The sequence below is a fragment of the Rummeliibacillus suwonensis genome (assembly GCF_007896435.1).
Classification (GTDB): domain Bacteria; phylum Bacillota; class Bacilli; order Bacillales_A; family Planococcaceae; genus Rummeliibacillus; species Rummeliibacillus suwonensis.
In genome coordinates, this window is the sequence record NZ_VCBL01000001.1 from 1 (window position 1) to 115,343 (window position 115,343).

Annotated in this window: 100 protein-coding genes, 16 tRNA genes, 2 rRNA genes and 1 pseudogene (1 of these 119 running past the window's edge); 96 read left to right on the forward strand and 23 right to left on the reverse strand. The window is 36.9% G+C overall.

What is annotated here, in order from left to right:
• From FEU33_RS00005 to FEU33_RS00105, 21 genes are all read left to right on the forward strand, one after another.
• Positions 1-765, forward strand: a 23S ribosomal RNA gene (locus FEU33_RS00005); the annotation flags it as partial.
• A 150-nt stretch (positions 766-915) separates the two neighbouring features.
• Positions 916-1,032 (forward strand): 5S ribosomal RNA (gene rrf, locus FEU33_RS00010).
• A gap of 10 nt (positions 1,033-1,042) precedes the next feature.
• Positions 1,043-1,119 (forward strand) — tRNA-Asn (locus FEU33_RS00015).
• A 7-nt stretch (positions 1,120-1,126) separates the two neighbouring features.
• A tRNA-Ser gene (locus tag FEU33_RS00020) sits at positions 1,127-1,218 on the forward strand.
• A 20-nt stretch (positions 1,219-1,238) separates the two neighbouring features.
• Positions 1,239-1,313, forward strand: a tRNA-Glu gene (locus tag FEU33_RS00025).
• A gap of 15 nt (positions 1,314-1,328) precedes the next feature.
• Positions 1,329-1,404: transfer RNA gene (locus tag FEU33_RS00030), tRNA-Val, on the forward strand.
• A gap of 26 nt (positions 1,405-1,430) precedes the next feature.
• Positions 1,431-1,507: transfer RNA gene (locus tag FEU33_RS00035), tRNA-Met, on the forward strand.
• A gap of 2 nt (positions 1,508-1,509) precedes the next feature.
• A tRNA-Asp gene (locus tag FEU33_RS00040) sits at positions 1,510-1,586 on the forward strand.
• A 28-nt stretch (positions 1,587-1,614) separates the two neighbouring features.
• A tRNA-Phe gene (locus tag FEU33_RS00045) sits at positions 1,615-1,690 on the forward strand.
• Between the two features lie 6 nt (positions 1,691-1,696).
• Positions 1,697-1,769: transfer RNA gene (locus tag FEU33_RS00050), tRNA-Thr, on the forward strand.
• 9 nt (positions 1,770-1,778) lie between these two features.
• A tRNA-Tyr gene (locus tag FEU33_RS00055) sits at positions 1,779-1,862 on the forward strand.
• Positions 1,863-1,874: 12 nt separating this feature from the next.
• Positions 1,875-1,948 (forward strand) — tRNA-Trp (locus FEU33_RS00060).
• 29 nt (positions 1,949-1,977) lie between these two features.
• Positions 1,978-2,053: transfer RNA gene (locus tag FEU33_RS00065), tRNA-His, on the forward strand.
• A 35-nt stretch (positions 2,054-2,088) separates the two neighbouring features.
• A tRNA-His gene (locus tag FEU33_RS00070) sits at positions 2,089-2,164 on the forward strand.
• A gap of 3 nt (positions 2,165-2,167) precedes the next feature.
• Positions 2,168-2,239, forward strand: a tRNA-Gln gene (locus tag FEU33_RS00075).
• A 6-nt stretch (positions 2,240-2,245) separates the two neighbouring features.
• Positions 2,246-2,320: transfer RNA gene (locus FEU33_RS00080), tRNA-Gly, on the forward strand.
• Positions 2,321-2,336: 16 nt separating this feature from the next.
• A tRNA-Cys gene (locus FEU33_RS00085) sits at positions 2,337-2,411 on the forward strand.
• A 22-nt stretch (positions 2,412-2,433) separates the two neighbouring features.
• Positions 2,434-2,515 (forward strand) — tRNA-Leu (locus FEU33_RS00090).
• 116 nt (positions 2,516-2,631) lie between these two features.
• The gene (locus FEU33_RS00095) at positions 2,632-3,594 is read left to right on the forward strand and encodes a tyrosine-type recombinase/integrase (protein WP_146547436.1); all 963 of its coding nucleotides are present in this window, start codon (positions 2,632-2,634) and stop codon (positions 3,592-3,594) included.
• Between the two features lie 150 nt (positions 3,595-3,744).
• Entirely contained in the window at positions 3,745-4,701 is a 957-nt protein-coding gene (locus FEU33_RS00100; RefSeq protein WP_186731261.1) for a transcriptional repressor, read from the forward strand.
• A 53-nt stretch (positions 4,702-4,754) separates the two neighbouring features.
• On the forward strand, positions 4,755-5,114 hold the full coding sequence (locus FEU33_RS00105; protein ID WP_146547438.1) for a hypothetical protein: 360 nt from the start codon (positions 4,755-4,757) through the stop codon (positions 5,112-5,114).
• Positions 5,115-5,157: 43 nt separating this feature from the next.
• On the opposite strand, the gene FEU33_RS00110 is transcribed toward FEU33_RS00105, so the two are convergent.
• A complete protein-coding gene (locus FEU33_RS00110; protein WP_146547439.1) occupies positions 5,158-5,391 on the reverse strand; it encodes a helix-turn-helix domain-containing protein in 234 nt (77 codons plus the stop codon).
• Between the two features lie 170 nt (positions 5,392-5,561).
• Here FEU33_RS00110 and FEU33_RS00115 point away from each other — a divergent pair, with 170 nt between their 5' ends.
• The 19 genes and pseudogenes from FEU33_RS00115 to FEU33_RS00190 form a co-directional block, all read left to right on the forward strand.
• The gene (locus tag FEU33_RS00115) at positions 5,562-5,783 is read left to right on the forward strand and encodes a hypothetical protein (protein ID WP_146547440.1); all 222 of its coding nucleotides are present in this window, start codon (positions 5,562-5,564) and stop codon (positions 5,781-5,783) included.
• Positions 5,784-6,141: 358 nt separating this feature from the next.
• Positions 6,142-6,282 (forward strand): hypothetical protein, encoded by a 141-nt coding sequence (locus FEU33_RS18580; protein WP_186731262.1) that lies wholly within the window; start codon positions 6,142-6,144, stop codon positions 6,280-6,282.
• 392 nt (positions 6,283-6,674) lie between these two features.
• Positions 6,675-6,830: a hypothetical protein gene (locus FEU33_RS18585; RefSeq protein ID WP_186731263.1), complete on the forward strand. Its 156-nt coding sequence runs from the start codon at positions 6,675-6,677 to the stop codon at positions 6,828-6,830.
• Positions 6,831-6,848: 18 nt separating this feature from the next.
• A complete protein-coding gene (locus tag FEU33_RS00120; protein ID WP_186731264.1) occupies positions 6,849-8,333 on the forward strand; it encodes a ParB/RepB/Spo0J family partition protein in 1,485 nt (494 codons plus the stop codon).
• Between the two features lie 43 nt (positions 8,334-8,376).
• Entirely contained in the window at positions 8,377-8,859 is a 483-nt protein-coding gene (locus FEU33_RS00125; RefSeq protein WP_186731265.1) for a helix-turn-helix domain-containing protein, read from the forward strand.
• A 214-nt stretch (positions 8,860-9,073) separates the two neighbouring features.
• Positions 9,074-9,862 (forward strand): hypothetical protein, encoded by a 789-nt coding sequence (locus FEU33_RS00130; protein WP_146547443.1) that lies wholly within the window; start codon positions 9,074-9,076, stop codon positions 9,860-9,862.
• A gap of 167 nt (positions 9,863-10,029) precedes the next feature.
• Positions 10,030-10,584, forward strand: coding sequence for an HNH endonuclease (locus tag FEU33_RS00135; RefSeq protein ID WP_186731266.1), 555 nt, complete (start codon positions 10,030-10,032; stop codon positions 10,582-10,584).
• A gap of 352 nt (positions 10,585-10,936) precedes the next feature.
• Positions 10,937-11,560: a hypothetical protein gene (locus FEU33_RS00140; RefSeq protein WP_146547445.1), complete on the forward strand. Its 624-nt coding sequence runs from the start codon at positions 10,937-10,939 to the stop codon at positions 11,558-11,560.
• Positions 11,535-11,960 carry a hypothetical protein gene (locus FEU33_RS00145; RefSeq protein ID WP_146547446.1) on the forward strand — a complete coding sequence of 142 codons (426 nt, stop codon included), beginning with the start codon at positions 11,535-11,537 and terminating at the stop codon, positions 11,958-11,960. The genes FEU33_RS00140 and FEU33_RS00145 overlap by 26 nt, the downstream gene beginning before the upstream one ends.
• The gene (locus FEU33_RS18590; RefSeq protein WP_186731267.1) at positions 11,957-12,106 is read left to right on the forward strand and encodes a hypothetical protein; all 150 of its coding nucleotides are present in this window, start codon (positions 11,957-11,959) and stop codon (positions 12,104-12,106) included. Before FEU33_RS00145 ends, FEU33_RS18590 begins: the two co-directional genes overlap by 4 nt.
• Entirely contained in the window at positions 12,103-12,318 is a 216-nt protein-coding gene (locus tag FEU33_RS00150) for a hypothetical protein (protein WP_146547447.1), read from the forward strand. The genes FEU33_RS18590 and FEU33_RS00150 overlap by 4 nt, the downstream gene beginning before the upstream one ends.
• A gap of 19 nt (positions 12,319-12,337) precedes the next feature.
• Positions 12,338-13,135 (forward strand): hypothetical protein, encoded by a 798-nt coding sequence (locus tag FEU33_RS00155; RefSeq protein WP_146547448.1) that lies wholly within the window; start codon positions 12,338-12,340, stop codon positions 13,133-13,135.
• Positions 13,136-13,171: 36 nt separating this feature from the next.
• Positions 13,172-13,537: a hypothetical protein gene (locus FEU33_RS00160; protein WP_146547449.1), complete on the forward strand. Its 366-nt coding sequence runs from the start codon at positions 13,172-13,174 to the stop codon at positions 13,535-13,537.
• A gap of 52 nt (positions 13,538-13,589) precedes the next feature.
• Entirely contained in the window at positions 13,590-13,967 is a 378-nt protein-coding gene (locus tag FEU33_RS00165; RefSeq protein ID WP_146547450.1) for a DUF2577 family protein, read from the forward strand.
• A complete protein-coding gene (locus FEU33_RS00170; RefSeq protein WP_146547451.1) occupies positions 13,968-14,255 on the forward strand; it encodes a hypothetical protein in 288 nt (95 codons plus the stop codon).
• A gap of 238 nt (positions 14,256-14,493) precedes the next feature.
• On the forward strand, positions 14,494-16,020 hold the full coding sequence (locus tag FEU33_RS00175; protein ID WP_186731268.1) for a phage tail tape measure protein: 1,527 nt from the start codon (positions 14,494-14,496) through the stop codon (positions 16,018-16,020).
• Between the two features lie 146 nt (positions 16,021-16,166).
• Entirely contained in the window at positions 16,167-16,397 is a 231-nt protein-coding gene (locus tag FEU33_RS19030; protein WP_244950942.1) for a DUF3953 domain-containing protein, read from the forward strand.
• Positions 16,398-16,943: 546 nt separating this feature from the next.
• Positions 16,944-17,504, forward strand: a complete 561-nt coding sequence (locus FEU33_RS00185) for a recombinase family protein (RefSeq protein ID WP_425328567.1) — start codon at positions 16,944-16,946, stop codon at positions 17,502-17,504.
• A 376-nt stretch (positions 17,505-17,880) separates the two neighbouring features.
• Positions 17,881-18,318, forward strand: a pseudogene (locus tag FEU33_RS00190) (hypothetical protein); the annotation flags it as partial.
• An 879-nt stretch (positions 18,319-19,197) separates the two neighbouring features.
• Here FEU33_RS00190 and gabR read toward each other — a convergent pair.
• Complete coding sequence (gabR, locus tag FEU33_RS00195; protein WP_146547454.1) at positions 19,198-20,601, reverse strand: MocR-like transcriptional regulator GabR; 1,404 nt, start codon at positions 20,599-20,601, stop codon at positions 19,198-19,200.
• Positions 20,602-21,369: 768 nt separating this feature from the next.
• On the opposite strand from gabR, the gene FEU33_RS00200 reads away from it, so the two are divergent.
• The 10 genes from FEU33_RS00200 to FEU33_RS00240 all read left to right on the forward strand — a co-directional run bounded on the left by FEU33_RS00200 (position 21,370) and on the right by FEU33_RS00240 (position 34,716).
• A complete protein-coding gene (locus FEU33_RS00200; protein ID WP_146547455.1) occupies positions 21,370-22,785 on the forward strand; it encodes an amino acid permease in 1,416 nt (471 codons plus the stop codon).
• Between the two features lie 244 nt (positions 22,786-23,029).
• Positions 23,030-24,340 carry a 4-aminobutyrate--2-oxoglutarate transaminase gene (gene gabT / locus FEU33_RS00205; RefSeq protein WP_376752500.1) on the forward strand — a complete coding sequence of 437 codons (1,311 nt, stop codon included), beginning with the start codon at positions 23,030-23,032 and terminating at the stop codon, positions 24,338-24,340.
• A gap of 14 nt (positions 24,341-24,354) precedes the next feature.
• Positions 24,355-25,740 carry an NAD-dependent succinate-semialdehyde dehydrogenase gene (locus FEU33_RS00210; protein ID WP_146547457.1) on the forward strand — a complete coding sequence of 462 codons (1,386 nt, stop codon included), beginning with the start codon at positions 24,355-24,357 and terminating at the stop codon, positions 25,738-25,740.
• A gap of 437 nt (positions 25,741-26,177) precedes the next feature.
• Positions 26,178-27,155 carry a DUF4003 family protein gene (locus tag FEU33_RS00215; RefSeq protein WP_146547458.1) on the forward strand — a complete coding sequence of 326 codons (978 nt, stop codon included), beginning with the start codon at positions 26,178-26,180 and terminating at the stop codon, positions 27,153-27,155.
• A gap of 227 nt (positions 27,156-27,382) precedes the next feature.
• A complete protein-coding gene (locus FEU33_RS00220) occupies positions 27,383-27,739 on the forward strand; it encodes a hypothetical protein (protein ID WP_146547459.1) in 357 nt (118 codons plus the stop codon).
• 1,040 nt (positions 27,740-28,779) lie between these two features.
• On the forward strand, positions 28,780-30,741 hold the full coding sequence (locus tag FEU33_RS00225; RefSeq protein ID WP_146547460.1) for a hypothetical protein: 1,962 nt from the start codon (positions 28,780-28,782) through the stop codon (positions 30,739-30,741).
• Positions 30,742-30,769: 28 nt separating this feature from the next.
• Complete coding sequence (locus tag FEU33_RS00230; RefSeq protein ID WP_146547461.1) at positions 30,770-32,266, forward strand: hypothetical protein; 1,497 nt, start codon at positions 30,770-30,772, stop codon at positions 32,264-32,266.
• 165 nt (positions 32,267-32,431) lie between these two features.
• Positions 32,432-32,581: a hypothetical protein gene (locus FEU33_RS18595; protein ID WP_186731269.1), complete on the forward strand. Its 150-nt coding sequence runs from the start codon at positions 32,432-32,434 to the stop codon at positions 32,579-32,581.
• A 229-nt stretch (positions 32,582-32,810) separates the two neighbouring features.
• Positions 32,811-33,398, forward strand: coding sequence for a class D sortase (locus FEU33_RS00235; protein WP_146547462.1), 588 nt, complete (start codon positions 32,811-32,813; stop codon positions 33,396-33,398).
• 85 nt (positions 33,399-33,483) lie between these two features.
• Complete coding sequence (locus FEU33_RS00240) at positions 33,484-34,716, forward strand: DUF2075 domain-containing protein (protein ID WP_146547463.1); 1,233 nt, start codon at positions 33,484-33,486, stop codon at positions 34,714-34,716.
• Positions 34,717-35,196: 480 nt separating this feature from the next.
• Here the strand turns inward: FEU33_RS00240 and FEU33_RS00245 are convergent, their stop codons facing one another.
• Positions 35,197-35,820 carry a response regulator transcription factor gene (locus tag FEU33_RS00245; protein WP_186731270.1) on the reverse strand — a complete coding sequence of 208 codons (624 nt, stop codon included), beginning with the start codon at positions 35,818-35,820 and terminating at the stop codon, positions 35,197-35,199.
• Entirely contained in the window at positions 35,798-38,125 is a 2,328-nt protein-coding gene (locus FEU33_RS00250) for a sensor histidine kinase (protein WP_146547465.1), read from the reverse strand. The genes FEU33_RS00245 and FEU33_RS00250 overlap by 23 nt, the downstream gene beginning before the upstream one ends.
• Positions 38,126-39,415: 1,290 nt before the next feature.
• On the opposite strand from FEU33_RS00250, the gene FEU33_RS00255 reads away from it, so the two are divergent.
• From FEU33_RS00255 to FEU33_RS00280, 6 genes are all read left to right on the forward strand, one after another.
• A complete protein-coding gene (locus FEU33_RS00255) occupies positions 39,416-41,209 on the forward strand; it encodes a hypothetical protein (protein WP_146547466.1) in 1,794 nt (597 codons plus the stop codon).
• Between the two features lie 93 nt (positions 41,210-41,302).
• Entirely contained in the window at positions 41,303-41,836 is a 534-nt protein-coding gene (locus FEU33_RS00260) for a hypothetical protein (RefSeq protein ID WP_146547467.1), read from the forward strand.
• A complete protein-coding gene (locus FEU33_RS00265; protein ID WP_244950943.1) occupies positions 41,820-42,212 on the forward strand; it encodes a hypothetical protein in 393 nt (130 codons plus the stop codon). Before FEU33_RS00260 ends, FEU33_RS00265 begins: the two co-directional genes overlap by 17 nt.
• Positions 42,213-42,284: 72 nt before the next feature.
• The gene (locus FEU33_RS00270) at positions 42,285-44,282 is read left to right on the forward strand and encodes a hypothetical protein (protein ID WP_146547468.1); all 1,998 of its coding nucleotides are present in this window, start codon (positions 42,285-42,287) and stop codon (positions 44,280-44,282) included.
• The gene (locus tag FEU33_RS00275) at positions 44,282-45,148 is read left to right on the forward strand and encodes an ATP-binding cassette domain-containing protein (RefSeq protein WP_146547469.1); all 867 of its coding nucleotides are present in this window, start codon (positions 44,282-44,284) and stop codon (positions 45,146-45,148) included. Before FEU33_RS00270 ends, FEU33_RS00275 begins: the two co-directional genes overlap by 1 nt.
• Positions 45,145-45,756 (forward strand): hypothetical protein, encoded by a 612-nt coding sequence (locus tag FEU33_RS00280; protein WP_146547470.1) that lies wholly within the window; start codon positions 45,145-45,147, stop codon positions 45,754-45,756. The genes FEU33_RS00275 and FEU33_RS00280 overlap by 4 nt, the downstream gene beginning before the upstream one ends.
• A 205-nt stretch (positions 45,757-45,961) precedes the next feature.
• On the opposite strand, the gene FEU33_RS00285 is transcribed toward FEU33_RS00280, so the two are convergent.
• Positions 45,962-46,921 carry a D-2-hydroxyacid dehydrogenase family protein gene (locus FEU33_RS00285; protein WP_146547471.1) on the reverse strand — a complete coding sequence of 320 codons (960 nt, stop codon included), beginning with the start codon at positions 46,919-46,921 and terminating at the stop codon, positions 45,962-45,964.
• 818 nt (positions 46,922-47,739) lie between these two features.
• On the opposite strand from FEU33_RS00285, the gene FEU33_RS00290 reads away from it, so the two are divergent.
• From FEU33_RS00290 to FEU33_RS00360, 15 genes are all read left to right on the forward strand, one after another.
• Positions 47,740-49,122: an LLM class flavin-dependent oxidoreductase gene (locus FEU33_RS00290; protein ID WP_146547472.1), complete on the forward strand. Its 1,383-nt coding sequence runs from the start codon at positions 47,740-47,742 to the stop codon at positions 49,120-49,122.
• A gap of 45 nt (positions 49,123-49,167) precedes the next feature.
• Positions 49,168-50,364 (forward strand): acyl-CoA dehydrogenase family protein, encoded by a 1,197-nt coding sequence (locus FEU33_RS00295; protein WP_146547473.1) that lies wholly within the window; start codon positions 49,168-49,170, stop codon positions 50,362-50,364.
• 12 nt (positions 50,365-50,376) lie between these two features.
• Entirely contained in the window at positions 50,377-51,570 is a 1,194-nt protein-coding gene (locus FEU33_RS00300) for an acyl-CoA dehydrogenase family protein (protein WP_146547474.1), read from the forward strand.
• A gap of 190 nt (positions 51,571-51,760) precedes the next feature.
• Positions 51,761-52,012: a hypothetical protein gene (locus tag FEU33_RS00305; RefSeq protein ID WP_244950944.1), complete on the forward strand. Its 252-nt coding sequence runs from the start codon at positions 51,761-51,763 to the stop codon at positions 52,010-52,012.
• Positions 52,013-52,265: 253 nt separating this feature from the next.
• Entirely contained in the window at positions 52,266-53,057 is a 792-nt protein-coding gene (locus FEU33_RS00310) for a class I SAM-dependent methyltransferase (RefSeq protein WP_146547475.1), read from the forward strand.
• A gap of 100 nt (positions 53,058-53,157) precedes the next feature.
• Complete coding sequence (locus FEU33_RS00315; RefSeq protein WP_146547476.1) at positions 53,158-54,078, forward strand: S66 peptidase family protein; 921 nt, start codon at positions 53,158-53,160, stop codon at positions 54,076-54,078.
• 614 nt (positions 54,079-54,692) lie between these two features.
• Positions 54,693-55,517, forward strand: a complete 825-nt coding sequence (locus FEU33_RS00320; RefSeq protein WP_146547477.1) for a M55 family metallopeptidase — start codon at positions 54,693-54,695, stop codon at positions 55,515-55,517.
• 35 nt (positions 55,518-55,552) lie between these two features.
• Entirely contained in the window at positions 55,553-56,491 is a 939-nt protein-coding gene (locus tag FEU33_RS00325) for an ABC transporter permease (protein WP_146547478.1), read from the forward strand.
• On the forward strand, positions 56,488-57,423 hold the full coding sequence (locus FEU33_RS00330; RefSeq protein ID WP_146547479.1) for an ABC transporter permease: 936 nt from the start codon (positions 56,488-56,490) through the stop codon (positions 57,421-57,423). The genes FEU33_RS00325 and FEU33_RS00330 overlap by 4 nt, the downstream gene beginning before the upstream one ends.
• Positions 57,424-57,427: 4 nt before the next feature.
• Entirely contained in the window at positions 57,428-58,477 is a 1,050-nt protein-coding gene (locus FEU33_RS00335) for an ABC transporter ATP-binding protein (RefSeq protein ID WP_146547480.1), read from the forward strand.
• A 275-nt stretch (positions 58,478-58,752) separates the two neighbouring features.
• Entirely contained in the window at positions 58,753-60,378 is a 1,626-nt protein-coding gene (locus tag FEU33_RS00340) for a peptide ABC transporter substrate-binding protein (protein WP_146547481.1), read from the forward strand.
• Positions 60,379-60,879: 501 nt separating this feature from the next.
• Positions 60,880-61,803 carry a S66 peptidase family protein gene (locus tag FEU33_RS00345; RefSeq protein WP_146547482.1) on the forward strand — a complete coding sequence of 308 codons (924 nt, stop codon included), beginning with the start codon at positions 60,880-60,882 and terminating at the stop codon, positions 61,801-61,803.
• 19 nt (positions 61,804-61,822) lie between these two features.
• Entirely contained in the window at positions 61,823-62,911 is a 1,089-nt protein-coding gene (locus FEU33_RS00350; RefSeq protein WP_146547483.1) for a dipeptide epimerase, read from the forward strand.
• A 1-nt stretch (position 62,912) separates the two neighbouring features.
• Positions 62,913-63,833 carry a C40 family peptidase gene (locus tag FEU33_RS00355; RefSeq protein ID WP_146547484.1) on the forward strand — a complete coding sequence of 307 codons (921 nt, stop codon included), beginning with the start codon at positions 62,913-62,915 and terminating at the stop codon, positions 63,831-63,833.
• An 18-nt stretch (positions 63,834-63,851) separates the two neighbouring features.
• Positions 63,852-64,859: an ABC transporter ATP-binding protein gene (locus tag FEU33_RS00360; protein ID WP_146547485.1), complete on the forward strand. Its 1,008-nt coding sequence runs from the start codon at positions 63,852-63,854 to the stop codon at positions 64,857-64,859.
• A 557-nt stretch (positions 64,860-65,416) separates the two neighbouring features.
• Here FEU33_RS00360 and FEU33_RS00365 read toward each other — a convergent pair.
• Complete coding sequence (locus FEU33_RS00365; protein ID WP_146547486.1) at positions 65,417-66,109, reverse strand: B3/B4 domain-containing protein; 693 nt, start codon at positions 66,107-66,109, stop codon at positions 65,417-65,419.
• Between the two features lie 60 nt (positions 66,110-66,169).
• On the opposite strand from FEU33_RS00365, the gene queG reads away from it, so the two are divergent.
• From queG to FEU33_RS00380, 3 genes are all read left to right on the forward strand, one after another.
• Complete coding sequence (gene queG / locus FEU33_RS00370) at positions 66,170-67,306, forward strand: tRNA epoxyqueuosine(34) reductase QueG (protein WP_146547487.1); 1,137 nt, start codon at positions 66,170-66,172, stop codon at positions 67,304-67,306.
• 229 nt (positions 67,307-67,535) lie between these two features.
• Positions 67,536-68,009, forward strand: coding sequence for a tRNA (uridine(34)/cytosine(34)/5-carboxymethylaminomethyluridine(34)-2'-O)-methyltransferase TrmL (gene trmL, locus FEU33_RS00375; protein ID WP_146547488.1), 474 nt, complete (start codon positions 67,536-67,538; stop codon positions 68,007-68,009).
• Positions 68,010-68,752: 743 nt separating this feature from the next.
• Positions 68,753-68,908 carry a hypothetical protein gene (locus FEU33_RS00380; RefSeq protein WP_146547489.1) on the forward strand — a complete coding sequence of 52 codons (156 nt, stop codon included), beginning with the start codon at positions 68,753-68,755 and terminating at the stop codon, positions 68,906-68,908.
• Between the two features lie 488 nt (positions 68,909-69,396).
• Here the strand turns inward: FEU33_RS00380 and FEU33_RS18600 are convergent, their stop codons facing one another.
• Entirely contained in the window at positions 69,397-69,555 is a 159-nt protein-coding gene (locus FEU33_RS18600; protein WP_186731271.1) for a hypothetical protein, read from the reverse strand.
• A 309-nt stretch (positions 69,556-69,864) separates the two neighbouring features.
• Here FEU33_RS18600 and FEU33_RS00385 point away from each other — a divergent pair, with 309 nt between their 5' ends.
• Positions 69,865-70,692, forward strand: a complete 828-nt coding sequence (locus tag FEU33_RS00385) for an aldo/keto reductase (RefSeq protein WP_146547490.1) — start codon at positions 69,865-69,867, stop codon at positions 70,690-70,692.
• A 177-nt stretch (positions 70,693-70,869) separates the two neighbouring features.
• Positions 70,870-72,207 carry a DUF2252 domain-containing protein gene (locus tag FEU33_RS00390; protein WP_342355259.1) on the forward strand — a complete coding sequence of 446 codons (1,338 nt, stop codon included), beginning with the start codon at positions 70,870-70,872 and terminating at the stop codon, positions 72,205-72,207.
• 345 nt (positions 72,208-72,552) lie between these two features.
• Here the strand turns inward: FEU33_RS00390 and FEU33_RS00395 are convergent, their stop codons facing one another.
• Together FEU33_RS00395 and FEU33_RS00400 are read right to left on the reverse strand one after the other, a co-directional pair.
• Positions 72,553-73,074 carry a thioredoxin family protein gene (locus FEU33_RS00395; protein WP_244950945.1) on the reverse strand — a complete coding sequence of 174 codons (522 nt, stop codon included), beginning with the start codon at positions 73,072-73,074 and terminating at the stop codon, positions 72,553-72,555.
• Positions 73,075-73,500, reverse strand: coding sequence for a disulfide oxidoreductase (locus FEU33_RS00400; RefSeq protein ID WP_146547492.1), 426 nt, complete (start codon positions 73,498-73,500; stop codon positions 73,075-73,077).
• Between the two features lie 417 nt (positions 73,501-73,917).
• Here FEU33_RS00400 and FEU33_RS00405 point away from each other — a divergent pair, with 417 nt between their 5' ends.
• The gene (locus tag FEU33_RS00405) at positions 73,918-75,033 is read left to right on the forward strand and encodes a GAF domain-containing sensor histidine kinase (RefSeq protein WP_146547493.1); all 1,116 of its coding nucleotides are present in this window, start codon (positions 73,918-73,920) and stop codon (positions 75,031-75,033) included.
• A gap of 13 nt (positions 75,034-75,046) precedes the next feature.
• On the forward strand, positions 75,047-75,694 hold the full coding sequence (locus FEU33_RS00410; RefSeq protein ID WP_146547494.1) for a response regulator transcription factor: 648 nt from the start codon (positions 75,047-75,049) through the stop codon (positions 75,692-75,694).
• 845 nt (positions 75,695-76,539) lie between these two features.
• On the opposite strand, the gene FEU33_RS00420 is transcribed toward FEU33_RS00410, so the two are convergent.
• Entirely contained in the window at positions 76,540-76,884 is a 345-nt protein-coding gene (locus FEU33_RS00420; protein WP_146547495.1) for a LysR family transcriptional regulator, read from the reverse strand.
• A 129-nt stretch (positions 76,885-77,013) separates the two neighbouring features.
• On the opposite strand from FEU33_RS00420, the gene FEU33_RS00425 reads away from it, so the two are divergent.
• Positions 77,014-78,030 (forward strand): DUF2332 domain-containing protein, encoded by a 1,017-nt coding sequence (locus tag FEU33_RS00425; protein ID WP_146547496.1) that lies wholly within the window; start codon positions 77,014-77,016, stop codon positions 78,028-78,030.
• Positions 78,031-78,386: 356 nt separating this feature from the next.
• Here FEU33_RS00425 and FEU33_RS00430 read toward each other — a convergent pair whose 3' ends face one another.
• Both FEU33_RS00430 and FEU33_RS00435 read right to left on the reverse strand, forming a co-directional pair.
• Positions 78,387-79,286, reverse strand: a complete 900-nt coding sequence (locus tag FEU33_RS00430; protein WP_146547497.1) for a cation diffusion facilitator family transporter — start codon at positions 79,284-79,286, stop codon at positions 78,387-78,389.
• A 98-nt stretch (positions 79,287-79,384) separates the two neighbouring features.
• Positions 79,385-80,740 (reverse strand): hemolysin family protein, encoded by a 1,356-nt coding sequence (locus FEU33_RS00435; protein WP_244950946.1) that lies wholly within the window; start codon positions 80,738-80,740, stop codon positions 79,385-79,387.
• Between the two features lie 594 nt (positions 80,741-81,334).
• On the opposite strand from FEU33_RS00435, the gene FEU33_RS00440 reads away from it, so the two are divergent.
• The 5 genes from FEU33_RS00440 to FEU33_RS00460 all read left to right on the forward strand — a co-directional run bounded on the left by FEU33_RS00440 (position 81,335) and on the right by FEU33_RS00460 (position 91,119).
• The gene (locus tag FEU33_RS00440) at positions 81,335-83,074 is read left to right on the forward strand and encodes an ABC transporter ATP-binding protein (protein ID WP_146547498.1); all 1,740 of its coding nucleotides are present in this window, start codon (positions 81,335-81,337) and stop codon (positions 83,072-83,074) included.
• Complete coding sequence (locus FEU33_RS00445; protein ID WP_146547499.1) at positions 83,074-84,816, forward strand: ABC transporter ATP-binding protein; 1,743 nt, start codon at positions 83,074-83,076, stop codon at positions 84,814-84,816. Before FEU33_RS00440 ends, FEU33_RS00445 begins: the two co-directional genes overlap by 1 nt.
• 685 nt (positions 84,817-85,501) lie before the next feature.
• Positions 85,502-89,311: a DEAD/DEAH box helicase gene (locus tag FEU33_RS00450; RefSeq protein WP_186731272.1), complete on the forward strand. Its 3,810-nt coding sequence runs from the start codon at positions 85,502-85,504 to the stop codon at positions 89,309-89,311.
• Between the two features lie 20 nt (positions 89,312-89,331).
• Entirely contained in the window at positions 89,332-90,102 is a 771-nt protein-coding gene (locus tag FEU33_RS00455) for a hypothetical protein (protein WP_146547501.1), read from the forward strand.
• Between the two features lie 558 nt (positions 90,103-90,660).
• Positions 90,661-91,119: a VOC family protein gene (locus tag FEU33_RS00460; protein ID WP_146547502.1), complete on the forward strand. Its 459-nt coding sequence runs from the start codon at positions 90,661-90,663 to the stop codon at positions 91,117-91,119.
• A gap of 309 nt (positions 91,120-91,428) precedes the next feature.
• Here the strand turns inward: FEU33_RS00460 and FEU33_RS00465 are convergent, their stop codons facing one another.
• Complete coding sequence (locus FEU33_RS00465; RefSeq protein WP_146547503.1) at positions 91,429-91,632, reverse strand: YheE family protein; 204 nt, start codon at positions 91,630-91,632, stop codon at positions 91,429-91,431.
• Between the two features lie 471 nt (positions 91,633-92,103).
• Between FEU33_RS00465 and FEU33_RS00470 the strand changes: the two genes are divergently transcribed.
• From FEU33_RS00470 to FEU33_RS00490, 5 genes are all read left to right on the forward strand, one after another.
• On the forward strand, positions 92,104-92,454 hold the full coding sequence (locus FEU33_RS00470) for a YlbF family regulator (protein ID WP_146547504.1): 351 nt from the start codon (positions 92,104-92,106) through the stop codon (positions 92,452-92,454).
• 352 nt (positions 92,455-92,806) lie between these two features.
• Positions 92,807-93,040: a hypothetical protein gene (locus tag FEU33_RS00475; RefSeq protein ID WP_146547505.1), complete on the forward strand. Its 234-nt coding sequence runs from the start codon at positions 92,807-92,809 to the stop codon at positions 93,038-93,040.
• 147 nt (positions 93,041-93,187) lie between these two features.
• Positions 93,188-94,705, forward strand: coding sequence for a coproporphyrinogen III oxidase (locus tag FEU33_RS00480; RefSeq protein WP_146547506.1), 1,518 nt, complete (start codon positions 93,188-93,190; stop codon positions 94,703-94,705).
• A gap of 368 nt (positions 94,706-95,073) precedes the next feature.
• Entirely contained in the window at positions 95,074-95,901 is an 828-nt protein-coding gene (locus FEU33_RS00485; RefSeq protein WP_146547507.1) for a DUF2785 domain-containing protein, read from the forward strand.
• 393 nt (positions 95,902-96,294) lie between these two features.
• Positions 96,295-97,083, forward strand: a complete 789-nt coding sequence (locus FEU33_RS00490; RefSeq protein WP_146547508.1) for an HAD family hydrolase — start codon at positions 96,295-96,297, stop codon at positions 97,081-97,083.
• 465 nt (positions 97,084-97,548) lie between these two features.
• On the opposite strand, the gene serA is transcribed toward FEU33_RS00490, so the two are convergent.
• The 3 genes from serA to FEU33_RS00505 form a co-directional block, all read right to left on the reverse strand.
• Positions 97,549-99,135, reverse strand: a complete 1,587-nt coding sequence (serA, locus tag FEU33_RS00495; protein WP_146547509.1) for a phosphoglycerate dehydrogenase — start codon at positions 99,133-99,135, stop codon at positions 97,549-97,551.
• Positions 99,136-99,150: 15 nt separating this feature from the next.
• Complete coding sequence (locus FEU33_RS00500) at positions 99,151-100,323, reverse strand: pyridoxal-phosphate-dependent aminotransferase family protein (RefSeq protein WP_146547510.1); 1,173 nt, start codon at positions 100,321-100,323, stop codon at positions 99,151-99,153.
• Between the two features lie 922 nt (positions 100,324-101,245).
• Positions 101,246-101,431 carry a YhzD family protein gene (locus tag FEU33_RS00505; RefSeq protein ID WP_146547511.1) on the reverse strand — a complete coding sequence of 62 codons (186 nt, stop codon included), beginning with the start codon at positions 101,429-101,431 and terminating at the stop codon, positions 101,246-101,248.
• Between the two features lie 155 nt (positions 101,432-101,586).
• On the opposite strand from FEU33_RS00505, the gene FEU33_RS00510 reads away from it, so the two are divergent.
• The 3 genes from FEU33_RS00510 to yhaM are packed head-to-tail and all read left to right on the forward strand — an operon-like array spanning position 101,587 to position 106,653.
• A complete protein-coding gene (locus FEU33_RS00510) occupies positions 101,587-102,810 on the forward strand; it encodes a metallophosphoesterase family protein (RefSeq protein WP_146547512.1) in 1,224 nt (407 codons plus the stop codon).
• Positions 102,811-102,823: 13 nt separating this feature from the next.
• Positions 102,824-105,718 carry an AAA family ATPase gene (locus tag FEU33_RS00515; RefSeq protein WP_146547513.1) on the forward strand — a complete coding sequence of 965 codons (2,895 nt, stop codon included), beginning with the start codon at positions 102,824-102,826 and terminating at the stop codon, positions 105,716-105,718.
• Positions 105,715-106,653, forward strand: a complete 939-nt coding sequence (yhaM, locus tag FEU33_RS00520; RefSeq protein ID WP_146547514.1) for a 3'-5' exoribonuclease YhaM — start codon at positions 105,715-105,717, stop codon at positions 106,651-106,653. Before FEU33_RS00515 ends, yhaM begins: the two co-directional genes overlap by 4 nt.
• A 410-nt stretch (positions 106,654-107,063) precedes the next feature.
• On the opposite strand, the gene FEU33_RS00525 is transcribed toward yhaM, so the two are convergent.
• Positions 107,064-107,945, reverse strand: a complete 882-nt coding sequence (locus FEU33_RS00525) for a peptidylprolyl isomerase (RefSeq protein WP_146547515.1) — start codon at positions 107,943-107,945, stop codon at positions 107,064-107,066.
• Between the two features lie 143 nt (positions 107,946-108,088).
• On the opposite strand from FEU33_RS00525, the gene FEU33_RS00530 reads away from it, so the two are divergent.
• Positions 108,089-108,199, forward strand: a complete 111-nt coding sequence (locus tag FEU33_RS00530) for a YjcZ family sporulation protein (protein ID WP_146547516.1) — start codon at positions 108,089-108,091, stop codon at positions 108,197-108,199.
• Positions 108,200-108,562: 363 nt separating this feature from the next.
• Here the strand turns inward: FEU33_RS00530 and FEU33_RS19035 are convergent, their stop codons facing one another.
• The 5 genes from FEU33_RS19035 to FEU33_RS00555 all read right to left on the reverse strand — a co-directional run bounded on the left by FEU33_RS19035 (position 108,563) and on the right by FEU33_RS00555 (position 111,307).
• On the reverse strand, positions 108,563-108,748 hold the full coding sequence (locus tag FEU33_RS19035) for a hypothetical protein (protein ID WP_146547517.1): 186 nt from the start codon (positions 108,746-108,748) through the stop codon (positions 108,563-108,565).
• Positions 108,749-108,816: 68 nt separating this feature from the next.
• Positions 108,817-109,362, reverse strand: coding sequence for a DUF3267 domain-containing protein (locus FEU33_RS00540; protein WP_146547518.1), 546 nt, complete (start codon positions 109,360-109,362; stop codon positions 108,817-108,819).
• A 219-nt stretch (positions 109,363-109,581) separates the two neighbouring features.
• A complete protein-coding gene (locus tag FEU33_RS00545; protein ID WP_186725961.1) occupies positions 109,582-110,097 on the reverse strand; it encodes an HTH-type transcriptional regulator Hpr in 516 nt (171 codons plus the stop codon).
• 122 nt (positions 110,098-110,219) lie between these two features.
• A complete protein-coding gene (locus FEU33_RS00550) occupies positions 110,220-110,597 on the reverse strand; it encodes a YtxH domain-containing protein (protein WP_186731273.1) in 378 nt (125 codons plus the stop codon).
• 182 nt (positions 110,598-110,779) lie between these two features.
• Positions 110,780-111,307 carry a tryptophan transporter gene (locus FEU33_RS00555; protein ID WP_146547520.1) on the reverse strand — a complete coding sequence of 176 codons (528 nt, stop codon included), beginning with the start codon at positions 111,305-111,307 and terminating at the stop codon, positions 110,780-110,782.
• 1,005 nt (positions 111,308-112,312) lie between these two features.
• Here FEU33_RS00555 and FEU33_RS00560 point away from each other — a divergent pair.
• Complete coding sequence (locus FEU33_RS00560; protein ID WP_146547521.1) at positions 112,313-113,095, forward strand: class I SAM-dependent methyltransferase; 783 nt, start codon at positions 112,313-112,315, stop codon at positions 113,093-113,095.
• A gap of 196 nt (positions 113,096-113,291) precedes the next feature.
• Here FEU33_RS00560 and FEU33_RS00565 read toward each other — a convergent pair whose 3' ends face one another.
• Positions 113,292-113,717, reverse strand: a complete 426-nt coding sequence (locus FEU33_RS00565) for an HIT family protein (protein WP_146547522.1) — start codon at positions 113,715-113,717, stop codon at positions 113,292-113,294.
• Positions 113,718-113,820: 103 nt separating this feature from the next.
• Here FEU33_RS00565 and FEU33_RS00570 point away from each other — a divergent pair, with 103 nt between their 5' ends.
• Positions 113,821-114,561, forward strand: coding sequence for an ABC transporter ATP-binding protein (locus FEU33_RS00570; protein ID WP_146547523.1), 741 nt, complete (start codon positions 113,821-113,823; stop codon positions 114,559-114,561).
• On the forward strand, positions 114,554-115,343 hold the 5' portion of the coding sequence (locus FEU33_RS00575) for an ABC transporter permease (protein ID WP_146547524.1). It continues 392 nt past the right edge of the window; 790 of the gene's 1,182 nt are visible here — the first part of the coding sequence; the start codon lies at positions 114,554-114,556; its stop codon lies off the right edge, out of view. The genes FEU33_RS00570 and FEU33_RS00575 overlap by 8 nt, the downstream gene beginning before the upstream one ends.

The window sequence follows — 115,343 nt, forward strand, 5'->3', positions numbered from 1 at the left end:
ACCGGAGCGCCAGCTTCGGAGGAGGCGTCCTTGGGATACTACCCCAGCTGTATTGAAATTCTAACCCGTACCCCTATATCGGGGTAGGAGACAGTGTCAGGCGGACAGTTTGACTGGGGCGGTCGCCTCCTAAAGAGTAACGGAGGCGCCCAAAGGTTCCCTCAGAATGGTTGGAAATCATTCGCAGAGTGTAAAGGCACAAGGGAGCTTGACTGCGAGACCGACAAGTCGAGCAGGGTCGAAAGACGGGCTTAGTGATCCGGTGGTTCCGCATGGAAGGGCCATCGCTCAACGGATAAAAGCTACCCCGGGGATAACAGGCTTATCTCCCCCAAGAGTCCACATCGACGGGGAGGTTTGGCACCTCGATGTCGGCTCATCGCATCCTGGGGCTGTAGTCGGTCCCAAGGGTTGGGCTGTTCGCCCATTAAAGCGGTACGCGAGCTGGGTTCAGAACGTCGTGAGACAGTTCGGTCCCTATCCGTCGTGGGCGTAGGAAATTTGAGAGGAGCTGTCCTTAGTACGAGAGGACCGGGATGGACACACCGCTGGTGTACCAGTTGTCTTGCCAAAGGCATAGCTGGGTAGCTATGTGTGGAAGGGATAAGTGCTGAAAGCATCTAAGCATGAAGCCCCCCTCAAGATGAGATTTCCCATTACGCAAGTAAGTAAGATCCCTTGAAGACGACAAGGTAGATAGGTTCGAGGTGGAAGTGTGGCGACACATGGAGCTGACGAATACTAATCGATCGAGGACTTAACCAAAAGAGAAAGAAATTCAATGAAGTTTATCCAGTTTTGAAAGAACAAGAATTTTATTAGATTTAGGATTATCGAAAGATATTTTTCTAAAATAGAAAGCACTTGATATTTTCTCCTAAGATGGTATAATGATTCTTGTCTTTGATAAAATAGTCTAGTAATGATGGCCAAGAGGTCACACCTGTTCCCATGCCGAACACAGAAGTTAAGCTCTTGAGCGCCAATGGTAGTTGGGGGCTGTCCCCCTGCAAGAGTAGGACATCGCTAGGCTATAAATTATTCCGAAGTAGCTCAGTTGGTAGTAGCATCTGACTGTTAATCAGAGGGTCGCAGGTTCGAGTCCTGCCTTCGGAGCCATTTTAATGGAGAGTTGTCCGAGTGGCCGAAGGAGCACGATTGGAAATCGTGTAGGCGGGTAACCCTGTCTCAAGGGTTCAAATCCCTTACTCTCCGCCATAAAATCCTATATTTAGAATGGCCCCTTGGTCAAGCGGTTAAGACACCGCCCTTTCACGGCGGTAACACGGGTTCAAATCCCGTAGGGGTCACCAAATAATCTATCATATGGAGGATTAGCTCAGCTGGGAGAGCATCTGCCTTACAAGCAGAGGGTCGGCGGTTCGATCCCGTCATCCTCCACCATTTATTAAATATAATAATATCATTATCGCGGGGTGGAGCAGTTCGGTAGCTCGTCGGGCTCATAACCCGAAGGTCGCAGGTTCAAATCCTGTCCCCGCAACCAATGGTTCGGTAGTTCAGCTGGTTAGAATGCCTGCCTGTCACGCAGGAGGTCGCGGGTTCGAGTCCCGTCCGAACCGCCATTCTTTATAAATATATGAAATTTATTGTGGGTCGGTAGCTCAGTTGGTAGAGCATTAGATTGAAGCTCTAAGTGTCGGCAGTTCGATTCTGTCCCGACCCACCATAATATGCCGGTGTAGCTCAGTTGGTAGAGCAACTGACTTGTAATCAGTAGGTCGAGGGTTCGACTCCTTTCGCCGGCATCATAAATCGGAGGGGTAGCGAAGAGGCTAAACGCGGCGGACTGTAAATCCGCTCCTTCGGGTTCGGCAGTTCGAATCTGCCCCCCTCCACCATCTTTAATATTTAGGGGCATAGTTTAACGGTAGAATAGAGGTCTCCAAAACCTTTGATGTGGGTTCGATTCCTACTGCCCCTGCCATTTTGGATATATCGGATTTAAATATATTGGCGGATGTGGTGAAGTGGTTAACACACCGGATTGTGGTTCCGGCATTCGAGGGTTCGATCCCCTTCATCCGCCCCATCATAATTTAATATAATAGGTAACATTTTATGTTGGCGGATGTGGTGAAGTGGTTAACACACCGGATTGTGGTTCCGGCATTCGTGGGTTCGATCCCCATCATCCGCCCCATATTGGGGTATAGCCAAGCGGTAAGGCAACGGATTTTGATTCCGTCATGCCCTGGTTCGAATCCAGGTACCCCAGTAATATGCGGAAGTAGTTCAGTGGTAGAACATCACCTTGCCAAGGTGGGGGTCGCGGGTTCGAACCCCGTCTTCCGCTCCAATTAAAATAATTATAGGGCGGCATAGCCAAGTGGTAAGGCACAGGTCTGCAAAACCTTTATCCACCGGTTCAAATCCGGTTGCCGCCTCCATTTTATCTTTAACTAGTATTTTGCCGGTGTGGCGGAATTGGCAGACGCGCACGACTCAAAATCGTGTTCCTTCTGGAGTGTCGGTTCGACCCCGACCACCGGTATCCTATAAACGTTATATATCAACGCTTAAGGCGCTTATTACTTCGGTAATGAGCGTCTTTTTTGCGTTCAATCAAGCGGTAATAGTCGTGTTACTCCCGGGAGTGGAGGTAATCCGATGGCAAGACGTAGCAACTCGCTTTCATTAGAAGAACTTCAAATAACCGCTAAGCCAGTAATTGATCGAGAAATATCGTTCGATGACGCTATGACAGTATTTACAGACGATGCCAAGCGGAAGGGTTTGCGGGAATTTACGATTGTTTATTACCAACGTGAGCTTAACTCGTTCAGAAAATTTCTATTTGCGAATGATAAGCCGTTAAAAGTCAGCGGGGTAGTGCGCGGTGATGTAAATGAGTTTGTTGAGCTATTGCAGCGCAAAGGTCGCAAGCCAGCTACTATTAACGCTAAGCTCCGTGCGATACGGGCGTTCTTTAATTTCTTAGCAGACGGCAAGTATATCGACAGCAGTCCGATGGAGAAATATCCGCTAGTACGCGATAGGAAAGCGAATATAGAAACATTTACGCTTAATCAGTTGCGTGACTTACTTAATGCGCCTGATCGTCGGACTTTCATTGGCCAGCGAGACTATACGTTTATCTTACTATTGCTCGAAACGGGCATACGACTTAATGAAGCGTCGGGGATACTCGTTGAAGATGTAAAGCTAAGCGAAGGGCTATTATTCATACGAAAAACTAAAAATCACTTTCACCGCTATGTACCGATACAAGCAAAAATGCGTGAGCAATTAAAACGATATATACAGCTCCGTGGAACTTGCGAGTGTGACCACTTATTTGTAACGCTAGATGGTACGCCTGCTAGCAGAGGCACATTGCTACATCTTATACCGGATTATGGTAAACAGGCAGGTATAACGGGAGTACGTTGCTCCGCACACACGATGCGGCACACATTCGCCAAAATGTCTATTATGAATGGCGCTGGCGTGTTTGAGTTACAACGGATTCTCGGCCACTCAACGATGGAAATGGTAAAAACGTATGTAAACCTTTACTCGACGGATGTCTTTGAGAAACATAAAAAATTCTCACCGCTTAAGGACTTATAAAAGAATGCAAAAAAAAAAAAAGAAGCTCCCCTCGACGGCAATCGAGAAGCGCTCCCACACACTAATATGTTATGCGTTTATTATAGCTTATAGGCTGTAGTAATGCAACCAGGAGAGCCGTGGAGTTTCTTTATAAAGGAGCTCATTACTATGACGGTATTAACGGTATATAACGATCAAGTACAGTTTTACATTAAATATAGCGCTCAGCCTGCCACTAAGAAGGCTAAGGCGTCACTATATGCAAAGTTTAGAGAAAGCGTTAGCGAATTTGAACGCTTATTTCCACGTGGCAAACGCAAAGTGTTAGAGAATATTATATATGCGACATGCGGTTGCGGTATATGGAAAATTGGCGCAGAGGTACTCGCTAAGAAAGCGGAGGTATCTAAAACAACAGTATACAACGCAGTCCGATCATTGAAGGATACGGGCCTATTCGTTGTTGCTAGACTTGCAAACGGACAAGCAGGCCACTACGTCTTTGTAAACAAACAGCATGACAATTTTGCGGAAATCATGCGGGAAGTATTTACATTAAAAGACAGCGAAATTGAAGCTCTTTCTGTAAGTCATTCTGTAGGTCTTGACGAGCCGGAAAGCCTTGCGCCAGTAAGCGTTGAAGCCGATAATCAGACTTCTAACGATAATAACGCTCTTAATCTTTTAAAACAAGCAAATAACAATAATAATTTAATATATAAGGCGATAGCAGACGAAATCGAATCCGAAGCAATGAACGATAATAACACGGCTGAATATGTGGCACAATATGCGACAAATTCGTTACAGAACGATTTCTTTGCATTACTAGATATGCTACCATTGCCAACGCAAATAGCAGATAAAAGGGCTATCCTGGCGCTAAGGTTAGGCTCAGAAGCCACTCGTAAGACATTTACGAAGGCAAAGGCATTGGTAATGCACATGGCGCTTAGAATCCGCGAAGGATATGTATTCGCTAACGTCGTTGCAGCCTTTACGGAAGGCTTACGGAGAGCCATGCAATATAACGAAATACCAAGCGTTGAACAACCGCTGATATTGTATAATTGGTTAGCAAAAGAAAAAGTTCCAATCCACTATGATTGGGTATCTAATAGGTGATAAAATAATTAGCGCATGTCTTAAATACAATGAATTAGTGAAGGAGGAATAAGATGGATTTAACGCAAAATGAAATAAATGTATTGGAAGAACTAAAGAGTGGAAAAGGCTTTTTTCTAACTTCGGAAACTTTAAAATTAGTTGTTACTCCTAGCGAAGAATATGAGGTTAGAAATACGATTTATAGTTTGATGGAAAAAGGAGTACCGATTCGAGATGTTGGTCTAGAAAAGGGAGGTTGGAAATTAGATTCTCCGCGTTTTCTGATTTATGATCAAATTGATACAATAAGGAAAGCACATGAAAGAATAGAAAAAATAATGAGATATTCAATTGATGAGTACGAAAAGTCTATCAAAGAGAGTTTAAAACTTCTTGAAGATAACAAACGAGCAATAAATAGAAAAATGTGATTCACTGGTTTCATCACAAAAGAAAAGAGCCAAAAAAAGCTCTTTATCTGTGGCGTATTTCAAGCAACTCGTTAAGGTCGGTAATTTTTAATTCCTTAGCGATCATAGCGAGTGCTTCACTTGGAATATTGCGTGTTTTATTATTTACCATTTCACTGATGTTACGTGGAGTAGTACCAATACGTTCCGCTATTTCCTTCTGCTCTATGTCCATTGATTTTAAAATATCGCCTAATTTTATGTGAATATAATAGTCAGCTTGTAAGTTTCTAGGCATTTTAAGCACCTCCGATTTATTTATATTTATTTTATGTTATAAAAAATAATTCCGCAAATCAGAATTAAAATCGTTGACAATTCCGAAAATCGGAATTATAATTGAGGCATAGGTTAAGAAAAAGGGATTACTTTTATATAACTATTCCGAAAATCGGAATTATAGGAGGAATGAACATGCAAACAATCAAAATACAAACTGTAGCAATCAACGTAACAAATATTATTCAAGGGGTTGACCTAATAGTCTATGAAAATAACGAGGCTGCGTTATTAATCGGTGACTCACTCGTTGAGTTTAAATGGTCCGAGGAAGCCGAGAAAATTTTTAATGAGATAGACGTATGTGAGCCAATCGAACTTTTAGCGGTATTAGCAACTACCATAAATTAAGATAAATCTTGCGGATGTATGGGCGCATCCTACGAGTAAATAACTATAGTCAATGTTATAAAAGAACGTGCGCTTTTAGACGGATTCTGACTGCGCAAACGGATGGCGGCCTAGCGCCAGTCGTGCTGAGGATTACGGCAATAATCTAACGCGAAGTAGGTAGTCGATACGATGGTAAGTGTCTAATTGATCGTTATTGGAGACGGCGATTCAAACGCAATTCAGCGGCGCCAAACGCTGAGCCTACAAAAATGGTTAGTAAGCATGAAAGACGCTGAAAGCCTTTTAATAGACGGGATTAAAAGTGAAGAGCGGAGGCTTAGCGGCTGACTCTCTTCATTATTTAGGGGGCGAAATTATGGAAAATAAATGGATTGGCTGTGAAAAGGTTATTAATGGTGTAGAGGTTCACTGGTTTAACGGTGATCCATACGTATGTTTGGATAAGTACAAAAAGCTTCTGAAAGAATTAGAAGATTTAAAGAGAAAAGAAGAATAACGCTTGAGCGACCGTATTGCTGCGGTTGCTTTTTTATTTTAAAAAAGTTTATAAAAATATGCCCATTTGTTGACGCAAATTGTATAAGAAATAATGAGAGGACAAAAAAGTTTATAAAATCATGCACGCTTTTTGAGTTTTGGTATATATGTTTGTGAGAGCTAAATGGATTTTTCATAAATTAATTTTTATTTTTTCTTGTGTAAGTACGCTACAAATTACGTATTTAGGAGTAGGGAATCTAATTTATAAATTTTTTGAAATGCTTCTGAGGCTCAGAGCTTCATGCGTTTGTGGCGGTTTCTGAGCGCTTTGAACATGAACGGCTTGGTCCAAAGTTTATTGTTTTAGTGTCTATACAGTATTAGAGGAACGAAAAGGAGGAAATACAAATGAACCAACAACCACATTTAATAGGAAATATCGAAGCTCTTCCCGAAAATGAACGCTATATTTTTGCGCTGGTACTCGCGCAGTTAGGCGGTCACAAATGCAGCCGGGAGCTAACGGAAGCCTTAAGCAATTGGCGTAAAAGATTACGAAAATAAACGAAAAGGATGATGAAGATGACGAAAATTAAAATCAGCGAAATTATTACAAACCCAAATCAGCCGCGAGAGTATTTCGACGAACAAGCATTAATGGAACTAGCACAGTCTATTAAGGTTGAGGGAGTTATGTCACCAATAATGGTTCGACCACTTGATGATAAATACGAAATTGTACAAGGTGAACGCCGTTTTAGAGCAGCACAATTGGCGGGGCTGACGGAGATTCCTTCTATTGTGCGTGAATTAGATGAGCAAGAGGCTTTTCATTTATCAGTTATTGAGAATATACAACGCGAGCAAATGACGCCAATCGAGGAAGCACGGGCATTTCTATGGTACTCGATGCGAGGTTATACCCAGGAGGAGATTGCGGAGAAAGTCAAAAAGACACGTGATTATGTAGCTTCGAAAATGCGCCTATTAGAGCTATCGGAAGGAGTACAACATATGATAGCATGCGGCAAAATTAAGGAGGGCCATGCAAAACAGCTATTACGCTTGCGGGCCGTTACAAAACGTTTATGTACAGAGACCTATGTCCCTATTCAATTCAGACAGGATATGTTCGAGACTTTCCAAGATAAATTCATACGCCATTTTTCTCCTGAAGATAAAATTTCAGTGAAGGACGTCGAGGTTTGGGTTGATGATTGGTACTACCTACTAGTTTTTTCTACTGTACGATACGTTGAAGGTTACGACAGCGCTGTTGTATGTGAAGCTAGCCACGAAAGCAAACTTCTGGCTCCGCTTGCGTTAGGCGATATTTGTCTAATTTATGGACTACATATCAACAACTTAGATGAGAAAGATTACGAGTTCGCTGTCAAATATGAAGAAAGTCTTTTGAAACACTCATATGACCGTACTTTCCGTAAATGGAGTATTGAGAAGTATTACGATGCTATTCGTTTCGGTGAGAATCCGATAACAAATCAACCGTTAGAGTGGCAAAAGCCTTCGGCGCAACGTGTATTTACAGTTGTATTAAGTGCGGAAAAAGGGGAACGAGACGATAACGACTTTTTGAAATTGATGGAATTACACGAAATCGAATGGAGCAAAGTTGCTGATCGTTTTGAGCAAGAATCAGACTTTCGAGAATCATTCGCGGCACTGCTTTATAATTTGCGCGTAAACCATTCTAGACTCAAATTTGAGGCTGGAGCTGTGAAAGATTTCTATGAATGCGATGAGTTCATCGTTAGTAACGGTATGACAAGTGTACAAGAATTCCTTTACCGTCCTATACCGGATTCACGCGTAGGATTAGAAAAGTTACGCCTAAGTGTTGAGCAAATTAAACGTGTAAATTCGGAGCGTGGCGGAGAAGAACTTTCAGACTATGAAATCGCGAAAATGTTATACATCTTATTTCGTGAAGATACAGGAAAAATAGTACCAATGGATGTCGTAACGGAGCATCTTACAGCCGCTTTAGCACTCGATATATCATCGGATGAAATTGATCGCAGATTAGCAGAGGTAGAATCAGCGTAATGTGTCACGTGACACATCGAAATAAACGAAAAGGATGATGACGATGACGATTGAGACAAAACAAACTAATAAGGCTCTACCATTCAGAAATTCAATGGGCTATACGGCAATGCCTAACGAAGTTCTAAAGATATACACTGGCCATCCGAAGTTTGATGGCAAATGTGAGCGAGTTTATTTGCACTTACTAGATAAATATAACGACAGCTTTAAATATGCCTTTCCTACACAGGATTTAATAGCGGATGAAACGTTTTTAAGTCGTCAAAGCGTCATTCGTGCTTTAGCGATTTTAGAGGAACTCGAATTGATTCAGGCGATTTATAACACTGACTACGGCAATAACATTTATGTCTTTAAAAAGCCGATTAATAATCGCGAGGAGTTTGAGCAACGATTTCCGGAGGCAGTAGAATACCGATTAAAATTCGAGGAATCTCGTGCTAAAGACAAAATTAAGCGCCATGAAAGGCAAGCGGATTACCGTGCAAGAGTACAAGAGATATTTGAGTGTGCCAATAGTTAGTATGGCGTGGTTACTAGTTGTTACCGTATTAAGATTTACTACCAAGACTTACGTACTAAGATTTACAAAAGATAGCGTCCATTAGCTAAAGCTAATAAACGCAGATAGCGATGAGCGTTATTGTATTATCTATTGCTGCTAAAGAAAGGAACAAAGTGAAAAGAAATACATTAGTGGTATCAAATATTAACCACATAAAATTGGAGGCTATAAGATGATGATGACGAAAGCTGAAATTGCCGCACGCAAAGACTTACTAGCACTATTCTACACGCACTATCGCAAAGACTTGACGCAAGACGAGAGACAAGCGCTCGTAACCGACTTCATGGGTAAGCATTTAGATAAAATTAGCCCGTCTAAGCCGTTTATGAAGCATCCACTTAACCATATAAGCGCCTATGCTAAGACAAGCTCAGCGCTTGAAATATTAGCGGATTTCCTACTTGCGCCCAAACAAGCGTCTGAAAAATTAGAGGAGTATCCAATATTATCCGCTGATCGAGCGCTCAAGAAGGACATGCAGAAAGCGAAGGTTGAAAGAACGCTTATATTTCAACATGAAATCCCGGATAACGAAGAAGGGGAAGCGTCAAAAGTTTCGCCTGGTTGCGTGATAGAGGATGAAGCTATCTCAAGCCCTAGCGCTGAATCCGAAGCAATGTCCGGAATAGATGAAAAAGTAATTTTTGAAGGGGTTCCCCGCAAAGTCTATGAATATCGCAAGCAGATACGCCATGTAAAACGCTATGCTAACTTTTATGCGGCTAGTTTCGAAGAAATGGGCTATAACTACGAATTTGCTTTGCGCAAAATCAAGGCGCTAGACGTCAAACGCGTATATGAATGTGACATTTGTGGAAATGCGGCGTACGCAAGAGACTTGCGAAAATTAGAGTCTAAGGTGTGCGATCAACAACGTGGAACTGGCGGAAGTAAATTTTCATGCTGCGAGTTGGAAAACATGAAGCGCACGAAAAGAATTCAACGAGAAACCGCATAATGGCGCGATTTATAAGACAAAAACGCCTTATATAGTAAGGGCGAAAAAAAATCGCCAACTTTTTTATTTCAGGTATAAACGTAAAAATGTTCATAATTACCCTATTTTAAAATTCTATCATGTAGATTTATGAAAATCAAGCGAATCGAATTGGAGCGATGATGACGATGAAACAAACAAAACAATGTATAACTTGCGAAGAAATAAAACCACTTGAGGACTTCCCAATCCGTCCTAAAAGGTCAGATGGTCGTGAAGGAGAGTGCAAGGCTTGCCGTAGTGTACGTCGCAAGACAGGCGATGGCTATCTTAAGGAACGGCTTAGAAAGCACTACTACAGAAGTAAAGGCGAGGGGCATTTGACAATAGAACAGCTTCGAGAGATAGAAAAAGGCACACATTGCACCTATTGTGGCTGCGAGTTAAGTGACAATACTCGCGTAGTGGATCACGTCTTTCCGCTTGGACAATGGTGGTCTATGAATAGCGCTATAAACATGGTTCTTTGTTGCAAATCTTGTAATTCATCGAAAAGTGACTCTCACGTTTATGATTTTTACCAACGAAGCGATAAATTTACGCCAGAGTTATGGGGAAAGTTTGTTAGTGACTTTGCTGAAAGAGCGATAGGTCACAAGCCAACAGCAGAAGAAGTCAAGCAATGGAGTGAAGGATTTGAACTTGAGGCTAAGGAGTTGAAGGAACGTGTACAAAGAGCATGAGTCCTGGGTGGCTGGAAACTTCATCTTTCTATACGTCGGCAGCGGGTATCAACTCCATAAAATTAAGCGTCGTAAAGGTTTCGAACTCATGTGCAAATACTACGACACACGCAGACATAAGCTCGCTGGCGTTCAATTCCGGATACCTAAGTCACAACATCGCGGTGTTGAAAGTGTCAAGCGCAAATTAGACGCTGGTTATTATGGGTAGCAAATTCAATCAAATATGGCGTTTTAAGCCGTTTTAGACGTTTCATGATAACTAAGTCACCTTTTTAGTTAGAAACGCTCTGACGGCTTATTTTAATGCTATTTATAACCCTATATGTAGCTAAAGAAAGGAGTGTACGTTGTGAGTTTTTATTGTGTTTATAAAGTTGAAGATATTTCATGCGGTTGCACAGTAGGAAAGTCTCTCGAGCGCGCCACTCAAGACGGACAGGTGGTCCCGTTCTTTCCTGATGGACAAGCGGTCGGAACAATGTTTGGAGATCGCTATACAGTCGAAAATATCGAAGGCGAGACGATTTTGCAAGGCTCGGGCGGACTGACTGAGCTAGAAATGCGTCTAAGCGAATTCACTCATACAGATTTAACAGTCAACGGAAAGCCTTTAGAACGCTATAAAACGGACATATCACCGCTTATATACCACGTTTTAACCGGTGTAGACGAAAAAACAAACATCTTTTATACCGTCGTTCAGGCTGAAAAGAACAACCGCAGTCAAGGTTATTGGGAGCTTTATGGACTGTATGACGAAATCGTAGAGCAACTTAATGAAATTTTGGAAGATGCCCGCGAAGATTACTTCTTAATCTACGAAAATAGCTTTAAATTCGTAGAAATCCCCGAAAATGACGCAGTAAATGCAGGAAACGGCTTCGATAATTCCGCCCTGAGAAGGAAATTAACGAAATTCAAAGCAGAAAAACGGAAGGAGCTAGTATATGAGCAAGAAAAAACGTACCACTAACGCTGATAAAGTCGGTTATGACGAAAAATGGCTGGAATCTGTGGCCGATATTTTGACGATCCCGACGTACAGTATGCGAGTTTATGTAAATAAAATTAACAGCGATGATACGGAAACGACTATTGTCTACGAAGATGCGCTCGAAATACATGAAATTACCTCCGTATATACCACTAAAAGCCCTATTTACGCGATTAATCAAGCTATTCGTGAGTGGTGTGACGAAATTGCAACGAAAAAAGAGCAACGTTTTGAGGTAACACACTCAAATATGCCCGGAATTATGCGGGAGATCGCGGAAGGCGTTGGCGGAGGCCAAGCGGTTGGCACATTCAAACGCCTGCAATCTAATGGAATTACGTTAACAACGAATTTTACGAAAAGGAGCCAACGAAAATGAACATCTATTACTACGAACAATCTCACACGCTAATTTTAGATGAAGGGACTCAATTCAGGACGGTCGTGCTGCCGTCAACAGTAGCGGCAGAAGCCGTAAAAGCAATTATCAACGCAATTAAACAACAGGGGGCGGATGATGGTTGAGCAATCAAAAAGTTTATTTAGAGGTAAGTGCAGATTTTGACGTTATGGAATATGCAGTAGCGAAAGTCGTTGCTGTCGATTGGCAAACAGGGCAGATTTTAGACACGTTAAAAGCGGAGTCCTACAAAGGAAATCCGTATCATTTAGCCGCTGAAACGCGCTGGCAGCTTGAAAATACGCTTAAAGATCAGGGTTTCGAAATTATTAACTAAAACAAAGGGGATATGTGTAATGCCAAACGTAATCGAAGAATTAGACGGATATATCAACAAAGGGCAAGAATTAACAAAAGCTAAGCCTTCTAAACTTGCGCTAGAGCTAAAGCAAGTAGTCGCAGAAGAAAAGCAACGTATCAAAATGGATAAAACAATTCAGAACAAGTTCGAAGAAGAAAAGAAAATGAGACGGGATTTTGCTAAGCAAGCGCTGAAATTTGCGCAAGAAATGAAAGACGAGTACGTCAAAATAGGTACGATAGCAACAACTGTAGCTCGTAAAGAACTCTTAAAAAAGCCGGAGCAACCAAAAGATGACTTACTTGTCGCTGAGTTTAACCAAGAGCTCAAAAAGTTAAAAACTAAGGCCGCGATTAATATGAATGGCGACGAGTTATCGCAACAAATTAGCGCGTTACTTGGTAAATATAGCGATAAGTACTTCGCTAATGAGTTATATGACGCTTATGACGCTCTTAGCGCATCGGTTTTATCGTCAAATGGCGATGTAGAGACGCGCAAAAAGCTAGCACGAACTTTTGAACAACTAGAAAGCTCAGCGTTAACGGAAGAACAGCACAAAGCAAAAGGCGTACTTGAATACTTTGGAGACTATGAAAATACGGCGTTATTCAAAGACTTTTTACCGGCATATCAAGGCATCTCACGAACAGTTGGGGAACAATACGCCAAGTATCTAAACGATGGTAATTCAGGCATTGAAGCGATTGAAAACGAAGAAAAAGCGGAATTTGAAAAAGCACAGGCGGAGCTACTTGCGAGATCAAGTCGTGTAAGTCGCTTTACGTTCTAAGAATAAAAAATAAAAACGAAAAGGGGACGATTATTAATGAACGCAATGACAACAAATGACGGAGTTTTACTAATAACAAATGACGATGAAATTTTAGAAACAGCAAAAGGCGAAGATATCCTATCACAACTAACTGGAAAGCCTGAGGAAATAGAGGAACAACGCCGGTTAATCAAGGCACAAAGGAACGATAAGACTCTAGGATTAAGGGATGATGTGCATAGCCTTGCTAAACTAGCATATTTAGCGCAATACAGCCAAGATAAAGTTTACTTTGCGAAGCTATACGTAATACTAAAAGCAAAATTAACGATAGAAAATGAGGAAAAATTAGAGCAGCAGGCTAAAGAAGTTGAACAGAGCAACGATGGCATGATTACAACCAATAATTTAGTTGATTAAAACGGAGCTCCTTCGGGGGCTCTTTTATTTATGACGAAAGGGGGACGATAGCATGGCAGATTTACGAAAATACATGCCTGGTGATTTTTACGGTGATACTCCCGCAAATAAAATGGTGCAGCTAATGGCAAAAATCGGGCATAACGATGAGCTACAACTAGATGTGGGCTTTATAACAAACCTAAATCCAATGGAAATAAAGCTCCAAGACGGCTTACTACTAGATGAAGAAGATTTTTCTTTGCCTGAGCGCCTGACGAAGCATTACGAGTGGCACAACGGTACAAGAGTGGCAGTCGATCCGCGTTTAAGAGTAGGTGACGCACTAATCGGAATTATGGACGAAGTATGGCCGCGTTATATGGTAGTAGACCGCATATCTAAAAGCGAGGCAGAGGAATGGATAGAACCAGAAGGGAGCATCGAATAAATGGCGATATTAGACGATTTACAGAAAATCAATGAACTACAACAAACGTTCTTGCCAGTTTTAACCGGAGAGCTTAAAGACGAGCTCGCAATCAGACGTATGGTTGAAAAGATACCTCCAGTCAAGGCGATTAAGAAGGATAGCGAAGTCTATATCGCAGCTCAGCTAGTATTACGTGCTGGAAAGGCGCTAAATAAAGCGCAGGACAAGCAATCTGTTTGGCAGACGTTAAAAGCGCGGGGCTTTATGGAAGCAGCTCAAAAAGAAATCCGGAAATTTTATAAATGAACGTAGTAGAAAGTCGTTCGCTTGTGGTCAGAGAAAGAGAAAAACGCCACAATGACGGCTTTTTATTATACAAAAAGGGGATGGAGAAATGGCAATAGACTTAAAAGCGATATTGCGCTTGGATGATCGGCTCAGCAAACAATTAAGCAACGTTGACCGTGCAATTGAGCGTACTAATCGCTCTAGTTCGTCATTAGGTAGAGCGCTAAACAGTGCTAGCAAACAGGGATCTAGCGGGATGGGTAGCGTTACAAAAGTAATCGGGGGTGTTACAGCTGCGATAGGTGGTGCCGTAAGTGCTGCGAAATTATTCCAAAGTACCATTGGAGAAGCTATGAAATACGAACAGCAAGATGTATTGATTACGGCTATGTTCGATGACAAAAAAGCCTCAACTTCTTATACGAAAATGATTAATAAAATGGCGCAAGTATCTCCGGTTATGGATAGTAGCGCAATGATGAATTCAAGCTCCGGTCTAGTAAGTATTACCAAGAACGTTGGTGAACTTGAAAAAGCATGGAAGTTAATCGAGAAAATGAGCGTTGCTAACCCAACGGAAGGAATTGACGGTGCAGTTTTTGCTCTTAAGGAAATGGCATCCGGGGACTATGTATCAATGTCAGAACGTTTTAACGTCGACAAGACAACGCTTAAGAATCTGAAATCACTCAGCTTTAAGGATCAACTAGCGGGCTTAACGAAATACATGGACAAGGCTGGCTATACTAACGCAACAATTGAAGCAATGGGCAATACAACGCTCGGAAAATGGCAGCAAATCAAGGAAAGAATGGGATCGGTATTCCGTGGAATGGGTGAAAATGGCGGTCAAGGCATAGGAAAGGCGCTCGATGGCGTGCTCACCAAAATCAATAGTCCGGCATTTGATAAATTTGCTCAGACCATGAACATAAAAATCGGACAAGCTATCACGTATGCAACCGATAAGGCAATCAAAATGGCGAACTTTATCCAAACGCATTGGTCCGGAATATCAACAACCGTTAAAATCGTTGGTTCAGCGTTTATTGCTCTTAAAGCAATCGGCTTTTTAGTCAGTACGTTTAAGACGATTTCAACTGCCGTCGGAATGGCTGTAAAAGTATTTAAAGTAGCGCGTACAGTGTTCTCGGTGCTACGGCTAACCATGCTTGCTTTTCCGAGTACGTGGATTTTAGCCGCGATTGCTGCTGTTATTGCTGCCGGAATTTTGCTCTACAAAAATTGGGACAAGGTAAAGGCGGTTTGGCAAACGGTTTGGACTTCAATTAAACGTAATGCAGCGGACTCTGTAAATAGCGTAATCGGCAAAATCAATGCGCTTATTGACACGATTAATAAGATACCGGGCGTAAATATTCCGATTATACCTAAAGTAAATTGGGGTGCAACGGAAGTAGCGCCAGCTAAAAAGCTATCGAAAAGCAATCCGCAACTCGGCTCAATAGTCAATTATGCGCCGAAGAATTATGGTGGTCTTAACTTGCCTGGGCATAAAGGTGGTCTAGCGCGTGTTCCATATGACGGATATGTGGCGAGATTACACGAATCTGAGCAGATTCTAACTGCTAAAGAAGCGCAAGACTATAGAGAATCGAAATATAACAAGCCTACGGCAAATAGCACTACTATTCAGCAAGGCGGAAATACGTACCACTTTAACTTTACTATGCAAGGATCAGGCTATACGAAGAAAGACGCACAACAAATATTTGAATATATAGTCAATGAAACATATCGCGCTGGCATGCACGGAGCATAACGATATATTTCGAGTGTAGACGTGTAACAGCGTTTGCACTCGTTCTTTTTTGCGTTAACAGTTACCTAAAAGATTATAGTTTTTAAATGGATACATTATATGTCTAAATTGTATAGTATAATTGTGGGAAAACAGGAGGGATTTATATGTTGAAGATGCTAAGAATTGTTTTTGCGATAATTTCATTTATTTTAGCTACTTATGCTATTACTAGTCATAATTTCGCAGTATTACCTTTTATGCTCTTCTCTTTAGGGGTAATGTTCTTATTTATGGGGATTTCTGAATTACAAGAAAAGCGAAAGGCAAATGCTTATACTAGTTTTACTGTATCTGCATTGGAAATCTTTATTTCAATTTATACTTTTTTCTTCTAATTTAAATCGAGTGTAGAACGCTTATGCACTCGCAACTATACATATTTTGCAGATATCTTATAGAAGAAAGTCCAGCGCCAGGGGTTGCGGTATGTTGTGATTACTCAGCGCTTTGTAGCATTGGCGATAATTGGCGCATCTTATAGAAGAAACTCAAAAATACCACTTTACATAGCGCTACATTTTGCAACACCACGCCCTAAATGGACGCGCCTTTAAAACGTTTTGAGAACGCACCACATTACATAGCGAAAGTACGACGATATTAAATAGAAGAAACTCGAAAATCTGACGTAAGATTACGTAAGTAAAGGCGCAATACTTGACGCTAAATATCAACTGGCCGTGGCTGGCGTGGAAGGGCTACCGAAACTCAGGGGGTGTTTGTTGTCTATAAAACCACCGTATAATAGACAGTTTATGAACCGCTCAATCTATCGAATTTCTACCGTACTAAAACGCTTGATTTTGTCTATAAACCCGTCTATAATTAAAAGTACATAAAACGTATGGGAAGTAGACTGTTGCGGAATGGAGCGGTGAATTATGAGAGTAATCGGATATGCCCGTGTATCAACGGAAGAACAGAACTTAGATATGCAAATTCAGGCGCTAGAAAAGTATGCAGCAGATCATGGCGCAGAGCTAGTATTATATACGGAAAAAGAGAGTAGCCGAAAGGAACGGCATGAATTAAAGAACGCTATGAAGGCCGCAACAAAAGGCGATATATTTGCAGTATATAAACTAGACAGGTTAGCTCGTAGCACCAAAGAGCTTTATACGCTAACAGACGAGTTAAATAATCGGGAGGTTAGCCTAGTATCAATTAATGACGCCTTTGATACGACAACGCCAACAGGGAAAGCGATGTTTGGTATGTTAGCAGTTTTCGCAGAGTTTGAGCGTGACATCATTCAGCAACGAACGAAAGCAGGACTCGAAGCAGCACGAGCAAAAGGAAGAAAAGGCGGTCGACCTTCGATAGATGCAAAGACTAAGCGTCAAGTTAAGACGTTGTATAATGCAGGAGAAAGCGCAACAGACATCGCAAAAGAGTTTGGAATTGGTCGAGCAACAGTTTATAAGATCGTGAATGAAGCGTGAGGCAAACAGTGGCCTTCGCTTTTTTTTATTTACCCCAACCGCCTACCGTCCATATCGTCTCGTCTGGCCCATTTTTAATCCGCGCAATTTTTCAACATCGGGGTGTTTTAGTTAGTTATTAAAACTTGCACTATCGCCTAATATACGGTAATATAATTTAAAATAGACGGTAGTGTAACGGACTTTTTCCGCAATCAATCACCGAATTAATAGTGCGTAAGCAAATCGAATATAACGCGGTACTGGAACGACTCAAAATCGTGTTCCTTCTGGAGTGTCGGTTCGACCCCGACCACCGGTATCCTAAAACAAGAGGGCTTCCTTAACTGGAAACCCTTTTTGTGTGCTTATTTTTACATGATTTCTATATAGATGGCATTATAGTGCGATTTTACAGGAAAAGAAGCTCTCAATATCAGTGCCAGTTATAAAAATTGATGAACCTTACTTTGAACACATTTGCAATATACAGCAACCTCAGACAATCCTATTTACAAATCCCACAACTGTTAATAGTACTATGAAGCGTTTCAATCAATATGCTTATAATCATCAAAAATCTTTGGATGTAGATGTAATTGTTATTAACAATACATTTGAATTAATAATGCAAGGTAGAAAGCACGAATATAATCAGAAAATTTCCAAATTCCTGCACAAAATTATTAAAGAAGATAAAATTATCTCAGTTGCTCAATTATCTATGGTCGATGCATCCAAGAAAGTCGAATATATGACATCTAAGCCTATAATTAATCCTTTAGATACATTAATTTCTTCCATTGTTTATCAATTAAAAATAGAGAAGAAATAAAACAGCGGTAATCTGATTTTCTTATTATTTGATTGTTAAAATAGTTGTACAAGTACCCATTTTTTGCTCAACTGAGTGTAGAGCCCCTATCCCAAGATAACTATTTAACATGTATACGGCAGGAGAAAATGAAAGGATTTGGAGAAACAATATTTAGAGAACCATCACTGAAGAGTGCCACTTATATAGAGATTTTTAGGTTTTTAACATTTTTATGTAAGGTAAGAACCATTTTTTAAAAGAATTAGAAGAGACGACCATTTTACAAGGCTATATGGAATTCGGATTTTCACTATATAATAGAAGAAACTATAAGAAAAATGATTTTATACATAATAAAAGCTGTGCTATTTAATCCTGTTAAAACCATTCTTGTATATGGGAGATCATTTATTCAGGCTGATGTAAGAATGGTTTTTAATGTTAGATGATTTTATCCCATATTAACAGGAACAAATCATCCAACAACATTAAGATTCAAGTAACAAGCAGAAGGTAAGTTGGATTCATTACGTGAATAAGCAAGATTGGTTCAACTGATATCCAGTGGTGGATGAAGGAAACCATGTATTGTAAGGAATTCCCTTTATAAAGACATAGTGATGTAAAGCTGATTTTTCAGTGTTTGTATTTGAAATAGTTAAGCTCTTGTTTCTTTTGAATATCTTCCAATTTTGCGTTTGTATTTTGAAATAGAGTGCTCAATATCACATTTTATCTTGCACTAACATAGGCAATGAATGAGTCTTCCTCAACCCTCACATCGAACTCCCCAGTAAAAAGCGGAGCCCCACAATCTTGAACAGTCCAACTCATATATAACAAGATAAGGAGGAATCTCACTATATGAAGCTCTACTTTCTACTTTTTTTCATTTGATTATCCTTTGGTCGTTGTAAAGAGTCGTTGAACGGCTTCTTTAATTTCCTCTTCCTTCAAGCTTGCAAAGCCAATAATAAATCCGCGCTCATCATTGGGCTCTTTGATCTCATTTAAATAAAATCGTTTTAAATTGAAAAGCTGGATATTCATTTTTCTGGCTCGGATGGCTATTTCCTCATAACTCCGTCGTGTTTTGATCCTAACAAGAAAATGTAAGCCGGCTGGAACATCGAATATGTCGATATGATTTTGGAAAGTTTGCTTAAGTTCTTTAAGTAGTCTTTTTCGTATCATCTCAAAATGATGGGCCATTCTATTTAAATGCTTTTGATAGTAGCCATCTTTAATAAAATAATGCAGCGTATATAAATTTAATGTATTACATGGGGGGAGTAGGTAAGCAAATCTTTTTCGATAAATCTCCAAAAGTTTAGGAGGGAGTACCATGTAGCTAATACGGATACCAGGAAATAAGGTTTTCGAAAAGGTTCCGGTATAAATTGTACGATGATTATGATCAAGACTCTGAAGAGAAGGGATATTGTTGGTGCCATATTTGAATTCACTATCGTAATCGTCCTCGATTATGTAGCGTCCTTCTTTTTCGCTTGCCCAGTTTAATAATTCAAAGCGGCGAGATACAGGCATGATGATACCGGTAGGAAATTGATGTGACGGTGTTGTGTAAAGTAGACCAACGTTTTTGTTTTGAATAGCTTCGATACAAAAGCCACTATCGTCGAGTGGGACCGTATGGATTGTCCAGCCTTGTTGCTGAATCAATTCATAATAGCGAGCGTATCCGGGATTTTCTAATGCAATGGATTTATTGTCACAACATAATTCTAATAATTGCGAAATGAGTGCTTGGCTAGAAGAATGAATAATAATTTGTTCTGGTTCACAACGTACCCCTCGGTTAAATCCAATGTATTGTGCTAAAGTTTGGCGAACCTCAAAGGGGCCCTGTCTATGTGACATGAAAGAAAGTTCATGCTGAAAAGTTCTTAACGCTTTTTGTTCACACTTTATCCACTCTTTGGATGGAAATAAGTCCATATTGGTACTCATATGTGATAGGGAAATGGCATTTAAGAAAGGTGCATGTGTTTCTTTCAAATGTTTAGGTAATGGTTTGATTTCTTCCTCATCTGCCACGTAAGGTGTGATATTCTCCACAAAATAACCTTTTCGTTCTACACTGTAAATATAACCTTCAGCTAATAATTGATCCAATGCAACAACAACAGAGTTTGTACTAACGCCTAATTGATCTGCTAATTGGCGCTTTGAGGGGAGCTTTTCTAGTGGCTTGTAGCTACCAGATAAAATTTGTTTTTTGATTTGTTGATAAATTTTTTTGTATTTATATTCTCGCTCTACATATTGTTTTTTTAACATTTACGATCTTCCTTTCTTTTCATCTGGTCCCTAAAAAAATCGAAAATTGGTTCTTTTTTTTTCATCATAAGCTGTTCATAATTTTCTGTAAATACAGGACAAGGGGGAATGAAAAGTGAAAGTTAAAACTAAAACAGAAAAATCAATGCATAAACAACGAGAATATGTCGTTTATGCAGTAGATAATGGGGGATCAAATTTTCTAAGAGAAACAAAGGGGTAACGGTCATTGGGGTTGAAGGTATTGGTGAATCGGTGGTTAGATAAAATAATCATCTTGAGAAGAGTGTGGCTAAATGAGAAACTCGTTTTGCGATAGAATATCTCGTTTTTCAACTCAGCATATTTTTATTATAAAAAGGAGCTACCCAGAAAGTAAAAAACTTTTGAACTAGTCAATATACTTACGAAATGAGACTTTGTTACTTTGATATTTTTGGACATTTACTGTTCAATATTTTTAATAAGTAGTTGAATTTCACCTGTTTTTATTTAGTAAGATATATAAAACTAAAGTTTTCTAAATTTTCAATAAATAAAGGTGGTGGACTATGAAGCACTCAGCAGTAAGTCGTCCACTTCAAAACAAAAGGGATAAAAGCGGGAGATCAACTCCCTGTAAAGTCTTATTGGTTCACTTTATAAATTGTGGGAGATGAGGAAGAAAACCTCACTGGATGAATTTTCGCAGTATTGCTATTTGTTGTAATGACAAGATGGGAGAATGAACAAAAACAGGAATGGAAGATTATACGGAGGTGGTTGTGAATGGAGCAAATAGAATTAGATAAATCGTTAAAAACAAGACATATTACGATGATCTCCATTGGTGGGATCATTGGTACAGGGTTATTCATTGGTACAGGTAAAAATATCATGTCAACTGGGCCAGCAACGATTATTTCATATTTTTTGGCGTGTATGATTATTGTATTTATCATGCGTATGCTTGGTGAAATGGCTTCAACCAAACCTGAAAATGGTTCGTTTGCTGCCTATTCAGGTCGCTTTATTGGGCCATGGGCAGGATTTACAGTGGGATGGTTATATTGGATAAGCTGGGTGTTCATTGTAGGTTTAGAGGCAGCAGTCATTGGTGGGATTTTTAATTCTTGGTTCCCGATGGTGCCAGTATGGGTAGGTAGTGTGGGGATCACAGTCATCTTAACGGGTTTAAACTTGTATTCTGTTAAGACATTTGGTGAGTTCGAGTATTGGCTAGCATTTATTAAAGTAAGTGCGATTATCCTATTCTTGATTGTCGGTGTGACGATGATTTTAGGTATTAATCCTAACTTCGAGTACAAAGGCCTAGGATTCATCTCAGATGCGGGTGGCTTTGCTCCGAAAGGGATACTACCCATTTTCACTGGGATTGTCTTTGTTATTTTCTCTATCTCTGGCGCTGAAGTAGCTGCAATCGCTGCAGGTGAATCTGAAAATCCGAAACGGAATATCGTTCGGGCCATTAACAATGTGGTTTATCGTTTAGGTTTATTCTTCGTTGGTTCCGTATTAATCATGATCATGATTATACCTTGGAATGATACGAAAGCATTAGCAGCGCCCTATGCGAACATTTTGAAAATGGCTGGTTTCCCGTTGGCAGGTGAAGTGATGCAATTTGTTATTTTTGTATCTCTGATCTCAGTTATGAACTCGGCTCTCTTTACAAGTTCCCGTATGCTTTTAGGGATGGCAGAAAAAGGTGATGCACCAGCTATATTTAAACATGTTTCCAAACGAAATGCGCCGACTTGGGCGATTTTGGGTAGCACAATTGTTGCTTATATATGCGCGATCTTATATTTCTTATCTCCAGATGTCATTTTTTATTTCTTAGGAAATGCAGTAGGCGCATTAATGATCATTGTTTATATCTTTATCGCAATTGCTCATATTCGTTTCCGAAGAGAATACGAGCGTACACAAACAGAGCCATTAGCCATTAAAATGTGGTTGTTCCCTTACTTAACTTATTTGACAATTGCCGTACTTTTAGGGGTGTATGTTTGCCAAATATTTATTCCATCGTTACGGGCACAATTTTATCTAAGTACAGCATTTTTTATAATTACTATCGCTGTATTCTTCTTTAAAGACAAAAAAATCAAGGCGTATCAACTGGGTAATCCCTATCAACATGCAGATGTGGATAATGGGACAAAAAGTCAAAATATGTGATCAAATAGGGTCCCGCATTCATTAGCGGAAGTAGGTCTACGACAAGCTGCAAGGAGCGGATCACATGTCTGTCAAAAAGTTGGTTGGACAACTAACATAGAGTGAATATCAAGGAAACCGAGGCTTTGTGTGATATTTTGCTATATCAAATGAATTTATCTGGTACCTAAAAAAATTAAAATTTGGTTCTTTTATTTTCACCAGATGGTGCCATAATTTTCTGTAAATACAAAACAAGGAGGAAATGAAAATGAAAGTAACGACTAAAACCGAGGAATTATTAGAAAAACGACAAAAATATGTTGTTCGCGCAGTAAGCAATGGGTCATTAAATTTTGCAAAAGAAGCAAAAGGAGCTACAATTATTGATATCGAAGGAAATGAATGGATTGACTTTGCGGCGGGGATTGGAATGATCAATGTAGGTCATAGTCATCCAAAAGTAGTAGAGGCTGTAAAAGCACAGGTGGATCGCATCATTCATCCTAGCTTCAATGTCGTCATGTATGAAAACTATGTAGAACTGGCAGAAAAGCTTTGTGAAGTTACACCAGGGACACATGATAAACAAGTCATTCTTCTTAACTCTGGTGCTGAAGCTGTAGAAAATGCTGTGAAAATTGCCCGTCGCTATACGAAAAAATCAGGCGTCGTAGCCTTCACACGTGGCTATCATGGTCGTACCAATTTAACAATGGCTATGACCAGTAAGGTGAAACCATACAAAGAAGGTTTTGGACCATTCGCTCCAGAAGTTTACAAAGCGCCATACCCTTATTTATATCAAAAACCAGCCGGTGAAACAGAAGAAGAATATGTAGATCGTATCATCGCAGAATTTAAGGACTTTTTCATCTCAACAGTGTCTCCTGAAATGGTTGCTTGTGTCGTAATGGAACCAGTACAAGGCGAAGGGGGTTTCATCATACCTCCGAAAAAATTTGTACAAGAGGTCGTGAAATTCTGTAATGAAAACAATATTGTTTTTATAGCGGATGAAATTCAAACAGGCTTTGGACGTACAGGTACATTATTTGCCATTGAACATTTTGATGTGGTGCCAGATTTAATCACTGTATCCAAATCATTAGCAGCGGGTATGCCACTATCCGGTGTCATTGGACGTAAAGAAATCATGGATGCTTCAGGGCCAGGGGAATTAGGCGGTACTTACAGTGGTAGTCCAACAGCCAATGCAGCAGCGTTAGCGGTCATCGATATTATGAAAGAGGAAAAATTACCAGAGCGCGCTGAAATAGTTGGGCAAAAAATTGAAAATAAATTAAAAGAACTGCAAACAAAATATCCTGAAATCGGGAATATCCGTCGTTTAGGTGCGATGGTAGCGATGGAAATCGTCAAAGATCCAACGACACGTGAGGCAGATAAATACCGAGTAACAGATATTACTAGTTACGCAAATCAACATGGATTATTATTATTAACAGCTGGTATTAAAGGGAATGTGATTCGCTTTTTACCACCGCTCGTTATCACAGATGAAGAATTAGCAAAAGGCTTTGCTATTTTAGAAGACGCTTTTGCGAATAGCTAAGGAGGAAATCGGCAATGTCTACATTCGTAGTAACCAACCCGGCAACAGGTGAAAATTTACAAGAAGTAACTGTTTCAAGCAATGAGGAAGTTCTTGCTGCACTTAAAGCAGGTCATAGTGCTTTTAAAACATGGTCCAAAGTAAATGCACATAAACGTTCAACACTGTTATCCAAATGGGCCGATTTAGTGCGTGCACACCGCGATGAAATCGGTGAATTGATCACACGTGAAAATGGTAAGCCGCTTGCGGAAGGAATCGGGGAAGTTGATTATGCTGCAAGTTATATCGATTGGTACGCTGAAGAAGCAAAACGTGTTTATGGTCGTACGATTCCGGGACATCAAGAATCCAAACGTTTACTAGTGATTAAGCAACCGATAGGGCAGGTAGCAGCAATTACCCCTTGGAATTTCCCAGCAGCGATGATGACAAGAAAAGCTGCTCCGGCACTTGCAGCGGGCTGTACATTTATTGTGAAGCCAGCAGAGGAAACACCCCTTACAACAATTCGTTTGATCGAATTGGCACATGAAGGAGGTATCCCAAAGGATGTTGTACAATGTGTCAATGGTGATGGTCCTCGCATCGGCAAATTATTTACAGATAGCCCTTATGTACGCAAAATTACATTTACAGGATCAACGCCAGTTGGCAAGGAACTTTTGCGAAATTGCGCGGATACGATGAAACATGCGACGATGGAACTTGGTGGTCATGCACCTTTCATCGTTGCAGAGGATGCAGACCTTGACCTAGCTGTACAACAAGCTATTAACGCCAAATTCCGTAATGCCGGTCAAACCTGTGTTTGCCCGAATCGTCTACTTGTGCAAGATCGAGTGGTCGACGCGTTCACAGAAAAATTTGTAGTAGCAGTGAAACAATTAAAATTAGGAAACGGGTTAGATGAGGGTGTAACAGTAGGTCCCATTATTAATAAAAAGGGATTCGATAAAATCGTTCAACAGTTGAAAGATGCTGTATCCAAAGGTGCAGATATTGCGTGTGGAAATGAATATGATTATGACGATGAAAAGGGATATTATTTCGTTCAACCAACAGTTATTACAGGTGTAAATGATACAATGAGAATCATGCAGGAAGAAACATTTGGACCTGTAGCACCCATTATACGGTTCCATACATTAGAGGAAGCAGTGGAGATTGCCAATAGCACACCATACGGTTTAGCAGCATATTTCTTTACAGAAAGCTACAAAACGGGCGTTTACTTAAGCGAAAATCTTGAATTCGGTATTGTAGGATGGAACGACGGTGCGCCATCTGGAGCGCATATCCCATTTGGCGGTATGAAGGAAAGCGGCATCGGACGTGAAGGCGGCTTGGAAGGGATCGAACCATACCTAGAAACAAAATATATTTCTACAAAAATATGATGAATAGACAGAGTTAAATTTTATCCCGCATTAGGTAAAAGAGATCGAATGGAAAATATTATTTCGCTCCTTCATTTGCTATCTGATATTAAAATGGGCTTTCAATTGATAGCTCACAGATGATATGGATATAACAAATGAATGCACATAAAGAAACTGGTCTTTAAATTAGCAGCTATTAGTGAAGTACAAAAACGCTTTTTTATCGGTCTTCCAGAAATTAAGGTAACAAGTTAAACATAAAAGAAGGTACTCATTATTGGGTAACCTTCTTTTTTAATCCTCATTAGTTGCGAATAATACAGTTTTGGCTCCATTAACTTTCTTCAGAATTTGAAACCTTATGCCTATCTAACTCGTAGAAAAAACAAAAGAGTATTGAGAAGCCGGTACAATGCATAGCATTTTTAAATAAAAAGCAGAAAAGAGTGGATCTGATGGATAATAAAGCGTATATAGAGTTGTTACAGGAAAATTATGATAAAGTTGTTAATGGTTTAAGTTGGACGGTAGATAAACGGATTATTTTAATGCTTGCGAGCCACTATAGTGCAGCGGGAAAAACGTTTTCCTTTACATCCTTTGATGAAATCGTTAAAGAAATCAAGAGTCAAACAAGCTGGTTCTCAACTTTACGTACAAGTAGCAGTCTTCTTTATGGTGTGGCTATGCTGCTAGATGGCAAAAAAGAGCCACAGCAGGCAGTAACCGAATTGATCGAAAATGAAGAAATTCTTAAACAAGCGAAATTCAAACGTTCTGTATATAGCTATATTTCCGCCCTTTTCTTAACAGATGATCCCGCACAAAAACAAACACATGCTGAAAGTGCGAGAAAATTGTATAATGCTATTCGCAAACATCATCCTTTCCTTACATCCTATGAAGATATGCCATATTCTGTTTTATTAAGTAAAGAGGATGAAAAGTTAGAACATCGTGCACAAACGATGAATCGTTATTACACCGAATTACGAAAACATCATTTTGTGTTGGGGAATCAGTTGCAATGGCTTTCTCAAATTTTAACTTTTCCAAGTGCTGATTATGTGGAAAAAATGGTGCCTTATGTTGTTCAAATCCGAGATGAATTCGTACAAAGAAACGTTAAAGTGAAACAAGAGCATTACCCTCTATTCGGTTTTTTAGCTGTGGCAGGCGCAAAGACAGAGCATATCGACCAAATTGTAGCTCTTTACGAAGTGTTAACAGAAGTGAAACGATTCCGTTGGTATAAGAGTATGGTGCTTCATATGGCTTTGCAAAAAGTTCTTCACGAACTTGCCCATTTAGACGATTCATTGGATATGAGTATGATCACCAATTTAGAAATGTTGATTCAAGCGGAGCAAGCGTTGGTGACGACTACGACCTTAGCAGCAGTGGCAGCTGCATCGAACACATCCGGTGAATAATAGAATAGAAGGGTAGGCCTTTAAGATTCAAGCTTTTCTCCCGTGAAATCTGAATAAGCTTCACTGAGTGGGCACAGCGCATATTTTTCGAGGAATCGCCGTTCACACTCTGTAACAATCAAAATGGCTCATTATTCAATTTTCAGATTTACAGATTCAACTGATAAAATAATCTCAAACCAATAATAAGGAAGTGTCTTAGTGTTAAAAAAATCTTCTTATTAGGAATGAATACTTTAGTAACTTTTACATTACTTGCCGCTTGTAGTAATGATGGAGGAGAAACAATAACTAGCAGTAAACCAACTGCTCAAGAAGTATTAAAAGAAGAACCAAATGCTGACATTATTCAAATCAATGGCACGATTTATAAAACAAATATTAAAAGAGTAGATGATCTTAAGGTTACGAAAGATAAAGAAATTGCGATCATTCAAAAAACTTCAAAGAAGGACATCAAAGATGGAACGGCCTCAAAATTACCGGTAAAAACAAAAATTTTTTCAACTAAAGAACAAAATGATGTAGTGATCGCAGAGATAAATGGAAAAATAAAAAAGTATATCGCCTTAGCAGAAGGATAAAAACAACCATTTTTCATTTTTTGAAATCTCAACTTTCGGATATTAAAAAATTTAATGAATCTTTAACTCGGTAAAAGCTTAAAATAATTGGATAATTTGACTTATAAATATTTTTATAAAAATATAATTATTTTTAACTGCTTTTAATACTTTATTTGACATTATTTGATTCATTGTAAGTGCTAATTCTCATAATTATCCTTCTCTCCTCATTTGAATTTCTAATAAATATCATTTTTTTACTTAGAAGAAAAGCACCTCCAAATCTTTTTTCTTACTTTCATTTCCGTTTTATTTAAAAGCTTTTTGAAAAATAAAGTTAGCCCAAATCAAAATAATCTTATCAAAATATCAACTAAAATAATTATTTTTAAATAATAACGGCCGGGAATAAAACAATATTGTTGAGCCTGCATTAACAGATAGAAGATCCTCATATTAAGATTTAAGTAAACTCTCATATGTGATTGCTTCCAACCTATACATATAAATTATTCATATAGAAAAAGCAGCAGTAATAGATTAACTGCCTGTAGAAACCCGATTTATTAACTAAAAAAACAGGAAGCTGAAGGTGAACTCTACATCCTTATTATAGGTATGACGACTAGGTAATTAGGTTTGATATTGAACGTAATCATGAAAAATCTTATATTTCTCCCTCATTTTATAGACACTCGCTGTGGATTGCTTAAGTCTTCGAAAATGAATCTTTGGGAGAGGTCACTCAAGAAAGTCTATTCAATGTACCGCGAAAAAATAAACAATCTGTAGCAGAAATCACAGTATGTTTTTGGATGAAATTGTATAATAACTATGCCTCATCTTTATATCAAAAATAAATTTTAATGTTATTTTTTTATTTAAAATATTATTTTGAAATAATTAAATAGAAAGAAATCACGAATGAAATATATGTGAAATTTTTGTGTGGATGATGTTACAATATTGTGAATTCCTTATAAAGTCTTGAAAAGGCTGTAATGATTTGTAAAAATGGAATGGTAATAATTTGATTGAATTGAAAGGAGGCGGAAAATGTGAAAAGTTATCAGAAATTTTTTGCTTATCTACTATCTGCATCAGTTATATTTGCAATGCCAACGATGGCCCAAGCGGCTGAATCGGGAGATACAACTGGAGGATCGGCCTCTGATTCTTCACTCCAAGAAACAAATGCTTTAGAAGAAACGGCAATTGATCAAAATCTTAACGATTTCAATAATCTTGAAGCTTCTAATAATCTTGATGAGCAGACTGCTGTAGAAGAAAATCAACAAGACTCAGAAACTAGTCAAGAGGCGACTTTAGTAACAACTGAATCTAGTGAAACAGCAAAAGAAAATGAGATCCAATCCAACAAAGATGAAGCGCTTTCAACAGCAATAGCTGAGTCTAATGAAACAATAAAGGAAAATGAAGTTCAATCCAATAATGATGAAATAACTTCAGCTAGTGATGTAAACGCTGAATCAAACCCGAAGATAGATGAACAAGAAATTGCTAACAAGCAATCTTCTAAAGAAGAGGGTGTATTAGCAGCCGCTAATCAACCAGAACAAGAATCTGTTGTTGTACAAAACGACCGAAAACAATTACCACTTAGTATTCGTTTATTGGGAGATAGCAATTCCACTCAATCTTCAAAAGGTTTAGCATCAAATTTATTAAGCATAGGATTGAATTTACCTGTTATAGGGAATATCAGTTTGAACCTTCTTTCAACATCAACAATCGTTTCTAAGACGGGTCATACTTATGTCGTACCTACTGGATTATTAGGTATTGGTATTACAAATTCATTATTATTAGGTAATTTAAATCTTGGCGTTTTAGCAGGTAATATACAAGATAATAACAACTTTCAAGGCGGAATTGTAACATTAGATACCGATAACTTATTGGGTAAAACACATTTGGGTATTATTGAAAACAATAAATCGACTACTAACGATGAACAAAGCTTTCAAACAGGTTTATTACTTGGGGATTTGAAAGATACACTACTTGGGGACGCTCATATCGGTGTTGCAGAATTAAATACCCATACAACTGCTGAAAGCAATTCTGTTCAATCTGGATTACTATTGGGAGATCTCCATAATTCTTTACTAGGAGATCAACATGTTGGTGTGGGAGAATACCGTCAAACGGAAACGGCTGACAGTAAAGAAATCACAGCAGGATTAATTCTTGTAGATTCAGAAAATACGCCAGTAGGAGATTATCATGTTGGTGTAGGCGAATACCATCAAACAGAAACAGCTGATGGTAAAGAAATCACAACAGGCCTAATTATCGTAGATTCAAAAGATGCATCAGATGGAGATGATCAAGCTGGTGAAGAAGAACATGATCAATCCCAAACGGATGATAATTCTGATAAAAACGATGAAGGCGTAACGAAAGATAATGGAAAAACAAGTGATTTACCTACTACTTCAACAGAACCAATTAACACTGTACCCCCAACTATAAATCCAAATGGCAATGATAAGTCAGAAAATGTTACAGAACCATTCCTTGATGGTCCAGATGCATCAGGTCAAAATGCATCAAGTCAAGATTTAGTTGCAAGTACAAAAGATTTAAGTTCAAGTGTAAGTGAAAAAGTAGAAAATCAAAAAGAAAGTACGCTTGTTCAAACGATCAAAGAGTTGATCAAAGCTGGAAACAGCACAATATTAAATGAAGAGTTAGCTGGATTGTATGATAAAGATGTACAAAATATATTCACAAAAGATAATCAAGCGAACAATTCTTTAGCTGTTACATCTTATTCAAGCACAACAGTTTCGAGCGGTGGTCCGTCATCAGGACCTGGAGCCGCAAGTTCTTCCGTTTCTAACTCAGATTCTATACCAAGTTATCTTTCTTCTGAAAGATTTAATCTAGAGGTGGAAAATTATTTAGGTAGTTCCATTGTAAAAAAACTAGCAGATCAGTGGAAAGGCGATCCTTTAATAGAACCGCCAAAATCTTCTTTCTTCTTAAACGCATAAAAAAATATTAAGAAGAAGGAGATTTATAATGAAAAAGAATATTGTTGTAAATTCACTTAAAGGTTTGGTTTATGCAAGTACTTTTGCGATTGGACTTTCAGTTTGGGGAGGAAATGCATTCGCTGAAGAATTAACAAAAGATACGACTAATGTAGAAGCACAACAAGTAGTATCAGATTCTGCCAAGACTATAGAAGTTTCAAAAGATGCTGCATTAACAGCTGCTGAAACTAAAAGTAGTCTTACAAATAATTCTGAAGCAAATCTTTCAAACCAACAATTAGCAAATAACAATAGTGAAACAAAGGCTAAAGAAGAAGTAGTAAAAGAGACTGTTTCAGATAAAACTGCTTCAAAGGAAACTGAAACAATACCAGCTGTTTCAAATACCGAAAAAGAAGCAACTGTTTCAACAGAAGCTGAAACAACACCAGCCGTTTCAGATGCTCCAAAAGAAACAACTGTTCCAAAACAAACTGAAACAGCACCAGTTGTTCCAAATGTCGAAAAAGAAACGACTGTTTCAGGCACAACTACTACTCCTAATCAAGAAACAAAAAGTAATAATAAAGAAACAAAATTTTCACTTATTGATATTCAACTAGGAGGAAGTCTGTTAAAACCAATCCTTGGTGATGTAGACATTAATGTTTTAGGTGGTAAAAAAACTGAAAATGCTACAGGTTCAGATTTTTCAGGCGGATTAGCACAAGTAGACATTAATGATTCTGGTCTTTTAGGCGATGTCCATGCAGGCGTTATAGAAGGAAAACATAAAAAAACTGCAGACAGTGAGTATACTTATGGAGCTCTTGTCGATGCAGATGTTTCCAATCAAATTCTTGGTGATGTTCATGCAGGAGTTGTAGAAGGGGAAGTATCGAAAACAAATGAAGCTACTACTATTCATGGTGGTTTGGTAATTGTTGACACAAACGATACACCTATTTTAGGCGATGTCCATGCAGGTGTTGGTGAATTTGAAAAGGTTATAACAAATGAAGTAACAAACCCGGGAACAGATGATCCAACAAACCCAGGAACAGATGATCCAACGAACCCGGGAACAGATGATCCAACGAACCCAGGAACAGATGATCCAACGAACCCGGGAACAGATGATCCAACGAACCCAGGAACAGATGACCCAACAAATCCGGGAACAGATGATCCAACGAACCCAGGAACAGATGATCCAACAAATCCGGGAACAGATGATCCAACGAATCCAGGAACAGATGACCCAACAAATCCGGGTACTGACGAACCAACAAACCCAGATGGAACGAATTCGGACAAACCAGATACAACAAATCATTCAGATAATGTAACAGATTCTAATAATAACAACGCAACAACAAACAATCATCAAAAAGATGTAACAACTGTAGCTAAAAATATCACAAATAGTGCATTAAACGCATTGCCAACAACTGGTTCATTCTTCAGCTCAACAATGCTTTTATTCATGGCTATCATGATGTTATTCTCAGGTGTTGCTATTAGAAAATATAGATTTGAATAAGTCATAGACGCAAGACTAACTAATCTAAAAACAAACAATTCTATTCAAGTTTTAGTTTTAAAAAAGGGGGACTGATCACCCTCCTTTTTTTTATCCCGCGTTAACGACAGTAAGACCCCCAACACAAAGATTGGAGAGAAAGAGAGCTGGGGATTAGTTGCTCGTATGCGCCCGATAGGTTCGGGCCAACATGATGTTGGTCACTCAGGTGTTGCCATAGGACTCGGCGTTTTTAACCTAAGTTCTTCTATTTCAGTGAAGGATAGTCCCACGCGAAGCTTCACTTTACCTCATGTGAGCAGCCGTGCTGACTGATATTTTTCACAAACGTTCAAATGGCAAAATGTTTTTTCTGTATATTTGACCTGTTGTTGATTTTTCCAAGAATGGATGAAGTAAATAGAGCGTATGAATCCTTCAAGAAGAAAATCATCAAGAAAAAAACAAATAGTGAGTTTACTTATAAGGAAACGTCCACTAAGCTATTTCACGGACAGTATCATGAAACTTATGAAAAGAGAAAAGGTATCGAGGAGGAAATAGGATGAAAAAATTAAGCAGCATACTCATTTTTTTAGGATTGGCTCTAATTATTTTTGTTGCGTATACAAAGATTCAAACGTATATGGAACAAAACAAATTAGTAGAAGAATTCAATGCGTTAACATTTCCTAAAGAAACGGAACAACAAGCAAAAGCGGCAAAATCGAAGCCGAAAGATGGAGAAACAATTGGCATTTTAAAAATTTCCAAGCTTCACTTAAAAACCCCTGTTGTAGAAGGCGCCACACAAGATGATATTAGATATGCTGTTGGACATTTACCATCAAGCGGTTCGGTAGATGATTTGGGAAAAGACAATCAAAACTTTGCTATTGCGGGGCATCGTTCTTACACATATGGTCAATTTTTTAATCGACTAGATGAATTGAAAAAGGGGAACAAAATTATTTTAAATACGAAAGAGAGAAAATTTACATATAAAGTTTTTAAAAAGAAAATTATTAAACCAACTGATGTGGAAGTGGTTAAACCCATCAAAGGCAAATCTATCATCACGCTTATTACATGTCATCCTAAGAATTCAAATAAACAAAGATTAGTTATATTTGCAGAGTTAGCAGCCGATTAATTTTCTTTCTATTTTCCGAATGCCAATCACCTATCAATCTGGTGTATGATGTAACTGGATCCCCATGATTAGAAGGAGTTTTAAAATGAATGGCGCAAGCATTGATATAAAAAAACAACAAGTTGAAAATGCGGCGATTTATAAATTATCGCCTTTTAAAGCATTATCGGATGAGCAAATGAGGCTGAAGGAAAAAATAATTACTTTTTGTAAGGAAAATGTAAAAAATAGCACACCTACTGTACTTGTGATCCATGGAGATGCAGGAACGGGAAAGAGTGTATTGTTAAATTCCGTGTTTTATGAACTTCAAATGCTATCTAAAAATAAGGTAGATGATCCTCTTTATCATACAAATAATCGCTTTATCGTGAATCATCCGGAAATGTTAAAGCTTTATAAGAATATTTCAGAGGACTTGTCGAATTTTAGAAAAAAGGATTTTGAACGACCTACATCATTTATCAATCAAATGCATAAGCAAGGGGGAACGGCAGATATTGTATTGATCGATGAGGCGCATCTTCTCCTCACCAAAAGTGATAAATATAATCGATTTTATCAGGAGAATCATTTAGAAGAGATGATCAAACTTAGTAAGGTTGTTATCATCGTTTTTGATGAAAAACAAATGTTAAAAATGAAAAGTTATTGGGACAAGCAGAAGCTACTTGAAATTATCGATCAATATCCAAATACGTCTTTTCATCTTACCAATCAATTTCGGATAAAGGCGGATCAAGATGTTATCGAGTGGATCGAGCAATTTGTACAAAAAAGGATACTTCCTCTGCCCCAAAAACAAGACTTTGATTTTCAAATTTTTGATGATCCAGTAGAAATGTATCGGAGAATAAAAGAGAGAAATGCAACGCATCAGCTTTCCAGAATAGTTTCTACATATGATTATCCATATAAATTAGATGGAAAAGATTATTTTGTTCAAGAGAAAAATTTTAAGCTACGATGGGATCGTTATCAGCCAAATGCTAAACATGCTTGGGCAGAAAGAGCGGATACTATTGATGAAGTTGGTTCCGTTTATACAGTCCAAGGATTTGACTTGAATTATGTGGGCGTGATTTTAGGCCCATCGGTTTCCTATGATGAAGAACATGACCAAATTAAGATTAATAGTGACAAATATGAGGATCAAGCAGCTTTTATTCTCAGAAAAGATGTTAAAAATCCTGAAGCGATAAAGGAGCAAATCATTTTAAATTCTATCAATGTCCTTATGACGCGAGGAGTCCATGGCTTATATATCTATCCAAGCGATGCAACATTACGAAAAAAATTGCTATCTTTATATAGATAGAACATCGGTTTTTTAACAATCATACAAGAATTGACAACAAGACCAAGAAAGAAACGGTTTTGAATGTATCCTATTTGAGCGAATGATATCAGTAAATACAATAAATAAACGCCTTCACTCGTTACGATTGCTACTAGAGTTGCAAGAAGGTGTTTTATTTTTAATCCAAAAATCAACTTTTTTAATTCATAAAATGAAAGAGAAGATAGATTTCTATCAATGAAAATGGTGATTCTATAGTTTTTCAGTGTCCTTAAGATAGATGGGGGATCAACTGCCGCATGTGTCCGATTGGTTCGGGCCAACATGTTGGTCACTCAGGTGTTGCCACAGGACGTGGCGCTTTTAACCTGAGTTCCTCTATTTCAATGGGGGATGAGGAAAACCCGCACTGATGGAAGCTTCACTTTATAAAGCATTTGGAATTGTTATAGTCTTTAAAAACGTAAAATAGAATTTTCTCTTGCTCTTCTTCTATTTCTATACTAAATGTAACTCTTTTGCTTTTAATGCCGCTTCTGTACGAGAATTGACATTTAATAGATGATATATTTTTGATAAGTTTCGTTCAATAGTACGTTGTGTAAGATTTAATTCTGCTGCAATCGCATTATTCGTATATCCTTGTATAACATAATTTAAAATTTTTTCCTCTCTTTTATTTAATTGTAATGTCTGCTCGATGTGAGTAGGCTCGATTTGTTCATGTACATAACTTAAAAAACTATAAGGAAGTAATATATTACCATTCATAGCATTCATGATTGTTTGAATGATTGTTTCTTTTGTTGAAGTTTTGGATAATAGTCCATAATATTTTTTTTGAGTCAATAAAAAATAATAATCTTCAATATTATCTCCTGTATAGAAAATAATTTTAGCGGAAGGTTGTATTCGTTGTATGTCATCTGCCACTTCAATTCCATTTTGCTTTGGCATATTAATATCCACTAGATAAATATCATAGGATTTTTTCAGTATACGTTTTTTTACATTTTGTACATCATTTTCTGTATCAACATCAATTTGTGTAACATCATCAAATAAAATTTTGCTTCCTTCAAGTACAATTGGATGATCATCAATTATCAAAATTCGAATCATAATCATTGTCATCTCCTTTATCTATTCGGACATCGATTTGTACACCTTCGCCTGGATACGTATCAATTATAAGTTCTCCATTAAAAGCAGCAACTCTTTCCTTCATCCCTAATAATCCAAAAGAAGATTTTTTCTTTATGGTAGTTAGATCAAATCCTACCCCGTTATCCATATAGAATAGATGAAATCCTTTATTATAAGGATGAAGTTCAATCTTCACATATGTTGCGTTTGAATGTTTTAAAGCATTGTTAAGCATTTCTTGAATCAGTCGATAAATCAGCAATTCTAAATGTGCATCCGTTAGTTCTATCGATTTAATCATTCGTATTAAAGTAAAAGTTGAACGTTCCTCTACTTGTTTAAATAATCTATTTAATGCAGTTTCTAAACCTAAAGTATTGAACAAAGGTGGTTTTAAACATTCGCAGTATTGGCGAAGTTTTTTATTCACATGAATGAGTTGTTGGTGAAGCTTATGAATTTCTTTGTTCAAGATTACTGGATTTTTTTCATATGAAAGTTGATCAATTTTTCGTATTAAAAAAATTTGTTCTTGTAGTATTGTGTCATGTAATTCTTGACTCAATTGACTTTTTTCATGTTCAAATTCAATCCACATTAGCTTTTCTAACCATTTTGGTATGGTATTTTTAGTCTTAAATTTCTGTAGTTCCTCAAGAATCTCCTGAATCATTTGTGTATTCTCAATCGATTGATTCATATAGATGACTAGTAATTCAATCCAAAGTAGCTCTTCTTTCTTTAGATTTCCTCTCTGCCTACAATTTAATCGAATGAAGTATTTGATGGTTAAATTTTGATGTATACAAAAAACATAACCATCCTTTTGTTTAATGATTTCACCGATTTTCAATCCTTTTGCTAGTGAAGGGGTGAGGTCAACCTCCAATGCGTAATTAGTTGGTTCTGTCAAGATGAGTTCTGTTTTATGAAGAGCCATATCATATTTTATACATGCTACAGCATCCGCTTTTACAATATGTAAAAATTGATCGGCTATTTTTTTTAATAATGAATGAATCGTTGCTTCTTTTGAGATTAACTCAATCGTTGTGTACAGTAAATGGATGTAATCCCCTTTTGGAGAGAAAATCATCTTTCGATTCATATAATCTATTTTCTCTTTCATATAAAAAAGTAAAAGTAATGATAGAAAGAAAAATATTCCCATCATGATTATTCGTTGGAGTGAAGGCTTCGTCAAAAAATATACGCCACTTACTAACCAAATGGATGTGAAAAAGGCAAAAAAAGTATAGTAACGCAATTTGGAAATATGATAGGAAATATGATATAAGCGTTGAACAAATTGCAAAAAAATGAAGAAAAATGGAATGATCAAAATAAACACAATACTTATTATAGGATTGATCCATTCAGTATGAAACAACAACATAGGTAATACGTATAAAGCGAAGAATGGAATAAATGGGAAAATAATTCCCCAAAAAATAATCATGATTTGTTTCTTTCGATAAATATAATAAGATGTCAATAAAATATAGATTATCGATAGTAGCAATGTCATAAAAGTAATCAATATGATATAGGTGTTTACATCATGAATTGTAGGTATCACAAAACTAAGAATCATTAAAAGAAAGATAAGTAAGGGAATAAAATAATACCAAATCATTTTCTTTATATGTGGTAATTCTAGTTGCAGAAAATCAAAATAAAATTTTAAAAAATGAATGAGCAAAACTAAACAGGTGATCATGCCTGTACTATTGATAATCACTCCAATAGGATTTTGTTGTATCAAAGCACTAACACTTGCGTATGTGATAGCAACGGTTAAAAGAAAATAAAGTAAAATATTCAACGACGCGAAATTCGTAAGATGAACTCGATATAGCAGAATAACAATACACAAAATGGCGACAGAATAAATGAATGGTAATAGAAAATAATAAAAGAAACTATAGGGCAACTCATGATAAGTGATATTTATCATATGTAACTTCCCATTTTGATCTGAAGTTGATAGGGAAGCGGCTGTTCGAATCACTTCTGTACGGTGGTCTAATTGAGAGACAGGAACATCATTGACAGTTAGTAAGATGTCTCCTTTTTTTATATCAACAGTTTTCGCCCAATCTGGAAAATCAAAATTGGTAATGATCCAATGTCCATCATTCTTTGTAATCGTTAAGCCAATAACTGGTGAAGTATAGCTAATATAAAGCAAATAAACACTAGCGATCACATAGGCTATCAACGTGATTAAAAAGACAGGTAGTGGAATACGTTTTATCCCCATGCTGAGCCGTTTATACATGTTTTCTCTTTAAATACTATTTGAATCGCTAGTTGTTCGCCTGTGTTTATTCCTCTTAAGGATAAACGGTTTTTGTTCAATAACATTATAAACATTGGATTTTTCTCTATATATTTCATCATATTCAAATCCCTCATTTTATAAATATTCGAGCTTCTTTTGGTACTACAAAAAAATATTCTGATAATTTAAATATATTTTTTCAGGCGTGTTGATTATCCAATTTAATCCATAAAAATAGGGTAATTCGTTGATTTCCGCTCCGACTTGCTCACTTTCCTGCGGGGCGAATGCTGAGCCTCCTCGCTACGCTGTGGGGTCTCATCTATTCGCTTTTCCCGCGGGAGTCGAGCAAGCCTCCGCTCCAATCTATATAAATGGTCCTAAAAATACAGGGCTTTTCAAAAATTACGCCAAACGGATACCCCTAATTTTTGTAAAATCAACACGTGTGATTTTTTTTGGTGGAAAGTAATTAGTTTCACTTTTATTTATAGTAAAATATAAAAATCTCATTTTTCGTTAAGTGTTACTTAAATGATAGGCATAGCTCACTAGCTAAAATGATTTGTCACATATTCATAAAGATTTCGTATCTCTTACATATACACAAAGTACTCTTAAAATAGTTTTTTATAGATATCAGTATTAATTTTATCAATAATGGTAAAATTTTTAAATAATTTTAACGAATTTTACAAAAATATTTCAAATTATGGGATGTGTATTTTTAAATTGATAGGAAACAGGCAAAAGAAATTTAATTTATCAAGCGTGTTGATTATCCAATTTTCTCCACAAAATATAAGTGTATTCACTGGTTTCCGTTACGGCTTGCTCGCTTTCCTGCGGGCAAACGCTGGGGGCAACAGGATGTTGGTCACGGAATTGTTGCCACAGGACGTGGCGTTCTTAGATTCCGTTCCTTCAATCGCTTCGCTGCGGGGTCTCAACTGTTCGCTTTTCCCGCGGGACATTGAATTGACTTCCTGAATCCACACCGCACGAAGGAAATGCGTGCATTTTCGAGGAGTCGAGCAAGCCTTCACTCCAATCTACATAAATGGAGCTAAAAATACATGTTTTTTTAGAATTTTGTGCAATTTATCACCTGTTTTTTTCCTAATCAACACGCCTGTTAATCTAGGATTCAATTTTTGAAAAGGTACAAACAGCTTGATATTCTGTTTTTTGTCAACAATACGACAAAGATTTGTCGGAAACTACACCTAGACATGTCGGTGAAAGTTATCTTAATCTATAGGTGTAAGTTATTAGGAGAGTGGTAGATTGTTTAACTTATTGAAAGTTATTGCAAACGCTTTTTTTAGTAAAAAAGCAAATGTAATCGTTTTAATTATATTTATGGTAATATTTACAATATATTGTTGCAATCCATATGTTATTAATCCAGCAGAGTTCACGCTTTATACAAAATATTTTATTCCAATAGGTGTTTTAGTATGGGGGTGGATTGGCTATCAACTTTGGACGGCAGTTGAGCAAGTTCTGCCTACTGACTTCTTTGATGAGGATATTCGATTAAAAAAATTAAGCGTATATTCAAAATTGATTTTTGGACTTATTTTACTTTTTATATGTATTTTTCAATTAATTCAAGGCGCTTTAATAGCAACAGTGATTACTTTTATATTTAATTCTTCTATTAAACTTACATGGTGGTTATTCAAACTATATTTCATCCATTTTGGAATGGCATTTATCATTTCATCACTGATTGGAATGGTTTGTTGTATATGGATGACAAGAAAAAAGAGCATTGTTTCGATTTTGTTATGTATCATTTTACTTTTTGAGTTCATCTTTGTGATTGGTCGCGAATTTGTAGGAGAACGGATCGAATTATTTATTTTAAATCGTTTTATTTACATTGATCCGATATTCAGTTTGACAAATGCAAATGAGCAAGCTACTTGGAAGTTATTATTTTTATTCATATGTCTAATAGCATTAGTGTTCAGTCTTATTTTAAAAATGAATAAACCATTAGTTATTTTACTGCCGCTTCTATTCCTTTTTTTTAATGTGAAAAGCGTAGATGTGTTTTCTAAGCAAGCATCAGAGGTAGATTTAGTAAATGAGGATAAAAAGTTGATGAATTTGATAGAACATTCAAGCGGGCATTTTAATGGTTCAATGGATGGTTGGAATATGGAAAAAATCGAGTTTGATTTAAATTCGAAAATCTTCCATGTAGTGATGGATGTAAAGCCAAATAAAGAGAAAATTAACTTTTCATTAAATGAACAATTCAAAATAACAAAAATCATTTCTAAAGATGGAACGCTTGATTTTTATACTTCAAAAATGGGGTCCTATTTTTTTAATATTTTCGAAAAATCTATTTATTTACCGTATTTTGCAAATTGGTATCCTCAAAGCAATGTAAACTCTATCTACACATTCAATCAAGCAAGCAACTATATTGAAATTGAAAATAATTCAGGCATTTGTACTCAAATGGATTTAAAAGTGGTTCATCAAAAGTTTGTTTGGCAAGGGGAAAACGCTCCTTGTATAACTTTAGTTAAGGGAAATTATACAAAAACAACAATTGGTGGAGTAGATTTTCTAATATATGACTCCATGATTGCAAAAGATGAGCAGTACAAAATGATTTTAAAGAATTTAGAAAATATTCAAAAAGAGTATTGTCAAATTAGCTCTAGACGTAATTTATGCGATCATCCAATTCAATCTATTTTGATTAAACCAAAGCAAGGTTATCTTCCTTACATATCTTATAGCGATGTCATTGTTCATCAAGGTTTTTATATTATTAGTGTTGATCCGTTCAGTGATGTGAACACAGATCCTATTAGTAAATATGTAAGTGAAATTGCATCGATTGCTTTAGCAGATGACTATTTTGAGGATCAAGGATTACGCTATTATGCAGCAGATTATATAAGTGAACGATTAGGTTTTAACAAGCTTAATTACTTATCTCTCATGATGCAGGAGAAGAAAGAACAACCAGCAAATTGGGATGAATTTATAAAGTTAAATCTAGGTGATAAAAAGAAATTTATTCATAAGATGACAGCGGTCGGAGAGGAGTAAAAGGATGCTCAACTAAGAGAAGTTACAATACGTTCTAATGGAAAACTACAACTTTATAATTGTAGCTGCGACTTACCAAAACGATCAATGATTGTGGCATCTAATCATTATCATTTAACGACTCTTGCTAACGCTTTTTGTGGTAAACATTCTATCGAAAACGGGAAAATAATATTAGATACCAAGAATGACAAGCATAAAAAGAAAATTTTTTATAATCTTCCATATAATTATACGGAAAAATGGCGACATTATACGATTTCAGAGATTTTATCTATTTGGAAATATCCAAAGCAAAATTCGGAGATTTTTCATAAATATCAATTTGATATTGATTGTAAACTAAATGATTTGACGAAAGTACAACAATTTATTTATTGGGTAAGTGTAGGAAAATCACTTCAACATCAATTTTTTATCTTAAACAATTCATTTCAGTATTTTGATTATTTAGATTGGAAGGTCTTAGAGCGTTTTTTAAAGGAGGATTTCAATCATGAATCGTTTCTCCTTTTAAGTCATCGATACGAATCTGTATTAAATGAAGATATTGATGCTATTTTTGAAATCAATACACAACATCAGCTTACTTTGAAAGGAGGTGAAAAAGATGGTGATTGTAAATAAAAAACGCAATAAAAAGTTATTAGTCATTGGGGCAGCACTTAGCCTTTCAATCTTTATTTCTGGTGTAGCAGGAGCCACTAGTAAGACAGCTTATTTATCTGGTTCAACTTCTAACGAAACAGGGACTATTACAGCAGGCGCTACTACGGGTGCAAGTATTAAAGGTGGAAATACGGGAGCCAATACTACTGTTCGTGCTTATGGTAAAAAAGTAATTAATTACTGGCCAGATTCAACAGTAGCATCAACAGATTGGTTGAATCCTGGAAAAGAGCAAACAAAGGGATTTACTCCAACTAAAGGGGAAAAATATTATGGACTAATCACAGGACAAACATCTAGTTCTAATGGTTATGTTAAAATCACAGTAAATTAATAGGCTAAAAAAGAGATGCCATTCTTTGCAAGAGTGTTGTGCATCTCTTTTTACCTAAAAAGGAGAATGGGGATGCGGTGGAAATGGTTATTTCACTTTTATAGTAAGCAATTTATCAAAAGCAAGTTATATATGGGGGCAAGTCTAGCACTGATTATTCTTGTCATCAGCCGGATTATGTTGCATAAATTTGATCAATTTCATATCCAGAATTTTGGAGATCTACCATCAGAAATCAGCGGCGTTGTCCAAATTGTCTCCATTTTTTATATGATTTATGCCTATCAAGTCGTTTCTAATGAGCTTCAATATGGGATTCAGACGTTTTTTACAGATGGACATCAGATCATGGTTGAAAAAATTTCAGCAATGGGTGTGGTGCATAGCCTTTTTCAACTCGCATTAGCCATTATTACATACGGATTTTATAGTTTTTATTTTTTAATCAATGGGCTAGGTGTGACCTTTTTATATGCCGAATTGTTTCGCTTTATCATGACTTTTTTATGGGAACCGATGATTCTCTATTTCTTTATGGCGATTCTTGTCGCGATTATTTGTGGCAAGCGTAAAATCAGCTTCTTTTTTATCGCGGTTGGATGGATTGTCACAGGCGGAATGAATACAGAATTTTTAGAAACTATTTTCAATAACATCCCGGCAAAGGATTGGAAGATTCTGCTTTCTTTTAGTATGAGCAATATATACAACGCTTATGAATCATTTATTGGTTATGATATTAGCTTGGCATATGAATTGCGCTTCCTATTTTGGCTGCTTTTATTGGGGGAGTTCTTTTTTCTTCTCTCCCTTCGCTGGGCACAGGATTTTGCCTTACGAAAGCGGATTCGAAATCTGCTGATTGTTCTTCCAATAGTGTTACTGCTTGTAGGGAAAATGGCAATCTTATGGATGCCGAATATGTGGAATAATGCGGATTACAATCAAGAAGTTAAATATTATCAAAAGCTCTCCCATTCAAAAAGCCAGACAAATGAAGCATATGATATCCAGCAGTATGTAATGCATCTAGAAGGAGATCAGCTACAAGTAACAATGTCGCTAAAAAATATGAAAACAGTACGTCCTACTTTTCAACTTTATCACGCATACGCCATTCAGTCGATCACCAATCATCATCGAGCGGTTTCCTATGATCGGTATGGGGATTTGATCACTCTTCATTTAAAGAAACCTGTTGATCAATTGCAATTTACCTATACCCTTCGGTCAACAAATTTTTATCCCATTTTAAGAAGTCGAAAGCTATTGCTTGGAAATATGGCTTGGTATCCAAAGAAAAATAATGATCAAATGTATCGTATAAGTAAAGATGGAAGGGGTGTCGATTTTATTCCTGATGACCCTACCAAAGCAGTAAAAATGACTGTCCAAACAAAAGACAAGCTATTATTTATCAATTTAGCGAAAAAGAGCGATGGTGTGTATGAAGGAAAGGCTCAGGCGGTCACATTGATTATGGGGCAAGGAAAAACGTTGGAAACAGGTGACTATCGCATCACGTATCCGAGTGATTGGCCAGATCTTACAGAAAGTGCACCCACTTTTCTTGCTTTTCAGGAAAAGCTATTGGCATATGCCCAAGAAATCGGTCCAACCGTTGTAAGTCGAGTGCCTTCGAAAATTGTGTTAGCTCAGAATATCACTAATGGAGTAGCGAAATTAATAAGTGAGGATCATTTTGTTTATGATACTGGGTCATTGTATCCATTAGCATCTAAGGATACTTTGGAAGGAATTCCCACAGAGATGATGCCGATCATTATTGCACCGAAAAAAAGTCCATTCTATACTGCTTGGTGCCTTGCAACAACTAGTTGGATGAATCGTAAACTTCATGTATTAGATCAAATTCACTTCGACTCAGACTTACCTTTTTATTCGGATTCAGATGATGCACCTGTAAAGGAAGGTACGAAAGTTTTAGAGGAATTTCAAGGAAAATCATTGAAAGAGCAACAGGAATTTTTGAAATACTGGTATGCCCATATGGAGGAAGCGACTACATGGAAGGAAATTCATAGTTGGCTAAAGGGGAATCGAAAATAATGGACCTATATATTAAAGACCTTTCAAAAAAGATGAAAAAACAAACGATATTATCGCAATTATCCCTGCATATAACGGGGATTTATGGCCTCTTAGGACCAAATGGAGCAGGGAAAACAACCGTTATGAAAATTATTGCAGGACTATCCAAGATGGATGATGGCGAGGTTTTTTTAAATGAGGAACTCATAAGTAGAGGAACTTATGTCAAACGGGTAGGTTCCATTGGTTATCTGCCACAAGACTTTCAGTTTTATCCGCAGCTAACGATTTTTGAAGTTTTAGAACATATTGCAGTTCTACAGGGAATTGTCGATCCGTCTCTTATTGCAAAAGAAATCGATGAAGTATTAGAAGTGGTCAATCTTTCTGAACAAAGGCATAAAAAAATTCATGAATTGTCTGGAGGGATGCGCAGAAGAGTGGGAATTGCTCAGCTTCTGCTAAGAAAGCCATCTATTTTGATATTCGATGAACCAACAGCAGGGTTAGATATTGAGGAACGAATTCGCTTTCGCAATTTATTGAAAGTATTGGGTGGCAATCATACAATTATCATTTCCTCACATATCGTAGAAGATATTGAATTTTTATGTACGAAAATCGGTGTCATACGAAAAGGAAAAAAATTATTTGAGGGTGCACCGGATGCGTTAAAAAATTATGCCAGACACAAAACATTCGATCTGCTAATTTCAAAAGAAGACTTGGATGATTTTATTCTAAAGCATGAGGTTGTCTATTTGGAGGAACAAGAAGAGAAAATTCGTGTAAGGATTTTGAGTGAGGAAGATAATATTGGGAAGCCAGTTAGTCCTCGTTTGATGGATGGATACCTAGCGTTATTACAAGAGGATTCGCTATGAAGAAAATTTCCTACTTATTCAAGTTTGATCTAAAATTACAGCAGTTTTTCTTCTTTCTTCCATTTATTGCATATGCTTTAGCCATTGTTTGTATCTATATATCTCCAGATGAGAATCGTGACTATATTTTTTTTCAAGTATTAGCCGTTAGCTTTTGCGGAGTCCATCTACTCTTACATTATAGTTATTTATTTGAAGAGGGAGCAAGTGAAATTCTTTTGCCCTATTATCGTCAAACTGCTTGGCTGGATCTTTTACGTTATGGGTTAGTAGATGGGCTTTGTATAGCGATTGTTTTTTGTTTTGTCGATCCATTTTTTCATACCCCACAGGTAGTGGCTCATACGATTCTTTTAGCATTATGCTACTTTTTAGGAAGTAGTGCGTTGCTTATGATCATAAAAAACTTAGAGATTACTATTTCCTGCATATTGGTTTATACCATCATGGAAATTGGTACACAGGGGAGCTTTATGCCATGGCCTCATATTTTCTTCTTTGTCTATCCTTATGTCGATTTATGGGTGAGATTAACGTATATCTCACTTGTCATCGGTTTAATTCTTGCAATTGGTATCATTAGTCGATTTTATATAACAAGAAAGTAAAAGATGGTATGTATTTGATTAGAGAACATGCTTATTGTAGGCTTCCTAATAAATATGTTTTTTGATATAAAATGAATTTATTTAAGTCATTATCATTACAATTCCGATCATTGGCAATATTATTTTGAAATAATTGAAAGTTAGTAAAATTATCCCCCATACAAGACAAAAGGAATTCTCAATGGTAGAGAATTCCTTTTTGTATTTAAAATAATTTTCGAATCGCTGAACCTGATAGATAAGCCAGAATATCTTCGAGTGTTTCATGATAATATTTACTGTAATTGCCTCTTGTGACGTAACCAAGATGTGGTGTTGCTAGGACATTTGGAAGCGTGCGGAAAGGATGATCCTCACCTAAAGGCTCTATCTCAAATACATCAAGCCCAGCCCCTGCAATCAGCCCCTTTTTCAATGCATGGATAAGGTCGTCCTGATTAACGATCGGACCTCGTGATGTATTGATGAGATATGCGGATGGTTTCATATGCTCTAGTTCCCGCAATGTGATTAGGTTTCTTGTACGATCGCTTAATACAAGGTGAATGGAAACATAATCGCTATTTTGCAAAAGTTCTTCTAAAGAAGCTGCCTTTTGTACCCCTAGAGGCTCCGTTCTTTCAGTTGTTAGATTTTGGCTCCAAGCCATTACTTCCATTCCAAATGCTTGGGCAATGCGTGCCATTTTACTGCCGATTTTTCCGAGACCGATTAATCCGAGGCGTTTACCGCATAAATCTTCACCAACGAAAATTTGCCAAGGACCGTTATTTCGTAAGTTGAGATTTTCTTGCGTAATCTGGCGCGCTAAATTGAGGATTAATCCCCAAGCAAGTTCTGTAGGCGGTGCTGAATCACTGGCTGTCCCACAAACAGTCACATGATGTTCTTTAGCCGCGTCTAGATCGATTGCGGCGTTTCTCATACCTGTCGTAACTAATAGTTTCAGTTTAGGAAGATGTGCGAATAATGATTTTTGAAATGGTGTACGTTCACGCATAATAGCGATAATATCAAAATCTTGAAGAGCTTCTATCAGTTCATCTTCATGATTAAAGTGTTGGTGAAAAGCTGTTACGTCCACTTTTTCCGAAATGGATGACCAATCTGCTAAATCAAGTGCTACTTTTTGATAGTCATCTAAAATGGCACATTTAAGTTTCATATTCTCTTGTACCTCCAAAATAGTTTTCTTATGGTGAATTTTATCAGTTTTATATAATAAACGCATTTATATTTGTCACATTTTGGATAAAAATGTGTTTTCCCCTATTTTTAATGCTTGGTTTTGTTTAAAAGATTTCTGTATGAATTCATTTTTTCATAATGAAACAGATGTGCTGATTGGAGAAAAATAGGTGATGAATTTGGCGTGATTCCAAAAAACAGGTATTTTTAGCTCCATTTATGTCGATCTTCGCTGTGGTTACTCGTTTCCTTCGTGCAGTGCATATTTGGTGAAGACAATCCAATATACCACGGTAAGAGCAAATAAAGTCTCTGAGGGAGCAAATAAAGTCTCCGAGAGAGCGAATAAATCCCCGGAGAGAGCGAATAAAGTCTCCGAGAGAGCAAATAAATCCCCGAAGAGAGCGAATAAACTCCGAGAGAGCGAATAAATCCCCGAAGAGAGCGAATAAAGTCTCCGAGAGAGCGAATAAATCCCAAGAAAGAGAATGACCTGTTGACCAAAGGAGACTTAAGCCGCCCATAGGAAAGCGAGCCATAGCGGAAATCAGCGAATACATCATATCTTGTGGGGGAAATCGGATAATTAACATACCTGATCATAAAATTTTTAATTCAACAAATTTTGGCATCTTCCTACAAGGACATTCATATCATAGTATTTAGGTATGCTCTGGGTGCTATATGTAAATAGTTTGAAATTTTAAAATATAGTTGACAGATAGGAATTGTATAGTTAAAATCGAATAAACACTCAAAACTATTACATGAAATACCATTTATGGAGGGAATCTTATGAGCAAAAAGCGAATCTATCTAAATGCATTTGATATGAACTGTGTCGGTCATCAATCACCTGGGCTTTGGCGTCATCCAAAGGATCGGTCAAGTACGTATAACACAATCGAATATTGGGTAAATCTTGCTCAGCTATTGGAAAAGGGAAAAATTGATGGCTTATTCATAGCAGATGTGATCGGGCTTTATGATGTATATCAAAATAGTCGGGAAGCAACGGTTCGTGAAGGAACGCAGGTACCAGTGAATGATCCTGCGATGCTTATATCTGCGATGGCTTATGCAACGGAGCATCTTGGATTTGGTTTGACGGCATCCACTACATTTGAACACCCCTATACATTTGCACGTCGAATATCGACACTGGACCATCTAACAAAAGGCCGTATAGCCTGGAATATCGTCACATCCTATTTGGAAAGTGGTACAAAGAATATAGAAATCGGCGATAAGTTCGAACATACAAAACGCTATGATATTGCAGATGAATATTTAGAAGTTTGCTATAAACTATGGGAAAATAGCTGGGAAGATGGCGCAGTAGTAAAAGATGCAAAAAAAGGTGTGTTTACAGAACCAGCAAAAGTTCATGACATTGCACACCATGGAAAATACTTTGATGTCCCTGGTATTCATCTATGTGAACCTTCACCACAGCGTACACCAGTACTTTATCAAGCAGGAGGCTCTCCACGTGGTATCCAATTTGCTTCAAAGCACGCAGAACTTACCTTTATCTCAGCACCAGGGAAAGAAGCGACTTCAAAGTATGTCAAAACATTAAGAGAAGAAGCCAAAAAACATGGACGTGATCCTGAATCATTAAAGGTATTAGCGCTTGCGACGGTTATTGTAGCGGAAACTGAGGAAAAAGCACAGGAGAAATATGATGATTTAGCTCAGTATATTAGTTATGAGGGAGCTCTAACATTATTAAGCGGATGGTCAGGTATTGATTTTTCACAATTTGATCCAGATGAAGAACTAAAGTATATTGAAACGAATGCTATTCAGTCGATGCTAGAAAGTTTGACAAAAGCAAGCCCAAATAAAAAATGGACACCGAGAGAGCTTGCTAACTTTGCAGGCATTGGAGGCTTGGGACCTGTATTTGTAGGAACACCTGAGAAAATAGCAGATGAATTTGAGGAATGGATTGATGATACCGATATAGATGGTTTTAATCTTGCATATGCCATTACTCCAGGCACTTTTGAAGATATCGTAGAGTTCGTCATTCCTGAATTGCAAAAACGGGGCATTTTTAAAAAGGAATATGATGAGGGTACATTGCGCGAAAAGCTTTTTGGTGAATCATCTTATTTGCGTCCAGATCATATTGGACATAAATATAAACGCATTCCGGAAAGTATAAAATAATTTTCATTAAATACCAAGTAATTAAATAAAATTAGGAGGTTTTACATGACGGTGAAGACAAAAGCCATTCAATTTGGTACGCCTGAATTTGAAGAGCTGCTTTCAGCTATTCGGGAGGATGCAAATAGAAGAAGAAAACTTCCGGTATTAGAGCATCCGTTTTATGCGATCCAATTGATCAAACAAACAAGATTGGGTGCTTTAAGATTACCAGTCGAACAAGGTGGTGGCGGGGCTACCATACCAGAATTATTTGAAGCCCTGATTGAACTTGCTGCGGCAGATCCAGATGTGGCACATATTTTACGGTCGCATTTCTCACAAGTGGAAACGTATTTAATGGATGTTGAAAGCCCTGAACGAACAGTGTGGCTTGAAAGGATTGCTGAAGGTGTGATTTTAGGCAATGCCTATACAGAAATTTCAAAGAACAATGTTGGAAAATTGGAGTTTAATACGACACTACTTCCAGATGGTAAGGATTATGTACTCAATGGTTCTAAATACTATAGCACAGGTACGTTATATTCAGATTATATTTTTGTAACAGCAGCAGATCAGAATCATAAGGTAGTAGCGGTAATTGTACCAGCAGATCGAGAAGGTGTTGAAATTGTTGATGATTGGGATGGCTTTGGTCAACGTTCAACAGGGAGTGGGACGACACATTTTAGAAATGTTCGTGTTACAGAAGGCGAATTTGAATTAATGGAGGCAAAGACACCATTCAATTCATATGCACAATTATTCTTACAGGCTGTTATTGCAGGAATTACTCAAGAGATCGTGCAAGATGCAAAGAAAATTATTTTATCAAGAAAACGTACTTTTACATTTGCAGTCGCGGATGTACCTCGGGAGGATCCTCAGCTTCAGCAAGTAATCGGTAAGCTTGTAAGTAATGCATATGCTGCAAAAGCAATTGTACTAAAGGCTTCACATGCTCTACAGAGAGCGGTAGATCATGTGCAAAATGGCGAGGTGCAGGTAGAGGATTCTCATCAAGCAGCCTTGGAGGCAGCGGAGGCAAAGATTATCGTGGATGAACTGGCCTTACAATCAGCAAGCTTATTATTTGAAGTGGGCGGCTCGTCTGCAGTCCGTGAAGAGAATCATTATGACCGTCATTGGCGGAATATTCGAACAATCGCGTCACACAACCCGAATGTATATAAAGAGCGTCTGATAGGTGACTATGTATTAAATGATCGAGATTTACCAATCAATGAAGTTTACTTCTAGGAGGAATGGAAAATGGCAATTGCTACTGAAAAAAATATATATGACCGTCAATATTTACAGAAATTGCGTGAGGAGATTACTGCTTTTGTAGATGCTAATGTTAAACCGAATGTGAAGATCAATGACGTAGATGGATTTTTTCCAAGAGAGAGTATAAATGCATTAGGAAAAGCTGGATGGAACTCTATTTTATTTGATGAAAGCTTAAAAGGTTTAGATTTAGGCTATACGGGATTTGTCATCGTAACAGAAGAAATAGCAAAAGCAGATGCATCGACAGGCCTTGTTTATGCTATGCATATTGCTGCATCAGAAAAAATTTATATTTATGGTACAGAGGATCAAAAGAAACGTTGGCTTTTACCCGTACGTGATGAAGGAAAAATTACCACTTTTGCAATTAGCGAAAAGGCGACGGGAGGTCATGTTTGGTACAATTTAAGCCGTGCGATTCAAGATGGCGATGAATACATTTTGAATTTTGAAAAATCCTTTACAACAAGTGGAGGAGAGGCGGATTTCTATGTCGCTCAAACAGGTACAGCCAATACTACAGAGCCAAGTGCACAAAGTTACTTTATCGTTGCTGGGCAGCAAGAAGGGATTATAGCGAAGCCATGGAAAGCACTAGGTGTTAGAGGAAATCAAAGTGGACCATTAGTATTCAAAAATATTCGTGTCCATAAACGTGATTTACTAGATGCTACACCTGAGGATATCTATCAAAATTCGGCAGCAATCATCGGTCTAAATGCAGTATGGTTGGGTGTTGCACAGGCCGCATTGGATGCAGCGATTGATCATGTCAAGAAAACAGAAAATAAAGGTTTTCATAATAGTTTAGCCGATCATCAGATTTTACGTGTAAAGCTTGCAGAAGTGGCCATACGTATTAAGTCTTCACGTGCATGGTTGCTCGATATTGCTCGTCATTTAGATGAGTTAAAAGAAGCCGGTAAGCCATTGACGGAAGCTACACATGAAATCAACGAGCTGAAAGTACAAGTAACAGAATTAGCTGACTTTGCTGCACGAACAGCTATGGATGTTGCAGGAGGCTATGGCTACCATGTTAGTATTTTTGAAAAGTTATATCGTGATGCAAGAGGCGGCATACCAATGGCGCCATCTAACAATATAGCTCTAGATCAAATTGGAAAAGGCCTAGTCGGTTTACCTATTGAATTGTGGGAAAAAGGAAAGTAAAAAATTGATAAGCACTTTTTGCCCGCGGGAAAGCAAGTGAGCTGTAGCGGAAATCAACAGGCTCTCTAATTTTTATGTCAAGAACAGATTTTGGTGTGGAGCCTTATTTTTTAATGAAAAACCTCCTGTATAAAGCCAGGGCAAATTGTAAATTCTGGTTTTAGTAGGTCATGAATACAGGAGGGTGCTTATGTATATGCAGAGTGATCATAAAATCATCTATTGCTACAATTGTAAAACACATACCATCTATCATCATCGAGATACTCATGGTAACAGTTATGTAGAAAGTCATTGTTCTGAGTGTGGGTGGTTTGAATGGCAAAATAAAGCTGTAGAGCGTGAAAAGCAAAAATGGATTGCCTATAATATAGAACAGAGTATAGAAATACCTATACTTAAAAGTAATATTCGATTGAAGGATTCAAAAGCAAAGTTTTAAGACATATTAGAATTGGTCACATAAATTTTTGAGAATTATTATTCTACTGACCAACTCAAATTACATTTAAGGACTCTAGCAAATTGTTAGGGGCCTTTGTTTTTTTGATAAAGTGAGTGGTAAGTCATTTCTATAATGTAATTTACATTTGTGTATAATAAGAAAAGCTATATTTAGTTTCACTCGATTAGCAATATATGATAATTATTGGAAATATTAAAAATGAGATAGAATTAGGAAAGGAGAGTACAATATGGATAGATATGGAGAAGAACTATTTAAAGGATCTGCAAAATATTATTCAAGATATAGACCTTTGTATCCAGCTTCTTTAATAAGATTTCTAATAGGAAGATTTGCTTTAGATGGTACTGGGCGAATGTTAGATTTAGGATGTGGTACAGGACAACTGGCATTAAGATTTTCAGATTGGTTCGAGCAAATTGTAGGGATTGATACGGAGCCTGAAATGATAGATGAAGCAAAACGTTTAAGTGCTGAAATAAGAAGTGAAAATATAGAATGGTATATAGGAGACATAAAAAGCTATAGGATAGAAGATAAAAATCCATTTAGATTTGCTGTCATTGCAAAGGCATTTCATTGGATGGATCGAGCAATGGTATTAGAAATATTATATGATATGGTTTCTTCTGGTGGTGGTATAGCAATCATCGATCATTATTCTCCAAATAAAAAAGTTTTACCATGGCAAAAGAAAGTGGATGAAGTTGTTAAGTATTGGTATGGTGAAGAGAGAAGAGCCGGAAACACTACATATTCGCACCCGACAATTAGTCATCAGAAAATCATTGAGCATTCAAAATTTGATTTGGAAGTCCATCAACTACCTGCTCATGAGAAAATATGGACAATCGATATGATTATTGGCAATATTTATTCCACTTCTTATGGCAAAAAAAGGTTTTTAGGTGATCATGCCTGTCTATTTGAAGAACAGTTAAGAGAAGAATTATTGGCTCTAAATGATGAAGGTATTTTTAAGGAACGAATAGAAACATCCGTTAAATTAGCATTAAAATGATTTTTCATTTAGCATAAAATCGATTGCTCCACTCGCTTTTTTAATAGAGTATTTGGTAAAGTAAAGGGTGGATATATAAATTGATATAGGAGATATGCATATGAAAAAACGCCCACCAAGATTGCACAAAGGGGATACAGTAGGGATCATTGCACCATCAAGTCCTCCTAATATAGAAAGGCTAACACAATCACTCGCTTTTTTAGAACAATTAGGTTTACATTATGTGTTAGGAAATACAGTACAGCTACATAATCATTATCTTGCGGGAACAGACAAGGAACGTGCTGAAGATTTGCAAGAAATGATTGAAGATCCAAATATTAAAGCCATTTTCTGTGCGAGTGCTGGATTTGGGACAGCGAGAATAGCGGATCAAATTGATTATTTATCGATAGAGGAGAATCCAAAGATTTTCTGGGGCTTTTCTGATATTACATTTTTGCATACGGCTATTGGGATGTATGCAGATATCGTTACATTTCATGGACCTACCTTGTCAAGCATTGGACGTGATGATGTAACAGAACGTACAAAGCATATGTTTGAGCAGTTATTTCAACCAGCAGAAATTCACTATGATGAAAGTATTTCACCATTGACGACGATTTGCAGTGGAGTGGCTCGTGGTGAAATAACTGGTGGGAACTTGACTTTGATCGCCAATAGTTTAGGAACGAAATTTGAGATTAATACAGCAGGGAAAATTCTACTTATGGAAGATATCGGATTAGAACCGGCACAAATTGATGCCATACTCAACCAACTAAAACAAGCGCGCAAATTTGAACAAGTAAAGGGAATTGTGATTGGTGATTTTGCAGAGATTCATCCACGAGAATATGAAGATTCTCCTCACTTAGAAGAATTATTTGAATTTTATTTCAAAGATTTGAATTTTCCTGTTGTAAGTGGGTTTAAAATCGGACATTGTGAGCCCAATGTGGGAATTCCATTGGGAGTCGATGTTATTCTAGATGCGGTGAACAAAGATTTAGCAATATTACCTGGTGTAGAATAAAATTTAAAAAAATAGAATCTAAGCAGTCGAAAAGAGGAATCCACTCTTTTGGGCTGTTTTTTTATGGATCAGGTGATCAAAAAAGAAATAAATCCTTTCCATTGGAGCATATGTTTTATTATCAAAAACATTTTACATTTTGGGGCTCTACACCAAAATCTGGTCTTGACATAAAAATTAGAGAGCCTGTTGATTTCCGCTACGGCTCGCTTTCCTGCGGGCACGGCTTGAGCCTCCTTGGGGTAACAGGACGTTGATCACGGAAGGACTTGGCGCATTACAATTCCGTTCCTTAGTTGTTCATGAGGGGTCTCAACTGTTCGCTTTTCCCGCGGGAAATTAAATTTATTTCTTGAATCTACACCGCACGAAGGAAATGCGCATACATTTTCGAGAACTCGAGCAAGCCACCGCGAAGATCTATCTAAGCATCAAGCGCATGTTTTGAAAAAGGCCCCATTTTTTTATTTAAAAAATATTTATTGGAAATTAATTATTTTTATGCTAAAATAAGTTAATGTTAATTTTTGTTACATTGTTATCGTATCAATTAAAAATTCAGAATATTCGTAATGATTAATAAATAATGAAACGGTAATGAGGGAGGAGAGAGGATGAAATATTTTCTTTCAGTAGATATGGAGGGGATCACAGGCTTACCGGATTATACATTTGTTACATCTTCAGAGCACAATTATGAAAATTCGAGAAAAATCATGACACAAGAGGCGAATGCGATTATTGAGTCTGCCTTTCAACACGGTGCCTCTGAAGTGCTAGTAAATGATAGTCATTCTAAGATGAATAATTTACTAGTGGAAGAATTGCATGAAGATGCGACATTGATTTCTGGTGACTTCAAGCCATTTTCGATGGTACATAATGTTGACCCAACTTTTGATGGTGTGTTGTTTGCGGGGTATCATGCAAGAGCTGGAATGCCAGGAGTAATGAGTCATTCGATGACGTTTAGCTTTCGAACGATTTTCATAAACGATGTTGAAATCGGAGAAATTGGCTTTAATGCATATGTAGCAGGTTATCATGGGGTACCTGTTATTTTTTTAGCGGGTGATGACTGCGCATGTAGAGAAATAGAAGCCCTTATCCCAGGCGTTGTTACAGCTTCAGTGAAAGAAACAATCTCTCGTTCCTGTGTTAAAACACTCCATCCGAAAAAGGCAAGGGCATTAGTTGCTGCAAAAGTAGCAGAAGCGATTGCGAAAAAGGATCAGATTCAACCATTAATCCCACCTGATAATCCCATTTTGAAAATTGAATTTACAAACTATGGGCAGGCCGAATGGGCTGCCTTGATGCCGGGGACTAGAATTATAGAAGGAACGACAATCATAGAATTTAAAGCAAAGGATATTCTGGAGGCTTATCGAGCAATGCTCGTTATGGCTGAATTAGCATTCCAAGCACGCTATTGTTAAAGATATCTAAGAGCGAATACAAAGGGGGAACCTGTATGGTCAATTATGTCATCAAGCGCTTTTTTATGATGATTGGAACAGTCCTGATTATCGCGACTTTAACATTCTTTTTAATGCATGCGATTCCTGGATCACCATTAGATAGCGATCGTACAACAAATCCAACTATTCAAGCAAACTTAGAAAAATTTTATAAGTTGGATCAACCATTGTCCTCCCAATATATTAGTTATTTAAAATCGATTGTAACATTTGATTTTGGTCCTTCGATCAAAAAACCAAACGAATCAGTTAATAGCCTAATTGGTAGAGGGTTTCCAATATCATTTGAGCTCGGCATGGTTACCATTTTGGTCGCTGTTATTTCGGGAGTGGTTTTAGGCACGTTAGCAGCATTGAGACATAATGGTGTCATTGATTATTTGGCGATGACTTTTGCGGTGATCGGAATCTCTTTACCAAACTTTATATTGGCAACTTTGCTTATACGTATTTTTGCAGGTGAACTTGGTTGGTTTCCGGCAGCAACGTGGCAAAGTCCAATGCATATGGTACTGCCAACACTTGCATTAGCGACAGGTCCAATGGCGGTGATAGCAAGATTAACACGAGCTAGTATGCTAGAAGTATTAACGCAGGACTATATAAAGATGGCTAAAGCCAAGGGATTGACACCTTGGAAAATCATCGTTCGATATGCATTGCGAAACGCGATGATGCCGGTTGTGACAATTATGGGAACCATGCTAGCGGGTATCTTAACAGGTACTTTTGTAATTGAGAAGATCTTCGCCATTCCGGGGATGGGGAAATACTTCGTTGAGAGCATTAATAATCGTGACTATCCTGTTATTATGGGAACTACCGTATTTTACAGTGCTTTTTTAGTGTTCATGTTATTTCTGGTAGATATCGTATACGGTGTTTTAGATCCGCGTATCAAATTGCATCAAAAAGAAGGTGATCCATCATGACGGATTTTCGTGAAATTGAAGTAAAAGATGAATGGTTTCAACCAAGAGCAAAAAGTACGGGAAAGGCGGAGGTTGTTGTACGACCGTCCCTTTCTTATTGGGCAGATGCATGGAGACGTTTAAAGCAAAACAAATTAGCCATGTTTGGGTTATATTTTTTAATTTTCTTAGGGCTAGCTGCTATTTTGATCCCGATGTTTTCATCTCATTCAGTAACAGCCACAGATTTACCAAATCAAAACAAAGCGCCATCTATGCAACATTGGTTTGGCACAGATGAAATGGGAAGAGATGTATTTACAAGAACATGGTATGGAGCGCGTATTTCCTTATTTGTTGGGCTAATGGCGGCTTTAATCGATGTCACGATTGGAATTATTTATGGCGGCATTAGCGGCTATAAAGGCGGAAAAGTAGATTTAGTGATGATGCGTATTATTGAGATTTTATATGGTTTACCACATTTGTTGGTTGTTATTCTCCTTTTAGTTGTGATGGAGCCAAGCTTAACGACAATCATCATTGCTTTAACCATAACTGGTTGGGTTGGTATGGCACGGATCGTACGAGGTCAAGTATTACAAATCAAAAATTATGAGTTTGTGACGGCGTCAAAATCATTTGGAGCTGGTACTTTAAGAATTATCCGGAAGAATTTATTACCGAATACGATGGGACCGATCATCGTTCAAATGACTTTAACAGTACCAAGTGCTATTTTTGCAGAAGCCTTTCTTAGCTTTTTAGGGTTAGGGATTCAAGCACCATTTGCTAGTTGGGGTGTGATGGCAAATGATGCATTGCCTGTTATTTTATCGGGGTATTGGTGGAGATTGTTCTTTCCAGCATTATTTATAGCTATGACGATGTTCGCATTCAATGTTTTAGGTGATGGTCTGCAAGATGCACTTGATCCAAAACTTAGGGGGTAGGAATATGACCATACAAATACAGCAGAATGATGAACAGCATCAAAATCTCTCCATAGTAATTGGGAAGAAGATTTTAGAAGTACAGGATTTGCATGTAACTTTCCAAACTTATGGAGGTGAAGTTCATGCTGTTCGAGGGGTAACATTTGATTTACACGAAGGAGAGACATTAGCAATTGTTGGGGAGTCAGGATGTGGCAAGAGTGTTACGTCAAATGCCATTATGGGGTTAATCTCACAGCCTCCGGGTAAAATTTCAAATGGTCGGATTTTTTTCAAAGGAAAAGATTTAACCAAACTAGATAAAAAGGCTGCACGAAAAATTCAAGGGGTAGACATTTCGATGATATTCCAAGATCCTATGACAGCACTAAACCCTACTTTAACTATTGGAGAGCAATTGACAGACGGTCTTAGAACACATAGATCAATCAGTAAAGCGGAAGCTGATAAAAAAGCCATTGAGATGTTGAATCTTGTTGGTATTTCAAATCCGAGAGAACGGCTAAAACAGTATCCTCATCAATTTTCCGGTGGGATGAGGCAACGAATTGTGATTGCTATTGCCCTTATTTGTGATCCAATACTATTAATTGCGGATGAACCAACAACTGCTTTAGATGTAACGATTCAAGCGCAGATATTGGAATTGTTTGAAGAGATTCAAATAAAGACGGGCGTTTCTATTATTTTAATCACGCATGATTTGGGCGTCGTTGCAAAAATTGCAGATCGTATCGCTGTGATGTACGCAGGTAAGATAATTGAAATTGGTACGAAACGCGAAATTTTCTATACACCAACACATCCTTATACAAAAGGGTTGTTGAATTCTGTTCCACGGCTGGATCTAGCGGAGGAAGAATTAGAACCGATCGAGGGTACTCCTCCAGATTTATTTGCACCACCAAAGGGATGTGCATTTGCAGCAAGATGTCCTTATGTGATGGAGGTATGTGACTATGTGCAACCAGGGACAACCTATTTAACGACTAGTCATTATACAGACTGCTGGCTGCAAGATGAAAGAGCAAAGGGATTATTCAATGATTAGGTGATGGGCATAGAATGTTTCACATAAATATAAAATAAAGCTTTACTCAGTGTAGGTTTTCTTATCCTAGGTATTCGTTGAAACAATCGGATTTTTACGGGCAGTTGATGTTCCCACATATCATCTGCCTGTTGGTTGATTTGGGTCTCAAAAAGTGGGGAGTTTACTGCTCATCAGTGTGGAATAAAAAGGAGAGAGCCGCAGTGAATAAGCCCAGGCGCATGTTGCTTACTGCTCATTCATGCAAGATAAAAAGGGGAAAGAGGGGAAAATGTATGAAGAAAAAATGGCTTTCACTAGTATTTCTTTCATTGCTGATGCTTTTACTAGCGGCCTGTACAGCAAATAAGGATGCAGGGAAAGAAAATACAACAAGTGATGATACAAAAAAGGGAGAAAAAGTATTGTATTTAAATAATGCGGTCGAACCAAACTCATTCGATCCATCTGTTGCATTTGATGCGGTATCATGGGCACCCCTCAATAATTTGATGGAGGGTCTTGTACGATTAAATGACAAGAATGTGCCAGAACCAGCGACAGCTGAGAAGATTGATGTATCGGAAGATGGTTTAACGTACACCTTTACACTACGTGATAATGCAAAATGGTCAAATGGAGATAAAGTAACGGCAGGCGATTTTGTATATGGATGGAGACATATGCTAGATCCTAAAACAGCTTCCCCAGCAGCATTTTTAGCTTATGTGATCGATGGGGCGGAAAACTATAACACTGGGAAAGGAAAACCGGAGGATATTGCTATTAAGGCAAAGGATGATCGAACCTTTATTGTCACATTAAATGCTCCAACTGAAGCATTCTTGAACATTATTTCAAATCCTAGCTTTTTCCCGATAAATGAAAAAGTAGCGGTTGAAAATCCCAAATGGTTTGCAGAAGCGGATTCATTTGTTGGAAATGGACCTTTTAACTTAAAAACATGGCAGCATGATTCAAAAATGGTATTTGAAAAGAACGATCAGTATTGGGATAAGGATACAGTAAAACTTGATAAAATAGAATGGGCCATGGTCAATGATACAAATACAGAATATCAAATGTATCAAAATGATGAATTGGACATTGCTACTGTTCCATCAGAACTTGCCCAAGATTTAAAAGATAACCCAGAACTAAAAAATGAAGATCAAGCGGGTATTGCATTTTATCGATTCAATGTAGATAAAAAGCCATTTACAAATGAGAAAATTCGTAAAGCATTTGCGTTAGCTGTAGATCAACAAAATATTGTCGATTATGTCACAAAACAAGGTCAAAAAGCTGCACATGGTTTTGTAAGTTACGGATTAACCAATGCCAAAGGTGAGGACTTCCGTGAAGTGGCAGGAGATCTAATCATATTCAATAAAAGCGAAGCGAAAAAGTTGCTTGTGGAAGGGTTGAAAGAAGAAGGTTGGACCAAGCTTCCAGCAGTAACATTAACTTATTCTACAAGCCCTGATAATCAAAAAATAGCTGTCGCACTTCAAAGTCAGTTCAAAGAAAATCTGGGCGTCAATATTAAACTAAAAAACGTCGAATCTGGTGTATTTATGACAGAACAGAAAGAATTGAAGCATCAGTTATCTCGTTCTTCTTTCTTATTTGACTATGCAGATCCTGTCAATGCAATCGAAAGCTTCGTAACAGATTCCTCTATGAATAGAACCAATTGGTCAAACAAAGAGTTCGATCAGTTAATAGCTGATTCTAAAAAAGAGACAGATAATGATAAACGTTGGAAATTGCTTCAAGATGCAGAGAAAATTTTAATTGATGAGGCGCCAGTTATTCCATTGTACTTCTACAATCAACTTACTTTAGAAAAACCATCTGTATCAGGCATCGTTCGCCATCCAGTGGGTTACTTGGAACTTAAATGGGCAGATAAAAAGTGATTTTATCAGGTGTGCTGACTAGAAAAAACAGGATAATTATGAGGCGAAATAATGAAAAATCGCAGAGAGATATGGATTGAAGCGAGGGTTGCTTGTCTTCCATAGGAGAGCGAGCAATCCGTAGCAAAGATAGATTAGCTCCATCTATTTTCATGAATTATTTAGATCATCAACACATCTATAATCTTTTATCAATATCGCTATTGAACAAGTATTTCTAACTTGAAACTATAAAACTAGAAAAATTATGGTTTGTGTGATTCCTGTAAGCGAAATGATGAACTATGTAAGAAGATATGGATGGTTTAGGTAGTCGAACCTTCATGAACAGGCGGTAAGTCCCTCACTCTAAGATTCAAGTAAAAGTAAGAGAACGAGTGTGGGACCAACTGTCAGTAAAATCTTGATTCCTTCAAGGAATATCCAGTTAAGATGAAGTAACCCCCTGTGTGAAGTTACACTGTATTGCTTATTCTTGATTAAAGAAAAGGAGTGATTTATTTGAAACGTCAACTGAAAAGATTGAAACGAGGCGATACAATTGGTATCATCGCGCCTTCAAGTCCCCCTAACCAAAAAAATCTGGAGAGGTCACTCATTTTTTTAGAAGATCTAGGTTTAAATTATAAATTAGGAGAATCTGTAAATCTAGTGAATGGCTATTTAGCGGGTACCGATGATGAGCGATTAGCGGACTTACATCAAATGTTTGCGGATCCGAATATAGCAGGGATTATTTGTGCTTGTGGAGGATATGGAGCCGCCCGTTATACGGATCGTATAAACTTTGATTTAATCACACATCATCCCAAAATTTTCTGGGGATATTCAGATATTACATTTTTACATACGGCAATAGGAAGATATTCTGATTTTGTTACATTTCATGGACCAATGCTAGCTTCAGATGTGGGAAAAGATACTTTCCAAACAAAATCAGCGGAAATGTTCGAGCAATTATTTGAACCGATAGTACTTCAATATAATGCATCATTTGGATCTATTGAAACGTTCCATCCAGGGCAATGTCAAGGGGAATTAACGGGCGGAAATCTTAGCCTATTATCAAGTGGTATTGGCACGAGGTTCGAAGTGAATACAAAAGGAAAAATTTTAATCATGGAAGATGTGGATGAAGAACCTTATCGTGTGGATGGTATGTTAAACCAATTGCGTCTAGCTGCTAAATTTGATGAGGTTGCAGGAATCATTATCGGAGATTTTAGTAATGCCAAGCCATCAAAGCGAAAAGTATCTTTGACACTTGATGAGGTATTCGATCATTACTTTGGTAAGCTTTCAATCCCCATTGTAAAAAATGTGAAGATTGGGCATTGCCAACCACACTTTGCAGTTCCACTAGGTGCCAATGCTTTTTTAGATGCAGATGAAAAAACAATCACTATACAGCCGGGGGTTCAATAACAAAAGGGAGTGAAGAAATATGATCATTCGTACAGTTGAGACATTTCGAGTAGCCATCCCTTTAAAAAAACCCTTTAAGACCGCATTACGGACGGTCAATGTCGCAGATGTTATCTATGTGCGTATTCAACTAGAAGATGGCAGAGAAGGTTACGGGGAAGCGCCACCTACACATGTGATTACAGGGGAATCCCTAGCAAGCATCGAATTTGCTATTGAAGAAGTTTTTAAACCTTTATTGATTGGAAAGGATTTACGCTTTCATGAATCACTTTTCCAATCCTTACATCATGCCATGACTCATAATACAAGTGCGAAGGCAGCCGTTGATATGGCATTATATGATTTGCTGGCCCAAGAAGCAGGATTACCGCTTTATCAATATTTAGGTGGTGCAAAATCAGAGTTAACGACTGATTATACGGTGAGTGTAAATGCGCCTACTGAAATGGCAAATGACGCTGTTGGGTATGTTCTTAATGGTTTTCATATTTTAAAAGTGAAAGTGGGCACAGGTGAAATCGTAGATGATATTAAAAGAATAAAAGCGATTCGTGAAGTGATTGGACCAGATATAAAACTACGATTAGATGCTAACCAAGGTTGGACACCCAAAGAAGCAGTAAGAGCCATTACACAATTGGAACAGGAGAACTTCAATATAGAATTTGTAGAGCAGCCAGTTTTAGCGCATGATATTGAAGGATTAAAGTATGTAACCCAACACACTTTGATACCCATAATGGCAGATGAAAGTGTCTTTTCCATTTATGATGCGAAACGTGTGATCGAGATGCGAGCGGCAGATTTGATCAACATCAAGTTGATGAAAGCAGGAGGCATCTATCAGGCATTGAAAATTGCTTCCTTAGCTGCAAGCTATGATATGGATTGTATGACTGGAAGCATGATTGAAACAAAGCTGGGGGTTGGTGCAGCTGCACATTTTGCGGCTAGTCAAACCAATATTATCTATTATGATTTTGATGCACCATTAATGCTGAAACAGGATTTGATCCAAGGTGGGATTCAATATGAAGGGGCAAAAATAACATTTAGGACTGCCCCCGGGTTAGGGATTGAGCGAGTAAACAAAGGAGGGATTTAATATGACAATTTCTAATAACCTTTGGTGCTGCGCAGTTCCTGTCGCGACTGTATGGACTTCTACTTCATCTCCCCGAGAAATTGATAGACTTGCGATTGAAAATCCAGTATATCTTATCAAGTGGCTAGAGGTCTTATCGTATAAGGAACGATTAGATTTATGTACCACAAATCGTATTCAAACTCAGCTCCTTTATGGGGAGGAGGTCATTGTGGATGAAATTGTCGATGATTGGGCGAAAATTATTGCGATACATCAACCTTCTAAAAAGGATCGAAGAGGTTATCCAGGATGGGTCCCGATAAGACAATTAAAAAAAAGAAGACACGAAAATTACCAAAAGCATGTAATCGTTACAGTAGATAAAGTTCAGTTATGGAGCGAGGATGGGGCGCCTTTAATGGTCTTACCGTTTAATACAATTTTGCCTTTGCAACATGAATGTTCACAATTTTATCATGTTGATACACCACATGGGACTGCATGTTTAAATAAAAAGGGAGTAGCTATCACACGTAGCAGCACTGTTGGTAATCCAACGCCCATGGAGCAAGCTGTTGTAAAAGGAACTGCATTTCTCGATTTGCCTTACTTATGGGGAGGAATGTCGTCATATGGTTATGATTGTTCAGGATTTACATATAACATGGCAAAGGCATCTGGTAGGATCCTTCCCCGTGACGCAGGAGATCAAAAGAATGCTGGTCAACCTATAGATCCAGAAAGGCAGGACGAATGGAGAATAGGAGATTTACTATTTTTTGCTGATAATTTTGGGAAAGATCCAGTTCGTCATGTTGGATTCTATTTTGGAGAGGGGAAGATGATTCATTCTCCTCAAACAGGAAAAACAGTAGAAATTATTACATTAGCAAATACACAATTCGAAGTAGAACTTTGTGGAGTAAATCGATATCAGTAAAATGGGGGTGGTGCTATCATGAAAAGGGAAGTATTACTATCTGTAGAAAATCTAAAAAAACATTTTGATCTAGGCAAAGGAAGTACGTTGAAGGCTGTCAATGGCATCAGCTTTGATATTTATAGAGGAGAAACCTTTGGACTCGTTGGTGAATCGGGATGTGGAAAATCTACTGCTGGTCGTACGATTTTAGGGCTGTATAATCGAACCGATGGAAAAGTTTTGTTTGAGGGAAAAGATGTGCATGCTCAATTAGGAAAGGATCGTCATTATATGCTAAAAAGTATGCAGATGATTTTCCAAGATCCATATGCTTCCCTTAATCCACGTTCGACAGTTTTTGAAATTGTTGCGGAACCAATAGAAGTCCACAAATTATATCAAAATCAAGAAACTTTGCGAAAACGTGTCTATGAATTATTAGAAGATGTTGGATTAAATAGTGGACATGCCAATCGGTATCCTCATGAGTTTTCAGGCGGGCAAAGACAACGAATCGGGATTGCAAGAGCTTTAGCACTTGATCCTGAATTTATCATTGCAGATGAACCTATTTCAGCATTAGATGTTTCTGTGCAAGCCTCTGTAGTCAAGTTATTACAGCGCTTGCAGAAAGAAAAAGGATTGACCTATCTGTTTATCGCTCATGATTTGTCGATGGTGAAGTATATCTCTAATCGTATTGGGGTCATGTATCTTGGGCAAATGGTTGAGTTGACAACTTCTGATCAATTGTATCATGAACCTCTTCATCCATATACACAGGCATTATTATCGGCAATTCCTATACCAGATCCAGATATTGAAGAGCAAAGAAAAAGAATTATTTTAAAAGGCGAGTTGCCCAGTCCTATCCATCCACCTTCAGGATGTGTTTTTCATACACGCTGTCCAATGGCAAAAGAAGTATGCGCACATATCGAGCCAAGATGGCTTGAGAAGCGACAAGGACATTTTGTTGCCTGTCATTTATATGATGATCAAATAATAAGTGCAGAAAAAGAGGCCTCTACCACAACGGTATAATCATAAAAGGTAGAGTTTCCTGGTGCCATTCTTGGGGCTTCAGATGCACCTCTACGACAATGGTATATCACAGGAGGGTCATCTATCTAACTAATTGGGAGCATATCAAAATAAAACTTTCATAAGCGATTGTTCCCAACCTATACATAAAGAGTTTTTTGCACGGAAAAAACAGAGGATAAGTGTGGAACAGCCGCTTATAAAAGCATGATTGGATCAACGAACAATCGAGAAAGATAAAAAAACTTGTGGGGAATTTTATTTTATTCAAAATAGCATTCTTGTTCTGCTTCACAATAAGAGGTTTAAAATTATTCACGTTTTTATCTAGTATAAACGGGCAGTAAGACCCCCACCTCAAAATTCAGCAAAAGGAAAGAAATTAGGTGGGAGATAAATTGCCGCATGTACACGATTGGTTCGGGTGGGCAAGATGTTGATCACTCAGGTGTTGCCAAAGGACGTGTCGCTTTTCACTTCCGTTCCTCTAGTTCAGTGGGGGATGAGGAAAACTCCTACTGATGGAAGATTCATTTTATTTCTAATATAATAGGTCTTTATACTTCTACTTGACTATGGTCTTTTGTGATGAATGCGATACGATAATCGCCACCATGAATTTGTGAGAACATTTTTCCGGCAGCATTCAATAGTGCTATACTTTCTTCCTCTGAAAAAGATGGACGAAGATAAAATAATTGGATCGCATCCGTTGTTTCTTCTGTAACAGCAGTACGTTTTGAATCAACGAATGGGCTCCCAAATGCGCCTTTAGCGTCTTTTGAATAGACAATATTTTTTAGCTTATTGTAGCGACCGTTTAATCCCTCATAGCCTGTTTCTTCATAACCGAGTGCAATGGTAATATCCCCCTCTACTAAATTTGCATCGTAAATACCAATAGGAATTTCATATTGCAATGAGAAGAAATTATTCAAATCGACTGCAGAGTGGAAGGGTGTCAAATAGTTTTGCTTGGCTATTCTTCGCATCAAGCTTTCTGCAGAATGTCGATAGCGGTTTTGGTCCCCTCCTAAGACTTTCCAAATAGTACGCCATTCCTTAATCCCTGGTCTTTCTGTGACAGGTTGTTCCTGTAATTCTAGATAAAGGTTTTCTTGATATAATCGTGTTCTCCCTTTGATCATTTGAGGAGATTCTCCAACTGTAATTTTGGTATAATGGATAATGCCGATTTTAAAAGTTGGTACTAAATTGGTTAATGCCGAATCTATTATAATTTTAGTCATTATACATCACCTAATCATTATATTTTTTCCAGTTTATCATAGAAGAGGGAGTGAAACCAAATGAATATGGCTGAGCTAAAGCAGGAGCTAATCACTTATGCACATAGTATTGGTATCGATAAAATTGGTTTTACTTCTGCATCCCCTTTTAGTGAATTAAAGAACCGTCTTCGTCGGCAGCAAGAATTAGGGTATCAATCGGGTTTTGAAGAATCAGATATAGAAAAGCGGACAAATCCTAAACTCTTACTAGAGGAAGCTGCAAGTATTATAGCGATTGCGATTACCTACCCATCGAAAATGAAAAATCCACCACAGGGAAAGAAAGGCGCAAGACGTGGTATCTTTTGTCGTGCTTCTTGGGGAATGGATTATCATACTATATTACGTGAAAAACTAGCATCACTTGAAATCTTTCTCCAAGAAAAGGTTCCAGGATGTCGCCTGCGTTCAATGGTAGATACTGGTGAATTATCAGATCGTGCTGTTGCTGAAAGGGCTGGCATTGGATGGAGTGCGAAAAATTGTGCTGTCATTACACCTGAATATGGTTCTTATGTTTATCTAGGTGAAATGATTACGGATCTGCCATTTGAATCGGATGATCCGATGGAAGATCAATGTGGAGATTGTCGTCTATGCTTGGATGTTTGTCCTACAGGTGCCCTTGTTCAAGGGGGGCAACTAAATTCACAAAAATGTGTCGCTTATTTAACACAGACAAAGGGATTTTTGCCGGATGAATATCGGACAAAAATTGGCAATCGTATTTATGGTTGTGATACATGCCAAACTGTTTGTCCAAAAAATAAGGGAAAGACCAATTGGCTGCATGATGTCTTTCAGCCTGATCCTGAAGTAGCCAAGCCACTCCTTGAGCCATTATTAACCATTTCAAATCGTGATTTTAAACAAACATATGGTCATATTTCGGGTTCTTGGCGGGGAAAGAAGCCGATCCAACGGAATGCAATTATTGCATTGGCGCATTTTAAAGAAGAGGCTGCTGTGCCGACTTTAATAGAAATTTTTCAAAATGATGAGCGCCCTGTAATAAGAGGAACTGCTGCATGGGCACTTGGTAAAATTGGTGGCGAAGGTGTGAAAGAAATATTACAAGAAGGATTACTTCGTGAAAAAGAAGATTCTGTTCGATTAGAAATTCAAAAAGGTTTATCCCGCTTTAATGGGCAGTAAGACCCCCCATCTTGAGATATAGAGAGAAACGAAAAAGATAGATGGGGGAACAACTGCCCGTAAAAGTCCGATTGGTTCGGGCGGGCAGGATGTTGGTCCCTCAGGTGTTGCCACAGGACGTGTCGCTCTTCACTTAAGTTCCTCTAGTTCAGTGGGGGATGAAGAAAACCCCCACTGATGAAGTTTCACTTTATCATTATTAATAGAAAAATAAAGGAAGTGTCGCGAAGTGTCTTTACACATCGTTTTATATCAACCAGAAATTCCAGCAAACACAGGGAATATTGCAAGAACTTGCGCGGGAACCAATACACATTTACATTTGATCCGACCATTAGGATTCTCGACAGATGATAAAATGTTGAAAAGAGCAGGATTAGATTATTGGCCTAAAGTCAATATCACCTATTACGATTCGGTAGAAGAATTTTATGAAAAAAATGCAGACGGCACGATTTACTATATCGAGACATTTGGTACGAAAACTTACTCAGATTTTGACTTTAGTAATCCAGATGAAGAAATCTATTTTATGTTTGGAAAAGAAACGACGGGTATTCCAAAAGTATTAATTCAAGATCATCAAGACCAATGCTTACGTATCCCACAAAGTGATAATGTCCGTTCTTTGAATTTATCCAATACGGCGGCCATTGTTATTTTTGAAGCTTTACGTCAACAAGGTTTTAGAGATTTGCTTTAGTTTGTCTCGCATTAACAGGTGGTAAGCTCTTCATATCAAGAATTCAGTAAAAAAAGAGCGTCTATGGGTGGGACAGCCCCTTTAGTAAAATAAATATCTAAAATGGGACCTAATATAAAAAGAGGACAATGTTTATAAGTTGTCCTCTTTTTATATGAAAAATTATTTTTCAGAACCTGGCTTGTCTTCATAACCAGCAGTGAAGATTGCAGTTAAGAAAGATAGAATAACTCCAAGGATTAAAAGTAGTTTCATGGAAGTACCCTCCTAATAATAGATGAAAAAGTTCTCTCTTCAGTATAGCCTAATTATATAAAAAATGAAACGCCATTTCTTTATGAAAATATGGCGGAAATCGATCAATATTTATCCTGTATCAATAAGGCAGTAAGTTTTATATACCAAGATGCAAAAAAAGAAGACTATAAGTAAAGAAACAACAGCCAGATCGATTCAATTACATTCAGCAGGAATAAAGAAAATACCTATTGATTGAAGGGATTTTCATTTTATCCCGTATGAGCCAGATAGTATGTTTCCACATTAAGCCACTATTCAAAAGAAGAAGGAGACTACAAGAGAGGAACACCAGCCTATGAAAATCTGATTGGTAACCTAACCTAAAGTGAGGATAAAGAAAATCCTTACTGAGTGAAGTTTTATTCTATCCTATTTCCAAACGCATACTTTTACTATTCTTGGGTATAGTTAATGTCAACTGAGTGATAAAGGTGGTCATAAAGATGTCCAAAGATAAAAAACAACAAGAAAATGGCTCGATGGCAACGTCATTTGAAGAGGTGCAAGAGCTTGGTAAGCAAATGGAGAAACGCCGAGAAGAAACGGAATTAGAAGAAGTGGGAAGGGAACAAGACCCTGAACAATTCGATGATGAATAAGAGAAATTGGATATTTTGGATGATAAGTAAAAGGGAACAGCAGAAATGGCGTTCTTTTTTACTTATTGCCTTAAAGATTAACGTCGAAAGCGAGGACGTGAATTGCTGAGAGAGCGAATAAATTAGTCAAGAGAGCGAATAATCCTCAGAGTAGCGAATAAACCTTTGGAAAGAGCAAATAAATCCCAAAAAAGAGCGAATAAATCCGTTGAAAGAGCAAATAAATTCATCGAGAGAGCGAATAATCCTCCAAATAGAGCGAATAAACCTCACAACAAGTGAGTCGAGACCTCCAAAACTAGTCTACAAAAAGTAAATACCTTTTTCACGCGTGTTGATTTGACAAAATTAGGGGTGTCTGTTTGGCATAGCTTTTGAAAAACTCTGTATTTTTAAGACCATTTATATAGATCTTCGCTGCGGCTTGCTCGAGTCCTCGAAAATGCATGCGCATTTCCTTCGTGCGGTGTTGTTTCGATGAAGCCAATTCAATGTCCCGCGGGAAAAGCGAATAGATGAGACCCCCGCAGCGTAGCGATTAAGGAACAGAGTCTAAGGGCGCCACGTCCTGTGGCAACGACTCCGTGACCAACATCCTGTTGCCCCCAGCATTCGCCCGCAGGAAAGCGAGCAAGCCTTCGCTGCAATCAACAAATCCCCCTATTTTCATGGATTAAATTGGATAATCAACACGCCTGTACCTTTTTTCAAATAAAAGATCGATTGGTTTGATTCATCCTCAGTGAGAACCGCTCATCCTTGAACCAATACGCTCAATCAAAACAATGTGATGAGACAATGCCCTATTAAGTGTTCCATTAATAGAAATCTTATGCTAAAAACAACATACGCACATAGAGTTTTTAAATTGTAATATTCCCTTCAGAAAAAGTCGTTATTCTCGAAATGATTTGACAATGTTTGTATAATAAGGATTACCCAAAGGAGGTAATAATATGTATACAATAACGTCAACAAAAACATTACATAACGGTATTGAGATGCCACGCTTCGGATTAGGAGTTTATAAAATGGATGATCCAAAAGAGGCTTTCAATGCCATCATCAAAGCATTGGAGACTGGGTATATCGCAATCGATACAGCAGCTTTTTATAAAAATGAACAACAAGTTGGAGAAGCACTTCGAGCATCTGGAAAACGTAGAGAGGAAGTTTTCATTACCTCGAAAGTCTGGAATACTGATCAAGGATATGATGAAACATTAAGAGCATTTGAAAAAACATTGACAGCTCTTAATACAGACTATGTAGATTTGTATTTAACACATTGGCCTGTTCCGGAGAAATTTCCAGAAACTTATCGTGCTATTGAAAGATTGTATGATGAAAAATTAATTCAAGCAACAGGAGTCTCAAATCACGAAATCCATCATCTTGAAAAACTTTTTGCTACAGCGAATATTAAGCCGATGGTCAATCAAATTGAATTACATCCATATCTTTCACAAGTAGAATTGCGTCATTTTTGTGAAGAAAACGATATTGCCGTCACTGCATGGTCACCACTTGGTAGAGGGCGTGTACTACAAGACGAAACAATCGCAGCTATTGGTGAAAAATATGGTAAATCCGTTGCTCAAACAATCATCCGCTGGCATTTACAAAGTGGTCATATAGTTATCCCTAAATCAGTGACACCAAGCCGTATTGAAGAAAACGCCAATATATTTGATTTTGAACTAACGGCAGAAGATATGGCAGCTATCGATGCACTAAACCGCAATGAACGCTTCGGCTCACACCCAGATCATTTTGCTTACTAATGAGTTCGAATAAGCCAACAAATAAATCTTATATCTCTATCATTTTACGATCACTCTAATAGCTAAAATTTCCTTATATGAAAAATGAATTTTTTATGTAGTTGTCATTAATTAGTAGTATTACTAGATATTTAGTTGTAAGATGAAAGTAATAAATGACGAAAAAGGGGTGTAATGATGGAATTATTGTTAGATCGTGTACAGCATACAAGAAGTGCTTTACGTGAGCACATGTTAGAAACGATATTCAACGAATTTGATGTAGAATGTATGGGGCTAGATGAAGAAAAAAGGAAGATTAAATATCATGAAATGATGGAAAGCCCATTTCGTTTCTTTCGGGGCAGTGCCTATCTATTTTATTATGATGTGACGAAAATTCCATTCCCTTATCATACACCAGCCGATAAACCTGCTTGGATTCAAGGGGACTTACATATGGATAACTTTGGCTGTTTCCAAAATGAAGCAGGAAAAATCGTATATGATATCAATGATTTTGATGAAGGGTATATTGGCTCGTATCTATATGATATTTTACGAATGACGGTCAGCATTGCTTTATATACGGATGCCGAAGAGCTTGGTGAGAAAGAGCAAAAAAAGCGCATTGTTCATTATTTACGCAGCTATTATAAGCAACTTCAACGTTTCAAGGAAGATAAAGACGATCCGTTAACGCTTACCTTCACAAAAGAGAATACAAAAGGTCCCGTAAAAAAAGTATTGAATAAGTTGGGAAAAAGACAGCGTCATCATTTGTTAGCCGATATCACGTCTATCAATGAGAAAGGTGAACGTACTTTTAATTGGGATGAAGAAATCAAACCTGTTACAGATGAAGAATTAGGGAAAATCAAAGAGGTTATGCAGCAATACTTCTTAACAATTGATGCAGAGAATAAGCAAGATCCTTCTCACTATCAAGTGAAAGATGTTGCACGAAAATATGGTACAGGCACAGCTTCCATTGGTCTAAGCCGCTATTATATTCTAATAGAAGGTGGGCAAGAAGCAGGTGGCACGGATGATTTAGTGTTGGAAATGAAGGAAGTGCGCACTTCTATTCCTGCCTACTTTTTACCATATAGTTCAGTATTTTGGGAAAAACATGCACACCAGGGTGAACGAGTAGTAGCAACTCAAAAAGCAATGCATCATTTAGAGGATCCTTATTTAGGTTATGTAACAATGGATGATAAACACTTTTATATTCGTGAACGTTCGCCTTATAAAAAGAAAGTCAAAGCGGAGAACTTTACAACATTAAAAGATTACGACCAAACATTAAATATAATGGGACGTGTTACTGCAAAAATTCACGCACGTGCAGATGCAGACATTGAATCTACACTATTAACACATCACAGTGAAGTCGAAATTCTTAAAGCAATCGGTGATGATGTCGATCAATTTATCCACCATATCACATATGTAGCTGTGAATTACAAAGAACAAGTGAAATATGACTATACATTATTCTGCAATTGGGTAGAAGAAAATTTTGATAAATAAACAATTCATCACCAAAATATGTGGTCGATGATCAGAAAATCATTTTAAAAAGAATTGTGCACAAAAGGGACAAACAAATATTCCTACCTATAAATTTAAAAATACACGAATGCAACTCATTAGCATTCGTGTGTTTGACTTTTAAGGGTTTTTTTCTCAGAATAGTTTACTTTTAAAGCTACTGTTGTTCAATTATTCCCCATGTTTATCCAAATCTCTTATCGAGCTTCCATCAAAAATAAGGTTATAAATGAATGGGAAGATAACAATGAAATAAATTGAATTTCACAAAGTAAGGATCATATTGTCCCCGTTCATGCGGGATAAAAATCTGATTAGTGATATCTATTTATCTTTCAATATGGTCTCTTCAAAGAATTTCTTGAAGGTATCCGCTGATTGTTCACCCACTACACGTAATTGTTCTTTGCCATCTTTATAATAAACAAGGGTTGGTGTGCCTTCAATATTGTACTGTTTCCATCCTTGTTCAAATTCAAGAAGATTATATTGATCGATATGAATCCCCTTGTCTTTGGCTAAAGGCATTAAAACGGGAGTGATCTTTTTACAGTGAGGGCAGTCAGATTGAAAGAAATAAAAGATTTCTTTGTCGCCACTTGCGATTTTCTTTTCCAATTTATCAGGTAAAATGATATTTTGATAGTTTTTATCTTTTAAAATATCAATTGTTGCTTGATTTAAATCATCTTTTCCATAAGGATTATTTGCCAGCTTTCCCTCATTCGACTTGTTATTGATAAAATAGAGAACTACAAAGGCAGCAATAATAATAAAACCAATGATCAATAAAATAGTCAGTCTATTGTCCTTTTTCTGTGCAGCATCTTTTTTGGAGTTTGCCAATTATTTTTCCTCCTTAAGTGTTTTTAACATATAGAAGCTTGTACCAGCGATTAGAATGAAAGCCACTAAGGATAAGAGTGGAATGGTGATAAATCCTAACCAGTTAATATAATCTGATGTACAAGGGACTCGTCCACATGAAATAGCGGATTCTTGTAATGCAGGCACTTTTTGAATGCCATAATGATACAATGCGATACATGTTCCTAAACAGGAGAAGATAGCACTTGTCACTGCAATACGAGCGTTCTTTTGAACATATGCTACAGCTAAAATAATGACTAGTGGATACATGAGAATGCGTTGATACCAACATAATTTACAAGGTTCGAAGTGTTGAACCTCTGAAAAAAATAAAGAACCCATCATGGCGATTAGTGATACAACCCACATAAAAAGGAGGCTATTTTCCAGTTTTTTTGACATAAGAAATCTCCTAATCTTAGTATATTTTTAATTATAGTAGGGATAAAAATAAAAGTAAAACATGAATACATAATAGTGGATTCTGTAGCAATTTTATCATAGTCACGAAATCTCATAAAGTAAGGTGACCTAAAAATAGGAAATTATATTCTGCCCCGCGTGAACAGGCAATAAGTTTCCGCATTAGGATACAAGCAAGACAAACAGAGGATAGGTGAAACAACTGCCACAGTTCAACTAACCAAAGAAAATCCCCACTGATGGAAACCTCACTTGATCTCCATGTTTTTTCTTCTCACCCCTTAATCCGCAAATTATATCCGTCGAATTACCGAGATTGTCAATCATGCCGATAAAGATAGTCAGTGGTATGATAGAAGGAAGAAGGAATTGGACATCCAAGACGGGAGGCAATTGATGAATCCTACAGATCATTCAAATGTTAGTTTATTAAAAGAAATTGCAGAATTATTAAATGAGGGAACAGAAATGCAGCCAATGCTTCAAGTTGCGCTCCGTAAGTTTTTGGAAGGAACTAATTTCGAGACTGGTTGGATTTTTTTTGTCAATAAACGTGGTCGCCATGAGCTCATTGCACATGAAAATCTACCTCCTGCATTGGAACATAATGGTTGCCATTTTCTAGCTAAGGGTGGTTGCTGGTGTATTTCGAAATATCGAAATGAGGAATTATTAAAGGCATCCAACATTATTGAGTGTCAACGTATTGAAAATGCTACTGCTGCTTGTGCTGGTAATTGTGCAGGGATTACCCATCATGCGACTGTTCCATTGCAATCTGGACAAGAACGATTTGGATTGCTAAATGTAGCTTCTCCTAATACAGTTTGTTTTACAGATGATGAACTTGCTTTGCTTGAATCAGTTGCTTTTCAAATGGGTTCTGCGATAAAGCGGATTCTATTAACAAAACAAGAACAGCAAATGGCGCTTGTACAAGAACGCAATCGTTTAGCGAGAGATTTACATGACTCCGTCAATCAGCTGCTATTCTCTGTTACTTTAACTTCTCGAGCTGGTATCGAAATGACAGATCAGATAGAGATTAAAGAGACCTTTAAAGAAATTCAAAGTTTAACACAAGAAGCATTAACAGAAATGCGAGCACTTATTTGGCAGCTTCGTCCAAAGGGGTTAGAAAGTGGTTTGATAGAAGCGATTAAAGGATATGCTGAAATGTTAGGGTTGCAGCTAAAAGTGAAAGTATCTGGTGTATTGCAGCTTCCATCGCGTATTGAAGAAACGCTTTTCAGATTGACACAGGAAGCGCTCAATAATGTTCGAAAGCATTCAGGTGTAAAAGAGGCAGAGATTTTTATCACGATTACGCAAACAGATGTATTGCTAGTTATTAAAGATGAAGGAAGAGGCTTTCAGGTTGATTCACTCGTAAAACTGCCTTCAATTGGGCTACAAAGTATGCGTGATCGAACAAAAGCATTGGGTGGCTCAGTCGATTGGGTGAGCAACTTAGGGAAGGGGACTGAAATATTGATCCGTCTACCTTATTGAAGGAGGTATAGATATGATTAAAGTGTTAATAGCTGATGACCATCATGTGGTGAGGAGAGGATTATTATTTTTCCTCAAAACACAAAAAGACATTGAAGTGATTGGAGAGGCTCGTAATGGAAAAGAAGCTGTAGAACTAACGACAACATTACATCCTGATATTGTATTGATGGATTTAGTCATGCCTGAAATGGATGGTATTCAAGCTACAAAGCGTATTAAAGCGCAGTTTCCAGAAATACAAATTTTGATGCTCACAAGCTTTTCCGATAGAGACCATGTTGTACCAGCCATTGAGGCAGGGGCGGCAGGTTATCAGTTAAAAGATATTGAGCCTGATGAATTAGTATTAGCCATCCACCGTATCATGGCTGGAGAGAATATTATGCATCCACAAGCAACGACACAACTTATAAAAAATCGTGAACTCATGGAAGATCTTCCACATGTCAAGCATCCTCTGACAAAGCGAGAGCAAGATGTACTGGCAGAATTGACAAAAGGAAAGAGCAATAAAGAAATCGCAGCTTCTCTTTTTGTAACAGAAAAAACGGTCAAGACACATATTTCTAACATTTTTGCTAAGCTTGAAGTACAAGATAGGACCCAAGCTGCATTATATGCGGTGAAGTATGGTTTGACGGAGGGGAGTGGGGAATAATATTAAGAAGGCCATACCACTCGAATTGGATGAGGAAATTTCGAAGGATGAAATGTATACAAGTAATTAAATGGAACTGCTCACAAAATGTGAACGGTTCCATTTTAATATGAACATTTCATAAAATACTTCCTAAGCTATTTTGTTGCATGAACGGCAATCAGAATCTTCATCAAAGGACTTTATGGGTGGATTCATTAAATTCATTAAACGAAGTAGCGTGATCGAATCATTGCCATAAGCTTGTTTTCAATTGAGCGTGGATTTGAATAGATAAAATATACGGGAACGGTTGGCAGCTCAAATAAATCGAAATCGGCAATATTAAAACGGCCTTCCATTTGCTCCTTTCTTAAAGTGACCATTGGTAGAAAAGAAATACCTAAACCATCTTTGATAAATTGTTTAGCAACATAGGATTGTGATAATTTGATTTGTTTACAAAAAGGAAAATGTTTTTTATATCCTTGGATAATTGTTCCTAAATATATGGATGATGTCCAGTAAATATAGGATATTGATGAAATACCTCTTCTAATTCTATATCCACCTGATTCATCATCATATGCGTCAAAAAGTGTAGAGTATCACTGATTTCCGCTCGCTTTCCTGCGGGCGAACGCTGAGCCGCTTCCTCGCTACGCTCGTGCAGGGTCTCATCTGCTCTCTCTTCCCGCGGGACATTGAATGGACTTCCTGAATCCACACCGCACGAAGGAAATGCGTGCATTTTCGAGGAGTCGAGCAAGCCGCAGCGAAGATCTACATAAATGGAGCAAAAAATACATGATTTTTAAGGATTATGTCAAATATATTTCCTGATTTCTGCCTAATCAACACGCCTTTCAAGAAATAGTTTGTATAAGATGTGGTAAAATCGTTTCAACCATCATGGGTGTTATCGCAATCATACATTTATCCCGATATCCCTTTTGTAAAAGATGAAATCTTTCTAAACTGTTTTCCAACTGATTAGAAATTTCTTCTGCCTCTATTAAAAAAGCTTTACCGGTCTCAGTTAGTCGCACTCGATTTTTCTCACGCTTAAAAAGCTTAACTTGTAGAAAATCTTCTAGTTGATGAATATGTACCGTTATACTTGGTTGGGAAAGATTCAAATGCTCTGCGGCTTTCCGAAAATTACACGTTTTTGCTGCGACAATAAATGATTGAATCCAAAGATAATTCATCCTTCTCCCCCTTTGATTAATGATTTTAATCGAATCATTTAAAAATCTTTAATTTACTAAATTATACAATAATTATATAGTTTAAATAAGATGTACATCCAAAATTAAACAATTGAAGGGATGAAAGACATGAATCGAAATATAAGAGAAATTTTTCGCCGCTTTGCAAAAAATGAATGTGAGAATTCAAGTGAATTATACGAAACGCTTTCTTATGAGATTTCAGAGGATAGTGATTTGTTAGAATTAGCTTGCTTTATTCCCGAAGGACAGCCAATACCTAATTTGTTTTTTGCTGCTGTCCAATATCTCTTGATGGACACACAAGATGATTTGAAAAGATATTATGTTTCTTTTACAGAAAGTCCACTTCCAGTTCAGGATGCATTCCCATATTTCAAAAAGTATGTTTTATCCAATGAAGAAGAGCTTAAAAAACTCTTTAGATCAAAACTTGTCCAAACGAATGAAGTACGTCGATGTGCATATTTATATCCAATGTTTACAGATATTTATGAAAAACATCGAATGCCATTAGCGCTAATTGAAATTGGCGCAAGTGCAGGCTTGCAGTTAGGGATAGAGCAATATCGTTACATTTATAACGATAAATTAGTAGTAGGTAATTTAAATAGTTCACTGACGATTCATTCTCAAAATCGAGGAAAGGAACTACCACGCTCGATTAAAGAGATTCCTGTGGTTGAAACAAGGATTGGTGTTGATTTAAATCCGATCGATTTACAAAACAAAGAAGAACTGAAATGGCTACAAGCCCTTATTTGGCCCGAACATCAAGAAAGAAAAAATTTGTTGAATCAGTCTGCCTCGATCATAAAAAATTTAGATATTCAGCTAATCCGTGGTGATGCCGTAGAGCAAATTGAAGAAATCTGTGATCAGATTCCGTTAAATCAACTTATTGTCATATTTCATACGCATGTTGCCAACCAACTCCCAATGCATTTAAAAGATGAATTGATTGAAAACTTAAAGCGTATTAGTGCAAAAAGATCCATATACCATTGTTATAACAACATGTATGATACGCTCTTGCATCAAGATTACATGGCCGACAAAATCGTTCATTCAAAAAGAGTATTGGGAGAAACAGATGGCCATGCAAGATGGTTTACATGGCAATAAGCTTGTAAGTTCAGAGGATAAAGTAAAGTGTGGTTTTTCTTCATTCTCCCACTGAACTAGAGGAACCCAGGTTAAAAGCGCCACGTCTTGTGGCAACATCTGAGTGACCAACATGTTGTTGATCCGAACCAATCGAGTGCATGCGGCAGTTGATCTCCTACCTTCTTCATTTTTAAGGTGGGAGTATTACTGCCCGTTACTGCGGGATAAAGAAGAACTTTGAGACCAAGATATAAGTTGAAAATTAATCGGTTTTAGTATAAATCATAAAAATAAAACCACACGAAATCATAGCTTGTGCATTTGATTTCATGTGGTTTATTCATGATTAAAAGGGTTTTTTCCAGTACGTATCATTACTCAAAAATATTATGCTCATGCTCACGGTTTAGTCCTTCTGGTTCGATATGAACAAGTACGACTGCAAAAGGCTTTACTTGGCGAATCGTTGCTTCTATTTCTTCTGTAATATGATGACTTTGCCAAACATTTAACTCAGGATTTACCGTAACAGTCAAATCAACAAATATTAGATTTCCATGATTTCGACCTTTGAAATCTATTAGTCGAATCACACCGTCTACGTTTTTAACAAGCGCAGACAAAGCCTCTAATTCTTCTTCATCAAATCCATCTGTCAATGTATGTACTGCATCGAAGAAAATATCATAGGCCGTTTTTAAAATGAGGCAGCCTACTATTATGGCAGTAATGGAATCAATAATAGGAAAGCCGAAAATAGCGCCGAAGATACCCACTGAAGTCCCGAAGCTGACCCATGCATCTGAGCGATTATCATAAGCTGCTGCTTTCACTGCGGAACTCTCAATACGATTCGCTAGTTTTATATTGAAAAAGTAAACCAAATACATGATAATACCACTGCCGAGTGCCACAAATGCTGTCAGTAGTGAAGGTGTAGGATGATTGTGCTCAATCAGGCTTTTCCCTGCATTAAATAATACTTGGATACCTACCATCGCCATAATAAAGGAAGCAATGAGAGAGGAAACAGTCTCAGCACGCAGATGACCGTAATGATGATCCTTGTCTGGTGGCTTTTGCGAAATTCGTAGTCCAATTAGGACAGCTATAGATGCAATAATATCGGTTGTATTATTTAGACCATCTGCTTTAAGAGCTGTGGAATGTCCGATAAAACCAATCGTTAATTTAGTAGAACTGAGTAAAAGGTAGGTTAGTATACTCAACCAAGCTCCTTTTTCCCCTTGTCTTAAATTTGTATATAAGTCCACAATGTTTCCTCCTTGCAAAAGTTTCAGACAAGCGAAAACGACGCACCCTATTGAATAATAGTGTGCGCCGTTCTCTGTCTAGTTAAACCAACTGATGATTAAAGTTCAGTTGAATTATTTTCTTCATCATCTAAAGCTGTTTTTTCTATCTTGTCTGGTAGTTTGATGACTTCTAGATAAAGAATATGATGGCCGTCTACCTCTTTAATGATAAATTCATAACCTTGCTCAGTAATCTTTTCACCTTCTACAGCATCAAAATCTTTTGTCATGAACCAACCGCCGATTGTGTCAATATCATCCTCTTCGATATTAATCCCTAAGAAGTCATTGACGTTTTCGATTAACATTTTGGCATCTAGGATATAGTGGTCATCTTCAATTTTACGAATTTCAGGGACTTCATCTTGGTCAAATTCGTCGCGAATATCACCAACGATTTCTTCAATGATATCTTCAATTGTGACGAGACCTGAAGTACCACCATATTCATCCATTAGAATGGCCATATGGATGCGTTCACGTTGTATTTTTAACAGTAGATCACTTAGTGGCATTGTTTCAAAAACACGAATAATCGGTTGCATATATTCAGTAACAGGCTTAGAACCATTTACTGTTGAATTTTTAATATAAGCTGTTAAAAGATTTTTCATGTTGACCAAACCGATGATATGGTCTTTGTCTCCATCTACAATTGGATATCGGGTATATTGTTCTACACCCATTACTTCAAATACTTCTTTTAACGTTAAATCTTTATCAATTCCAATAATTTCAGTACGAGGTACCATGATTTCTTTGGCAATACGATCGTCGAATTCAAAAATGCTATTCACATATTTATATTCGGATGGATTAATCTCGCCGCCCTTTAAACTATCTGATAAAATAATTCGCAATTCTTCCTCTGTCATTGCGACTTCGGACTCTTTCATTCCTTTTAGACCAAACAGAGCAGCTAAGGCATTAGCTGAGGAATTTAAGAGTTTGATGAATATAAACATCACATTATGGAATAAGATTAAAAAGCCGGAAATATTGAGTGCTACACTTTCAGCTTTTTGAATCGCCAATGTTTTTGGTGCTAACTCACCCATAACGACATGTATAAATGTTACGATTGAGAATGATAGGATAAATGATAGGAATGACGTAATACTAGCATTTAAGTCAAGTAGATTGAATAACGGGGCTAATAGTTTGGCAACCGTTCCTTCTCCTAACCAACCTAAACCTAAAGACGTAATCGTAATCCCTAGTTGGCATGCGGATAAATATTCATCTAAATTTGTAATAACCTTTTTAGCTTTTAAAGCTTTTTTGTTACCTTCAGCAATAAGCTGATCAATTCTAGTTGTTCTAACTTTTACGATAGCAAACTCAGTTGCTACGAAAACTGCCGAACATGCGATCAAGACAGCAAACGCTGTCAATCGTATGGCTATGTCCAAAGACTTCCTTTGTTCCAAACCCAAATGAGGGGGAGAACAAAGTGTACACCTCCTATAGTAATAAAAATGTTTAAGACAATCATAAGATATTTTTCGACAAAAAACAAATGATCCAAAGGGTTTTGACAATTTTTCTCACAATTCTTGTCCAATTCATTCAGTCATAAGTATGGGGAATAGGATGAACGAGAAAATTATCTGGATAAAATTTTCAAAAAGTATTGACAATTAAAAAACTATAATGTTAATATTTAGAAACACTAAATAATTAAAAGAAAATGGAGGTATGGAGTATGACAATTATTCAACCTTATTCAATAAGTAGAGAATTTCATAATGCATCCACACCTCAATCCTATTTTCTTTGTCATTGAATGAATACAGGTACGGGTGTGTCCCGTACTCTTGAAGATTAGCGCATGCTCATTTTGGGGTATGCGCTTTTTTGTTGCTTTTATTCAGAAAGATTTAGTGTAAAAAACAAAAAGGGAGAGAGTGGATTATGTACATTCGAAAAATGAGAAAACAATTGAACAAGGATTCGATTGAAGATGGCTAGCTAGATTCGCAAAAGGGAAAGGAAGGTAGCAAAATATGTTTGATGTATTAATAAAACTTCAATGGTTTTTTAAAGAAAATTGGAAACGATATACGATTGCTGTTGTACTGCTGATTATTGCCAATACACTAGAGGTTATTCCACCATGGTTGATCGGTGAATCTATTGATACCATTCATCGCGGGACGCTAACGACTACATTATTACTGCAATTTATTGGTGCATTAGCAGTAATATTGGTGGTAGCATATGTTGTCAATTTTGTTTGGCAATATCAATTGTTCGGAGGTTCCAATGTAATTGAACGGAAATTACGAAAAAATTTGATGGCACAATTTTTAAAAATGTCACCCCCTTTTTACGAGCGTAATCGAACGGGGGATTTAATGGCTCGTGCTACTAATGATTTACGTGCTGTTTCTGTCACAGCTGGTTTTGGTATTATGACACTTTTAGATTCAACATTATATCTTGCTACGATTATATTAATGATGGGCTTTTCGGTATCATGGAAGTTAACGTTTGCATCTATTATTCCATTGCCAATCCTAGCCATCACGATGCAAATCTTAGGAAAGAAAATTCACGAAAAATATATGATTGCTCAAGATGCTTTTGGTCAGATGAATGACCGTGTCTTAGAAGCTGTTGAAGGTGTACGGGTTGTTCGAGCATATGTACATGAAAGAGCAACAGAAAAGCAGTTTGCTGATATGACAGAAGATGTCTATCAGAAAAACATGGATGTAGAAAAAATCGATGCATGGTTTACACCAATAACACGGGTTTTAACAGGGTTAAGCTATATGATCGGTCTTGGTTACGGGGCTTATCTGGTATCGATTGGTGATATTACTTTAGGAAATTTGGTATCTTTTAATGTTTATCTAGGAATGGTAGTTTGGCCAATGTTTGCCATTGGTGAATTGATCAATGTCATGCAACGTGGAAATGCATCACTAGACCGTGTACAAGAGACATTAAATGAGAAAGAAGATGTAGCGGATCCACAGGCTCCAGCAGTTATCGAGAAACCTAACTCAATCGTTTTTCATGATGTAACATTCCAATATCCACAATCACAGTCCATTAACTTATCTCACTTAGAAGTATCTTTAAAAAAGGGTCAAACGTTAGGGATCGTAGGGAAAACGGGTAGTGGTAAAACAACGGTTGTGAAGCAATTATTACGAGAGTACCCTACAGGTGATGGAACACTAAAATTGTCCGGTGAGTTGATCGAAGCACAAACAAAAGAACAAGTACGCAACTGGATTGGTTACGTACCTCAAGACCATGTCCTTTTTTCACGAACAATACGAGAAAATATATTGTTTGGAAAGCCAGATGCGACAGAAGAGGAATTACAAGAAGCCATTCGAGTGTCGTGTTTTGAAAAAGACTTAGCAATGTTACCAATGGGATTAAATACACTAGTTGGTGAAAAAGGGATCTCTCTATCAGGTGGTCAAAAACAACGAATATCTATTGCGCGTGCATTGATACGTGATCCTGAAATCCTCATCATGGATGATTCACTGTCAGCTGTTGATGCGAAAACAGAAAGTACAATCATCAAAAATATTCAACAAATCCGTGAACATAAAACGACCATCATCGTAACACATCGGTTGTCAGCGATTATGCAAGCCGATTCCATTATTGTATTAGAAGATGGCAAGATCATCGAAGAAGGTACACATCAACAGCTTATTTCACAAGATGGTTGGTACAAAGAACAATATGATCGCCAACAGATTGAGGGGGCGAAATAATGAGTACAACCAAAAGACTTTGGCGTTATGCATTACTTTATAAAAAAATATTAGTTACAGGGCTTTTTCTTTTAGCGATCGCAGTCGCAGCAGATTTAGCAGGTCCATTAGTAGCGAAGAAAATTATTGATAATCATATCGCAAAAGCTGCTACACAAGGTTTAGAGTTTAAACCAATCGCTATATTACTTTTCGTATTCTTTGGTTTAGCAGTGATAACGGCCATTTTCCGATATGGTCAGTATATTCTATTGCAAATGGGTGCCAATCGCATTATTCAAAAAATGCGAAATGATGTTTATCAACATATACAAACACTCCCGATTCGCTATTTTGATCGATTACCCGCTGGAAAAGTGGTATCACGAGTGACCAATGACACAGAGGCTATTCACGATTTATTTGTTCAAGTATTATCGCAATTTGCGGCAAGTTTTATGACCATATTTGGCATCTATATTGCGCTATTTTTCCTTGATTGGAAAATGGCTTGTATTGCGCTACTAGTCATTCCTTTACTTATCCTTTGGATGATCCTTTATCGTAAATATGCGGCAAAATATAATCACATCACACGTAGTAAATTGTCTGATATGAATGGGATGCTAAATGAGTCCATTAATGGGATGACCATTATCCAAGCCTTCGGACGTGAAAAGCAGATGGAAGATGAGTTTAATGAGTTAAATGATGAATATTATAAATATCAAAATAAGTTGGTATTGCTAGATTCAGCTACCTCACATAATTTAGTAGGAGTGATTCGTTCACTGACATTTATCATGTTTATTTGGTATTTTGGTAGTGCTGAGTTGGCGGGTGATCGTGCTATTTCAATCGGGATGCTCTATGCATTTGTGGATTATATTACACGTTTGTTCAATCCAGTGACGAATGTTGTCAATCAACTTGCTAACTTAGAAAGAGCAAATGTTGCATCAGAACGTATCTTTAATCTATTAGATCAACCGGGGGAAGCAGTCGATGATACAAGAATTGATCGTTATCATGGAAATGTAGCCTTTCATCATGTTTGGTTTGCTTATAAAGAAGAGGAATATGTTTTGAAGGACATTGATTTTGAAGCTAAGCAAGGGGAAACCATCGCACTAGTAGGTCATACGGGTTCTGGAAAAAGTTCAATTATGAACTTATTGTTCCGTTTTTATGATGTAACAAAAGGTTCGATTACCATTGATGGTATGAATATTCAAGATCATTCTCGTCAAACGATCCGACAACATATAGGAATTGTACTGCAAGATCCTTATTTGTTTACAGGCACAGTGGCTTCCAATGTTAGCTTAGAAGATCCGAGGATTTCACGTAAAATGATTGAACAAGCTTTAAAAGCAGTAGGGGGAGAGCAGGTTTTAGCTAATTTGCCTGGGGGCATAGATGAACCAGTTATTGAAAAGGGAAGTACCCTTTCATCGGGGCAACGCCAATTGATTTCTTTTGCGAGAGCACTCGCATTCAATCCAGCCATTTTAATATTGGATGAAGCCACCTCGAATATCGATACGGAAACAGAAGAAATCATCCAGCATGCAATGGAAGTATTGAAAAAAGGGCGTACAACATTTGTCATTGCGCACCGACTGTCAACTATTAAAAATGCCAACCGTATATTCGTACTCGATCAAGGAGAAATCGTAGAACAAGGTACGCACGATGAACTTCTAGCTCTAGGTGGGAAGTATAGTCAGATGTATAAATTACAATCTGGGGAAATGAAATAAAATTGAACAGTAGATAAGGATAGGAGGCAAACTTGATATATTTCGAGTTTGCCTTCTTAGTTTTTGAAATAGATTTCTTATGTATTTTAGGGAGAAGGATATTTGCCATGAATCTATGGTTTCTTGAGGGCTGCATGATCCTAGATAAGAAACATTTTAGGCAAGAGGGGGATGCTTTTCATGAATACAACAGGTGCAGAATGTGTTTTTGAATAGGATTAGAGATAGAAAAAGTTTAAGATAATATTTATTTGTAAATATATAGAAAACAAGGACGAGGGAAGACTTAAATTGTCGAAGGAGCGAATAAACCCTTCTAGAGAGCGAACAAACCTTCTGAAGGAGCAAATAAATTCATTGAAAGAGCGAATAAATCTCGGGGTAGCGAATAAATCCATCGAGAGAGCGAGTAAACCTGCCAAGAGAGCGAATAAACCCATCGAAAGAGCAAATAAACCCTCCGAAAGAGCAAATAACCTATTCAAAGAAATAAATAAAACTACCAATAGAGAAAATAGCCCCTCTCCTCGAATCGACAAATCATTTCCTAGAAATCCCCATATATTTTATGGTTTTATCACTTCACCTTAACTCGAAAACTGATATGATAGATATTAGTTTGTTTTTCATTTTCCAAAAGTTATTAGTTTCAGTTCATAACATTAAAAGAAAGGAAGGTATGTTCATGGTACAAGTTGCAGCTATGCCTGCGGTGATACGTACAAACTTAATATTAACGAACAAGGCGCGCGAAGGTATTTTAGCATGGGCGAAGGATGAACATGCTTTTTTTCATCTTCAAAAAACATTTGTTGTACATATTGAGCATGTTCAAAATACAGCACAAGACGAAATGGCTGTTACTTTATATTTTGATAACGTAGAAAATCCAGTATTAGCTGAAAAATTGGACGGACAAGTAGTGGTGATGAATGGTGTTGTAAAATATGAAGGTTTACTCGTGACAAATTTTCGGGTGTTAAGTAATCGAGTACCTGTTCATACAAATCGACGTTTTAAAACCAATATGCAGTTTGCTACAAATGCTAGTAACACAGTTGGTATGCCACTTGAATTGCATAGTAAAATTCGAGAACTACCGGTTGCAGAGGAGCGTTCAAAGTATGTTCAAAAGCGTATTTCAAGCTGGGAAGGATATTTAAAAATCCAAGAGCGTGATGCGACCATCGATGATATGAATGTTTCCTTCTCTCACTATGAATTCAATGAAGATTTTAGTCGAATGATATTTCAGGTTAGCGGTTTAAAAGAAAACGAATGGAAAAGGGTCATAGGATTAAGTGCGAAGGTACAAGGTTCTAAAGATGAACTAGGATCTGTATTAAAGGCGCAATCTTCAAAGAAAACGGTTGAAATCGAATTACGCCCATTTATACAAGAGCAAGTTCGCAAAAATCGATGGCATCCCAAAACAAAGGAACTGGTGTTTAGCAATTTTGCAACATTGAGTCAGATACGCCGATTAAGAAAGGGATTTAGTGATCTCGAAAAAGGATTAGCAGCGAATGCTAACTTAGAAAAAATCCTCTTCGAAGAACGTCCACGAATCCAACAGCCTAAAAAAAGAGCTCAATTACAATTCGATAATCGTCTCAATGAGTTCCAAAGAGAAGCTGTCGTTGGGGCTATGTCAGCGGAGGATTTATATGTTATTCAAGGTCCTCCAGGTACGGGAAAAACAACGGTCATATCTGAAATATGCCAACAAAACGCCAAAGCAGGCTTAAAAACTTTGGTCGCTTCGCAATCCAATTTAGCTGTAGATAATGCGTTGAGTAGACTTTTAGCCAACAAGAATATCCGGATTCTTCGCTATGGTCGCACAGAAAGTATTGAAGAAGAAGGAAAAAAATTCATCGAAGAAAATGTTGCACTGTATTGGCGTGAGCAAACCTTGCATGATTTGGAAGCGGAGTTAGCCATTCATAGAGATCGGACGACTGAATTAGAGCATGCGATTGATCAAAAAGAAAACGAGCTCCAAGGTTTACAACAGCAACTAAAAGTATTGACAGAAAAAATAGCTGAACAAGAACAAGCCGAAAAGGATTTTGTAATTGTTGAAGAGGATATTAAAAACTTAAAGAAATCACTAGGATCTTTACGAAAAGAACTGCGTTTACTAGAAGAGCAAACGGCTGAACTATCGTCCAAAAAAGTACATGAAGCTAAAAAAATCGAGCAATTCGAAGAAATATTATCAGAATATGGCTCGTTGGAAAAACTGGAAGAAGCTGAACAAGAAAAGCAAAGAGCAGTGATAAAACTTCGCCAACAAGTTTCCTATTTGATCGCAAAAGATGGTTTAGTCCAGGCGGAGGTATCATTCAAAAATGCACAGACTGCTTATTCAGAATGGTTAGTCAATCATCAACAACTTGAAACTTCTATGGAAAGCATTGAAGCATGTAAAAAGATTCAAGACTTAACGACTTTTATGGAAGAGCATCATATTCAAGCCAATACGAAAATTGAATGGCAACGGAATTCCTTTGAACGCATTCAGATGCAAATGGTTGGCTATAAAGAATGGAGAGAGGTTCGCAAGCGTTTAAATGGCGCAATAAGTTTTTTAGAGGAAAAAATTGGTGCATTTGATAGCGAGAAAATTTTACATAACGTAGAAACTCAAGTAGCAAGTGGTTATTCTTCATTTTCCATTCGTGAGATTGATTCAGCCATTGACCATTTTAAAAAATTTCTTTTGGAAACGCCTGATGTTTATGTCCATCAGCTATATGTTTATCTGGAGCGCTTGTATAATCGACGCTTTTTTGTTGAGGAACAATTTGGAATGCTTGAAAATCAACGTCAAGAAATTATGCGCCTATTCCAAATGATGAAACAAGAGGTAAAAGCACAAGTTTCCTATATTTTAAGCACATCCAAACAGCACGAAAGCGGATTATTAAACATAAAAAATCGTTGTAGTGCTGAAGTTGAACAGTTAAAACGAAAATTGGAGAAATTAAATGATTCTGCCCAAGTAGAAGAACTTAACTTAACACTATTGGAACTTCAAAACAAATTAGCTCTTGAAGAAAAAGAAGTCCAACAGATTGCACAACAAAAGCAAACGGTGGCATCTACTTTACCAAAACTAAAACAAATGCAAGATGATTTTGCTGTGATGGAGAGAGAGGAAAAGGAAGCATTAGAACAACTTGCACAAAAAGAAATCCAAGTAAAAGAAGTCAATGCAAAGGGCCTCTCCCAGGAGAAAAAATTAAAAGAGCTAGAAAAGATTCTTCAACAAGATTTAACAAGACAGAAACAATACACAGAAGAAACGATAACGAGTGTGGAAAGAATAATCGAAAAGCTTTACCACGACAAGCAACAATTACCGATTAAACAACAGTTACAGCAACAATGGCATCAATTATTACTACAGGCAAGTGAGCATGACTTAGATGAGATCCGTAAGCTCTATGTCAATCATGCTAATGTGATTGGGACGACTTGTGTAGCATCTGCACGGAAAGAGTTTATGGATCATTACCCGACATTCGATGTGGTGATTATTGATGAAGTATCAAAGGCAACTCCCCCTGAATTGCTGCTACCTATGTTAAAAGGAAAGAAAATTATTTTGGTAGGAGATCATCATCAATTGCCGCCATTAATCGGTGATGACACATTAGAAGAGACCTTAAAAGCAATCATCGATGAGAGTGAAGATGTTCAGGAAATTCATGAGCTGAAAAAACTGCTGAAAGAATCATTATTTGAACGATTATTTAAAAACTTACCAAAATCAAATAAACAAATGCTAGCTATTCAATATCGTATGCATGAAAATATTATGCAAACGATCGCACCGTTCTATGAAAACGAAGACAATCATTTGCAGTGTGGATTAGATAACTCTGATCAAGTACGTGATCATCATTTAGAGGGACATTATGTGAAGCGTGAGGATCATTTAATCTGGCTTGATATGCCAAGCAAAAAACCATATTTTGAAGAACAAATCAAAAATGGCAAGAGCCGCTTCAACCCAGGCGAATTAGAGACGATTCGATACACATTATTGGATCTAGATCATGCGACGAAAATGGCTATTGCAAGTGGCAGCCTGCCAAAAGGATATAAGAAAAGTGTAGGGGTCATCAGCTTTTATGGGGAGCAAGTAAAGAAAATCGACCATCTTGTACAGCAAGAATTGAAATTGGATCACTTGCATCTTCGGACAGGTACAGTAGACCGTTTTCAAGGCATGGAGATGGATGTTATTATCGTGAGTATGGTTCGTAATACAGAGCACAAAGGCGGAGATATTGGGTTTGCTAATGATTATCGACGGTTGAATGTGGCATTGTCTCGAGCAAGAGAACTGCTGATATTAGTGGGTAGTGTTGAGATGTTTACAAAACGAGCTAAAAAAAGAGAATCACGTGAAATGTATGATCGTTTGTTTGAAGTGGTTAAATCTCAAAATGGTCTTCGCAATGAACAAGGAAATCCAAAATAGAGTTGGAAGGGGGTTCTGCTATGAATGCATTAGAAAAAAAGCTGACCAATAAAATCAAACAAGATCCCAAAACGAATATCTTAGCCACTTCTAGCTGGTGTTTTCCTATTCAAACAGTAGAATTTAACTATAAACCAGTAAAGAGACTAACGATGGATATCCTGATGAAAATGATTTTACTAAGCTGCAAACAAGCAGAAATAGCCGATTCCAAAGAACTCAGTGATCTATTATTAGTAGAAAAATTATTTATTCAAGATTTACTCCAGAATCTCCAGAATAAAGGATTAGTCGAAAAAACATCCTATTATCAACTAACAACTAAAGGTGAAAAACAGCTAGAAAATGGAATTTATGAAGAAGAGCAGGAAGAAGAAACGCAACATCTTTTTTACAGTGCAACTCATCAAAGCTTTCTCGCTGGGGATTTAGAAGCTTCGGATGATTTTGAAAACTTACCAGAAACTTTTGCCTATGCTTCTGAGGAGTCGGTAAATATAGCAGAGGAAATCATTTTCAAAGCTTTGCAAGAGAATCGATCAACGATGGAAAAGGAAGATTTGGATCAAGATTTGGTTCAGAACTTTATCACATCCATTGAATCGCAAAAAACGATACAGATCAATGATATCCCTTGCATACAATTTATCATCTATAACGAGGAGAAAGATTTATTGTATGTACGTGTTTGGAATACTTTCATAGGGCATTGGGATGAAGCATTGGAAAAAATATTGATGGAAAACGAATTGGTCAAATGGCGTGAGGAATATTTAGAGGGAAAAGAGTAAGCTGATTTGAATAGTGGGAAGAATATAATCAAATTTCTTCTATATGTCGAATAAGATTCTAGGAAAAGCAATAGAGAGCTAAGGTTATGTTAATTCCCATTAAAATATAGTTAACGTTAAATAGTGTGAATTACATTTTATACTATTGTTCAGTTTTACCAGAAAATCAATTAGAGGAAAATTATTTTCTTCTAATTGAATCAATTTCATAAATCATTTTCTTCTTAAAAAATACGAACATTTAATAATAACTAATTTTGATAATTGTGGAGCGGAAGACGGCGACTCCTACGGGAAAAGCTTGAGCTGAAAGCCCCGCAGGAACGTAGTGACGAGGAGATTGAAGCCAAGCCCGTGGAAAGCGCCGTCTGGAGTGGAACAAAAACTTCTGAATATTAACGTTCATATTGATTAGAAATGTTCGTGTTTTTCATCTGGATTTTGCATTATGAAATTGATTCAATTGATTTTTAATTTTTTGGACTTTTGGATGATTTATAAATTGGAAATTTTTGGAATGTTAAGTGATATATAAATCATGAAAAGGAGATGTTGTATTTGATAAAGGGAATATACGAAGCACATTTACCAGTGAAAAATTTAGATACTTCACTTGATTTTTACCAAAAGTTAGGCCTTAAAATTGCTTGGAGAGATGAGAAAATCGCTTTTTTGTGGATAGATGAAGGGCGAAGTTGGTTGGGTTTATGGGAAGGGGAAGAGTATAAAATTCCATATCATGTTGCTTTACGCCATATTGCATTTGAAGTTTCATACGAAGATTTAAAAAATTCTTTATTTTGGTTAGATACTATTCAAGTCGAGGCTGTACCTAAAGGGAACAGGGAATCTGTGGAACCTTTTGTTCGACCATATCAAGGCAATGGCTCAGTCTATTTCAAAGATCCCGATGGAAATAGTTTAGAGTTAATATGTTATGTGGAAGTCCCTGATCATTTAAAACATATTACGGATAAGCTATCTTTTGAAGAATGGGAAGAACTAATTTCAAAATAAATGATGATGATTAGGTACTATATAAAATAAGAAAAGGGAGTTTAATGAATAGATATTTTTAAACTTTTTTATTCTGCTTTAACGGACAGTAAGACCCCCATCTCAAGATATAGAGAGAAAAGAAAAAGATAGATGGGGGTCTTACTGCCGCATGCGCCCGATTGGTTTGGGCCAACAAGATGTTGGTCACTCAGGTGTTGCCACAGGACGCGGCGCTTTTAGCCTGAGTTCTTCTAGTGGGGGATGAAGAAAACCCCACTGATGGAGTTTCACTTTATCCATCCAATTCTTTAAAATTATAAAAATCATTCAGTCATACACATGGAATAACATTAATTCATGTATCATCTTTTTTACATCATCTTCATCAGGTGGAGTTTGATCGACCCATTTGACCGTTCCGTCCTGTTCGTAAATCGCTTCATAGTGCTTTTGTTTATAAAAGAAGCTGACCGACCAACCGGGTAATTGCTGGTGTTTAAACAGTGGTTTGAAGCTGAAATGTTGAATCATCAGATATTCCCCCTTGTACATAATTTTATCTGCAATACCAGGCGTGTTGATTAGGAAGCAAATGCACAATATTTTTAAGGATATAATTGGATAATCAACACGCCTGCTGAAATACTTATTTCAAGACGTAAGGAAACTATTATAGTGTGCCCAATCCCCCGTAAAAAGTTTTTTACACTAAAAAATCAAGATGAATATCAAGAAGTGGCTACTCATTTCATAAAAAGGAGTGGTTTGCTATAATAAAACTTAGAACTGTATTATTACAGTATACTATAAGAAGATAGTAAATACGTTGGAATACTTGGCGTTGGGGAGTCAAAATGTGAATTAAATCGATTACGATATTTGGTTTCTTAGGGGCAATTAGTGTCATATAAGGGCTATTCGTTAACATATTTTTAGTAAATGGCTTGTGGTTCCACTGACTTTAGGAAGCACGCTTAAACTTATAGAAAGTAGGGAAATGAATTGATTAATATTTACAATGAAATTAATGCATTGGAAGGTGCATTTCGTAAAACCAATGAATATTTAGCTTTACAACAAGCAATTGAAACAGTAAAAGCGGATGAAGATGCAGCGAAACTATTTAAAAATTTTCGCGATGTCCAATTAAAATTACAGCAAAAACAGGTACAAGGCCAACAAATTGAAGAAGATGAGTTGCAATATGCACAAAAAGCTGCACAATTAGCGCAACAAAATGATAAAATCGCCAAGTTGCTTCAAGCAGAAATGGCTTTAAGCGGATTAATCGAAGAAGTTAACCGAGTGATTGTAAAACCAGTCGAAGCATTATATAAAGAGTTAGAGGATTAGAAGAGCCAGCTATAGCTGAAGAACCCTCAAGTTATTTGCAAGGCCACTGAAAATTGATAACATCGCCATTTTTATTGATAAAAGTCATCTTTTCTTTCGTTTTATAAACTAAAGAGGCTACTTTTTATCATAGTTTGGAGATGAATTGATTTTTTAGTGCCTTTGTTATTTGCTTGGGGGTGTTTTTGTATGAGGCTGTCGTTCAGATTCTCCTTTTTATTAGAAAGTCCGTCTCTTTATCATCATCTTGGAATGTTCTGCCTTATGTAATTTATTCGATAAAGCGATTTAATTTGTTCGTCCAACAGATTTTTCGTGATTTTCATCATAATTTGCTACAATAGATTCGATATTGGGTAGTGATTCATTAACGCATGAACAGGTTTGTAAGCTTTCATATCAAGATTCCAGCAAAAATAGAGGAATCAACTACTGTAAAAGTCCAATTAGTTTTGGCTCGGGCCAACAAGATGTTGATTACTCAAGTGTTGCCACAGGACGTGGCGCTTTTCACTTCCGTTCCTCTAGTTCAGTGGCGGATGAAGAAAATCGCCACTGGGTGAAGGTTTACTTTATCCCGCTTTAACGAGCAGTAAGACCCCCATCTCGAGATTAGAGAGAAATGAGAAAGATGGGGTGGGGGATGAAAAAAACCCCCACTGATGGAGTTTCACTTTATTTTGGTGAGAGTTTATGCAACTATAGAGTTTTTAGAGAGAAGTGATTTTGACTGATGAAAATTTTAAAAATAGATCAAGCATATCCCCAAGATTTTATGAGAGTATTTCATCATATCGCTAATTTGTTTTTTGAAGATACAAAATTAGCGAAAAAAGATATGGTACCAAATTTAGTAGCTCACTTCGAACATCATACAAATAAAGATTATACGGTCTTTGCAGAAGGAATGCTTCAAGCAGAAGGTCAAATTTTTCAAAGTCATTTTGAGCAAACTTATGACTTGGAAGGAACAGAAAGAGAACAACGAATACGTGTGAAACGTGCTCTCTCTCATATTTTGCTAGATACGCTTGAACAATTAACAGGCATTCATCAACAATGGGGGATTCTCACGGGGATTCGTCCAACGAAGCTGTATCACAAATATAGAAAGGCGGGTCTATCGGATGAGGAAATCTATCATAAGCTGGCAACTGAATTTCGCTTATCTGATGATAAAATAAGTTTGTTAAAAAGAATCGTGAAAACGCAGCTTCATACGATTCCCGATTTAGATACAGTCGGAAATGAGGTAAGTATTTATATTGGCATTCCTTTTTGTCCTACAAAATGTGCTTATTGTACATTTCCAGCCTATGCAATCCAAAGTAATCGTAAACAAGGTCGAGTAGCAACTTTTTTAGATGGGCTCCATATTGAAATTGAGAAAATGGGAAAATGGTTGACGGAGCATGACATGAAAATTACATCTGTCTATTTTGGTGGAGGAACACCTACATCGATCGAGGCAGATGAAATGGATGCTTTGTATCAAAAAATGTTTGAATCTTTTCCACATACTGAAGGCATTCGTGAACTAACTGTTGAAGCAGGAAGACCCGATACGGTTACCCCAGAGAAATTAGCTGTTTTAAAAAAATGGGGAATTGATCGGATTAGTGTTAATCCACAATCCTATACAGATGAAACCTTAAAGGCAATTGGACGCCATCATACAGTGCAAGAAACGATTGATAAATTTTGGATGGCACGCAAGGCTGGTATGAATAATATTAATATGGATCTTATTATTGGTCTTCCCAATGAGGGTATCGCTGAATTTGAGCATTCTTTGAATGAAACGGCCAAAATGATGCCGGAATCTTTGACAGTTCATACGCTTTCTTTTAAACGTGCTTCAGAAATGACCCACAACAAGGAGAAATATAAGGTAGCCGATCGAAAAACAGCAGAAGCCATGATGCATCGTGCACATGAATGGACAGCAGAGCACGGCTACAAGCCCTATTATTTGTACAGGCAGAAAAATATCTTAGGTAATTTGGAAAACATTGGTTACTCATTACCTGGGGAAGAAAGCATTTATAATATTGTGATCATGGAAGAGGTTCAAACGATTATTGGATTAGGCTGTGGTGCATCTACAAAATTAGTAGATGCGAAAACAGGAAAAATTTCACAATACCATAATCCAAAGGAACCTGTACAGTACATCATGACATTTGAAGAGGCCATTCAGAAAAAGATCGAAGCGCTTAATGAGTTATATGGTTTCAAAGTGAGTAAATAAATTAACATTCTTGTTTTTGATTTCTTCTTTATCCTTCATTCACAGGCAATGATCTCTCTACTTCTAGGGAGAATTGCCTGTAAAACCTCAATTGGAATACCCAGTAAAAGATAAGATGAAAAAGGCCTTCCTGCTTGAGTTTTCTCTTTATTTATATTTTTAGAAGCTATATGGGTTTTTTACGATTAATCAGGACAAATGTACATAACTTGTTTTTTTATAACATAAGATGAAACAAATATCAGCATCAGACAACATGTGTTTAGAATGCTATAATAATCATAACAATACAGAAGAATTGACATATCTGTAGTTGCTTAAAAATATAGCAATATGTCGATGAAATAGTCGTATTGGAGGTTTCTGTTATGGATGAACAATCATTACAATCACGATTAGTGGATATTCAAAATGGAGAAAGCTCATGGCAGGAGAAAAATGTGCCAGAATTAGTAGAAGCCATGCTTGAACATATTGGCTCGCCTAATCCACAGCTTAGAGATAAATTGATTTATCAAGGATTTGATCATTTAATTCTAAAAGAGGCGCTCATGACAAATGAAACACTCGTCAATTTGCTAACAAGAGCATTAGGGGACGAGTTTTTATTTTATGAAATAGGAGATGTCGGTACTGATCATATTTTTAAACGATCATTCTCAGTGCTCTTAATAGCCCTTATATTAAAAAAGGATTTAGAACATTCATTGATTCCATCAACATTATTAGATCGAATAAGAAATGAATTACTCCTATATTTGGATTTAGAACAGGATGTAAGAGGGTTTGTTCCAGAAAAGGGCTGGGCACATAGTATAGCCCATACGGCAGATGCTATAGATGAGCTTGTAAAAAATCCTAGATTGAACGCGAAATATTTTCCTGTTATTTTCCAAGGGTTGATAAATAAAGTTTTTACTTTTACAGATGTTTATGTAGCAGGTGAAGACGAACGCTTATTAAAACCTATTATGACAATGCTTGACATTGGCTTACCTGTAGAAACGTTGGATGAATTATTTGAAAAGATTCCTGTATATATCAAAAAGCAAAAAGTTAAACTAGATGAAGAAAGATTTTCTAAGCTTTATGAAAATTGTAGAAATTTCTTGAAGAGTTTTTATTTTTATGCAGGAATTGACGAAAAAAATGCGATTCTCCAACCAAAAATTAGTGATTGTTTACGTCAATTATAGAAGAAAAGAAAGTGAAATCTCTCTCTCAGCGGAGTTCTTCTTTCCTTATTTATTGTTAGTTGAACCAATCGGGCTTATATAGGTACAGGCAGTCGGTCGGTCCTACGCTTTAATCGCTACTTTTCACTAGTATCTTAAAGTAGGGGCTCTTACCGCTCCATTTGTGCGGGAATAAATAATTGATGGCTTAAAAAGCAGTTGGTTGAGATGAATTTTTAAACTGTATCCCAATCGTTAGATTGTGTCTAACAATTGGGATATAGTTCATTTTAACCCTGCTTTTCATCTGTAGAAATACTTAAAAAACATATAGAAAATGAAAAGAAAATTCCGTTTTTTATAAGTAATTATGCTACCATAAGAATACAGTATTTTATAAGGAGCGAACAACAAGTGACAATTTCAACCGTAATTTTTGATTTAGATGATACTCTATTGTGGGATAAGAAAAGTATTGCCACAGCATTTGCTTTAACATGTCAGAAAGCTGCTTCGATCGTTCATGTAGATGCAAAGCAATTAGAGGAAAAAGTACGTGAAACGGCTCGAGATTTATATAGTACATATTCTACGTTTGAATACACAAAACTAATTGGTATCAATCCATTTGAAGGGCTTTGGGGAACATTCGATGATCCTACACCGCAATTTCAGGAACTTAAGAACATTGTTCCTACTTACCGTAAAGATGCATGGACAGGTGGATTAGCAAAGCTTGGAATACATGACGAGAAATTGGGAGCAGAGCTTGGAGAATACTTTGTTCAAGCAAGAAAAGAAAGTCCTTTTGTTTATAAAGAAACATTCGAGGTGCTAGATGCTTTAAAAGGAAAGTATCAACTCGTATTATTGACAAATGGTGCACCAAGTTTACAAAATTTAAAATTGAAAATAACACCAGAAATCGTTCCTTACTTTGATCATATTATCATTTCAGGGGATTTTGGAGAAGGAAAACCAGCTGCATCCATCTTCCAACATGTATTAGAAGTAGCAAAAGTTCATGCGGATGAAGCGATTATGGTAGGAGATAATCTAATGACCGATATTCTCGGTTCTTCTCGTGTTCAAATGCGCTCTGCATGGATCAATCGTGAAAATAAACCACATGTTGAAGGGATAATCCCTACTTATGAAATTCACTCTTTACATGAGCTTGTGCAATTATTAGAAGACATTTAAGTTGAATGTGAAATTTTGAAAAGTAAACTTTCATGAGTGATTGCTTCCGACTTGTATATGAAAAAAAACTTTTGAGGGATCTTGGCCTTTTTAGAAAGTGAAAGGGCGATGATTCTTGCAACAATCAGGGCACCTGCACATAATAGTGAGGGGCTCTGCTTTAGGTTTGACGTAGAAAATATCCTCATGGAGGAAATCCGTATAAAAGTAGTATTAGAAAGCAAAGCTAAAAAGACGTTCACATCGTAGGGAAGGAAATGAAGCTGTGAAAAAGTTTTTGAAAGATCCGATGATGCTCATTGCAGGTATTTTAACAATAATCTTAGTGATTTATCGATTATATTTATAATAAGAGACGTCCATGTCCAATAAACCAAAGAAGTTTTAGCAATGTAACAAATGCGAAGAGCACAGATGCTGATCGAACAGCATTCTGTGCTCTGTTTTTTAGTGAGAAATGTTATATTATAGATTAATCGCTTTTGCTTCAAAGACGCTTTCTTGAGTAGTTAAAAATTCAAGGTTTTCCACTGCGTTATCTACAGAAAGCATCATGATCGCATTTCCACCTTGGTTTGAGCGACCAACTTGCATGGTTGCGATATTGATATCTTTACCGGCAAGAAGTGTACCAACTCGTCCGATTGCACCAGGCTTGTCTGTATGTTTGACAAAGATTAAGTGACCTTCTGGCACAACATCTACCATATAGTCATCCACTTGAACGATTCGAGCTCCAAAACCATTTAGTAATGTGCCCTTCACTTTATGGGTTTCGTTTTTGGTTACAAGTTCAACTGAGATAGAGTTTAAAAAAGCTTTTGCTGTAGTAGATTTATGTTCGTTGATCTTAATTGCATTTCGTTCAGCTAAGTAACGAGCATTTACATTGTTTACATGATTCCCTAAGTTACGAGTAAGCACACCTTTTACAGCATTGTTTGTTAATGGACGAACGTCAAAGCCAGCAAGTTCACCAGAATAATATACATTGATTTCTTCAATGGCTTCATCTGTTAAGTTAGAAACAAATGCACCGATTTTATTAGCAAGTTCAAAGAATGGTTCCACTTTAGCGATCATATCTTTTGAAACAGAAGGCATATTCACTGGATTGCGGACTGTTCCTACTTTAAAGAAGCTTAAGATGTCATTACTTACATCAATGGCAACAGATTCTTGAGCTTCAACCGTTGAAGCTCCAAGGTGAGGAGTAGCAATAACTTGTGGCAAGTCAAGTAGACGGTTCCCTACGAATGGTTCATCTTCCATTACATCAAGTGCCGCGCCTGCCACTTTGCCTGATTCTATAGCATTGTATAAAGCTTCTTCATCAATGATACCGCCGCGAGCACAGTTGATAATGCGAACGCCGTCTTTCATAATGTTGAAAACTTCTTCATTGATCATATGACGAGTAGAGTCTAGGAGTGGTGTGTGAACAGTGATAAAATCAGCTACACGTGCCACATCTTCAACGCTTCCATAGTCAACGCCAGCTTTTTCAGCTTTTTCAGCAGTTAAGAATGGATCATAAGCAATAACGTTCATACGGTTACCTTTTGCACGATGAGCAACTTCTTGACCAATACGACCGAAACCAATAATTCCTAATGTTTTGTTTTTAAGTTCAACACCAACAAATTTTTTACGATCCCAGCGTCCTTCTTTTAATGATAGGTAAGCATGTGGGATATGACGAGCTAAAGACATGATCATCGCTGTTGTATGTTCAGCAGCTGAGTTCGTATTACCGTCTGGTGCATTTACGACAATAATCCCTTTTTCAGTAGCAGCATTTAAATCGATATTGTCGACACCGACACCAGCGCGACCGATCAATTTCAAGTTATCAGCAGCTTCAATAATTTCACGTGTTACTTTTGTTTGTGAACGGACAAGTAATACATCATAATCCTTAATGATTGCTTTTAATTCTTCTGGTTGAAGGCCAGTGTTGATCACAATATTTAAATCTAGTTCTTGTTCTTGGCGAAGAGGGTAAATACCATCTTCGCTTAGTGGATCACTGATTAAAATGTTAATAGCCATCTGTACATTCTCTCCTTATTGTGCAACTTTTTCTGTAGTATTTTGTAAGTAAACTGCTTGAGCTGCGGCAACACCAGCACCAAGTTGAATCTTTTTGCCGACTTTCACAAGTGCGATTTCCATTGCTGCTATATATTGAAGTACATCTGTTGGTGCGCAATAGCCCATATGACCAACACGGAAGATTTTTCCCTTTAAAGTTTGTTGACCACCAGCAATTGATAGGTTAAAGTCAGCTTTCAATACTTTTCGGAATGCTTCTGGATCAAAGTCATCCGGTTTTACAGAAGTAACAGTTGGAGAACCGTCTTCATCTGAAGCAAATAAAGGAAGATCTAATGCTTTAAATGCTGCACGAGTCATATCACGCATTAATTGGTGACGGGCATATATATTATCTAGACCTTCTTTTTCGAAGTTTTCAAGTACTTGTTCTAAACCAAATAATAGTGATAAAGCTGGTGTGAAAGGTGTAGTATCTTTCGCAAGATTGTCACGATATTTTGTAAGGTTTAAATAGAAACCTTTTTGCGGATTAGATTCAATCACTTTCCATGCACGTTGGCTAACTGCGATAAAGTTAAGTCCGGCTGGTAGCATAAATGCTTTTTGAGAACCAGTTACGACTACATCGATGCCCCATTCGTCCATTTTTGTTTCAACACCGGCCATGCAAGATACACCGTCAATAATAACTAATGTTTCGTTATTTACAGCGTGGACAGCTTGTGCTAGTTTACCGACAGGATTTAATACACCTGTTGAAGTTTCACAATAAGTAGAGAAAACAGCTTTGATGTCTGGGTTTGCTTTTACATAGTCAGCAATTTCAGCTGGTTTTAATGAAGTTCCCCATTCTACCTTATATTCTTCCACATTGATATGGTATGCTTCACAAATTTTAGTGAAACGATTACCAAATACTCCTGTAGCAACTACTAACACTTTATCGCCTGGTTTTACTACGTTAACGATTGCAGCTTCAAGTCCTGATGTACCACTACCAGTTAACATCATGACGTCCCCTGTTGTTCCAAAAACTTTTTTCAGTCTAGGTTTAATATTTTGAATCATTTGACTAGTTTCACTACCACGATGGCCAATCATCGGTTTAGCCATTGCTCGTTCAACGCTTGGTGGGATTGGTGTTGGTCCTGGAATGCGTAATAATTGGTAATCTTGTAACATAAAAATTTGCTCCTCTCATTTTTAGAAAATATCTAGCGATTTGAGTTTTTCAGCGCTTATCACAACTGAATAATTCTTTTCGCTTTTAATTAAAAAAGCTTTTCACACCCTTACCGTCGTAAGGGGCGAAAAGCTTGTATGAACAATCGCGGTACCACCCTTGTTTTACTGCCCTCTTATGATGGACAGTCTTTACTATATGCGTAACGTGCATGATCCGGGTAAACCTACTTGTTTGTGTTCAGAATACCTACTCAGAAGTGGAACTTATCGCTGAAATCACTGATTTGCACCAACCATCAGCTCGCTGTGGGATTTTCAGATCGTTAAGCATGTCTTCGTCGTTGTATTTTTCGTCGTATTGAATTTAATCCAATATTAAAGCCATTAACATCGAATGTCAACTATATTTTAAAAATTTCTTAAAATTATTGTTGTATGACATCTATAAACTAGCTTTAACACGAACTTTTTATATGAAATCGCTTATAATGTACGTCTTTTGGGAGAGTACAGGTTTATGTCAATGAGCGAAGATAGAAGCATAGACTATGATTATTTCGATCTATCAAAATATTTTAGAGATAAATCTATTGTACAAAACTATGTTAAAAGCTAAGAATACATAATTTATGGAGATTGAAATTATTTTAATATAATTATATGGCTGTATACCGCAAATAAAATGAGAGCCTTTTATCGTGAAAACGATTAAAAAACTCTCATTACTAAGATTTCATCCAATGGAAATTTACTTCCGTTTCCCAGTAGGTGATAAGTTGGACTAATCGTGCATATATAGGTGGGTTGTATCACATATCTTCCGGCTCGTTGCTAGAGTCTAGAAGAGAGGTTTTCTTGCCTATTCATGCAGGATAAATGTTTAAAATTTAAGTTTGCATCATAATTCTTGAAAGCATTTTTACACGTGAAATAAGATCAATTTTCCGCTGGAGTTCACAAGACGATGTGTCTTTTCTGATAAACCTAATTGTTCGATCTTCTTTTCCCCTTGTGATTTTGCAGTTGCTTCATCTGAGAATTCCCATGCCTCATCTTTAATGATCTCTCCAGATTTTTCGAAAGCTGTAAAACGAAACGTTAGCATAATCCTCACCCCTTATAATGAATATACATTCATTATACAAAAATAGCTTAGTTTTTGTATATAAAAATGTGACGAGTAAGGTTAAAACGCTATAAATAATTGGAAGTTTATGATAAAATAAGAACAAATATTCGTATTCAGAAAAGAGGGATTGAATGTCTTCGATTCGATTTTTCCATACTGCGGACTTGCATCTGGATAGTCCATTTAAGGGGATGTCCGATTTACCGGATAAAGCATTTGAACAATTGCGTAACAGCACGTTTGAAGCTTTTGCGACGTTGATTCAAAAGGCGATTGAAGAAAAACCTGATTTCATCCTGATCGTTGGGGATATTTATGATGGAGAGGATCGCAGTTTAAGGGCACAAAAAATTTTTCAAGATGGTATGAAACAGCTAGGGCAACATAAAATTCCTGTCGTCATCAGTTATGGAAATCATGATCACTTGAAAGGAAAGTGGACCCGATTTTCTTTACCTGAGAATGTATATGTTATGCCTCCAAAAACAACGACATTGGTACTGAATATTCGTGATGTACAAGTGAATATATACGGATTTAGTTATCCAGAGCGACACGTGACACAATCAATGATCGATACATATCCTGTTGCTACAGAGCAGGATGCTGTACATATTGGGATGTTGCATGGCAGTTTGCAAGGAAACACAACGCATGATGTATATGCGCCATTTACAGTTGAAGAATTACTATCGAAAAACTATGATTACTGGGCACTGGGGCATATTCACAAACGCCAGGTTTTACACATCGATCCTCCGATTATCTACCCTGGCAATATCCAAAGTAGACATCGTAAGGAACAAGGAATAAAAGGATTTTATGATGTTACCATGACCCATTTTGCTGCTGATTGTACATTTATCCCCACTTCAACTATTGTTTATGATAATTTGCAGGTAGACTGCAAAAATTTAATTCATGCCAATGAAGTACTAAAGGCATGTGCACAAGTATTAGAAGATTTTCGTAAACAGTTTGGCGCAGGGGTCGTCTGGCTTCATCTAACGAATATTGAAGAACAAAACATGTCACTGTTTGAAGAAACATCCATGTTAGAGTGGCTTGAGGTAATCCGTGAACAAGAGGAAGATAACACGCCATTCATATGGGTTCATTCACTTGAAGCAGATGATCATACAGTTGTTACGTATGAACCAACATTAGCAGCAACCTCCGTTTTAGAAGTTTTAGGTGACTGGGATGAGCAACAGTTGAAAAAAGTAGTGAAAGATTTATATCAACACCCAAAAGGAAGCCGCTATTTAGAAGATTTAACTTCTGAAGATTTAAATAATCTTGTTTTGGAAGCAAAGCAATTATTTACACAAAAAATCAGTATGACAAAAGGATAAGGGGGTGTTGGCAATGTATATAAAAAAATTGGTGATTTATGGGTTTGGACAACATGAAGATATAACAGTTGAATTATCGAAGACCATAAATGTTTTTTATGGTTTAAATGAAGCAGGTAAAACAACGATTCAACAGTTTATCTTACAAATTCTTTTCGGTTTTCCTCAAAAAAATCAGCAACAACTGCGATATGAACCCAAAAAAGGTGGTCAATATGGTGGACAGGTCCATCTAATAGATGATGAATTTGGTGAATGCATGATTGAACGTGTGAAAGGGAAAGCGAGTGGAGATGTTACCATACATCTATCGAACGGAGAAAAAGGCCATGAAGATTTATTAGCAAAAATTTTAAGAGGGTACAATAGACAAAGCTTTGAAGCAGTATTTTCCTTTTCAGTTCATCAACTACAGCAAATGGAAAACTTATCTGAAGAGGAGTTAAGTCGAGTTCTTTTAGCCTCTGGTACAACAGGAGCAGATCAACTTTCAAATGTAAAACAGCAATTAGAAAAAAGACAGCAAGAATTATTCAAAAAATCGGGGAAGATCCCAGTATTAAACCAGCAAATAGTAGAGTTATCGAAACAAGATCAGAAAATAAAAGAAGAGCGAAAAAAATTAGATGACTATGAGCCATTTATAAAACGGATAGATGATATACAAACAGAACTAACAAATCTTGATCAACAAGAACAACAACTTCAGTTGAATATACACCAGTTAAATGAGTTACGCCAACTTTCACCATTACTAGATAAAAAGCAAAAATTAGAATCAGAACTAGCCGTCGTTATGAATACAACATTTCCTGCAAATGGTGTACAGCGTTATGAACATTTACAAGATCGTCAATTGACAAATGATGCAGCATTAAAAAAAGTCCAACAGGATTATGAACGCTTGTTAGAACAATTGCATGTAGAGTTTGATGAAAGCCGTTTAAGCAATTTAAAGGAACTTGTTGAGCGTGACAGTGAATGGCGTGAATGGCAAAGTCAGATCCATCAACTAGAAAGAGATATACAAGCCATCGAACAAGAGATGGCTATTCAATTTCAACTATTAGGAATTACGCAAAAAGAACAGCAACAAGCAGTTTTGCAAGCCGAAGTATCTATTCAGCAAGATGATCAATTCCAACGTTTAGTTCAACAACTTGAAGATCAGGAGGAACAGTATCGATTTCAAGAACGGGTAGCTAATCGATTACAAGAGGAGATTCAAACATTATCTCAGAAGCTGGATAAACTATATGAAAGTATGCCTACGGAGCAAGATCAAGAACGCTTAAATGAATGGCATAAAGAAAATGAAGAAGCTGCTGAAGCAAAAGTATTATTGCAACAATCACATGATTTGAAATCAGGACAAATAGCAAAGGTTTTAAGTTTTTTACTTGCAATCGTTTCGATCATTTTAGGTATTATGCAAGAGAAAATAATGATAAGTATTTTTGGGATAATAGCGGCAGTTGGTCTTTTTATGTTATTTGGCCGTCAATCAAAAGATGTAAAATCGGACGGGCACATAGAGCGCTATAAAAGAAAATTGGAAAAAGTGCATGGAATGAAAGCTGAGATGGAACAATTGGAGCAATCAATCCGTCTTTATAACGATCGTGTGGCTTTAGTCGAACAACAAGTAGAGGACAAAGAAAAAGAACAGCAACAGGTCTTGAAATTGCTAAGTAAATTGACTATGTTTACAGAGCAAAGCAGAGAGCAGTTGAATGTATTTTTAGCGAAATTTCAAATTACAGGGGATATCCATCCTAGCGTTCTAAATGAAATATTTAGGAATGTCCGCCATCTACAGCAATCGAATAACCGCATTAAAATGATGGCAGAGCAAAGGGCACAGCTACTAGCACTAAGTGAAGAACGATTACAAAAAGCTTCTCAAGCTTGCAAAACTTCTTGTACTTCAGAAAATATGTCTACGATCGTTCATAATAGCTATCAGCAAATGTTAGAACAAAAACATTCCATTAATCATTTAGCTGAGAGAAAAAAACAATTACAGCAGCAATTAGCAGAACTTAGTCTGCTCCAAAATACGTATCAGGAAGAAATAGAGAAATTATTACAAGAAGCACAAGTGCAAACAGCAGATGAATATTACAAAGCTGCTGACCAATATACACAATTGGTGAACATCCATACTTTATTGAAGCAGATCAACGCTCAACTTAAAATGTTTGATGACAAATTATACACCAGCAATTTGTCCATTCAAGATATCATTAATCGGTTGGATCAATATAAAGAGCAAGAGTTGCAGCTGCAACAGCAAAGAAATATTTTGCTTAAAGAGCAAGCTACCCTACATGCACAAGTTGAGCATTTACTGGAAGATCAACAATATGCTCATCATCTTCAGCAATTTGAACAGCAAAAAGCAGCATTTAATGATCATGCGAAAGAATGGGCTATATCTAAACTCATTTCTACGGCCATTCAAGAAACCTTATATCGGTTAAAAGAAGAAAAACTTCCTGCTGTCCTACAGCATGCAGAGCATTATTTTAAAATACTGACAAATAATCGCTATGAATCACTTTATATGAATATAGAAGGACGATTTGAAGTATTATCAGTAGAAGGTATTCGCTATTCGATTGCAGAGTTATCGCAAGCAACAAAGGAACAAGCTTATATCGCATTACGGTTTGCTTTAGCAGGCTCATTGAAACAATCTGCACCATTTCCGATTATCATGGATGATCCATTTGTCCATTTTGATCGTTTACGGATAACTTACATGGTACAATTAATAAAAAACATATCCAATGAACATCAGATACTCTATTTTACATGTCATGAAAACATGCTTAATCAGTGGGAGAAAGCAAATATCGTCCATGTAGCAGAACTTAAAAATGAAAGGGGATTGACTTCGGTATGAATGGGGTAACGACATTACAAGCAGGAGCACCAGTCGATCAGTATTTACTCATTAAACAAGCGACAAAGGGTGTTACAACAATGGGAAAACCATTCATGACACTCGTTTTACAAGATAAAAGCGGAAGCATTGAAGCAAAGCTTTGGGATACAGGCGAAGAACAAGAACGTTTGTATCAAGCGGGCGGTATTGTCCGTATTGGAGGAGAAATTCACGATTATCGTGGTAAATTACAATTACGCATCAAAACCATTCGTCCAGTAAATTCAGATGAAAGTATTTCAGTAACAGATTTAGTGCAATCCGCTGAAACACCAAAAGAAGAGTTGTTTGATCAGCTGATGGGATTTTTCTTTGAAATAAAAAATCCTAATATTTCTCGTATTACCAGATATTTAATTATGGAAAATCAACAATCTTTTATGACCTTTCCAGCCGCAACGAAAAACCATCATGATTATGCTTCAGGATTATTGGACCATGTTGTGTCCATGCTAAAGCTTGGCAAGGCAGTTGCAGATTTGTATCCTACGTTAAATAGAGATTTACTCTATGCGGGAATCATCTTGCATGATATTGGTAAAGTAGTAGAATTATCAGGCCCAATTTCAACCAGTTATACAGTAACAGGTAATATGCTTGGACATATTTCAATCATGGTGACTGAAATTGCACGTGCTGCTGATGCATTGAATATTGAAGGCGAAGAGGTAATGCTTCTTCAGCACATGGTCTTATCCCATCATGGCAAAGAGGAATGGGGTAGTCCTAAAAAGCCAATGCTTCAAGAAGCTGAAATGTTACATTATATCGATAATATTGATGCAAAAATGAATACATTAAAACGTGCGCTTAGCAAAACAAAACCTGGTGAATTTACTGAGCGTTTATTCCCATTGGATAATCGTTCTTTCTACAAACCAACGATCGAATAATAAGAGTTATCACGTTCAAGTTGAATAGCATCGAAAAAGGGTGATCCCAAACGAAGAATCCTTGGTTTGAGGTCACCCTTTCTATATGCTCTTTCAAGTGGATATTTACTCTAAATGGCACAGTCCAAAGAGCAGCTTTTAGATGGCTTAGCGAGGATCAATGATATTAAAGAATCCATTCACTCACCAAATTCAAAGGAACGTCCGAAAAGCAAATAGCAAGGAAGAAAGTTTTTTTTAGCAAAGTGAAATGTTTTTTTAATCTTTAAAAGACTTTTAGGAAAAGACTTTTAGGGTCACTACGTGAAGTTTCAGGTTAGGATATCGTAAAACACAGCAAAAATAAAAAGGGATTCAAAAAGTCTGCTTTGATAAAAGACTTTTTGAATCCTCCTGATTTCATAGAAATATTATTGTGCTGATGAATTAGTGAATTGAGATAAAGCATCTTTTAAGTCTTTGTCTTTAATTTTTACATCTGCGTCTTTGACTAATTTAGATACTTTTGTTAGTAATTGAGATTGATCGGCTTCTTGAAGTTGCAATTTTTTCTTGATTGCAGCTTTATTGTCTTCATAAGAACCGCTCACCTTAGCAGCACGTTCATCTTCTAATTTAATGATATGGTAGCCATAAGTGGATTTGACAGGTTCGCTAATTTCACCTTTTTTTAGTGCATAGGCAGCTTTTGTAAACTCGGGAACCATTTTATCTGGACCAAACCAACCTAGTTCTCCGCCATTAGCTTGTGAACTTGAATCAGTTGAATATTTTTTAGCTAATGTAGCGAAATTTTCGCCCTTATCTAATTTAGCTTTCACTTCTTTAGCTGTTTTTTCATCTTTAACAAGAATGTGACTAGCTTTTACTTCTTTTTTCATTTCTTCAAAATACGCTTTCATATCAGCTTCAGATACTTTTACGCCATCAGCTAATGCAGCTTCTTGTAATAGGTTTAATTTAATACTACGTTTAAATGATTTTTCAGTCATGTTTTGAGCTGCTAAAGCTTGTTTAAAGTCTTGCCCTTGTTTTTCTATATCTTCTTTTTGCTTTTTGTATTCAGCATTTACATCTTTATCAGCTACTTTATATTTGTCGCCCAATACTTTTTCGATAATGATTAATTGTAATGCTGAGTCACCAACTGAATCTTTCATTTCTTTATATAGTTGATCCTTTGTTACATCACCAACTTTTGATGTAGCAACTTTTTCATCGCCACTGTTACCACAAGCAGACAATGCTAGTACAGATGCTGCAAGTGTCAATGATAAAAATGTTTTTTTCATCCTTTTTCTCTCTCCCAACTTAAGTCACTTCAACTTATGTAACTATACCATAGAACGAAAAAAAATGGAAAAGGTTGCAGCGAAAAGCGCCTAAAGATGAGTCGAATATGTGCATACGATAGGTAAGAAAGGGGGTGACAGACATGAGTGGAGGTTACCAAAATAACTACGGTTCTAGCTCCTTTGCACTTGTGGTGGTTCTATTCATCTTGTTAATCATCGTAGGGGCAGCATTTTTAGGGTACGGTTACTAATGAAGTGAAAGACCATTTATCATATCGTAAATGGTAAATGGTCTTTTTTATCTTGATTCAGCAATGTTTTTCTGCGACGAAAGCAGAGCAACAGGAGCAAATTCTTTTTGTACCGAAAGCGGAGTGGTAGGTACAGAAGACTCCCACCTCTATGGGGGTGAGATGAATGCTTATTTTTCCTCATTCAGCGGGTGTACAAACGCCTGCTGAATCAAGATAAAGCCTCCGGCGGATGTCACGAATTTTGAAGAAGATTTTTTCGAGGAAGCTCGAAAGAAATCCGGACACTGATTAGCTGAAGGCATAATTGATATAGTTTTACAAGGCACGAGGAACATCATGACCATGTACAACCTATTTATCTTATATAGTAAACATCATTTCTAAATAAAATGAAATCAATAAAATGGTGATAAGCACATTAATCGTGCGGTAAATTTTAGGTTGCTTTTCCTCGGGAATTTCTTTCTGCGCGCACAGAGCGTACGTCATCCGGTTAATTTGGAATAGATAGAACACCGAGAACAAGACAACAATAGCAATGATCAAGTCTTTTCCTCCCCTCTATATACCCTTCTAGCATATCAAAAAAAGGACAGGAATGACAAGTATAGGTATCATTTGTTTGAAGGTAAAATTAGGATTTCAAAGCCCTTATCTGTCTCTTCTATCAATGCCTTTTTAGGTGAACGAATGAGCTGCTTTACATAAAGTAGATCCACTACACATAATCCACAATGGTATGCTAACAAAATAGCGAAATAATGTCTAAAATCAGGAAAAATAATAGCGCATGTGATGAATGTGCTATTCAATACAATGAAAGGTATTATAAGCGCAATTACATAACGCGATTTTAAAATAGGTTCATGAATACGCATAGCTAAAACAGGAAAAAGCTTAAACTGTTTCTCAATCGAAAAGCGTAAACGATGACGATAATGGATCAATGGCAAAAAGTGTAGAAACTTATGAACAGGATAGATCATTAAAAGCACTAAAACAAATAATGGAAATAATCGATCAGATACTGGACAGTCTTTATAGGCAGTTATGGAAATATAAAAAATTGAAAAGACCATCAGGACGAAAATAATGGAAAATAAAAAAATACGATTATGACCATATTGTCTTTGAACATTAATGGTTTTCCAGCAATGCAACTTATAGCATCTCCACTTCTAAATTAGAATATCGATACATAACAATAAAGCTTTTTATAAAGAAAATCAAGCTTAATTTTTGGGGACAAGTTGCCTTACTTTGCAAACATACTTTTAATGATGGTTTTTCAATGATTTTCGTGGATGGTGAAACCGTACATAGGTTAAAAAAGCTCCAACATCAATTTGTCAAAAATTGTTTGATGCCGGAACTTCCAATCAGTTTTCCATATTTTTTAGAGAATCTTCAAAAATATCCATAAAGTCATCTCCGTAAATATTACGGATTAGTGCAACCAATTCTAAAAATTGTGGAAACTTACCATACATTTCTTTCAGAGGAAGAGAGCCTTCAATAATACTATGTTTAGAATAGTTGAAGTTTTCATATAACTCTAATAGCAATGAATGACCTTTCTCGGTGAGCTCAACATATGTATTTCGTTTATCATCATCACGTTTAGAGAATGATAGCAAGCCACGCTCTTCCAGGTTTTTTGAAAAATTAAAAGCTGTAGATACATGCATCACTCCAAATTTAGCAATATCAGAGATGGAAGCACCTTTTAAATTATTAGCAATTAGTAATACATGGTGTTCATTAATATTCAAATCATAGGGTTTGATCCATGCTTGCCAATCTTTCTCCACGGCTTTCCAAAGAGCTTTTGATAATTGAGCAATACGTTGTGAGTAGAGCATGGCTTCTTTAGCCGTAATTAACTTTTCAGACATAGCTATCACCACTTTCGTAATTTCTTAATATTATATCATTCTCTTACAAAAATATACAATAGAATAAAGAAATGTTATGCAAATAAACTTTATTGTAATAATATTTACATACTGATATCAATTTACTTTTTTACTTTTCTGTTTTGAAAATGGCTGATTTGTTGTTGAATTTCTTCCACAGAGCTTTGTAGGGCCGATATTTCTTGTTGAAGCTGCTGACGAATAGGAGCTGTTTCTTCTTTCCACTCGGCAACAGAAGCTTTTGTATCTTCTACGAATATGGGTAACGTTTCTTTGACTTCTGATTTAATAGTACTAACAGAATTTTTAATGTTTGTCACTTGTTGCTTTAAATCTTGTACTTGGTCGTTCGCATTTTTTTTAATTGCTTTGATAGATGAACGTAATTCCTTTCCAGATTGTGGTGTTGTCAATAATACAGCTACAGAACTACCTAATACGCCAGTTGCTAATCCTAATAAAAAAGTTGAAGCTTTCATCATTTCAGTCTCCCTTCCTTCTAGTTGTATCCTTCTTATTACTATATTAAAACAAGATATTAAAAAAATAAAAGAGGATAACTCGTAAGTTTTGATAATGACTTATGAGTTATCCCATTCAATAGGTCAAAATTGAAAGAAGTTGATCTACATTTGTGTAGACCAACTCTTTCTTTACGACGTTATGCTTGGTTTAAAGCTGTTTTAAATTTAGAGCGTTTGACAAGACTTATAATTATTGGATAAATAATGATAAACGCTACAATATTAATGGCTACAGCAGGTAGTACTACTGTTAAGAATAATGCACCGAACGGAATGTCAGCACCTATTACCAAAATGGCAGAACCTAAAAATACGCTTCCTGAAATAATTGTACCAATACCTGCAAGAATTGCTGCTACAACGACTTTTTGAGCCGTTTTTTTCAATAAGACAACAACAGCGAAAAAGATAAAAGCTGTAACAAATTTATCGATAATATTCGGTACAAATCCACCAGGGAATGTAGAAAATAGTCCTGAAATGATGCCAGTAGAAACAGCAAGTAAAAATACTTCTTTTACACTGGGAAATAGTAAAATTCCGATAAACATCATCGTCAACATGAAGTCCGGCTTCATACCACCGTTAAATCCAGGAATAACAATATATAATGCTGCTCCAACACCAACGAGTAGTGCCATTAATACTAAATTTTTTGTATTCATTTCTCATCTCTCCTAATTTAGATCCTAAGCTAAGCTCTTGTTTTCCTCCCGTATTCTAGTATCCGAAAGCGAAAACTTATAATGATTTTACAGTTTAATTGATAGAAAGGCAAGAGGGTCTAGCCTGCTATATAGCATATCCAAAAATTACTATTTCAATGTTTGAAATCTAGTTTCTTCTATATTAGTGGATAGTAATTCCACTATTTCAAGACATAAGTAAAAAAGAATAAGTATGTGGATCAACTACTTGTCAATCCTCGATCGGTTCAATTAGCACCTAGTGGAAAAGGAAGTAAGTCTTCACTTTGTTATATGCCAATAAGGTCACAAAAATTTTCATCAGAACTATGCATAGCCACAGTTATATTGATATAGTACGATTTCTGACCGTTTGCGTAAGGACATAAATGTATAATTTACTTCTCCCATTTCCCACAATTGCTTTAAAGATTGCTCATATGTTTTAATAAAAATGTTTCCTGAAATTTAGTTGAAAATACATTTAATGGTTCATTATCGCAACTTGGGCTGATTTGCTTCCATTTAATGATGATGTGCTCTTTTCTGTTAAAGCGAAGATTTAAACTATATCTTTTCGTTAAATTAACAGGTGTGTTGATTAGGAAGAAATTAGGGGATATATTTGACATAATACTTAAAAAAAACATGTATTTTCAGCCTCATTTATCTAGATCTTCGCTGCGGCTTGCTCGAGTCCTCGAAAATGCATGCGTATTTCCTTCGTGCGGTGTGGATTAATGTACCGCGGGAAAAGCGAACAGATGAGACCCTGCACGGAGCAATTTAAGGAATGGTGTCTAAGAACGCCACGTCCTGTGGCAACGACTCCGTGACCAACGTCCTGTTGCCCCGAAGACGGCTCAATGTTCGCCCACAGGAAAGCGAGCAAGCCATAGCGGAAATCAACGTATTTTTCTTGTTTTGTGAAAAATTAGATAATTTACATACCTGTTAAATTATTATTTAAGGAGTGGTGTTTTTATGGCAATTGATTTTAATAGTCTAGATAATCGGTTTACGTATTCTACAAGAGAAGCAGATTTAACTTGGATCAATAAGATAAAAGATATTTGTGACATCAAAGGGAAAAAAGTTTTGGATATTGGTTGTGGAGGCGGGATCTATACAAAAGCATTGGCAGATATGGGTGCTTCGACTGTTACAGGTTTAGACTTCTCAGAACAGCTACTAACTTCTGCAAAAGAAAAATGTAAGGGATGTTCTAATGTGGATTTTAAGTTAGGAAATGCTTTAGATACGAAATTACATGATGAGCAATATGATGTCATTATAGAAAGAGCTGTCATACATCATATCCAAAATTTAAATGAATGTTTTAAAGAGGGGTACCGCCTACTGAAAAGAGGAGGTATATTCCTTATTCAAGATAGGACGCCTGAGGACTGTCTTCTTAAAGGTAGCTCTACTAATATTAGAGGATATTTTTTTTCGAAGTTTCCTAGCTTAATCGATAAAGAGATCTCAAGAAGATATCCGAGCCAAAAAGTGTTACAAATACTCCAACAAACTGGATTCAATGATATGAAAGAGTACAGTTTATGGGAAACAAGAAAAGTATATAAACATGTAGATGATTTAATGAAGGATATTTTGAATAGAACAGGGCGTTCACTTCTTTATGAACTAAATGATGAACAACTAAAGGAGCTCGCAGCGTACATTAAAAATCAAATGGATTTGTCAAATAATGAAACTATTATTGAAAAGGATAGATGGACCATTTGGAAAGCAACCAAATTTTAAGATAATACAGCGTCTACCCGTATGCGTCGTGCAAACTGTAGCGGAAATCAATCGGCTATCTAATTTTTATGTCAAGATGTAGAGTCAAAACTGATTCAAGTAAAAATTTCAAGCTATTAGAGTTGATTTGCTAAGGTATATAAACAGCGCAGAGAATTTCTGCGCTGTTAGGTAGATTGCATAATATGAGTATTGATTACTTTTTTAAGTTAGCTTTAATTTCTTCAGCTAGTCCTTTTAGAATTTCAGGAGTATACGCATCTTCTTTTGTAATCCAAGTAGGTTTATAGCCATCTGTTTCATCATATCTTGGTATAAAGTGTAGATGAAAATGGAATACACTTTGACCAGCAGGTGCACCATTATTATTTAATAGATTCATACCTACAGGTTTGAAAGTATCTTTGATCGCACTCGCAATGCGTGGAGCGACTTTGAAAAGATTAGCAGCTGTTTCTTCGGACATTTCAAAAACATTCGCTACATGTTCTTTTGGGATTAATAATGTATGCCCTTTTGTTAATGGGCCGATATCCATAAATGCATAGACATAGTCGTCTTCGTAAATTTTTGTGCTAGGGATAGAACCGTCGATAATTTTGCAAAATAAACAATCGCTCATATAAAAACACACCTTTCACTATTTTGCTATTCATTTTACCATATAAGAACTGCTAGAAAGAGGAATTTTTGATAAACTGTAAGTAAGAATGGGAGTGACTTTGATGACGGTATTAGAATTACAATCAGTAACAGGTGGTTATACCCGAAAACCTGTTATTCATGATTTATCTTTTGCAATTGAACCAGGTGAGCTAGTAGGATTGATCGGATTAAACGGTGCAGGTAAAAGTACTACGATTAAACATATTATTGGGTTAATGACACCGCAAAAAGGAGAAATTTTGTTGAATGGTATGTCCATTAAGCATAATATGGATCAATATCGTTCTTCTTTTTCCTATATTCCTGAAACGCCAGTTCTTTATGATGAATTGACTTTAAAAGAGCATTTAGAGTTAACAGCGATGGCTTATGGAATTGATCTTGAAACAATGGAAGAAAGAGTAACACCACTACTAAAAGAATTTAGAATGGAAAAACGATTAAATTGGTTTCCCTCTCATTTTTCGAAAGGGATGCGCCAAAAAGTAATGATTATGTGTGCCTTTTTAGTCAATCCTTCTTTATATATCATTGATGAGCCATTTTTAGGACTCGACCCGTTAGCTATTCAATCGTTGTTAGATCAAATGGATGAAAAGAAAAAAGAGGGAGCCGCTATCCTTATGTCAACACATGTATTGGCAACGGCAGAAAAACACTGTGACAAAATCCTTTTATTGCATAATGGACGTTTAAGAGCATATGGTACGATGAATGATTTACGCCAAAAATTCAATATGCCGAATGCAACACTAGATGATTTATACATTGCGATGACAAAGGAGCAAGATCATGAATAGCTTGCAAGATGTTTGGCGTACGAGGTTTACCCATTATATGGGAGAAGTACAGAAATATATGCGCTTCGTCTTTACAGGACATTTGGCCATTGTTATTATGTTCGTTCTAGGTGCAGGTGGTTATCAATACAGCGAATGGTTAAAAACAACATCCAGTGATTTTCCTGCCATCTGGTTAGCTGCTGCTATTATGGGGATTGTCCTTGGGTTTAGCCGACCAGTTACATTGATTCGAAAGCCAGATGAGGTTTATTTATTACCTCTTGAAACGAAATTACCTCAGTATTTTGCAAAAGCATTACGATATACATTTGGCTCCCAAGTGATCGCTGTGATTCTTTTTTATCTGGTCATATGGCCGATGCTTCGGCAAGTAGCGGGGCTTGAGCCAATAACGATTATCATCGGGTTGATCGCATCCATCTTATTGAAATGGTGGAATATCAATAGTGAATTCACTTATAGATGGGCCTATAAAGGTCACAATGTATGGATGGATCGAATTGTTCGTATGATAGGTTCATTTGCATTACTTTTATCGATTTTAAACGTTCAATTTATCCCAATCATCATTATGATTTTAATCATTGTTTGTTATCCGATGTCATGGAAAAAGAAAGTAAAAGAAACACCGTTCCCATATGAACATTTTGTAAGATTAGAAGAAAATCGTATGATGGGGATTTATCGATTTGCAAATTATTTCACAGATGTCCCTAATATTCATGGAAGTATAAAACGCCGTGCATGGTTGGACTGGATGTATAAAGTAATCCCATATG

Excerpts from the sequence above, each read along its gene's own strand:
- FEU33_RS00095 (WP_146547436.1), top strand. The coding sequence starts at position 2,632 with ATGGCAAGACGTAGCAACTCGCTTTCATTAGAAGAACTTCAAATAACC.
- FEU33_RS00100 (WP_186731261.1), top strand. The coding sequence starts at position 3,745 with ATGACGGTATTAACGGTATATAACGATCAAGTACAGTTTTACATTAAA.
- FEU33_RS00105 (WP_146547438.1), top strand. The coding sequence starts at position 4,755 with ATGGATTTAACGCAAAATGAAATAAATGTATTGGAAGAACTAAAGAGT.
- FEU33_RS00110 (WP_146547439.1), bottom strand. The coding sequence starts at position 5,391 with ATGCCTAGAAACTTACAAGCTGACTATTATATTCACATAAAATTAGGC.
- FEU33_RS00115 (WP_146547440.1), top strand. The coding sequence starts at position 5,562 with ATGAACATGCAAACAATCAAAATACAAACTGTAGCAATCAACGTAACA.
- FEU33_RS18580 (WP_186731262.1), top strand. The coding sequence starts at position 6,142 with ATGGAAAATAAATGGATTGGCTGTGAAAAGGTTATTAATGGTGTAGAG.
- FEU33_RS18585 (WP_186731263.1), top strand. The coding sequence starts at position 6,675 with ATGAACCAACAACCACATTTAATAGGAAATATCGAAGCTCTTCCCGAA.
- FEU33_RS00120 (WP_186731264.1), top strand. The coding sequence starts at position 6,849 with ATGACGAAAATTAAAATCAGCGAAATTATTACAAACCCAAATCAGCCG.
- FEU33_RS00125 (WP_186731265.1), top strand. The coding sequence starts at position 8,377 with ATGACGATTGAGACAAAACAAACTAATAAGGCTCTACCATTCAGAAAT.
- FEU33_RS00130 (WP_146547443.1), top strand. The coding sequence starts at position 9,074 with ATGATGATGACGAAAGCTGAAATTGCCGCACGCAAAGACTTACTAGCA.
- FEU33_RS00135 (WP_186731266.1), top strand. The coding sequence starts at position 10,030 with ATGAAACAAACAAAACAATGTATAACTTGCGAAGAAATAAAACCACTT.
- FEU33_RS00145 (WP_146547446.1), top strand. The coding sequence starts at position 11,535 with ATGAGCAAGAAAAAACGTACCACTAACGCTGATAAAGTCGGTTATGAC.
- FEU33_RS18590 (WP_186731267.1), top strand. The coding sequence starts at position 11,957 with ATGAACATCTATTACTACGAACAATCTCACACGCTAATTTTAGATGAA.
- FEU33_RS00155 (WP_146547448.1), top strand. The coding sequence starts at position 12,338 with ATGCCAAACGTAATCGAAGAATTAGACGGATATATCAACAAAGGGCAA.
- FEU33_RS00160 (WP_146547449.1), top strand. The coding sequence starts at position 13,172 with ATGAACGCAATGACAACAAATGACGGAGTTTTACTAATAACAAATGAC.
- FEU33_RS00165 (WP_146547450.1), top strand. The coding sequence starts at position 13,590 with ATGGCAGATTTACGAAAATACATGCCTGGTGATTTTTACGGTGATACT.
- FEU33_RS00170 (WP_146547451.1), top strand. The coding sequence starts at position 13,968 with ATGGCGATATTAGACGATTTACAGAAAATCAATGAACTACAACAAACG.
- FEU33_RS00175 (WP_186731268.1), top strand. The coding sequence starts at position 14,494 with ATGGGTAGCGTTACAAAAGTAATCGGGGGTGTTACAGCTGCGATAGGT.
- FEU33_RS19030 (WP_244950942.1), top strand. The coding sequence starts at position 16,167 with ATGTTGAAGATGCTAAGAATTGTTTTTGCGATAATTTCATTTATTTTA.
- FEU33_RS00185 (WP_425328567.1), top strand. The coding sequence starts at position 16,944 with ATGAGAGTAATCGGATATGCCCGTGTATCAACGGAAGAACAGAACTTA.
- gabR (WP_146547454.1), bottom strand. The coding sequence starts at position 20,601 with ATGTTAAAAAAACAATATGTAGAGCGAGAATATAAATACAAAAAAATT.
- FEU33_RS00200 (WP_146547455.1), top strand. The coding sequence starts at position 21,370 with ATGGAGCAAATAGAATTAGATAAATCGTTAAAAACAAGACATATTACG.
- gabT (WP_376752500.1), top strand. The coding sequence starts at position 23,030 with ATGAAAATGAAAGTAACGACTAAAACCGAGGAATTATTAGAAAAACGA.
- FEU33_RS00210 (WP_146547457.1), top strand. The coding sequence starts at position 24,355 with ATGTCTACATTCGTAGTAACCAACCCGGCAACAGGTGAAAATTTACAA.
- FEU33_RS00215 (WP_146547458.1), top strand. The coding sequence starts at position 26,178 with ATGGATAATAAAGCGTATATAGAGTTGTTACAGGAAAATTATGATAAA.
- FEU33_RS00220 (WP_146547459.1), top strand. The coding sequence starts at position 27,383 with ATGAATACTTTAGTAACTTTTACATTACTTGCCGCTTGTAGTAATGAT.
- FEU33_RS00230 (WP_146547461.1), top strand. The coding sequence starts at position 30,770 with ATGAAAAAGAATATTGTTGTAAATTCACTTAAAGGTTTGGTTTATGCA.
- FEU33_RS18595 (WP_186731269.1), top strand. The coding sequence starts at position 32,432 with ATGCGCCCGATAGGTTCGGGCCAACATGATGTTGGTCACTCAGGTGTT.
- FEU33_RS00235 (WP_146547462.1), top strand. The coding sequence starts at position 32,811 with ATGAAAAAATTAAGCAGCATACTCATTTTTTTAGGATTGGCTCTAATT.
- FEU33_RS00240 (WP_146547463.1), top strand. The coding sequence starts at position 33,484 with ATGAATGGCGCAAGCATTGATATAAAAAAACAACAAGTTGAAAATGCG.
- FEU33_RS00245 (WP_186731270.1), bottom strand. The coding sequence starts at position 35,820 with ATGATTCGAATTTTGATAATTGATGATCATCCAATTGTACTTGAAGGA.
- FEU33_RS00250 (WP_146547465.1), bottom strand. The coding sequence starts at position 38,125 with ATGTATAAACGGCTCAGCATGGGGATAAAACGTATTCCACTACCTGTC.
- FEU33_RS00265 (WP_244950943.1), top strand. The coding sequence starts at position 41,820 with ATGGTGATTGTAAATAAAAAACGCAATAAAAAGTTATTAGTCATTGGG.
- FEU33_RS00270 (WP_146547468.1), top strand. The coding sequence starts at position 42,285 with ATGCGGTGGAAATGGTTATTTCACTTTTATAGTAAGCAATTTATCAAA.
- FEU33_RS00275 (WP_146547469.1), top strand. The coding sequence starts at position 44,282 with ATGGACCTATATATTAAAGACCTTTCAAAAAAGATGAAAAAACAAACG.
- FEU33_RS00280 (WP_146547470.1), top strand. The coding sequence starts at position 45,145 with ATGAAGAAAATTTCCTACTTATTCAAGTTTGATCTAAAATTACAGCAG.
- FEU33_RS00285 (WP_146547471.1), bottom strand. The coding sequence starts at position 46,921 with ATGAAACTTAAATGTGCCATTTTAGATGACTATCAAAAAGTAGCACTT.
- FEU33_RS00290 (WP_146547472.1), top strand. The coding sequence starts at position 47,740 with ATGAGCAAAAAGCGAATCTATCTAAATGCATTTGATATGAACTGTGTC.
- FEU33_RS00295 (WP_146547473.1), top strand. The coding sequence starts at position 49,168 with ATGACGGTGAAGACAAAAGCCATTCAATTTGGTACGCCTGAATTTGAA.
- FEU33_RS00300 (WP_146547474.1), top strand. The coding sequence starts at position 50,377 with ATGGCAATTGCTACTGAAAAAAATATATATGACCGTCAATATTTACAG.
- FEU33_RS00305 (WP_244950944.1), top strand. The coding sequence starts at position 51,761 with ATGTATATGCAGAGTGATCATAAAATCATCTATTGCTACAATTGTAAA.
- FEU33_RS00310 (WP_146547475.1), top strand. The coding sequence starts at position 52,266 with ATGGATAGATATGGAGAAGAACTATTTAAAGGATCTGCAAAATATTAT.
- FEU33_RS00315 (WP_146547476.1), top strand. The coding sequence starts at position 53,158 with ATGAAAAAACGCCCACCAAGATTGCACAAAGGGGATACAGTAGGGATC.
- FEU33_RS00320 (WP_146547477.1), top strand. The coding sequence starts at position 54,693 with ATGAAATATTTTCTTTCAGTAGATATGGAGGGGATCACAGGCTTACCG.
- FEU33_RS00325 (WP_146547478.1), top strand. The coding sequence starts at position 55,553 with ATGGTCAATTATGTCATCAAGCGCTTTTTTATGATGATTGGAACAGTC.
- FEU33_RS00330 (WP_146547479.1), top strand. The coding sequence starts at position 56,488 with ATGACGGATTTTCGTGAAATTGAAGTAAAAGATGAATGGTTTCAACCA.
- FEU33_RS00335 (WP_146547480.1), top strand. The coding sequence starts at position 57,428 with ATGACCATACAAATACAGCAGAATGATGAACAGCATCAAAATCTCTCC.
- FEU33_RS00340 (WP_146547481.1), top strand. The coding sequence starts at position 58,753 with ATGAAGAAAAAATGGCTTTCACTAGTATTTCTTTCATTGCTGATGCTT.
- FEU33_RS00350 (WP_146547483.1), top strand. The coding sequence starts at position 61,823 with ATGATCATTCGTACAGTTGAGACATTTCGAGTAGCCATCCCTTTAAAA.
- FEU33_RS00355 (WP_146547484.1), top strand. The coding sequence starts at position 62,913 with ATGACAATTTCTAATAACCTTTGGTGCTGCGCAGTTCCTGTCGCGACT.
- FEU33_RS00360 (WP_146547485.1), top strand. The coding sequence starts at position 63,852 with ATGAAAAGGGAAGTATTACTATCTGTAGAAAATCTAAAAAAACATTTT.
- FEU33_RS00365 (WP_146547486.1), bottom strand. The coding sequence starts at position 66,109 with ATGACTAAAATTATAATAGATTCGGCATTAACCAATTTAGTACCAACT.
- queG (WP_146547487.1), top strand. The coding sequence starts at position 66,170 with ATGAATATGGCTGAGCTAAAGCAGGAGCTAATCACTTATGCACATAGT.
- FEU33_RS00380 (WP_146547489.1), top strand. The coding sequence starts at position 68,753 with ATGTCCAAAGATAAAAAACAACAAGAAAATGGCTCGATGGCAACGTCA.
- FEU33_RS00385 (WP_146547490.1), top strand. The coding sequence starts at position 69,865 with ATGTATACAATAACGTCAACAAAAACATTACATAACGGTATTGAGATG.
- FEU33_RS00390 (WP_342355259.1), top strand. The coding sequence starts at position 70,870 with ATGGAATTATTGTTAGATCGTGTACAGCATACAAGAAGTGCTTTACGT.
- FEU33_RS00400 (WP_146547492.1), bottom strand. The coding sequence starts at position 73,500 with ATGTCAAAAAAACTGGAAAATAGCCTCCTTTTTATGTGGGTTGTATCA.
- FEU33_RS00405 (WP_146547493.1), top strand. The coding sequence starts at position 73,918 with ATGAATCCTACAGATCATTCAAATGTTAGTTTATTAAAAGAAATTGCA.
- FEU33_RS00410 (WP_146547494.1), top strand. The coding sequence starts at position 75,047 with ATGATTAAAGTGTTAATAGCTGATGACCATCATGTGGTGAGGAGAGGA.
- FEU33_RS00420 (WP_146547495.1), bottom strand. The coding sequence starts at position 76,884 with ATGAATTATCTTTGGATTCAATCATTTATTGTCGCAGCAAAAACGTGT.
- FEU33_RS00425 (WP_146547496.1), top strand. The coding sequence starts at position 77,014 with ATGAATCGAAATATAAGAGAAATTTTTCGCCGCTTTGCAAAAAATGAA.
- FEU33_RS00440 (WP_146547498.1), top strand. The coding sequence starts at position 81,335 with ATGTTTGATGTATTAATAAAACTTCAATGGTTTTTTAAAGAAAATTGG.
- FEU33_RS00445 (WP_146547499.1), top strand. The coding sequence starts at position 83,074 with ATGAGTACAACCAAAAGACTTTGGCGTTATGCATTACTTTATAAAAAA.
- FEU33_RS00450 (WP_186731272.1), top strand. The coding sequence starts at position 85,502 with ATGGTACAAGTTGCAGCTATGCCTGCGGTGATACGTACAAACTTAATA.
- FEU33_RS00455 (WP_146547501.1), top strand. The coding sequence starts at position 89,332 with ATGAATGCATTAGAAAAAAAGCTGACCAATAAAATCAAACAAGATCCC.
- FEU33_RS00465 (WP_146547503.1), bottom strand. The coding sequence starts at position 91,632 with ATGATTCAACATTTCAGCTTCAAACCACTGTTTAAACACCAGCAATTA.
- FEU33_RS00480 (WP_146547506.1), top strand. The coding sequence starts at position 93,188 with ATGAAAATTTTAAAAATAGATCAAGCATATCCCCAAGATTTTATGAGA.
- FEU33_RS00485 (WP_146547507.1), top strand. The coding sequence starts at position 95,074 with ATGGATGAACAATCATTACAATCACGATTAGTGGATATTCAAAATGGA.
- serA (WP_146547509.1), bottom strand. The coding sequence starts at position 99,135 with ATGGCTATTAACATTTTAATCAGTGATCCACTAAGCGAAGATGGTATT.
- FEU33_RS00500 (WP_146547510.1), bottom strand. The coding sequence starts at position 100,323 with ATGTTACAAGATTACCAATTATTACGCATTCCAGGACCAACACCAATC.
- FEU33_RS00505 (WP_146547511.1), bottom strand. The coding sequence starts at position 101,431 with ATGCTAACGTTTCGTTTTACAGCTTTCGAAAAATCTGGAGAGATCATT.
- FEU33_RS00510 (WP_146547512.1), top strand. The coding sequence starts at position 101,587 with ATGTCTTCGATTCGATTTTTCCATACTGCGGACTTGCATCTGGATAGT.
- FEU33_RS00515 (WP_146547513.1), top strand. The coding sequence starts at position 102,824 with ATGTATATAAAAAAATTGGTGATTTATGGGTTTGGACAACATGAAGAT.
- yhaM (WP_146547514.1), top strand. The coding sequence starts at position 105,715 with ATGAATGGGGTAACGACATTACAAGCAGGAGCACCAGTCGATCAGTAT.
- FEU33_RS00525 (WP_146547515.1), bottom strand. The coding sequence starts at position 107,945 with ATGAAAAAAACATTTTTATCATTGACACTTGCAGCATCTGTACTAGCA.
- FEU33_RS00530 (WP_146547516.1), top strand. The coding sequence starts at position 108,089 with ATGAGTGGAGGTTACCAAAATAACTACGGTTCTAGCTCCTTTGCACTT.
- FEU33_RS00545 (WP_186725961.1), bottom strand. The coding sequence starts at position 110,097 with ATGTCTGAAAAGTTAATTACGGCTAAAGAAGCCATGCTCTACTCACAA.
- FEU33_RS00550 (WP_186731273.1), bottom strand. The coding sequence starts at position 110,597 with ATGAAAGCTTCAACTTTTTTATTAGGATTAGCAACTGGCGTATTAGGT.
- FEU33_RS00555 (WP_146547520.1), bottom strand. The coding sequence starts at position 111,307 with ATGAATACAAAAAATTTAGTATTAATGGCACTACTCGTTGGTGTTGGA.
- FEU33_RS00560 (WP_146547521.1), top strand. The coding sequence starts at position 112,313 with ATGGCAATTGATTTTAATAGTCTAGATAATCGGTTTACGTATTCTACA.
- FEU33_RS00565 (WP_146547522.1), bottom strand. The coding sequence starts at position 113,717 with ATGAGCGATTGTTTATTTTGCAAAATTATCGACGGTTCTATCCCTAGC.
- FEU33_RS00570 (WP_146547523.1), top strand. The coding sequence starts at position 113,821 with ATGACGGTATTAGAATTACAATCAGTAACAGGTGGTTATACCCGAAAA.